Annotated in this window: 88 protein-coding genes, 3 tRNA genes and 1 pseudogene (1 of these 92 only partly in view); 50 read left to right on the forward strand and 42 right to left on the reverse strand. The window is 31.0% G+C overall.

The annotated features are described in order from the left end of the window. The 8 genes from ACIQ06_RS01405 to ACIQ06_RS01440 all read left to right on the forward strand — a co-directional run. Positions 1-187, forward strand: partial view of a hypothetical protein gene (locus tag ACIQ06_RS01405; RefSeq protein WP_396143286.1) — the 3' portion only. Its footprint begins 476 nt before the window's first position; the window shows 187 of its 663 coding nt (coding positions 477-663); its start codon lies off the left edge, out of view; its stop codon occupies positions 185-187. 159 nt (positions 188-346) lie between these two features. Beyond that, positions 347-1,114 carry a hypothetical protein gene (locus tag ACIQ06_RS01410; RefSeq protein ID WP_396143289.1) on the forward strand — a complete coding sequence of 256 codons (768 nt, stop codon included), beginning with the start codon at positions 347-349 and terminating at the stop codon, positions 1,112-1,114. 375 nt (positions 1,115-1,489) lie between these two features. After that, positions 1,490-2,077: a hypothetical protein gene (locus tag ACIQ06_RS01415; RefSeq protein WP_396143292.1), complete on the forward strand. Its 588-nt coding sequence runs from the start codon at positions 1,490-1,492 to the stop codon at positions 2,075-2,077. A 118-nt stretch (positions 2,078-2,195) separates the two neighbouring features. Continuing rightward, positions 2,196-2,846 carry a hypothetical protein gene (locus ACIQ06_RS01420; RefSeq protein WP_396143294.1) on the forward strand — a complete coding sequence of 217 codons (651 nt, stop codon included), beginning with the start codon at positions 2,196-2,198 and terminating at the stop codon, positions 2,844-2,846. 328 nt (positions 2,847-3,174) lie between these two features. Further along, entirely contained in the window at positions 3,175-3,417 is a 243-nt protein-coding gene (locus ACIQ06_RS01425; protein ID WP_396143297.1) for a hypothetical protein, read from the forward strand. Between the two features lie 55 nt (positions 3,418-3,472). Next, a complete protein-coding gene (locus ACIQ06_RS01430; RefSeq protein WP_396143299.1) occupies positions 3,473-4,180 on the forward strand; it encodes a hypothetical protein in 708 nt (235 codons plus the stop codon). Between the two features lie 144 nt (positions 4,181-4,324). Then, positions 4,325-4,921, forward strand: a complete 597-nt coding sequence (locus tag ACIQ06_RS01435; protein ID WP_396143302.1) for a hypothetical protein — start codon at positions 4,325-4,327, stop codon at positions 4,919-4,921. Between the two features lie 110 nt (positions 4,922-5,031). After that, a complete protein-coding gene (locus tag ACIQ06_RS01440; protein ID WP_396143305.1) occupies positions 5,032-5,478 on the forward strand; it encodes a hypothetical protein in 447 nt (148 codons plus the stop codon). 9 nt (positions 5,479-5,487) lie between these two features. On the opposite strand, the gene ACIQ06_RS01445 is transcribed toward ACIQ06_RS01440, so the two are convergent. The 5 genes from ACIQ06_RS01445 to ACIQ06_RS01465 all read right to left on the reverse strand — a co-directional run bounded on the left by ACIQ06_RS01445 (position 5,488) and on the right by ACIQ06_RS01465 (position 13,644). Continuing rightward, entirely contained in the window at positions 5,488-5,862 is a 375-nt protein-coding gene (locus ACIQ06_RS01445) for a methylglyoxal synthase (RefSeq protein WP_298304044.1), read from the reverse strand. 111 nt (positions 5,863-5,973) lie between these two features. Beyond that, a complete protein-coding gene (locus ACIQ06_RS01450; protein WP_396143309.1) occupies positions 5,974-6,825 on the reverse strand; it encodes a BadF/BadG/BcrA/BcrD ATPase family protein in 852 nt (283 codons plus the stop codon). A gap of 88 nt (positions 6,826-6,913) precedes the next feature. Further along, positions 6,914-7,921, reverse strand: a complete 1,008-nt coding sequence (gene gap, locus ACIQ06_RS01455; RefSeq protein ID WP_396143312.1) for a type I glyceraldehyde-3-phosphate dehydrogenase — start codon at positions 7,919-7,921, stop codon at positions 6,914-6,916. A gap of 56 nt (positions 7,922-7,977) precedes the next feature. After that, a complete protein-coding gene (gene pfkA / locus ACIQ06_RS01460; protein WP_396143315.1) occupies positions 7,978-8,964 on the reverse strand; it encodes a 6-phosphofructokinase in 987 nt (328 codons plus the stop codon). 156 nt (positions 8,965-9,120) lie between these two features. Further along, positions 9,121-13,644, reverse strand: a complete 4,524-nt coding sequence (locus ACIQ06_RS01465; RefSeq protein ID WP_396143317.1) for a translocation/assembly module TamB domain-containing protein — start codon at positions 13,642-13,644, stop codon at positions 9,121-9,123. 111 nt (positions 13,645-13,755) lie between these two features. On the opposite strand from ACIQ06_RS01465, the gene tsaD reads away from it, so the two are divergent. The 7 genes from tsaD (at position 13,756) to ACIQ06_RS01500 (ending at position 20,127) form a co-directional block, all read left to right on the forward strand. Beyond that, positions 13,756-14,778: a tRNA (adenosine(37)-N6)-threonylcarbamoyltransferase complex transferase subunit TsaD gene (tsaD, locus tag ACIQ06_RS01470; protein WP_396143319.1), complete on the forward strand. Its 1,023-nt coding sequence runs from the start codon at positions 13,756-13,758 to the stop codon at positions 14,776-14,778. A 1-nt stretch (position 14,779) separates the two neighbouring features. Next, complete coding sequence (locus ACIQ06_RS01475; protein ID WP_396143321.1) at positions 14,780-15,484, forward strand: 16S rRNA (uracil(1498)-N(3))-methyltransferase; 705 nt, start codon at positions 14,780-14,782, stop codon at positions 15,482-15,484. 5 nt (positions 15,485-15,489) lie between these two features. Continuing rightward, positions 15,490-16,128: a DUF4159 domain-containing protein gene (locus ACIQ06_RS01480; RefSeq protein WP_396143323.1), complete on the forward strand. Its 639-nt coding sequence runs from the start codon at positions 15,490-15,492 to the stop codon at positions 16,126-16,128. A 109-nt stretch (positions 16,129-16,237) separates the two neighbouring features. Further along, complete coding sequence (locus ACIQ06_RS01485) at positions 16,238-17,191, forward strand: zinc metalloprotease (protein WP_396143325.1); 954 nt, start codon at positions 16,238-16,240, stop codon at positions 17,189-17,191. A 76-nt stretch (positions 17,192-17,267) separates the two neighbouring features. After that, positions 17,268-18,359 (forward strand): AI-2E family transporter, encoded by a 1,092-nt coding sequence (locus ACIQ06_RS01490; RefSeq protein WP_396143328.1) that lies wholly within the window; start codon positions 17,268-17,270, stop codon positions 18,357-18,359. Positions 18,360-18,375: 16 nt separating this feature from the next. After that, the gene (locus ACIQ06_RS01495; RefSeq protein ID WP_396143330.1) at positions 18,376-19,560 is read left to right on the forward strand and encodes a class I SAM-dependent methyltransferase; all 1,185 of its coding nucleotides are present in this window, start codon (positions 18,376-18,378) and stop codon (positions 19,558-19,560) included. After that, a complete protein-coding gene (locus ACIQ06_RS01500) occupies positions 19,561-20,127 on the forward strand; it encodes a hypothetical protein (RefSeq protein ID WP_396143332.1) in 567 nt (188 codons plus the stop codon). It abuts the gene before it with no gap. Position 20,128: 1 nt separating this feature from the next. Here ACIQ06_RS01500 and ACIQ06_RS01505 read toward each other — a convergent pair whose 3' ends face one another. The 4 genes from ACIQ06_RS01505 to ACIQ06_RS01520 form a co-directional block, all read right to left on the reverse strand. Further along, entirely contained in the window at positions 20,129-20,824 is a 696-nt protein-coding gene (locus ACIQ06_RS01505; protein ID WP_396143334.1) for a M15 family metallopeptidase, read from the reverse strand. A 75-nt stretch (positions 20,825-20,899) separates the two neighbouring features. Beyond that, positions 20,900-20,973, reverse strand: a tRNA-Arg gene (locus ACIQ06_RS01510). 24 nt (positions 20,974-20,997) lie between these two features. Beyond that, positions 20,998-21,072 (reverse strand) — tRNA-Pro (locus ACIQ06_RS01515). A 13-nt stretch (positions 21,073-21,085) separates the two neighbouring features. After that, positions 21,086-21,172 (reverse strand) — tRNA-Ser (locus tag ACIQ06_RS01520). Positions 21,173-21,447: 275 nt separating this feature from the next. Between ACIQ06_RS01520 and ACIQ06_RS01525 the strand changes: the two genes are divergently transcribed. Further along, positions 21,448-22,626, forward strand: a complete 1,179-nt coding sequence (locus ACIQ06_RS01525) for an acetyl-CoA C-acyltransferase (protein ID WP_396143336.1) — start codon at positions 21,448-21,450, stop codon at positions 22,624-22,626. Positions 22,627-22,654: 28 nt separating this feature from the next. Next, positions 22,655-23,416, forward strand: a complete 762-nt coding sequence (locus ACIQ06_RS01530; RefSeq protein ID WP_396143338.1) for an NlpC/P60 family protein — start codon at positions 22,655-22,657, stop codon at positions 23,414-23,416. A gap of 50 nt (positions 23,417-23,466) precedes the next feature. Here ACIQ06_RS01530 and ACIQ06_RS01535 read toward each other — a convergent pair whose 3' ends face one another. Then, the gene (locus ACIQ06_RS01535; protein ID WP_396143341.1) at positions 23,467-24,768 is read right to left on the reverse strand and encodes a hypothetical protein; all 1,302 of its coding nucleotides are present in this window, start codon (positions 24,766-24,768) and stop codon (positions 23,467-23,469) included. A 109-nt stretch (positions 24,769-24,877) separates the two neighbouring features. After that, a complete protein-coding gene (gyrA, locus tag ACIQ06_RS01540; RefSeq protein ID WP_396143344.1) occupies positions 24,878-27,481 on the reverse strand; it encodes a DNA gyrase subunit A in 2,604 nt (867 codons plus the stop codon). Positions 27,482-27,743: 262 nt separating this feature from the next. On the opposite strand from gyrA, the gene ACIQ06_RS01545 reads away from it, so the two are divergent. The 4 genes from ACIQ06_RS01545 (at position 27,744) to ACIQ06_RS01560 (ending at position 32,661) form a co-directional block, all read left to right on the forward strand. Then, positions 27,744-30,287: an ATP-dependent Clp protease ATP-binding subunit gene (locus ACIQ06_RS01545; protein WP_396143347.1), complete on the forward strand. Its 2,544-nt coding sequence runs from the start codon at positions 27,744-27,746 to the stop codon at positions 30,285-30,287. A gap of 97 nt (positions 30,288-30,384) precedes the next feature. Next, positions 30,385-31,755 carry a 30S ribosomal protein S6--L-glutamate ligase gene (gene rimK, locus ACIQ06_RS01550; protein ID WP_298307924.1) on the forward strand — a complete coding sequence of 457 codons (1,371 nt, stop codon included), beginning with the start codon at positions 30,385-30,387 and terminating at the stop codon, positions 31,753-31,755. A 28-nt stretch (positions 31,756-31,783) separates the two neighbouring features. Then, positions 31,784-32,299 carry a DUF421 domain-containing protein gene (locus tag ACIQ06_RS01555; protein WP_396143351.1) on the forward strand — a complete coding sequence of 172 codons (516 nt, stop codon included), beginning with the start codon at positions 31,784-31,786 and terminating at the stop codon, positions 32,297-32,299. Between the two features lie 2 nt (positions 32,300-32,301). Beyond that, a complete protein-coding gene (locus ACIQ06_RS01560) occupies positions 32,302-32,661 on the forward strand; it encodes a DUF1304 domain-containing protein (RefSeq protein WP_396143353.1) in 360 nt (119 codons plus the stop codon). Position 32,662: 1 nt separating this feature from the next. Here the strand turns inward: ACIQ06_RS01560 and hutH are convergent, their stop codons facing one another. Further along, the gene (gene hutH, locus ACIQ06_RS01565) at positions 32,663-34,165 is read right to left on the reverse strand and encodes a histidine ammonia-lyase (RefSeq protein ID WP_396143355.1); all 1,503 of its coding nucleotides are present in this window, start codon (positions 34,163-34,165) and stop codon (positions 32,663-32,665) included. 465 nt (positions 34,166-34,630) lie between these two features. Here hutH and thrA point away from each other — a divergent pair, with 465 nt between their 5' ends. The 5 genes from thrA (at position 34,631) to ACIQ06_RS01590 (ending at position 41,269) form a co-directional block, all read left to right on the forward strand. Then, positions 34,631-37,078, forward strand: a complete 2,448-nt coding sequence (gene thrA / locus ACIQ06_RS01570; RefSeq protein WP_396143357.1) for a bifunctional aspartate kinase/homoserine dehydrogenase I — start codon at positions 34,631-34,633, stop codon at positions 37,076-37,078. A gap of 90 nt (positions 37,079-37,168) precedes the next feature. After that, entirely contained in the window at positions 37,169-38,095 is a 927-nt protein-coding gene (locus tag ACIQ06_RS01575) for a homoserine kinase (protein WP_396143360.1), read from the forward strand. A gap of 80 nt (positions 38,096-38,175) precedes the next feature. Continuing rightward, positions 38,176-39,468, forward strand: coding sequence for a threonine synthase (gene thrC / locus ACIQ06_RS01580; RefSeq protein ID WP_396143363.1), 1,293 nt, complete (start codon positions 38,176-38,178; stop codon positions 39,466-39,468). Between the two features lie 2 nt (positions 39,469-39,470). After that, positions 39,471-40,325: an aldose 1-epimerase family protein gene (locus ACIQ06_RS01585; protein WP_396143365.1), complete on the forward strand. Its 855-nt coding sequence runs from the start codon at positions 39,471-39,473 to the stop codon at positions 40,323-40,325. An 89-nt stretch (positions 40,326-40,414) separates the two neighbouring features. After that, entirely contained in the window at positions 40,415-41,269 is an 855-nt protein-coding gene (locus tag ACIQ06_RS01590; protein ID WP_396143367.1) for a L,D-transpeptidase, read from the forward strand. Positions 41,270-41,371: 102 nt separating this feature from the next. On the opposite strand, the gene ACIQ06_RS01595 is transcribed toward ACIQ06_RS01590, so the two are convergent. After that, complete coding sequence (locus ACIQ06_RS01595; RefSeq protein ID WP_396143370.1) at positions 41,372-42,220, reverse strand: NAD(P)H-hydrate dehydratase; 849 nt, start codon at positions 42,218-42,220, stop codon at positions 41,372-41,374. Positions 42,221-42,324: 104 nt separating this feature from the next. On the opposite strand from ACIQ06_RS01595, the gene ACIQ06_RS01600 reads away from it, so the two are divergent. Then, entirely contained in the window at positions 42,325-42,777 is a 453-nt protein-coding gene (locus tag ACIQ06_RS01600) for an OmpA family protein (RefSeq protein WP_396143373.1), read from the forward strand. A gap of 40 nt (positions 42,778-42,817) precedes the next feature. On the opposite strand, the gene ACIQ06_RS01605 is transcribed toward ACIQ06_RS01600, so the two are convergent. Both ACIQ06_RS01605 and ACIQ06_RS01610 read right to left on the reverse strand, forming a co-directional pair. After that, positions 42,818-43,810: a coiled-coil domain-containing protein gene (locus ACIQ06_RS01605; protein WP_396143376.1), complete on the reverse strand. Its 993-nt coding sequence runs from the start codon at positions 43,808-43,810 to the stop codon at positions 42,818-42,820. Between the two features lie 129 nt (positions 43,811-43,939). Then, positions 43,940-44,824 carry a hypothetical protein gene (locus ACIQ06_RS01610; RefSeq protein ID WP_396143378.1) on the reverse strand — a complete coding sequence of 295 codons (885 nt, stop codon included), beginning with the start codon at positions 44,822-44,824 and terminating at the stop codon, positions 43,940-43,942. A 99-nt stretch (positions 44,825-44,923) separates the two neighbouring features. Here ACIQ06_RS01610 and ACIQ06_RS01615 point away from each other — a divergent pair, with 99 nt between their 5' ends. The 5 genes from ACIQ06_RS01615 (at position 44,924) to ACIQ06_RS01635 (ending at position 48,833) form a co-directional block, all read left to right on the forward strand. Beyond that, a complete protein-coding gene (locus tag ACIQ06_RS01615; RefSeq protein WP_396143381.1) occupies positions 44,924-45,967 on the forward strand; it encodes a formimidoylglutamase in 1,044 nt (347 codons plus the stop codon). A gap of 33 nt (positions 45,968-46,000) precedes the next feature. Next, positions 46,001-46,684, forward strand: a complete 684-nt coding sequence (locus tag ACIQ06_RS01620; protein ID WP_396143384.1) for a porin family protein — start codon at positions 46,001-46,003, stop codon at positions 46,682-46,684. Between the two features lie 39 nt (positions 46,685-46,723). After that, the gene (locus ACIQ06_RS01625; protein WP_396143386.1) at positions 46,724-47,074 is read left to right on the forward strand and encodes a DUF2200 domain-containing protein; all 351 of its coding nucleotides are present in this window, start codon (positions 46,724-46,726) and stop codon (positions 47,072-47,074) included. 18 nt (positions 47,075-47,092) lie between these two features. Then, entirely contained in the window at positions 47,093-47,473 is a 381-nt protein-coding gene (locus tag ACIQ06_RS01630) for a hypothetical protein (RefSeq protein ID WP_396143389.1), read from the forward strand. 109 nt (positions 47,474-47,582) lie between these two features. Then, positions 47,583-48,833, forward strand: coding sequence for a DEAD/DEAH box helicase (locus tag ACIQ06_RS01635; protein ID WP_396143391.1), 1,251 nt, complete (start codon positions 47,583-47,585; stop codon positions 48,831-48,833). Here ACIQ06_RS01635 and ACIQ06_RS01640 read toward each other — a convergent pair. From ACIQ06_RS01640 to holA, 5 genes are all read right to left on the reverse strand, one after another. After that, positions 48,830-51,031: a response regulator gene (locus ACIQ06_RS01640; RefSeq protein WP_396143393.1), complete on the reverse strand. Its 2,202-nt coding sequence runs from the start codon at positions 51,029-51,031 to the stop codon at positions 48,830-48,832. The genes ACIQ06_RS01635 and ACIQ06_RS01640 overlap by 4 nt on opposite strands. A 95-nt stretch (positions 51,032-51,126) precedes the next feature. Then, positions 51,127-52,821 carry an energy-dependent translational throttle protein EttA gene (ettA, locus tag ACIQ06_RS01645; protein WP_396143395.1) on the reverse strand — a complete coding sequence of 565 codons (1,695 nt, stop codon included), beginning with the start codon at positions 52,819-52,821 and terminating at the stop codon, positions 51,127-51,129. 26 nt (positions 52,822-52,847) lie between these two features. Next, positions 52,848-53,030, reverse strand: a complete 183-nt coding sequence (locus tag ACIQ06_RS01650; RefSeq protein ID WP_345094344.1) for a CAL67264 family membrane protein — start codon at positions 53,028-53,030, stop codon at positions 52,848-52,850. 65 nt (positions 53,031-53,095) lie between these two features. After that, positions 53,096-53,626: a hypothetical protein gene (locus ACIQ06_RS01655; RefSeq protein WP_396143397.1), complete on the reverse strand. Its 531-nt coding sequence runs from the start codon at positions 53,624-53,626 to the stop codon at positions 53,096-53,098. Between the two features lie 12 nt (positions 53,627-53,638). After that, positions 53,639-54,643 carry a DNA polymerase III subunit delta gene (gene holA / locus ACIQ06_RS01660; protein ID WP_396143399.1) on the reverse strand — a complete coding sequence of 335 codons (1,005 nt, stop codon included), beginning with the start codon at positions 54,641-54,643 and terminating at the stop codon, positions 53,639-53,641. Between the two features lie 63 nt (positions 54,644-54,706). Between holA and ACIQ06_RS01665 the strand changes: the two genes are divergently transcribed. The 3 genes from ACIQ06_RS01665 to ACIQ06_RS01675 all read left to right on the forward strand — a co-directional run bounded on the left by ACIQ06_RS01665 (position 54,707) and on the right by ACIQ06_RS01675 (position 57,064). Beyond that, positions 54,707-55,162 (forward strand): type I restriction enzyme HsdR N-terminal domain-containing protein, encoded by a 456-nt coding sequence (locus ACIQ06_RS01665; protein WP_345094340.1) that lies wholly within the window; start codon positions 54,707-54,709, stop codon positions 55,160-55,162. A 3-nt stretch (positions 55,163-55,165) separates the two neighbouring features. Then, positions 55,166-56,155 carry a glycosyltransferase family 2 protein gene (locus ACIQ06_RS01670; RefSeq protein ID WP_396143402.1) on the forward strand — a complete coding sequence of 330 codons (990 nt, stop codon included), beginning with the start codon at positions 55,166-55,168 and terminating at the stop codon, positions 56,153-56,155. A gap of 78 nt (positions 56,156-56,233) precedes the next feature. Continuing rightward, the gene (locus ACIQ06_RS01675; RefSeq protein WP_396143404.1) at positions 56,234-57,064 is read left to right on the forward strand and encodes a flagellar motor protein MotB; all 831 of its coding nucleotides are present in this window, start codon (positions 56,234-56,236) and stop codon (positions 57,062-57,064) included. A gap of 50 nt (positions 57,065-57,114) precedes the next feature. On the opposite strand, the gene ACIQ06_RS01680 is transcribed toward ACIQ06_RS01675, so the two are convergent. From ACIQ06_RS01680 to ACIQ06_RS01695, 4 genes are read right to left on the reverse strand one after another with little or no spacing between them, the layout of a single operon-like run. Further along, the gene (locus tag ACIQ06_RS01680; protein WP_396143406.1) at positions 57,115-58,137 is read right to left on the reverse strand and encodes a carboxypeptidase-like regulatory domain-containing protein; all 1,023 of its coding nucleotides are present in this window, start codon (positions 58,135-58,137) and stop codon (positions 57,115-57,117) included. 2 nt (positions 58,138-58,139) lie between these two features. Then, on the reverse strand, positions 58,140-58,760 hold the full coding sequence (locus tag ACIQ06_RS01685; protein ID WP_396143408.1) for an L-threonylcarbamoyladenylate synthase: 621 nt from the start codon (positions 58,758-58,760) through the stop codon (positions 58,140-58,142). 42 nt (positions 58,761-58,802) lie between these two features. Beyond that, a complete protein-coding gene (locus ACIQ06_RS01690; protein WP_396143410.1) occupies positions 58,803-59,450 on the reverse strand; it encodes a hypothetical protein in 648 nt (215 codons plus the stop codon). Positions 59,451-59,457: 7 nt separating this feature from the next. Continuing rightward, positions 59,458-61,794 (reverse strand): ATP-dependent helicase, encoded by a 2,337-nt coding sequence (locus ACIQ06_RS01695; RefSeq protein WP_396143477.1) that lies wholly within the window; start codon positions 61,792-61,794, stop codon positions 59,458-59,460. 149 nt (positions 61,795-61,943) lie between these two features. Here ACIQ06_RS01695 and ACIQ06_RS01700 point away from each other — a divergent pair, with 149 nt between their 5' ends. Together ACIQ06_RS01700 and ACIQ06_RS01705 are read left to right on the forward strand one after the other, a co-directional pair. Continuing rightward, positions 61,944-62,459 (forward strand): hypothetical protein, encoded by a 516-nt coding sequence (locus ACIQ06_RS01700; protein WP_344816471.1) that lies wholly within the window; start codon positions 61,944-61,946, stop codon positions 62,457-62,459. Positions 62,460-62,465: 6 nt separating this feature from the next. Next, on the forward strand, positions 62,466-62,990 hold the full coding sequence (locus ACIQ06_RS01705; RefSeq protein WP_396143412.1) for a hypothetical protein: 525 nt from the start codon (positions 62,466-62,468) through the stop codon (positions 62,988-62,990). 74 nt (positions 62,991-63,064) lie between these two features. Here ACIQ06_RS01705 and ACIQ06_RS01710 read toward each other — a convergent pair whose 3' ends face one another. Continuing rightward, positions 63,065-64,183, reverse strand: a complete 1,119-nt coding sequence (locus ACIQ06_RS01710) for a hypothetical protein (protein WP_396143415.1) — start codon at positions 64,181-64,183, stop codon at positions 63,065-63,067. 204 nt (positions 64,184-64,387) lie between these two features. Further along, positions 64,388-66,472, reverse strand: a complete 2,085-nt coding sequence (locus tag ACIQ06_RS01715) for a M1 family metallopeptidase (protein ID WP_396143417.1) — start codon at positions 66,470-66,472, stop codon at positions 64,388-64,390. Between the two features lie 118 nt (positions 66,473-66,590). On the opposite strand from ACIQ06_RS01715, the gene recG reads away from it, so the two are divergent. From recG to ACIQ06_RS01750, 7 genes are all read left to right on the forward strand, one after another. Further along, the gene (gene recG, locus ACIQ06_RS01720; RefSeq protein ID WP_396143420.1) at positions 66,591-68,699 is read left to right on the forward strand and encodes an ATP-dependent DNA helicase RecG; all 2,109 of its coding nucleotides are present in this window, start codon (positions 66,591-66,593) and stop codon (positions 68,697-68,699) included. A gap of 156 nt (positions 68,700-68,855) precedes the next feature. Then, positions 68,856-69,719, forward strand: coding sequence for a bestrophin family protein (locus ACIQ06_RS01725; RefSeq protein WP_396143422.1), 864 nt, complete (start codon positions 68,856-68,858; stop codon positions 69,717-69,719). A 19-nt stretch (positions 69,720-69,738) separates the two neighbouring features. Next, positions 69,739-70,842 carry a DUF695 domain-containing protein gene (locus ACIQ06_RS01730; protein WP_396143425.1) on the forward strand — a complete coding sequence of 368 codons (1,104 nt, stop codon included), beginning with the start codon at positions 69,739-69,741 and terminating at the stop codon, positions 70,840-70,842. A 167-nt stretch (positions 70,843-71,009) separates the two neighbouring features. Next, positions 71,010-72,077, forward strand: coding sequence for an efflux RND transporter periplasmic adaptor subunit (locus ACIQ06_RS01735; protein ID WP_396143428.1), 1,068 nt, complete (start codon positions 71,010-71,012; stop codon positions 72,075-72,077). 49 nt (positions 72,078-72,126) lie between these two features. Continuing rightward, the gene (locus tag ACIQ06_RS01740) at positions 72,127-75,213 is read left to right on the forward strand and encodes an efflux RND transporter permease subunit (protein WP_396143431.1); all 3,087 of its coding nucleotides are present in this window, start codon (positions 72,127-72,129) and stop codon (positions 75,211-75,213) included. A gap of 11 nt (positions 75,214-75,224) precedes the next feature. Continuing rightward, complete coding sequence (locus ACIQ06_RS01745) at positions 75,225-76,529, forward strand: TolC family protein (RefSeq protein WP_396143433.1); 1,305 nt, start codon at positions 75,225-75,227, stop codon at positions 76,527-76,529. A gap of 85 nt (positions 76,530-76,614) precedes the next feature. Next, positions 76,615-77,538: an AraC family transcriptional regulator N-terminal domain-containing protein gene (locus tag ACIQ06_RS01750; protein ID WP_396143435.1), complete on the forward strand. Its 924-nt coding sequence runs from the start codon at positions 76,615-76,617 to the stop codon at positions 77,536-77,538. Here the strand turns inward: ACIQ06_RS01750 and ACIQ06_RS01755 are convergent. Beyond that, positions 77,539-77,919: pseudogene (locus tag ACIQ06_RS01755) on the reverse strand (DUF779 domain-containing protein). It lies immediately after the preceding gene. A 77-nt stretch (positions 77,920-77,996) separates the two neighbouring features. After that, positions 77,997-79,502, reverse strand: a complete 1,506-nt coding sequence (locus tag ACIQ06_RS01760; protein ID WP_396143437.1) for an aldehyde dehydrogenase family protein — start codon at positions 79,500-79,502, stop codon at positions 77,997-77,999. Positions 79,503-79,747: 245 nt separating this feature from the next. Between ACIQ06_RS01760 and pheT the strand changes: the two genes are divergently transcribed. Next, the gene (pheT, locus tag ACIQ06_RS01765) at positions 79,748-82,168 is read left to right on the forward strand and encodes a phenylalanine--tRNA ligase subunit beta (RefSeq protein ID WP_396143440.1); all 2,421 of its coding nucleotides are present in this window, start codon (positions 79,748-79,750) and stop codon (positions 82,166-82,168) included. Between the two features lie 75 nt (positions 82,169-82,243). On the opposite strand, the gene ACIQ06_RS01770 is transcribed toward pheT, so the two are convergent. After that, complete coding sequence (locus ACIQ06_RS01770; protein WP_396143442.1) at positions 82,244-82,810, reverse strand: fasciclin domain-containing protein; 567 nt, start codon at positions 82,808-82,810, stop codon at positions 82,244-82,246. Between the two features lie 185 nt (positions 82,811-82,995). On the opposite strand from ACIQ06_RS01770, the gene ACIQ06_RS01775 reads away from it, so the two are divergent. Continuing rightward, positions 82,996-83,712, forward strand: a complete 717-nt coding sequence (locus ACIQ06_RS01775; protein ID WP_396143444.1) for a hypothetical protein — start codon at positions 82,996-82,998, stop codon at positions 83,710-83,712. A gap of 97 nt (positions 83,713-83,809) precedes the next feature. Then, positions 83,810-84,343 (forward strand): ExbD/TolR family protein, encoded by a 534-nt coding sequence (locus ACIQ06_RS01780; RefSeq protein ID WP_396143446.1) that lies wholly within the window; start codon positions 83,810-83,812, stop codon positions 84,341-84,343. Positions 84,344-84,401: 58 nt separating this feature from the next. Here ACIQ06_RS01780 and rpsA read toward each other — a convergent pair whose 3' ends face one another. From rpsA to ACIQ06_RS01845, 13 genes are all read right to left on the reverse strand, one after another. Continuing rightward, positions 84,402-86,174 (reverse strand): 30S ribosomal protein S1, encoded by a 1,773-nt coding sequence (rpsA, locus tag ACIQ06_RS01785; protein ID WP_396143448.1) that lies wholly within the window; start codon positions 86,172-86,174, stop codon positions 84,402-84,404. Positions 86,175-86,415: 241 nt separating this feature from the next. Next, entirely contained in the window at positions 86,416-87,741 is a 1,326-nt protein-coding gene (locus ACIQ06_RS01790; RefSeq protein ID WP_396143450.1) for a nucleoside permease, read from the reverse strand. A gap of 66 nt (positions 87,742-87,807) precedes the next feature. Further along, entirely contained in the window at positions 87,808-88,500 is a 693-nt protein-coding gene (gene cmk, locus ACIQ06_RS01795; RefSeq protein WP_396143452.1) for a (d)CMP kinase, read from the reverse strand. Positions 88,501-88,511: 11 nt separating this feature from the next. Next, positions 88,512-89,543 (reverse strand): type IX secretion system protein PorQ, encoded by a 1,032-nt coding sequence (gene porQ / locus ACIQ06_RS01800; RefSeq protein ID WP_396143454.1) that lies wholly within the window; start codon positions 89,541-89,543, stop codon positions 88,512-88,514. 121 nt (positions 89,544-89,664) lie between these two features. Further along, entirely contained in the window at positions 89,665-92,118 is a 2,454-nt protein-coding gene (lon, locus tag ACIQ06_RS01805) for an endopeptidase La (protein ID WP_396143456.1), read from the reverse strand. Between the two features lie 216 nt (positions 92,119-92,334). Next, positions 92,335-92,907: a DUF6252 family protein gene (locus ACIQ06_RS01810; protein WP_396143458.1), complete on the reverse strand. Its 573-nt coding sequence runs from the start codon at positions 92,905-92,907 to the stop codon at positions 92,335-92,337. Positions 92,908-92,956: 49 nt separating this feature from the next. Beyond that, a complete protein-coding gene (locus tag ACIQ06_RS01815; protein ID WP_396143460.1) occupies positions 92,957-94,252 on the reverse strand; it encodes an MFS transporter in 1,296 nt (431 codons plus the stop codon). Between the two features lie 73 nt (positions 94,253-94,325). Continuing rightward, positions 94,326-95,144: a M48 family metallopeptidase gene (locus tag ACIQ06_RS01820; protein WP_396143462.1), complete on the reverse strand. Its 819-nt coding sequence runs from the start codon at positions 95,142-95,144 to the stop codon at positions 94,326-94,328. Positions 95,145-95,176: 32 nt separating this feature from the next. Then, complete coding sequence (locus ACIQ06_RS01825; RefSeq protein ID WP_396143464.1) at positions 95,177-97,576, reverse strand: glycoside hydrolase family 31 protein; 2,400 nt, start codon at positions 97,574-97,576, stop codon at positions 95,177-95,179. 163 nt (positions 97,577-97,739) lie between these two features. Beyond that, positions 97,740-99,644, reverse strand: a complete 1,905-nt coding sequence (gene glgB / locus ACIQ06_RS01830; RefSeq protein WP_396143466.1) for a 1,4-alpha-glucan branching protein GlgB — start codon at positions 99,642-99,644, stop codon at positions 97,740-97,742. 14 nt (positions 99,645-99,658) lie between these two features. Beyond that, entirely contained in the window at positions 99,659-100,990 is a 1,332-nt protein-coding gene (locus ACIQ06_RS01835) for a T9SS type A sorting domain-containing protein (RefSeq protein ID WP_396143468.1), read from the reverse strand. A 41-nt stretch (positions 100,991-101,031) separates the two neighbouring features. After that, on the reverse strand, positions 101,032-102,654 hold the full coding sequence (locus tag ACIQ06_RS01840; protein WP_396143470.1) for a trehalose synthase: 1,623 nt from the start codon (positions 102,652-102,654) through the stop codon (positions 101,032-101,034). A 23-nt stretch (positions 102,655-102,677) separates the two neighbouring features. Further along, positions 102,678-104,618 (reverse strand): alpha-1,4-glucan--maltose-1-phosphate maltosyltransferase, encoded by a 1,941-nt coding sequence (locus ACIQ06_RS01845; protein WP_396143472.1) that lies wholly within the window; start codon positions 104,616-104,618, stop codon positions 102,678-102,680. 77 nt (positions 104,619-104,695) lie between these two features. On the opposite strand from ACIQ06_RS01845, the gene ACIQ06_RS01850 reads away from it, so the two are divergent. The 3 genes from ACIQ06_RS01850 (at position 104,696) to ACIQ06_RS01860 (ending at position 106,747) form a co-directional block, all read left to right on the forward strand. Further along, positions 104,696-105,559 carry an alpha/beta hydrolase gene (locus ACIQ06_RS01850; protein WP_396143474.1) on the forward strand — a complete coding sequence of 288 codons (864 nt, stop codon included), beginning with the start codon at positions 104,696-104,698 and terminating at the stop codon, positions 105,557-105,559. A gap of 2 nt (positions 105,560-105,561) precedes the next feature. Next, the gene (nth, locus tag ACIQ06_RS01855; RefSeq protein ID WP_396143476.1) at positions 105,562-106,206 is read left to right on the forward strand and encodes an endonuclease III domain-containing protein; all 645 of its coding nucleotides are present in this window, start codon (positions 105,562-105,564) and stop codon (positions 106,204-106,206) included. A gap of 103 nt (positions 106,207-106,309) precedes the next feature. After that, entirely contained in the window at positions 106,310-106,747 is a 438-nt protein-coding gene (locus ACIQ06_RS01860; RefSeq protein WP_396143479.1) for a 2'-5' RNA ligase family protein, read from the forward strand. The last annotated feature ends 151 nt before the right edge of the window (positions 106,748-106,898 follow it).

Here is a 106,898-nt window from a genome sequence, read left to right on the forward strand (position 1 = left end):
CTTACTTTTTGATAAACATGCTGATTTTAAAATTGGCGATCGCGATCATCACCTATTGTTATGTCTAGAAGTTTTTGAAAAAGAAATGAATTTCGCCAGAAAATATGGCAGCGATGTTTTACTTCAAATCATGAAAGACAAAGGACATTATCCTTACAGTGATTTGGATAGAAAACCAGTAATCTAAAAAGTAGTTTTTATAAAATATAAAATCCTTGAGAGTAAAGACTTTTGAGGATTTTTTTTTTTTATATTTACGATTACTAAAAAACGTTTATGAATAATTGTAGATGTTTGTTTGAGGAATGTATAGACTAGTTAGCAGAGATTAAAAAACTAAACAAGAATGAATGAAAACATCATAAAAAACGGGTTTTGGAATTCTGAAAATTTTAATCAACTTAAAATTAATACAACTATATTTTTTGAAGATTATAAACCAACAGAGAAATTAAGATTATTTATTACTCAACTTGACTATAACTCAACAAAGAGAGAATTAACTGCAACACAATTAAAAAAGTTAATTGAAAGTTGGTGTGTAAAACTTCCTGAATTAAAAGAAGTTAAATATCTTTGGCTTCCATCAAAAGTATCACAAAAAATTTTTGACAGTATTTGTGAAATGGAAAATTTAGAAGGACTTTGGATTAAATGGAGTGGAATTAAATCTATAAACAATATAAAAAAATTAAAAAAATTAAAACACTTACATTTAGGTAGTTCGAGTCAAGTAGAAGACATAAATGTTTTGGGAGAAATGAAAAATTTAATAACACTTGAAACTGAACAACTGAATAACATTGTTGATTTTTCAGTAATCGGAAAACTTACACAATTAGAAGGTTTAGGAATAAATGGAAGTATTTGGACTGCTCAAAAAATTGAAAATATTGAATTTATTAGTTCTTTACAACAATTAAAATATTTTACTTTAACAAACACACAAATGAAACAAAAATCATTTGATTCTTTACTGAAACTAGAAAATCTTGAAAGATTTAATAGTTCTTGGAATTATCCAGAAAAAGAATTTGAGAAATTAAAATCTATAAAGACATTGAAATTTGGAAATATAGAAACTTCTTTAAAAGAACTCAAAGAAAACTTTTAAAAACAACTCGAAAAATAACAACCTCTGCTAACAGCTGCTCCAAGAAATAGCGATGCAAGTGATTAATTTGAAAACAGAAATGTTTTTAATTTAAAGTTTTGGTTATATTTATGAAGTTTTGGTCTTCATTCATTGCTAATTTATTAAGACGAGAAACGTTGTTTGTAACCTTCTTCGAAAATTTCGCATAAAAAAACCGTTAAATAACGGACAAAAAAAGGGTGTTTTAACGGTAATGTGTTTATAGAATTTAAACATATTTTTGGGAAATATTAAAAACAAGGTAACAAAATTAATAACGAATTGATTTAATTAAAAAACTGGCGTAACCCGAAAAGCCAAGCCGAGAGTAGGGAAAATCAAAAGCTATTTAATATGAAAAATAATGTTTCAAAAACGATTAAAGTTTTTATGCTATTAAGTACAATTATTTTATCTAATGCCATTTTTGGTCAACAGAAAAAAGAAATTACTAGAAAAAAAACACTAATAGAAAAGAAAGTTCTAACAGTTTCTTTAGAGGAACAATTAAAAACTATGAGTGCAGAAAAAATAAACGCACTTATCAAAGATAGAAAAGTGTCTGTAGAGTCTGTATTTAATAAAATAAAAAAATATAAAACTACAACCGACACAAGCGTTAAGACAGACTTAATTTTAGATTTATGTTCACTTTCTAATTCTGAATTAAACGATTTACTTTCAAGATTTGGTGAAAAAAATGAGGGAAATGCTAAATTAGATAGAGCTTTTGCGAATTATTTTAAAAAAGCTGATGAATTAGTTGGTCAAAACGTTTTTATTGCAAGTTTAGACAAAACCAAATCTGAGAAATTAAATGCTCTAAATAAAACTACTATTACTGGAGGTTATAAAAGACCTGAAATAATTATTTTGGGAATTGCTGAGTCTGATTGTCATGGTGCACCTTGTCCTCGATGCCCAGGATCTGGTTGCTGGTAAAGTAATAGAAAAAATTACAATAATTAAAACAAAAAGCCGAAAACTGAATAGATATAAAGGCTGCTTGTAAGAGCCGTTTGGCATGAGTTTGGCGAACCGCAGAAAAAACGCAGAAAATATGAAGATTAGAATTATAATCACGTTACTTATTATTACAATTAATTATACATTTTCACAAGAAAAAGTAATTAAATCAAAAGGTATTGAAACTATTAAAGTAGATAATACTGAAAGTGGAAAAGTTGAAAATGGAATCTATACTTGCAACAAATTTGATTGGAGTATAAAAATACCTGAAAATTACACAATTACTAACGTAAAAGAAATTCAACAATTAGAAGAAAAAGGAAATAGTGAAATCAAAAAAAACATACCAAAAAATACTTTCATTGAAAAAAGAATTCATCTAATAGGATTTAATCTGAATAGTAAAAATACATTTTCAGCAGGTTTAAATTTATTAGATAAAACTAAAAAGGTAACTTTAGAAGAACATAAAAAAACAACAACAGAACTGCTAAAAAAAACTTTTTCAAAAATTGAAAATGCACGATTTGAATTTGAAGTAACTGACATAAAAATTGGAAAGTACAAATTTTATAAAATTAAAGTTGATGCCTATAATAAATCAAACGATCAATTAGTTTTAACTCAAATCTATTATAATAGTTTTGTTAAAAATTATTTGCTTGGCGTACTAATCAACTATAATAACATAAATGAAGGAAAATTGTTAGAAGAAAACTTTATAAACTCAATGGAAAAATAAAACCGAACGGCTTACGGCGTTTTGAAACAATGGTGAAACTCGGGATTTATCTGAAATGGAAAAGTTATTAATTTAAAGTTTTACCTATATTTATGAAGGCTTGGTCCGTCACTCATTGTTAATTCATGAAGACGTGTAAAGTTAGTAGTAAGCTCAAAAAACAGAAGCTAAAATGAAAATCCCAAAAAGTATACTATTATTTTGTCTTACATTGACTTTTTTTTCGTGTAAAAAAAGTGAGTTTGAAAATTTGCTTATTAACCCAGATAAAAAATGGGTATATATTAATGATGAAAAAATAAACCCAAACTCAAAAATGATTTTCTATATGAAATTTGAGAAAAATGGTGAATGTAACAATTACTTTTTATCAAATAATCAAAAGAATGTAGATTTGGAAGGCCTTCATAAACAAGATAAATGGAAATATTCTGAAAAAGACAGTGTTTTAAAAATACAAGATTATTTTAATTTTAAGATCTTGAAATTTACAAATGACACAATTTATTCACTTAATTTGAAATACAATAATAAAGCTCTATTTGTCAACTCAGGTTCTAAAAAACAATAAGAGATTATTTTCAATAAATTGCAATGCATGTTAGCAGAAATTAAAATAACCTAAAATGAAAATAAAACTAATTACATTGTTTGTATTACTCTCAATGTTATCGGGTTATTGCCAAAAATTTAACCCAATACAGTTTGACACAATCAAAAGAGAAACATCAACCATGGAACTATTTTTAAAAAATGTAGTTGCAAAAGACAAAGATATTTTTAAAATTGAAAAAGTAGATTACACTGCTTTAGAGGTATTTAAAAAATACAAACAAACCAGGCATGCAGTCCAAAATGAAATAACAAACGACCAAAATAAAGTTATTGGTCAACTCTATGCAATTGAAAGATATGTAGAAAGTGATACACTTTTCAAATTTGAAAATTTAAAATTCAATCGTTTTGTAATTTATTCTGATAATGAAAATAAAACAATTGCATTTAAGTTATATGGTGGAGTTCAAAAATTTAATGAATTATTTAAGTTTATTAAAAAATATAATATTCAAGATAAAAATTCAGATGTTAAAACTTTTGAATTGCAAGATTATTACAATTTGAAATTAAAAGACAAAACCATCTTTTTAAAAGTTACAAATAATATGGAAGCAGAACCTTCTCCTGCGCCAAGTTTTAATTCTGAACCAATAGCAACTGAAAAATCAAATAAAGTTGATGATAAATATTCTCCACCAATTGAAGTTACTGTAATTTTTAATAATGTAGGTATTGAATTAGAGGAGTATTTAAAAGAGAATAATTACTTACGTTAACAGCAATTATTGGAAATCGGTTTTTTGGGCTTACAAATCCCAACTTCTTTTTTTACATCTATTTACACTTCTTTTACACTTTTATTTCCACTTTACTTTGCGTTTTAATTTATTTTTACTGGAAAATATAATCCTTAAAAAAATATGAATAAAATTGTTTTAATATTCATTTTGCTAAGTTGTTCGTTTTATTCATTTGGGCAACAAAAAGAAGAGATAAAATTAATACAAGCTGATAGTACTTGGGCTAAAGAAATTATTGAAATTCCGTTTTGGTTTGCTCCAGAGATTAATTATAATGGTCACGAAGACATTAGGTTTGCCAAAGGTTGGGAGAAAATTGATAGTCCTGGTTTTTGGACTTATGCTTTTGCTTGGGATATAAATTTAAAGACAAAGCCTTCAGCAAAATTTTTTGAAGACAATCTTAAATTCTATTTTGATGGTTTGATGAAAGTTGTTAATAAAGATACCTTGTTCACTATTCCAAAAACAAAAGCGTCATTTGTAGAAAAAAAACAAAAAAATGAAGTTTCAACTTTTACAGGAACATTAGAAATTTATGATGCCTTTACTACTAAAAAAACAATAATACTAAATGTTACAGTGGAATGTTATTACTGCAAAAAAACTAAAACATTCGTACCGCTGTTAAAATTCTCTCCAAAAGATTTTAAACACGAATCTTGGGAAATGCTAAAGCAAGTAAAACTGAATCCCAATTTTTGCAAAGAGGAGTGAAAGCACTTTACTTCTACTCTATCCTACTTTGAAATTTTGTAGATTTGTTTTTGTAAATATTCTTTACAACAACAGTTACAAGCTGTATTAAACTACACAAATTAAATTTCATGAAAATCGCACATAGCAAACAAATTTGGAAAGGAATTTTTACTTATCAAGATGGATATGAAGACATTGACCAATATATTGAGGTAGATTTTACTATGATATTAAATTTTACAGAAGACACATTTATTGGTACATCAACAGATTCAGAATCTGAAAAAGCTTTTAATAAGCCTGCTCTTGTAAAAGGATTTATTGATGGTGATAAAATTAGTTTTGTATTGAAATATCCTTGTTACTATTTTAAAGATGAAAATGGTAAAATTGTTTTAGATGAAAACTCTGAACATCCTGACATACATTATCTTGGCTATTTTGATGAAGACAAAAAAAGTGTTTCAGGAACTTGGGAAATGACAATCTATTCTGAACCTTATTATGATGGAATTAATGAGGGATTTCTTGATGAAATTCTAAATGGAGCATTTGAAATAAGGAGAAAATCTTAAATTTATCTCCTACTCCAACCCATCAATTCCCAAAAGCAATAATTGCGCTGTAGCTTCATTGGTGGCTAAAGGTACATTGTGAACATCACACACACGAATCAACATATTAATATCTACTTCGTGAGGATGATTCGACATAGGATCTTTAAAGAATAAAACCATTTTTGTTTTTCCTTCGGCTACTCTTGCAGCAATTTGAGCATCGCCACCCAATGGTCCAGAAAGCATTTTCTTTACTTTAAATCCAGCAGCCTCTGCCTTTCCTCCTGTGGTTCCAGTGGCAATTAGTTTGATGTTTTCTTTTATAAGAATTTCTTTGTTCTTGTTTAAAAACTGAACTAAATCGGCTTTCTTTCCGTCGTGCGCTATTATTGCAATTTCCATGTATACTGAATTTACTTGTTCTGAATTAATTTCAGAATTAATTATCTCTCGTACTGAATTATTATTGATGTAAAAATAAAAAAACCTGACGTGATTGTCAGGTTTTTCTAATTATTTATTTAAAATATGATAAGCAATCAATCCGTCAATTGGTCTTCTAAGAACATTACCTATTTTTATGTCATAGTGTTCTAAAACTTCTTCCAATTCATCTTTTAGGTAGAATGCTATTGAACCTACAAAGTGAACTAATACATCATGACAGTTATCGAATTGCATGATATAATTTTCAACAAAGTCTTTCATTTCTGCTTTGATTATTTCTTTACAGAAAGCATCATCTTTATGTTTGATTAAGAACTTAGCAAACGTCGCTAAATAGGCATTTGGGTTGGGCTCTTTGTATAAATTATTCTTAATGTAATCAGCATCAAGGTTGTATTCTTCCTCAAATTCTTTGGCTAATTCCTTAGGCATTTTATTAAAATAATACCCACGCAATAAATGACGTCCGAAGCGATTTCCTGAGCAATCGTCCATAGCTATATAGCCAAGAGATTGCACTTTTTGATGCAACACTTTTCCGTCAAAAAAACTGCAATTAGAACCAGTTCCTAAGATGCAAACAATGGCTTTTTCGTCTTTTGGAGTAGTTGCATAAACAGCAGCATAAGTATCTTCATGCACAGAAATAGCAGCATTTGAAAAATATTCTTTAAATACAATAGTAAGAAAGTCTTTCATTCTATCAGTTCCGCATCCGGCACCATAAAAGAATAAATGCGTTGCTTTTTCTTTATTGTGAGAAATATCAAATTTATCATCAAGACGATTGATAATTTCTTCTTTGTCTAAAACTTCAGGATTTAATCCTAAGGTTTGTGTTGTGAACAAAACTTTTCCGTTTTCGTCTATTGCTATCCAATCGGCTTTTGTAGATCCACTGTCAACTAATAATTTCATATTTTAAAAGTATAGAAAAGAAAATAAAAAAGAGAACAAAAATATCGAAAAATCTATTCTCTATATTCTATTCTCTTTTTTCTTTTTATTATAAACCAGCTACGTGAACTGACAAATCGATTAACTTACTTGAATAACCATATTCGTTATCGTACCAAGAAACTAATTTGAAGAATGTTGAATTTAAACCAATTCCAGCTTTAGCATCAACAACAGAAGTTCTTGAATCTCCAACAAAATCTTGAGAAACTACATCATCTTCTGTAAATCCTAAAATACCTTTCAATTCGTTTTCAGAAGCTTTTTTCAAAACTGCCATAATTTCATCGTAAGAAGTTTCTTTAGCAACTTTAACGGTTAAATCAACTACAGAAACGTCAACTGTAGGAACACGGAATGACATACCTGTTAATTTTCCATTCAACGCCGGAATTACTTTTCCAACCGCTTTAGCAGCACCAGTTGAAGATGGAATGATGTTTACACTAGCAGCACGACCACCTCTCCAATCTTTTCTTGAAGGACCATCTGCAGTTAATTGAGTAGCTGTTGTAGCGTGAACTGTAGTCATTAATCCTTCAACGATTCCGAAATTATCATTAATAACTTTTGCTAATGGAGCTAAACAGTTTGTAGTACAAGAAGCATTAGAAACAATTGTATCTGTAGCTTTAGCCTCAGTATGATTTACACCCATAACAAACATTGGAGCATCTGCCGATGGAGCAGAAATCACAACTTTTTTAGCACCACCATCAATATGATATTGAGCTGTTTCTAATGTTGTGAAAATTCCAGTACATTCTGCAACTACATCAACATCAACGTCTTTATCATCCCATTTGATTAGTTTTGGATCTTTTTCTGCAGTTACTCTGATAAATTTATCGTTTACATAAAGTTGTCCGTCTTTAACTTCTACTTTACCATTAAAACGACCGTGAACTGAATCATATTTTAATAAGTAAGCCAAATGCTCTACATCTAGTAAATCATTGATAGCTACTACTTCTACATTATCTCTGTTAAATGTTTCTCTGAAAACGATTCTTCCAATTCTTCCGAATCCGTTAATTCCTAATTTTACTTTAGACATTTTATTTTAATTTTATATTTTATTATTAATTATTGAAATTGACTTTTGAAGTTGTATTAAGTTGTCATGATATCAGAAACTCTCAATAGTTCTCTATCAATTTCTGAATGACCTTTTATAGCTTGTTCTAATGGAGTTAAGGCAACTTTATCGTTTAACATTCCCACCATATAATTGGATTTTCCTTCAAGGATAGATTCAACTGCTTTCACTCCTAACCTACTTGCAAGAACTCTATCAAAACAGGAAGGCGAACCACCACGTTGCATGTGACCAAGAACAGAAACACGAATATCATATTCTGGGAAATTCTCTTCGATATAATCTTTTAATTCGAATACGTTTTTACCAATTTTATCACCTTCTGCAATCACCACAATACTTGATGATTTCCCTGAAGCTTTACTTTTACGAAGAGAATCTAAAAGACGTTCTAATCCTAAATCTTCTTCTGGGATAAGAATCTCCTCTGCTCCTGCGCCAATTCCGGCATTAAGAGCTATATGTCCAGCGTCACGTCCCATAACTTCTACAAGAAATAGACGATTGTGTGAACTGGCAGTATCACGAATTTTATCAATACAGTCAACAACGGTGTTTAATGCTGTGTCAAATCCTAAAGTGTGACTAGTTCCAAAAATATCATTATCAATCGTACCAGGAATTCCCATTACTGGATATCCAAATTCGTTGTTGAAAATTTCGGCACCAGTAAAAGAACCATCTCCACCAATTACTACTAAGGCATCAATACCAGCAGCAACAAGGTTTTCGTGAGCTTTTTTACGACCTTCAACCGTCATAAACTCTTTGGAACGAGCCGATTTCAAAATTGTTCCACCTTTGTTTACAATATTGTTTACAGAACGTGGTCCCATTTCTTTAAAATCGCCTTCTATCATTCCTTGGTAACCTCTATAAATTCCAACACATTCAATGTTGTGGTAAGCACAAGTTCTAACAACAGATCGAATAGCTGCATTCATTCCTGGAGAGTCACCTCCTGAAGTAAGTACACCTATTTTTTTTATCGTTTTTGACATATTTTTATGTTTTAAAATGTAAATTTAGCAAAGAATATGCATATAAGTGATGAGATTTTTACTGATTTGATAAAACCAGCGAAATTCAATCGTTTTCGTTGATAAGTTTTAAGTTATTAAGAAGCTAAATTGAGAAATGCATAAAAAAAACCTGAATCATTCATCTTCAGGTTTTGCATCAGTATTAGGTTTGTTTTCTGGTTCTGATTTTTTCTTTTCTTCCTTTTTTTCCATTTCAATATAATCAGGAAGAACATCAGAATCATCATGAGTTTCAATAAGATTCTTTTTCTCTCTATCTATTTTAGATTTGAAAATTTTATTAACCAATTCCTTGAAGGTATCAAAGTCAACTTCATAGGAAATTCCGGCGCCTTGTGTATATCCTATACCTTGTCCTATATAATTGATATCGTTTTCACGATTAAATATTCTTAGGTTCAATGTACCATCTTCGTTAACGCGGTATTGAGCTTCAAAATTTCCTACAATAGCCGTTTCAGAAACACCTCCAGTTGGCACACCTACTCTTCCATTAATAGTAATTCGTTCGCTAATTTGGGTAGTAACAGAAGCCACAACTCTACCATCTGTTGGATTAAGAGAAGTTCTATCTGCTGATGTATAGGAAACATCAACAATCATCTTACCATCTTTATCATTAAATAAATCTCCAAATAATGCTCCAGCTTTTTCGTAGAAACTATTAGTAATTTGCGATTGACTTATTCCTTCTGGACTTAAGAATCCACCTGTAGAAAGTAAATATAAAGCTTGTTTTTGACGCGTATCTTTATCTCCCAACTTAGTTTCAATTTCAGACCTTAAAACAGAACTAACGTTTGGAAAATTAATATTAAAATCGGGTTCAGGATTATTGATTGTTCCTTTTAAATCTATGATAACTTCAACTGGAATTTTTCTATTGAAAGAAGCGTTATCAATTAATACGGCTGGGTTTGCAGTAATATTTCTAGATACAGCTTCAAGGTTTAATGTTGCATTAAATGGATTTCCTGTCCAAACGATAGAACCAAATTTTTTGACATCAAATTTCTTATCGATTAAACCTCCATATTTAAAATTATAGGAACCTTCCCAAACTTGAAAGTCACCATTCATTTCAAACTTACCTAAAGTATTAATGTTCATATAAAGTGTTCCTACTCCTTTTCCTTTCATACCGTGTTTAGAATCTCTATCAAGAATAACTTCAATACTTGCATCTGTAGTGATATCAAACTCAAAATTCATTTGAAGACCATTGTAGTTTCTAATAAACTCAGCTTGTTTCGTATTAAGACCTAATTTTTCGTTTCTGGACAAGAATTGTATATAGTTATTTTCACTAACAGCATCGGCATCATTAATAGGAATCTTAATATCGGTTCCTTTATTAGATTTAGCATTGACATTAATTTCTAACCCATTTGTTGGACCTTTAATTGTTGCATAACCATCTATAAATGCTCTTCCAAAATAAGCAACATCTTCTTTATCTTGAGTGTCTACAGCAAGAATATTATTAGAATCAATTGTTAAATCTAATTCCCAATCGCCAAATTGTTTGTGTTTTATAAATCCTTGTAAATCACCTTCAGTATTGAATTTAGTATCATTTACTTTAGTTTTTTGGATAATGAATTTATTTTGAGTTACATCAACAATTGAATTATCTTTAAGAGCATAATCAACATTCAAATATGGAATAGTTACTCCAGCATCATTAACAAATAATCTTCCGTTGTAATCAATATTATTAACGTCACCACTCAAACTAGCTTTACCTGAAACAAAGCCTCTAATATTAGATAATACTTCGCCACCAAGATTACCCAATACACCTAAATTGAATTTTTGGAAATTTAAATCCAAGTCAATTAATGTAGAATTATCTACAATTTGAAGATTTCCATCAGCAGTAAATGATTTGAAATTTTCATTTTCAATTTTTGATTCAATATCAAATCTGGTGAAATCGTTATTTCCTGCAATATCTAAGTTTAAGTTACCTAACTCGTTGTCGTTTATTATAAGATTACTTATCTCAACAGATGCAGTTGGTTGATAAATGGCGTTTTTTTGTTTTAGAAACACTTCGCCATTTAGATTTCCATCAAACTTAAATTGTTTTACATCTGGTGTAACCTTATTTAGATTTACATCATGAAATGTTAGTTGAATATCTTTCTCTGTTTTTCCGCTCAATAATCCCTTTAATGCTATGGATTGATTTTCATGAGAAACTACAATATCATCAAAAGTGAAACTACTCAACTTTTTATCAAATACGATTTTGTTTTTATCGTTTTCCTCTTCATTAATATACCAAAGATAGTCCTTAAACATCATTTCTGATTTGTTAAAACCGACAATGTTTTGGTTGTTTTTATCAATAGTGTGATATAAATTCAAATTATAAAAGTCATTCCCTTTTTCACCTCCTTTAAATTCAGTTCTAAACGATAAAGTATCTTTGGAAGTAGCATTAATAAGTGAAAAGTCTCTTATTTTATAGTTTTTAACTTTGATACTGTCCATTTGAACATAAGTATTATACAATGGATTTTTATTATCTACTTCAAGTAACACTTTATCTAAATGTGTCCCAAAAGCATCAATAGTATTGGAGGTGAAATTCAATTTAAAATCATTATCATCCGACTTAATAATTCCGTTAATAACGGCGTCATCACTGAACGATATATCAGGATTTATAATTTCTATAATTTTATTAAACTCTGTAAATTCAAATTTTAAAAATTGACCTTTTTTTAGATTATTTGGTTTATAATTGGTGTATAAACTTCCTAACGAATTTTCAATCATACCTGGTATTTGATTGATATCAAATTTACCTTCTACTTTCCCATTAACTTCATTTGGTGAATACAATGAAATTGTTCTAATATTTTCAGCATCAAAACTTGAATTAACGGTTAAATTATCAAAGAAATAAATGTCTTTAGGATTTTGATAGGATGCATTTGTAATGACAACATCACCTCTCATATTATTGAGATTACTTCCAGTAACTTTCATGACAACATCACCTTTAAAAACGGATACCGCATCATTCATGAAGTTTAAATTTTTAAGATTTGCATAATCTACTTTAGCATGAAAATCATATATATTTTCTTTTTTACTTAAGTCAACTATTCCATTGAAATCAAAAAACAAATTAGGATCATTAACATTGATGTTTCCTTTAAAAATTGGTTTCTTAAAACTTCCATCGGCCAAAATGTTTTTGTAGGTATAGCCATTATATCTAACGCTTTTAACTTCACCCGAAAACTTTGTATCTAGATATTTTTCAACAAATCCTTTTCCGTCCACATCAACATCCATTGAAACTTTTCCAACATCCTTTCTGTTTAAAAAACTACCTACATCAAAGTTATCTAAGACTATATTACCAGAATAAGAAGCATTGTCAATGTTATCAATATCGGTCATTAAAAGTTTTGAAGAAACATTACCTAATCTTGTTTGTAAATCAAAATCGGCATCTATACTTTTCGTAGTAATCTCGGCATCTCCATTCAGATTAAATTGTCCTAACTTTTTTAAAGAAGAAGGTAATTTTTTACCTAAAACATTCGGAAGAATTGATACTAGATTTTCATAACTAGAAGTTACTTTGTCGAATGAACCATTCATGTAAAATTCTCCTTGTCCTTTTTTAGCAAAAAGATTTTTAAAGTTTACATCTCCAACAATTTCTGAATTTCTCGTATCCTTTAATTTTAAGTTTTTAATTGTGAAATCATTTAAAGTACCATCGACTTTACCTCTAAAATCGAAGATTTGATTTTTACCCAATTCATCATAAAAATAACGAATATCATTAGAAGCGATAGTTGCTTTTTTAGAATTAACATCAAAAATTACTTTGTTATTAAAATCTGCAAAATCTTTTCTATCATATTTCAATATAACCTCTCCTTCAAAATCAGATTGAGCGGTTTTAATACTAGTCTCTTCTAATCTAATGTTCTTCTTTGTATAGGTAAATTTAGATTTTAAATTCTCTACAAACAATCCTCGATGGTCTTTGAAAGACATTTCTTTTATATTGGTAGTTACATCTGGTCCTTGAATTTTAAAATCTGTAGCTGATACATTAAGCTGAGTAAAATCAACATCTTTAGGATTTTCTCGATTATAATCATGTAGAATAAAACGGCTATTTACTAAAGTAATTTTATCAGAAGTCATTAAAAACTTACCAGAAGAAGGCTTCCCATCATCAAAAGCTGCTACAAATTTATCAAGATTGGTATCTTTATCACCTTTGTATGTTTTTACATTTAAGGTTAATTCATCTGCTTTAATGTCTCCAAAAAGCAAATCACCATCTAATAATCTTTTAGAGTCTAAAATGTTTGTAATTATTCTTTTGGCAAAAATTAAGGTGTCTTTTTTCTCATCTTTAACCATAACACCTTTCATTTGAACACCACCAAATATGGTAACTTCTACTTGATCTACATAAATATTAGTTCCGTATTGTTTGTTAAGTTCTTCGGTATAGTAATGGGCAATTCTTGTTTGAACCGATGGCAACGAAAGAGCAATACCAGTCAATAATAACAGAAATAAAAGCGCAAGAAAAACGCGAAAAACAATTTTCCTGATTTTTTTAAAACGAGTATTTACTTTTTTTTCTTTCAAAATTTAATTTTGGCATTGAATAAGAAACCCCGAAAATAGTTACTTTTGTATTCGTTGTAAAAATAATCGTTTTATAATGGTTATTCAAATATAATTCAAAAATTGTGCCCAATGTTACATAATGATGTTTTTATTCTCGCAATTGAAAGTTCGTGTGATGATACTGCTGCTGCTGTTTTAAGAAATAATAAAGTTTTATCAAATGTTGTTGCTGGTCAAAAAATCCATGAAGAATATGGTGGTGTAGTACCTGAATTGGCTTCAAGAGCGCACCAACAAAACATTGTTCCAGTTGTTGATATGGCTTTAAAGAGAGCTAATGTCAATAAAAATCAACTAAGTGCAATAGCTTTTACTCAAGGTCCAGGCCTTATGGGTTCTCTTTTAGTGGGAACTTCTTTTGCAAAATCGCTTTCGTTATCTTTAAATATTCCTTTAATAGCTGTGAATCATATGCATGCTCATATTTTGGCTCATTTTATTGATGAAGAAGGTTTTAACAAACCAGAGTTTCCTTTTTTAGCTTTAACAATTTCTGGAGGACATACGCAGATTGTTAAAGTAAATAGTTTTTTTAATATGGAAATTATCGGCGAAACAACTGATGATGCTGTAGGAGAAGCTTTTGATAAATCTGCAAAAATAATGGGACTTCCCTATCCTGGCGGACCTTTGATTGATAAATTTGCCAAAGAAGGAAATCCGAAAAAATATCAATTTACAAAACCAAAAGTGGATGGTTTAAACTTTAGTTTTTCTGGACTGAAAACCCAAATTTTGTATTTTATTCAAAGAAATGTTTTAGAAAATCCAAACTTTATTGAAGAAAATAAAGCTGATATTTGTGCTTCTATTCAACACACCATTATTGAAATATTAATGGAGAAATTAAAAATGGCTGTTGCAGAGACAGGAATTACACAAATAGCTATTGGTGGCGGTGTTTCTGCAAATTCAGGAATTAGAGAAACTTTGAAAAATGCAGAAGGAAAATATGGATGGAAAACATTTATACCAAAATTTGAATACACAACAGATAATGCAGCCATGATTGGGATTGTTGGTTATCAAAAATATCTAGAAAACAGGTTTAATGATGCTTCCATAGTTTCTAAAGCAAGAATAGAATTTTAACATGCAATTATTTTATAATCCAACTATTTCAGAGAAAGATACTTCTTTTGTTTTTGACAAAGAAGAAAGCAAACATATAATTAAAGTATTACGTAAGAAAGAGAGTGATATTTTATTTGTAACCAATGGATTAGGTTTTATATTTAAAACTGAAATAGCTCTTGCTTCTGATTCAAAATGTACGGTTACGATACTTTCATTTGAAAAAGAAGAACCTTTTAAAGTACAATTACATTTAGCCGTTGCTCCTACCAAAATGAATGAACGTTACGAATGGTTTTTAGAAAAAGCTACCGAAATTGGAATTCAAGAAATAACACCAATAATCTGCGAACATTCTGAAAGAAAAGTTATAAAAAACGATCGATTTCAAAAGATTATTGAATCAGCAATGAAGCAATCTTTGCATTATTACATTCCGAAATTGAACGAACCAATTACCTATAAAGAGTTTATAAAAAAGGATTTTAAAGGTCAAAAATTCATTGCACATTGTGAAGAAACAGACAAAAAATCTTTAAAAGACGCTTTAATTCTCAATGAAAACATTACTTTATTAATTGGTCCAGAAGGTGATTTTTCTACAAAAGAAATTCAATTAGCCTTGGAAAATAATTACATTCCAGTATCTTTGGGTAAAACAAGATTACGAACAGAAACGGCAGCTGTCGTAGCATGCCATAGCGTAGCACTATTAAACGAATAAATTCAATGAAAAAAGTTTTTTTAATCTTAGTCTTAATTTCCTCTTTTTCTTATTCCCAAGAAATTGCATTAATGAAATACAATGGAGGTGGCGACTGGTATGCAAACCCAACATCACTTCCAAATTTAATTAAGTTTACCAACCAGAATATTAATACTAAAATCAAAACAAAACCTGCAACTGTTGAGCCAGGAAGTCCTGATTTATTTTCCTATCCGTTTGTTCATATGACAGGTCACGGAAATGTAGTATTTAACGATGCTGAAATATTGAATTTAAGAAACTATATGCTTTCAGGAGGATTTCTTCATATTGATGATAATTTTGGAATGGATGAATTTATAAGAAAAGAAATCAAAAAAATCTTTCCAAACAATAATTTGATAGAAATACCAGCTAATCACGCTATTTTTCAAGGTCCTTTTGTTTTCTCTAGTGGTTTACCTAAAATACATGAACACGATGGAAAAAGACCACAAGCTTTTGGTATTTTTGAAAATAATAGATTAGTATTACTTTATACTTTCGAAAGTGATTTAGGAGATGGTTGGGAAGATGCCGATGTTCATAACGACCCTAAAGAAGTTAGAGAAAAAGCATTGAAAATGGGAGCAAATATTCTAAATTATATATTTAGCAATTAATTTGAATGTATTTTATCGATTCTTTAAAATAAACTCGTAAAAATATTTTTATATGTTAATTAAATGTTATAAGATTGCGTAACTATTAATTAAACCTAAATTTAGTTTTATGAAAAAAATCCTTTTATCAGCATCATTATTAGCGATGCTTTTCTCATGTCAAAGTGAAGATTCAAAAATTGTTGCCGAGAACAATGCCGCAGAAAGACATTGCGCCTCTGATGAAGTATTAAAAAGACAATTGCAAGAAGATCCTGAAATGGCTCTTAGAATGAATAAAATTGAAGAGTTTACTGAAAATTTCACGAAAAATAATCCAAACTATAGATTAGTTAATGGAAAAATTGAAATTCCTGTTGTAGTTAATGTTTTATACAGAACTACTGCTGAAAATATTTCTTTAGCTCAAATTCAATCACAAATTGACGTTTTAAATAAGGATTTTAATGCTACAAACTCTGATTATGGTCAAGTACCTGCATTATTCTCTGGTGTTAAAGCTAATGTTGGAATTTCTTTTGTTTTAGATCAAGTAATCAGAAAATCAACTACAAAAACATCTTGGGGTACAGCTGATGCAATGAAGAAAACTAATCGTGGTGGTTTAGCTCCAACCTCACCTACTACTAAAATGAATTTATGGGTTTGTACAATCGGTGGTGGAATTCTTGGTTATGCTCAATTTCCAGGAGGTTCTTCAGCAACGGATGGTGTTGTAATAGATTCTAAATATTTAGGAACAACAGGAACTGCAACTGCTCCTTTCAACTTAGGAAGAACAGGAACACATGAAGTTGGTCACTGGATGAATTTACGTCATATTTGGGGTGATGCTACATGTGGAAGCGACTTAGTTGCAGATACACCAACTCACAACACTGCTAATTATGGAGTTCCAACATATCCTCATTTAAGTACTTGTTCTGGTACTCCAGTAGAGATGACAATGAACTACATGGATTATACAGATGATAGAGGAATGTATATGTTCTCATTAGGACAAAAAGCTAGAATGGATGCAGTATTTGCTGTTGGTGGTTCTAGAGCTTCTTTTAGAAACTAAAAAATAAAATTAAAAATTCTAAAAACTCGTTTACATTTGTAAACGAGTTTTTTATTTTTACACAAAATCTATTCAAATGATAACATCAAAGAACATAGCAAATGGAATTTTAAGAGCAATTGGTGTTTTAGCGCTAGTTTGTCTAGCACTCTATTTTATATATCAAATTCAAACAGTTATTGTTTATCTAGTTGTAGCAGTAATTTTTTCAATGATAGCTAATCCTATTGTTGAATTTTTAAGAAAAAGATTTAAGTTCTCAAATAGCTTAGCTGTTGTATCTACAATGATATTGTTTTTACTATTAATCACAGGTTTAATTATGCTTTTTGTTCCTTTGATAACATCACAAAGCACAAACCTTTCACTTTTAGATACAAAATCAATTGAAAATAGATCAATCGAACTCTATAATCAATTGAGTATTTATTTAAGCAATCACAATATCGAAATCAATAAAATATTCAAAGAAACTGACATTACATCTAGATTAAATTTCAATTTTTTGACAGACTTTTTCAATTCAATAATTGGAACCATAAGTAGTTTTGGAATTGGTTTAGTCTCTGTATTTTTTATTAGTTTCTTTTTCTTAAAAGACAAAGTGCAATTTATTGTTGGTATGAAAAAAATTCTTCCAAATGATCATGAAGAACAAATTTTAAATTCTATTGAAAAAACAAGACTTTTACTTACAAGATATTTTCTAGGATTGTTATTGCAGCTTACAATAATTTTTATTTTATATCTAATTGTATTATTGATTTTTGGTGTAGAAAATGCTATTGTCATTGCCTTCTTATGTGGACTTTTAAATGTAATCCCATACGTTGGTCCATTTATCGCGTCAATCTTAGCTGGAATTTTAACGATGTTAAGTAATATTGGAAACGATTTTCAAGATGTAATTCTACCAACAACAATTTATGTTTCTATAGGATTTTTTATAGTACAATTGATTGATAATAATATTTCGTCTCCAATCATTTTTTCTAAAAGTGTAAATTCACATCCTCTAGAAATCTTTTTGGTGATTCTTGTTATTGGAATACTTTTTGGAATCACAGGAATGATAATTGCGGTGCCTCTATACACAACTCTAAAAGTAATTGGGAAAGAGTTTTTTCCTGAAAATAAAGTAATTAAAATTCTAACTAAAAATTTATAATATTTAGATTTTAAAGATGAAATTTAATGAAATTTTAAATCCTGAAATTCAAAAATTTATTATTGAAAATACTGGATTAGACACCTCAAAATTAGCACTTAAAAAAAATCCGTTTTCTCATATTGAGTTTAAAGTTTTATTAAATCAAATTGAATCTCGAACCAAATCTAAAGATAAACTTCCTACTTGGTTCAATGGTGATACTATTATTTTTCCAAGCAAAATTTCTATTGAGCAAACATCGTCAGAAGCTACTGCAAAATATAAATCTGAAATTATTTCTGGTGATAGTTTAATAGACTTGACCGGTGGCTTTGGAATTGATGATTATTATTTTTCAAAAAAAATTGACACCATCGTTCATTGTGAAATTAATCCTGAATTATCTGAAATAGTTTCTCATAATTTCAAACAATTAAATGCTTTAAATATCAATTGTATTGAAGGTGATAGTCTTAAAACTTTAGAACAATTAAATCAAAAGTTTAGTTGGATTTACATTGACCCGTCAAGAAGAAATGATGCAAAAGGAAAAGTCTTCATGTTGAAGGATTGCCTACCAAATGTTCCAGATTTACAAGATACTTATTTTGAGTATTCCGATAATATTGTGATTAAAACTGCACCAATACTCGATATTTCAGCAGGATTGAAAGAACTAAAGAATGTAAAACAAATACATATTGTAGCTCTAGATAATGAAGTTAAAGAACTTCTATGGATTATTGAAAAAGGTTATAATGGTGAAATATCGATTAAAACAGTAAACTTTACTAAGCAAAATAAAGAAGTTTTTGATTTCGATATGAATTCTGAGAGCGAAGTAAACTATGGTGTTCCCAAAAAATATCTTTATGAACCCAATAGTGCAGTTATGAAATCTGGCGGATTCAATCAAATTGCAAGTTTTTTTTCTGTAGATAAATTACATAAAAACTCCCATTTATATACTTCAGATGAATTAATTGATTTTCCGGGAAGGGCTTTTCAAATTAAAAAAATAGTTAACTGTTCTAAAAAAGATATGATTGAAAACTTTAGCAATCAAAAAATGAATGTGACGGTTAGAAATTTTCCTGATACAGTTGATAATATAAGAAAAAAATGGAAAATAAAAGATGGAGGAAATCAATATTGTTTTTTCACAACCGATAAAAATGAAAATAAAATAGCTTTAATTTGCAACAAAATAAAATTTTAAATGAAAAAGATAATTTTAACAGCATTCTTTCTAACACTTTCTTTGAATTCATTTGCTCAAACTGATTGTGATTATAGTTCAAATGTCACTGATAGCATTGGTACCTACAAATCAACTAAAGGATATTTAATGCATGAAAGAGTTTTTGGAAACAGTCAAACATCTATTTACTTTTCATTAATTAATGCTGATGGGCTTTTATCATTAAACATTCAAATGATAAGTAAAAGTTCGGAGTTTATTGCTGCAAAATGTTTTGATGAAAATTCTAAAATTTACATCCAACTTACAAATGGCAAAATTGTTACTTTAATTTCACCAGAAATAGAAACATGTGGTAATTCAGTTATGAATGACAAAGAAAATGTCAGAATTCTAAATGGGTATTTTCTATTTGTAAAAGATAATTTTGAAGACTTAAAAACTTCTCCAATTTCATTTATAAGAATTAAATATACAGGAGAAGCAATTGATTATGTTTGCAAAAGCGAATTGGATTCAGAAGTAGATAAAAAGACTTATGCTCCTGACAATTATTTTATGAATTATTTAAAATGTATTCAATAATTTAGTCACAATTCCATTTAAAATTAGCTAAATTGTCTTTACTACTATCAATTAAATTGTAGTGCCACCATTCAGAATCAAACGATTTAAAATTGTGCTTAAGCATAACAGATTTTAGTAAAGCTCTATTCTTTTTTATTTTTTTGGAAATATCTTGATAATTATGACTTGCTTCAGGACCGAAAAAGTCAAATGTGGTTCCCATATCAAGTTCAATCCCATTTTCATCTATCAAAGTAATATCGACCGCTCCTCCTCTATTGTGAATAGAACCTTTGGCTGGATTTGCTACGTAATCTGCATTAGGCATAATAATCCACATTTTCTTTTGGATATCTAGAGGTCTGTAACAATCAAAAAGTTTTATTCTATAACCTAAAGATTTAAATTCTTCGTTAGCTTCAACAAGACTTTTTATGGTCTTCAATCTTAAATAGCATTCATCGCAATCATAAACTTTGCTTTTGAGAAAATTATCATCTGTTGCATATTTCATATCAAAAACAAAATCTGAACTGAAGTCTTTTAAATTTACAAATGTTGTGTCATTAATTCCGTCATAAATAGCAATTGAATTTCCAGTTAAATAGTTATTGGATAACGTTTTTCTACTTTTTACAAAAGAAGTTTCCGTCGATTTACAACTAATAAAAATCAGTAAAGTGAGGATTGATAAAAAATAACTCTTGAAGTTCATCGAAAAATATTTATTTCGAAATTTACGAAATATATTAAAACAAAAAAACCTTCTTGAAAAAGAAGGTTTAAATTGTGATCCCAGAAGGATTCGAACCTTCGACCTACGCATTAGAAGTGCGTTGCTCTATCCAGCTGAGCTATGGAACCAATTTTAATATAAAATATTAAAAGTCGGGGTGGCAGGATTCGAACCTGCGGCCTCCTGCTCCCAAAGCAGGCGCGATAACCGGGCTACGCTACACCCCGAAAACAAAAAAAGCGGAGAGTAAGGGATTCGAACCCTTGGTACAGTTTCCCATACGCATGTTTAGCAAACATGTCCTTTCGGCCACTCAGGCAACTCTCCAAAATTCAATATATAATATAAGAACTTTTCTCTTTAAGCGGTTGCAAATGTAAGCTTTCATTATAATATTTACAACATTTTAAACTCTTTTTTTTGATATAATTCTCACATTTTAATGAAATACTTAAAAATCAAATAAATAGAAATTAATATTTTATTAATATTGAATTAATAAACGAATATCTTTCAATGTAAAATGAATTTTCCCTAAAAAATAGTAAATTTGCATTGCAAACTAACAAACTAATCCCAACTTTGGGGAAATAATAAATATTATGAGTAAAAAAATTGTAATTGTTTCTGCAGTAAGAACTCCTATTGGAAGTTTTATGGGTTCATTATCAACTGTACCTGCACCTCATTTGGGTGCTGCTGCTATCAGAGGAGCTTTAAATAAAATCAATCTTGATCCAAATTTGGTTGACGAAGTTTTTATGGGTAATGTAGTACAAGCTGGCGTTGGTCAAGCTCCAGCAAGACAAGCCGCTATTTATGCAGGATTGTCAAATGAAGTTGCTTGTACAACCGTTAACAAAGTATGTGCTTCTGGAATGAAATCAATTATGTTTGGAGCACAAGCTATTATGGCTGGTGATGCCGAAATTGTTGTAGCTGGAGGAATGGAAAATATGAGTCTGATTCCACATTATGTTCACATGAGAAATGGGGTTAAATTTGGACCAACATCAATGCAAGATGGAATGCAAAAAGACGGACTTGTTGATGCATACGATAATAACGCTATGGGAGTTGCAGCTGATTTATGTGCTTCAGAATATAAAATTACTCGTGAAGAGCAAGATGCGTTTGCAATTCAATCCTATGAGCGTTCAGCAAAAGCATGGGATGCAGGAAAATTTGATTCAGAAATTGTTCCTGTTGCAGTTCCGCAAAGAAAAGGAGATCCTATAATGGTTACTAAAGATGAAGAATATACTAATGTAAGATTGGATAAAATCCCAACATTAAATGCTGTTTTTACCAAAGAAGGAACTGTAACTGCTGCAAATGCTTCAACTATTAACGATGGTGCAGCTGCAGTTGTATTGATGAGTGAAGAAAAAGCAATAGCAATGGGATTAAAACCATTAGCTTACATAAAATCATACGCAGATGCTGCTCAAGAACCAAAATGGTTTACGACTGCTCCTGCAAAAGCATTACCAAAAGCGTTAACAAAAGCTGGCTTATCAATTTCAGATGTTGATTATTTTGAATTCAACGAAGCATTTTCTGTAGTTGGCTTGGCAAATGCAAAAATATTAGGTTTACCAAATGACAAAGTTAATGTTAATGGAGGTGCTGTTTCATTAGGTCATCCTCTAGGTTGCTCTGGAGCAAGAATAGTGGTTACACTAATAAACGTTTTACATCAAAACAATGCGAAAATTGGTGCTGCAGCTATCTGTAATGGTGGTGGTGGCGCTTCTGCAATCGTTATAGAAAAAGCATAATTAAAAATTATAAACCTAACAAAATTGCATGTTTGCCATTTGTAATTTATCAACAATTCCTTTACGAATAGAACCAAGTGACAGAAGTGAAATTGTCTCTCAAATACTTTTTGGAGAACATTTTGAAGTTCTTGAGCACAATAAACAATGGTCTAAAGTAAGATTACATTTTGATGATTATGAAGGCTGGATTGACAGCAAACAATATCAGATAATTTCGAAAGAAAATTATGAAATGCTTTGCAAAGAAGCTATTATTTTGAATTCTGATTTGGTTGAATATATTTCAACAAAAAACAATATTTTAATTCCTGTTACACTTGGTGCTTCTCTATCCTTTTTAAATCATAGCGATATAAATACAGAAAACTATGAGTTTGAAGGATTAAAAGTAAGTGGAATAAAGTCTAAAGCAAGTTTGATAAATACAGCTTATATGTATTTGAATGCACCGTATCTTTGGGGTGGAAAAACTCCATTTGGTATTGATTGCTCTGGTTTTACCCAAATGGTTTACAAGTTGAATGGATACAAACTACTTCGTGATGCTACGCAACAAGCCAGTCAGGGAGAAGTATTGAGTTTTATTGAAGAAAGTGAACCTGGAGACTTAGCGTTTTTTGACAATGAAGAAGGCAATATTATTCACGTTGGCATCATGTTGGAAGATAACTATATCATTCATGCAAGTGGCAAGGTACGAATTGACCGATTAGATCATTTAGGCATTTATAATGCTGAACTCAACAGACATACTCACAGATTAAGAGTTATTAAGAAAATCATATAAATAAAAAAAGCGTTCAAAATTTGAACGCTTTTTTTAGTTTAAAAACAATACTAATTCATTGCTTTTACTTTATCATTTAATTCTAGAAAACTATAAACTGACTTTAAATTGCTTTTAACAACTTCATTAGTTGGATCTAATTCATAAGCTTTTTCTAAAAAAGGCATTGCTTTATTAAATATTTTTTTACGTTCTGCCGTTAAAGTTTCAAACTGTTTTTGTTCTTTTGAACTCATCCCTAAATTATTCATATCCTTTACAATTTTAGCGTCTGGTTTTAAAATGATATCAGATAGATTAAGATAAGCATCAGTATATTTTGGGTCAATTTCTATAACTCTTTTATAATATTTTTCAGCATCTTCCAATTGATTTGCGTTACCACTTGTCACTCCTAGATTAAATAATAAAATTTTATCGTTAGGGCTTTTTGACAAAGCTTCGTTTATTAATCTTTTATAATTTTCTGTATCATTCATTTTTAAATAAATGTCTGCTTCATAGGTTATAAGATTAACATCATCTGGATTTTCTTTTCTAGCATCTGCAAGAGCTGCCTTAGCTTCATCTTTTCTATCTAATTCAACTAAAATTAATGCAATATTCTTAGTGATTTCTGCTTTTTTTGAAGGTTCTTTTTCCTCTCTTGGAAGGATGTGACTTCCTAATTTTACAAGATTATCTCTATCTACTTTTTTTGAAAAGTTTTCCTCTACTCCTGAAGCTTTATTTTTAGCTAAATATAAAATCTTCTCACCTGAATAATTTATTGCTTTCAATTCTTTATAATATTTCAAAGCACTTTCATAATCCAAACCATTAACAGCATAATTAGCAGCGAAATATAAATTATCAGGTTCTTTTTTATCTAACTGATATACTGAATATAAAACTTCTGATGTTTCTTTATGTTTTTTTTGATTTCCTAATGCAATTGCATAATTCAACATCTCAGGTTTGAATGATGAAATTGTTTCAATAATATCATCAGTGTAAATTTTCTTTCCTGTTTTTTTCTCGTAATCTAAAGTTGCATTTAAACCTGATGCTAATTCTGAAATCGATTTAACATTAACATATTTCATCATTTGAGCTGGTGTTGCAGTTGGACCAAGAGAAGTAATTTCCATAATTGGAAGCATACATTTGTAAAAATTTGAATAAACTTTGTCGTTTTCTTCAGTTGCAAGTGCTTCTAATTTAGTGATATTAGACTTGTATTCAACAATATCCGAGGCACTTGGAATGTCTTTAGCATATATTTTTTTTAACGCTTTCAATTCATCTTTTTGGGAGAAAGAAGCAACAGAAACTAATAATGTACTAGCTATTATTATTTGTTTAATTTTCATAATGGTATTATTTAATTGTTGTTTTTTTTGTGTTAATTAACAAAAGCTATGCCACCAATAATAATTAAAGGAAAACATAGCTTTTGCATTTTATTTTAAATTTAAAATATTATTCTTCAGAATCATCTTCTGCTTCTTCTGCATCTTCATCTTGATTTTCTGCATCATCGTCATCATCTGCATCATCTTCGATAATTGCATTTGGATCAATTTCTAATTCTTCACCATCAATTGCAATAGCTTCTTCCTCTTCATCTTTCATAACTTTAGTTACGGCTGCAATAGAATCGCTTCCTTTTAAGTTAATCAATCGAACTCCTTGCGTAGCTCTACCCATAACTCTCAATGTAGAAACATCCATTCTAATGGTTAAACCAGATTTGTTGATAATCATTAAATCATCTGCATCAGTAACTGTATTGATAGAAACTAATGCACCAGTTTTTTCAGTAATGTTCAATGTTTTTACACCTTTTCCACCTCTGTTTGTTATTCGGTAAACTGATTCACCTTCATCTTCAAGCTTGGTTCTTTTTCCATAACCATTTTCTGTTACACATAATAATTGTGTTTCATTAATGCTATTTTCATCAACAGAAACCATTCCAACTACTTCATCTTGTTCATCTCTCAATCTAATTCCTCTTACTCCGGATGCTGTTCTTCCCATTGGACGAGTTTTAGCTTCTTCAAAACGAACTAATTTACCGGATTTAACTGCAATTAAAACTTGGCTACTTCCATTTGTTAGTTCTGCTGCAAATAATTCATCATCTTCTTTAATTGTAATGGCAGCAACACCATTTACTCTTGGTTTTGCATATTTTTCTAAAGATGTTTTCTTCACTTGACCTTTTTTAGTAGCCATAATGATGTAATGATTTTTAACGTATTCTTGATTTTTCAAATCTTGAGTACATATAAATGCTTTTACTTTATCATCACTTTCAATGTTGATAAGGTTTTGAAGCGCACGACCTTTACTTTGCTTGTTTCCTTCTGGAATTTCGTAAACACGCATCCAATAACATTTTCCTTTTTGAGTAAAAATCAATAAGTAGTTGTGATTCGTTGCTACAAATAAATGCTCTAAGAAATCTTGATCTCTTGTTCCAGCACTTTTTTGTCCAACTCCTCCTCTATTTTGAGTTTTGTATTCTGTCAAAGAGGTACGTTTGATATAACCTGCATGCGAAATTGTAATTACTACATTTTCATCGGCAATTAAATCTTCGATACTAACATCGCCACCTGCATATTCAATCACAGAACGACGTTCATCGCCATATTTATCTCTAATTTCAATCAACTCTTCTTTGATTAAAGCCATACGCATTTCTTTGCTAGCTAATAATTCTTTTAAATGATTGATTAATTTCATGATTTCTTCATACTCTGCACGAAGTTTATCTTGCTCAAGACCTGTTAATTGTCTCAAACGCATTTCAACAATAGCACGAGCTTGAATATCTGATAAACTAAATCTTTCAATTAATTTAGTTCTTGCCTCTTCACCATCTTTAGAAGCTCGAATTAATGCAATTACTTCATCAATATTATCTGAAGCAATTATTAAACCTTCTAAAATGTGAGCTCTTTCTTCAGCTTTTCTTAATTCAAATTGCGTTCTTCTAACTACAACATCATGACGGTGCTCTACAAAATAATGAATCAAATCTTTCAGATTCAACATTTGAGGTCTTCCTTTTACTAATGCAATATTATTTACACTGAAAGAAGATTGTAATTGAGTATATTTATATAAGGTATTCAAAACTACATTAGCAACAGCATCACGTTTTAAAATATATACGATACGCATACCATTTCTATCCGATTCGTCACGAATGTTGGCAATACCTTCAATTTTTTTCTCATTGACCAAGTCAGCTGTTTTCTTAATCATTTCAGCTTTGTTAACTTGGTAAGGAATTTCGGTAACAATAATCGATTCTCTTCCGTCAACTTCTTCAAAGCCAACTTTAGCACGCATTACAATTCTACCTCTTCCTGTTTTGAATGCCTCACGAACTCCTTCATAACCATAAATCACACCACCAGTTGGAAAATCTGGAGCTTTGATATGGTTCATTAATTCGTCAATTTCTATTTCTTCATTGTCTATATAAGCTAATGTTCCGTCAATAACTTCTGTTAAGTTATGAGGTGCCATATTTGTAGCCATACCTACTGCAATTCCTGATGCTCCATTTATTAATAAATTTGGAACACGTGTTGGCATTACTGTTGGCTCATATAAAGTATCGTCAAAGTTCAATTTGAAATCAACAGTTTCTTTATCGATATCTGCCATAATGTCTTCCGACATCTTTTTCATTCTTGCCTCAGTATAACGCATTGCTGCAGGACTATCACCATCAACTGAACCAAAGTTACCTTGACCATCAATTAATAAATAACGTAAACTCCATTCTTGAGCCATACGAACCATTGCATCATATACCGAAGTATCACCGTGTGGATGGTACTTACCTAAAACTTCTCCAACAATTCTTGCGGATTTCTTGTGAGCTCTATTAGAAAAAACTCCTAAATCATACATTCCGTAAAGTACTCTTCTGTGTACTGGTTTTAAACCATCACGTACATCTGGTAATGCTCTTGATACAATAACTGACATCGAATAATCGATGTAAGCTGACTTCATTTCGTCTTCAATGTTAATAGGAATTAACTTTTCTCCGTCAGACATATTTATAAATTTTTAAAATAAATTAATTTAGAATTCAAACGTGCAATATACATCTTTTTGGTATTTTTAAAAGCATTTTCAAACACTAATTTCAATGATTTATTAACAAATTTGACTGATAAAATGGTTAATAAATTACCATATTGTTATCATTATATTTAATTTTTTTTTTGTCAATTTACTGACAAGTGTTTTACACGGAATGATATTTGTAATAATTCAAGTAATTCACTAAATTTACCTCAATAATACAATTATAGATATGGATGATAATTTTTCTCCAAGAGTTAAAGATGTTATTACCTACAGTAAGGAAGAAGCATTACGTTTAGGCCATGATTTTATTGGCACTGAACACCTTATGCTTGGAATTTTGAGAGATGGAAACGGAAAGGCAATCAATATATTGAATAATCTTTCTGTTGATTTAGACCATTTACGACGTAAAGTTGAAGTTTTAAGTCCGCCAAATCCTAATGCAGAAACTAGCATCGAAAAGAAAAACTTACACTTAACAAGACAAGCAGAACGTGCTTTAAAGACGACTTTTCTTGAAGCTAAAGTTTTTCAAAGCACCTCAATTAGCACGGCACATTTATTGTTGTGTATATTGAGAAACGAAAATGATCCCACAACAAAGCTATTAAATAAGATGAAAATCGATTATGAAATAGCGAAAGAACAATATTTAGATATGACACCAAAAGACGAAGATTTTTTAGAAAATTTACCAAGAAACGAATCGTTCAATGAAGATTCAGGTCAAGATGACAGCATGAAAGGTGATAGTTTTAACACACCTGCCAACAAATCTAACAAGAAATCTAAAACTCCTGTTTTGGACAACTTTGGTCGTGATTTGACAGAAATGGCAGAAGAAGGAAAACTGGATCCAGTTGTCGGTCGTGAAAAAGAAATTGAAAGAGTTTCTCAAATTTTAAGCCGTAGAAAGAAAAATAATCCTTTATTAATAGGTGAACCTGGAGTTGGTAAATCAGCTATTGCTGAAGGTTTGGCCTTGAGAATTATCCAAAAGAAAGTTTCAAGAATTCTTTTTAATAAGAGGGTTGTAACTTTAGATTTAGCAAGTTTAGTTGCTGGAACAAAATACCGCGGACAATTTGAAGAGCGAATGAAAGCCGTAATGAATGAGTTGGAGAAAAACGACGATATCATTCTATTCATTGACGAAATTCACACTATTGTTGGCGCTGGCGGAGCAACTGGTTCGCTTGATGCCTCAAACATGTTCAAACCTGCTTTAGCAAGAGGCGAAATACAATGTATTGGTGCTACAACACTTGATGAATACAGACAATATATTGAAAAAGATGGTGCATTAGAAAGACGTTTCCAAAAAGTAATTGTAGAACCAACTTCAGTAGTGGAAACAATCACTATTTTAAACAACATCAAAAACAAATATGAAGACCATCACAATGTAACTTATACTGATGAAGCTATTGAAGCATGTGTAAAACTTACAGATAGATACATGTCGGAACGCTTTTTACCAGACAAAGCAATTGACGCTTTAGATGAAGCTGGTTCAAGAGTTCATATCACAAATATTGATGTTCCAAAACAAATTTTGGATTTAGAACGTCAGTTAGAAGAAGTTCGTGAGCTTAAAAATTCGGTTGTAAAAAGACAGAAATATGAAGAAGCGGCCAAACTTCGTGATGACGAAAAGAAACTAGAAAAAGAACTTGCTATTGCTCAAGAACAATGGGAAGAAGATTCTAAAAACAATCGTATTCAAGTTACAGAAGATAACGTTGCTGATGTTGTTTCAATGATGACAGGAATTCCTGTAAATAGAATTGCTCAAACTGAAAGTAATAAATTAGCTAATCTTCCCGAACTACTTCAAGGTAAGGTAATTGGGCAAAACGAAGCTGTGCTAAAAATTGCTCGTTCAATTCAAAGAAATCGTGCCGGATTGAAAGATCCAAATCGTCCTATTGGTTCGTTTATTTTCTTAGGTTCGACAGGAGTTGGAAAAACACAATTAGCTAAAGTATTGGCAAAAGAATTATTCGATTCAGAAGATGCGTTAATTCGTATTGATATGAGTGAATACATGGAAAAATTTGCTATTTCTCGTTTAATTGGTGCACCTCCAGGATATGTTGGTTATGAAGAAGGTGGACAATTAACAGAAAAAGTAAGAAGAAAACCGTATTGCGTTGTATTGCTTGATGAAATTGAAAAAGCACATCCAGATGTTTTTAATATGATGTTACAAGTTCTTGATGATGGTTATTTAACTGATAGTTTAGGTCGTAAAATTGACTTCAAAAATACTATCATTATTATGACTTCTAACGTTGGTGCTCGTCAACTGAAAGATTTTGGTCAAGGTGTTGGTTTCGGTACTGCTGCCAAAGTAGCTCAAGCCGATGACCATTCGAAAGGAATCATCGAAAATGCCTTGAAGAAAACTTTTGCACCTGAATTCCTTAACAGAATTGATGATGTAATTGTATTCAACTCATTAGAAAAACATGATATTGACAAAATCATCGAAATCGAATTGAAAAAACTTTATGCACGTGTAGCTGATTTAGGATATACATTAAATTTATCTGATAAAGCAAAAGCCTACATCGCAGAAAAAGGATTTGATAAACAATTTGGCGCAAGACCATTAAAAAGAGCTATTCAAAAATATGTTGAAGATACGCTTGCTGAAGAAATTATCACTTCTAAAATCAATTCTGGTGACGAAATTTTTATGGATATCGAAGATGGCGCTGACGAATTGAATGTAAGAGTTCAAAAGAAAGAAGAGCCAACAAGTTAAAAAATTTAAACCTCAATATTTCAGCCACGAAATACTTGAATTACTCTAAATAATTAGTGAAAATTCCTGTAATTCGTGGCTTAATTTTTTAAAGCAAATGCAACAAAACAAAATCATACTAGGTTCAGAAGAATGGTGTTCCTTTCCCGAACTTGGAATTCCAGCAATTAAAGCACGTGTTGATTCAGGTGCAAAAACATCTGCATTACACGCCATAAACATTGCGCCTTTTGTAAAAGACGGAATCAATTGGGTTAAATTTGACATCAACCCTATTCAAAACAATCTCAAAACCGTTATTCATTGCGAGGCATTGTTAATTGACAAACGAATTGTAAAAAGTTCGAGTGGTTTTCGTGAACAACGTTATGTCATTCAAACTGAAATCAAACTCGGAAATGACTCTTGGAAAATCGAAATGACACTTACTAATCGAGATTCAATGGGATTTAGAATGCTACTTGGACGTGAAGCAATGAGCGGAAGAATTTTAGTTGATCCCGAACAAAAATATCTTTTAGGACAAACCACTATTGAAAACTTAAAAGATTTATATGTCAATGCAATTCCAAATAAAACAGGTTTACGTATTGGTTTATTAGCTAGTAATCCTGAGTTATATAGCAACAGACGAATTATGGAAGCCGGCGAAATGCGAGGTCATGAAATGCATTTTCTAAACATCAAAGAATGTTATATGAAACTAGATGCCGATACGCCAGAAATTCATTATCGTGGCGGAAAAGTTTTAGATAATTTTGATGCTGTAATCCCTAGAATCCGACCAAGTATTACTTTTTATGGTTGTGCTTTGACTCGACAATTTGAAGCCATGAAAGTCTATTGTTTGAATTCAGCTGCAGCCATAACACAATCACGAGATAAGTTATTTTCGTTACAATTATTACTTAGAAATGGTGTCGATATTCCAACAACCGGATTTGCTAACTCACCTTTAGATACCGACGATTTGATAAAAATGGTTGGTGGTTCACCTTTAATTGTAAAATTATTAGAAGGAACGCAAGGAAAAGGAGTCGTTTTAGCCGAAACCAAAAAAGCTGCCGAATCGGTAATTAATGCTTTCAAAAGTTTGAATGCCAATATCTTAGTACAAGAATTTATAAAAGAAGCCAACGGAAAAGATTTGCGATTATTTGTAGTTGACGGAAAAGTAGTTGCATCGATTCAACGTGAAGCTGCGCCAGGCGAATTTAGAGCCAACATTCACATGGGCGGAACGGCATCAATTGTGAAACCAACAGCTGATGAAAAACGAATTGCAATAAAAGCTGCCAAAGCTATGGACTTAAGAGTTGCAGGAGTTGATATAATTCGTTCTTCAAAAGGACCGCTTTTATTGGAAGTAAATTCTTCGCCAGGATTAGAAGGAATTGAAGGTGCAACTAATAAAGATATTGCTGGTGAAATGATTAAAGCAATTGAAAGCAATATTAAGAAGAAGTGATTAGTAAATAGTGAAAAATAAATAGCTTATGGATCCTTATTTAGATATTACTATACGAAGTGTTTCTGTTTATTTTTTTATGATTATTGCGCTCCGAATTTTTGGAAAAAAACAATTATCTCAATTAAATACAGCAGATGTAATCTTGATTTTACTGATTAGTAATTCGGTTCAAAATGCTATGGTTGGAAATAACACATCACTTTATGGTGGAATTGTAGCTGCATTAGCTCTTTTTGCAATAAATTATATTTTCAAAAAAGTGATGTCTAAATCAGAATTTATAAAAAATTTAGTTCAAGATACTCCTGAAATTCTTATTCATAATGGAAAAATAGAATTCAAAACCATTGGAAGATTAGGAATAACAGATGATGAACTAAAAGAAGCCATGCGCGAACATGGTGTAGAATTTTATAAAGATGTTAAATTAGCTATGTTCGAAATTGACGGAAGCATCAGCATTATTTCTGGTGACAACCATTTGAAACAAACCCATCACAAAAGAAAAATTCATAAAACATTAGGAAATTTAAACAATTAAAAATGAATATAACTTCTCAACTTATTGTCGGATTTATTGCTTTTATTCACCTTTACATTCTTTGGTTAGAAATGTTTGCATGGACAACACGTGCCAAAAAAGTATTCAAAACTATTCCCGAAGATCAATTTGAAAAAACCAAAGTTATGGCAGCCAATCAAGGTTTATACAACGGATTTCTGGCTGCAGGATTGATTTGGTCACTCTTTATTTCGGATTCAATTTGGAGTAAAAATGTAGCGTTATTTTTTCTTATATGTATTTTAATTGCAGGAATTTATGGTGCCGTGACGGCTTCTAAACGAATTTTGTTCGTTCAAGCTGTTCCTGCTATTTTGGGGATTTTGAGTTTGGTGTTATAAATTAATCCTCGAAATCAATCAAAAAAGTATTCAAAAACACAACTGATTTTTCAATATCATAATGTAGAATTCTATCTTCTTTTACAAATGGAACTTCTTCACGATACGATTTTAAAAACATTTCAATAAATGCACTTGATTGTAAAGGTCTTCTAAATTCAATAGCTTGCGAAGCATTCATCAATTCAATGGCCAAAATGCGCTCTAAATTTTCCATTATTTTTAAGCATTTAGTTGCAGCATTTGCTCCCATCGAAACGTGATCTTCTTGACCATTACTGGAAACAATACTATCAATACTTGCCGGAGTTGCCAATTGTTTGTTCTGACTAGCGATACTTGCAGCAGTGTATTGTGGAATCATAAAACCTGAATTCAAACCAGGATTGTCAACTAAAAAAGCAGGCAAACCACGCAAACCAGATATCAACTGATACGTTCTTCTTTCTGAAATACTTCCTAGTTCTGATAAAGCAATCGCTAAGAAATCTAAAGCCAAAGCTAAAGGTTGTCCATGAAAATTTCCACCAGAAATAATCACATCTTCACCTACAAAAATATTAGGATTATCCGTAACCGAATTGATTTCAGTCTTAAAAACTTTCTTTACATAATCAATTGTATCTTTTGAAGCACCATGCACTTGAGGAATACAACGGAATGAATAAGGATCTTGAACGTGTTGTTTTTCTTGAGCAATAATTTGACTGTCTTCCAACAATTCTGTCATACGTTTAGCAGTCACAATCTGTCCTTTATGTGGACGAACATAATGTATCAATTCATTAAAAGGCTCGATTCTTCCATCAAATCCTTCCAATGAAATTGCCGAAATCACATCAGCCAAATACGAAAACTTCATCGCTTTTAGCAAAATATAACTTCCATACGAACTCATAAATTGTGTTCCATTTAGTAAAGCCAAACCTTCTTTAGATTGCAAAACGATTGGTTTCCAACCCATTTTATCCAAAACCTTTTTTGCTGGTTGACGAAATCCTTCATAATTCACTTCTCCTTCACCTAACAATGGCAATGACAAATGAGCCAACGGAGCCAAATCACCACTTGCACCAAGCGAACCTTGAGTATAAATTACAGGCAAAATATCATTGTTATAAAAATCAACTAAACGCTCAACCGTTTGTAATTGAACACCAGAATTTCCATAACTCAAACTCTGAATTTTAAGCAACAACATGATTTTTACAATCTCTTGTGGCACTTCATCTCCAGTTCCACAAGCATGTGACTTCACTAAGTTTTCTTGAAGTTGCGATAAGTTTTCATCAGATATAATCACATTACATAACGAGCCAAAACCAGTATTGATTCCGTAAATCGGTTTGTCGTGCGAAGCCATTTTTTTATCCAAATACTCACGGCATTTTTGAATATTGATTTTAGCTTCTTCCGATAAGGCAATTGGTTTGTGTTGCGATATAATGTCTTGCAAAGTCTCTAATTGCAACACTTCCGAACTGATGTAATGCGAATGCTCCATTTTTGAATGTAATTTGAGCTCAAAATTCAGCAAACAATTGTTAAAATACAACTATTTTAACTTCTATTTTATTATCAAATCAATAATTTTTAGCTTTTATAACGATTCAAATAATTTATTTCAAATGCGATAACGATGTAAAATTGTGATATTCATAAAAATACAAACAACATTTTTTTGATTAACAAAAAATACTACTTTTGAAATGTATGATGAACAACAAAAATAATATCACTTCATTTTTCACAACCACTTCTTTGGTTGCGACTTTTGTTGGCACAACATCTACAACAACTACAACCCCATTTGGGGTATAATTTTCACATATAATAATGATTCATGTACTTTCGTTTGAAAGAAGGAAAATCATGGATAAATCACAAAAAACAAATATCAAATCCCAAATAACAAATTCTAAAACTAAATAATTGGAATTTGGAATTTAAAATATTGGAATTTAAAACTATGATAACACTAAAATTCGGCGGTACTTCTGTAGCCAACGCACAAAACATAAAACTCGTAATCGAAATTGTCAATCAAAAAGCTAAGGAAAATAAACTTGCTGTAGTTGTTTCTGCATTGAGTGGCGTGACTGACATGCTTATCAATGCTTCCAAAAAAGCTGCAATAAAAGACGAATCGTATAAAAATGCAATAGACGAAATAAAACAAAAACACTTTGATGCTATTGCTGATTTGGTTGATAATTCAAATCAAAATCAATTGCTAATCAAGATAAATAGTCAAATTAATCAACTGCAAACCTTGCTTGATGGCTGTTTTCTTTTGGGCGAATTATCTCCAAGAACTGCTGATGCTATTGCAAGTTTTGGTGAACTTTTGTCATCTCAAATTATTGCTACTGCTTTGCAGCAAACGATTCCGAATAGTAATTTTAAAGACAGTCGTGAGTTAATCAAAACCAATTCTAACTTCGGAAAAGCATCGGTTGATTTTGAATTAACAAATAAATTAATTGCCAATTATTTTGGTTCCAATAAATCGCAAGTCGTTCTTTTACCTGGTTTTATTGCTTCTGATGAACTTGAAAACACAACAACTTTAGGTCGTGGCGGTTCCGATTACACAGCTGCTATAATTGCCAATGGAACAAAATCAAACGCTTTGGAAATTTGGACCGATGTGAATGGAATGTTTACAGCAAATCCTAAAATCGTAAAACAAGCGCAACCTATTGAGTCGATTTCTTATCAAGAAGCTATGGAATTATCGCATTTTGGTGCGAAAGTGTTGTATCCGCCAACAATTCAACCAGTTTTGAATTCGCAGATTCCAATTTGGATTAAAAATACTTTTGAACCTCAAGCTTTTGGAACTTATATTTCAAATGAAAATCAAGCTTCCAATAACCCAATAAAAGGAATTTCACACATTGATAAAATTGCATTGTTAACTTTGGAAGGTTCGGGAATGATTGGTGTAGCTGGATCATCCAAACGCTTATTTTCTGTGCTTTCGCAAAATAACATCAACGTAATTTTTATCACACAAGCATCTTCAGAACATTCTATTTGTATTGGAATTCAAAATCAAGATGCCGATTTGGCAAAAAAAGCAATTGAAACTGAATTCCAAATAGAAATTAGTCAAAACAAAATTGATCCTTGTATCGTTGAAAAAGACTTGTGCATTGTAGCTTTAGTTGGTGAAAACATGAAGAATCATCAAGGTTTGAGTGGTAAAATGTTCAGCACTTTAGGGAAAAACAACGTTAATATTCGTGCGATTGCTCAAGGTGCTTCCGAAAGAAATATTTCAGTAGTAATCAACGAAAAAGATGTCAAAAAAGCTTTGAATACATTACACGAACGTTTCTTTGAAGACAATACCAAACAGCTGAATTTATTCGTCATGGGCGTTGGAAATGTAGGTGAAAAATTCATCGACCAAATCAACCAACAAAAGAAATTCTTAAAAGAAAACCTTAAAATCAATGTTCGAGTAATTGCACTTTCTAATTCTCGTAAAATGATTTTCGACGAAGATGGAATGAATTTAAAAGATTGGAAATCACTTATAGAAAACGGAGAAAATGCAAACGTTTCCGAATTTATTGCTAAGGCAAAAAGTCTGAATTTACGCAACAGTATTTTCGTTGATATTACTGCCAATCATGACATTGCTTCAATTTATGACCAATTTTTAAAACAAAATATTGCGGTCGTTACTTGCAACAAAATTGCATGTTCTTCACAATTTGAGAATTACAAATATCTAAAATCTTTATCTAGAAAATACAACGCTCCTTTCCTGTTTGAAACCAATGTTGGTGCAGGTTTACCAATCATCGATACACTAAAACATCTAATTGCTTCAGGTGATAAAGTCAATCGAATCAATGCAGTCTTATCAGGAAGTTTGAATTTTATTTTTAATAATTTTAGTGATTCCTATAACTTCAATGATGTAGTAAAAGAAGCTGGCGTACAAGGATTTACTGAACCTGATCCGAAAATTGATTTAAGTGGTGTTGATGTGGCTAGAAAAATTCTAATTCTAATTCGCGAAAGTGGTTACGAAATGGAAATGGAAAATATAGAGAACAATTGTTTCTTACCAACAGAATGTATGGAAACTACTAATAATGATGATTTCTTCAAATCGCTAACCAAACATTCAAGTCATTTTGAAAACCTTTTAGCCGAAGCTAAATCGAAAGATTCTCGATTAAAATTCGTAGCTTCGTTTGATAACGGAAAAGCAAGCGTTGGTTTACAATTTATTCCGAAAGAAAGTCCGTTTTACAATTTGGAAGGAAAAGACAACATCGTCGAATTTTACACCGATAGATACATCGACCAACCTTTAATTATAAAAGGCGCTGGTGCTGGTGCAGCCGTTACCGCATCTGGAATTTTTGCCGATGTGATTCGAATTGGAAATGTATAAAACAGTTTAAAAGTTACAAGTTACTAGTTGCGAGTTTTATGCCAAACAAAACCCGAAACCCGAAACTTTCAAACTCGAAACCAAAATAATATGAACGAAATAAAAATATTCTGTCCGGCAACTATTGCCAATCTTAATTGTGGATTCGACGTTTTAGGTCTTTGCCTAGAAGGAATTGGTGACGAAATGATTATCAGAAAATCAGCTGAAAAAGGTATAAGAATTACCAAAATAACTGGTGCCGATTTACCGATGGAATCTGAAAAAAATGTTGCTGGTGTTGCAGCTTTGGCTATTACCCAAGATTTGAATTTAGATTTTGGTTTTGAAATAGAAATCCATAAAAAAATCAAAGCTGGAAGTGGCATTGGAAGTTCTTCTGCAAGTGCTGCTGGAGCGGTTTTTGGAATTAACGAATTACTTGGCAAACCTTTTTCAAAATACGAATTAGTAGATTTTGCTATGAAAGGAGAAGCCATTGCAAGTGGTTGCGAACATGCCGATAACGTGGCTCCTTGCCTACTCGGTGGTTTTACTTTAGTTAGAGGTTACAATCCGTTGGATGTGATTCGAATTGAAAGTCTGAGCGAACTTTACGCTGTTGTTTTGCATCCACATATTGAAGTAAAAACAGCTGATGCGCGTGCCGTTTTACAACCCATGATTCCACTAAAAGACGCGATTACACAAACAGGAAATCTCGGTGGATTAATTGCTGGTTTATTCACTTCTGATTATGATTTAATTGGTCGTTCGCTAAAAGATGTAATCATCGAACCTTTACGCAAACATTTAATTCCAAATTTTGATGAAGTGAAAAATGCTGCTTTGCTAAATGACGCTTTAGGATCAGGAATTTCTGGTGCTGGACCTTCTATTTTCGCACTTTGCAAAGGTCAAGAAAAAGCCGAAAAAGTAGCCTTTGCCATGAGTGAAAGCTATCAAAATACAGGAATTGTATTTGACATGCACATTTCAAGAATTAATCCGAATGGTGTTGATATAATTACTAATTAAAAATTACGAATTACGAATTAAAAAAAAAACCGTGGAAATCCGAGTTTGCGAAGCATCCGTTTCATCCGCGTTCCAATAATATGAAGTATTACAGTTTAAACAATAAAACAATCAAAGTTTCTTTTCAAGAAGCCGTTATTCAAGGACTTGCACCTGACAGAGGATTGTATTTTCCTGAAACAATTAGTCAATTACCACAATCTTTTTTTGATGAAATTGAAAGCTTATCAAACGAAGAAATCGCATTCAAAGCCATACAACAATTTGTAGGCGAAGAAATTCCTGAAGCTGAGTTAAAACAAATCATTGACGAAACTTTGTCCTTTGATTTTCCTTTGGTTCAAGTAGAAGAAAATATCTATTCGTTAGAGTTATTTCACGGACCAACAATGGCTTTTAAAGACGTTGGCGCTCGATTTATGTCAAGATGTTTGGCTTATTTTAATAGAGATAAAGATCAAAAAAATACAGTTTTAGTAGCAACTTCTGGAGATACTGGTGGTGCCGTTGCAAGCGGATTTCTTGGTGTAAAAGGCGTTGAAGTGGTGATTCTTTATCCTTCAAGAAAAGTTAGCGATATTCAAGAACGACAATTGACTACTTTAGGTCAAAACATTACGGCTTTAGAAGTCGATGGCGTTTTTGACGATTGCCAAGACATGGTCAAAAAAGCGTTTTTAGATGCCGATTTGAATCACAAAAATTTAACGTCTGCCAACTCTATAAATATTGCTCGTTGGTTACCACAAATGTTCTATTTTTTCTTTGCTTATAAGCAATTGAAGAAACACAACAAACCTTTAATAGTGTCTTGCCCAAGTGGGAATTTCGGAAATATTTGCGCTGGAATTATGGCTAAAAAATTAGGTTTGCCTCTAACCCATTTTGTTGCTTCAACGAATGCCAATGATACGATTCCAAGATTTTTAGAAAATGGAATTTATGATGCGAAACCTTCTATTGCTACAATTTCAAACGCTATGGATGTTGGAAATCCTAGTAACTTCGTTCGAATTCAAGAAATGTATAACAATGATTTATCTGAATTTGAAAAGGATTTTTCTTCTTATACTTACACCGATGAAGAAACCAAATTTGCTATGAAAAATATTTATACTAATTCAGGATACATTGCCGAACCTCATGGTGCTGTTGGGTATTTAGGCTTGAAAAAAGAAATGAAAAAACAACCAAACTCAATTGGTTTCTTCCTTGAAACAGCGCATCCTATCAAGTTTTTGGATGTTGTTGAACCTGTTTTGAATGTGAAATTAGAAATTCCAAAACAGATTGAAAGTGTTTTAGGAAAAGAAAAAGTTAGTATTAAAATTAAATCGTTTGATGATTTAAAAGATTTTTTAAACCATAAATAGTTATGAATATTCAATTAGAAAATAAGAATTTTTCAATTTCAATAAACACTAAAGGTGCTGAGTTAAATTCGTTTAAAAATCAAATAGTTAACAAAGAATATATTTGGGAAGGAAATCCTGAATTTTGGGGTAAACATTCTCCTATTCTATTTCCAATTGTTGGAGCTTTAAAAAATGATTCTTATTATTATAATGACAAAAAGTATAATTTATCAAGGCATGGTTTTGCAAGAGATTTTGAATTTGAAGTCATAGAAAAAACAGATGTAAGCGTAACTTTTTCTTTAAAAGAAAATGATGAAACATTACAGAAATATCCATTTCAATTTGAGTTGCAAATTAAATATGTGTTAACTGAAAATAAGTTAGTCATCATTTATCATATTAAAAACAACTCTAAGGCAGAAATGCCTTTTAATATTGGAGCACATCCAGCATTTGCTCTACCAAAAAACTTTACTAACTATAGTTTAGAATTTGAAAAACAAGAAGAATTAATAACTCATGAATTGGAAAACAATTTATTCTCTGGAGGTACTCGTACTATTGCACTTGATAAAACCAATTTGCCCTTAAATTATTCTCTTTTTGAAAAAGATGCTTTAGTTTTTAAAACATTGGAATCAAAATCAGTTAAAATTTTGGATAATGGAAATCCGTTTTTGAAGGTGAATTATGAAGATTTTAGCAGTTTAGGAATTTGGACTGTCAAAAACGCATCATTTATTTGCATCGAACCTTGGATTGGTTTTGCAGATGAAGTTTCTAGTAATGGAAACTTATTCGATAAAAAAAACATACAAATTTTGGAAGAAAATTCAAGTTTTGAAGCCTCGTTTTCTATTGAAATTTTATAATTTTTAGAATGGTATTTAAACAACTTATTTAGGTAATTGTGTAAAAGTTTATTCAAATTAAATGAAGAATTTTGCAAAAACCTGAACTTATGAAATCTAATATTCTTCTTTTAACAATAATTTCAATTGTAACTTTAATTTCTTGCAAACAAAACAGAACTTCGGTACATCAAACAAAAGAGATTGTTAGAAAACAACCCAAAGTAGTTTCTTATATAATGGAAAACACTAAAATGTGGTTGAAACAAAATGCAACTGACAGCTCAAAAATAGAAATTGTAACTGCAATTAATCGAACGGACATAGCCAATTTATCTAAACTTGATTCCCTTGTGATTCCAAGTGATTTTGATGGTGATGTGGTTTATTATTTACCATTTCCATTGCAAGTTGATTATTTGAAAGACGTTGCTAAAGTTTTACTTTTTTCTTATCCAACACAAACATTTGGTGCCTATGAAAACGGAGTCCTAACCTATTCTGGACCAACCAATATGGGTAGAAAAAAAGACAAAACACCTTTAGGATTGTTCTACACCAATTGGAAAGCTGAAAAAACAACAAGTACTTTTGACGACGAATGGGAATTAAAATGGAATTTCAATATCGAAAATAAACTGGGTGTTGGCTTCTATGAATATAGTTTACCTGGATTACCTGTTTCACATTCTTGTTTGAGATTGTTACAAAAAGATGCTAAGTTCCTTTATGAATGGGCAGATCAATGGATTTTGGATGATAAAGAAGAGCTTAAAGTTAAAGGAACTCCAGTTATTGTGTTTGGAAACTATACATATGATGAACCAAAACCTTGGCTACAACTAATTAAAAATCCTAAGGCATTAGATTTAACCCAAGCACAAATTGAAAATGAAATAGCACCATTTTTAAAATCAATTTTGGAACAACAGAAAATTAGAGAGGATTATACTAAAAGCAAATAGCCCACAAATAAACAGATAATACAGATTAGCACAGATAAAATCCGTAAAATCTGTAAAATCTGTGTTATCTGTGGCGAAAATTTACTCTTAAATTAAATAGTATTATACAGAACCTTCATTAAGATTTAAAAAAGCCTTCCCCAAATATCCAATAATATCACTAGCAATAAACGCTTGATAACTCACTTCTGGTGCAGCAATGTCGGCAGTTAATCCGTGAAGGAAAACACCTAAAATTGCTGCATTTGTTGGTTCATAATTTTGAGCGAGTAAACTTGTAATAATTCCCGATAAAACATCACCGCTTCCAGCTGTTGCTAGAGCTTGATTTTCGGTAGTGTTTTGGTAAATTTCTGAATGGTAAATTACTAATGTTGGTGCGCCTTTTACAACAACAACCAAATCATATTCCAAAGAAAACTGGATGACTTTTTCCAACTTTTCTTCCTCAGATTGCCATGTTCCAATTAATCTTTCGAGTTCTTTTTTGTGTGGCGTGATAATGGTTTTTGATGGTAAAAGCGACAACCATTTTTTGTTTTTTGACAAAATATTCAATCCATCGGCATCCACAACTAAATTGGTTTTGTTGTGAAGTAAAAAATCCTGAAATGCCTTTTCGGTAAGCACATCCTGTCCTATTCCCATGCCTATTCCAATGGCATCTGGTTCAATAGTGTAATTGATATTTGAAAGTACCTTTTCATTTTCATCGGTCAAAACCATGGCTTCTGGAAAGGCAATTTGAACAATTTCATAACCACATTTTGGAACAAAAGCAGTAACCAAACCACAACCCGATTTCAAAGCGGCTTTACACGACAAACACACCGAACCCATTTTGCCATAACTGCCACCAATCAAAAGCGCGTGACCTTGAATTCCTTTGTGAGTGTCTTTTGCAATTGGTTTGTAAATGTCTAAAATAAAAGCTTTGCTTACTTTAATCATGCTATCTATTCTTTACATAAAGTTACTCAAAAAATTGACTTATTCCTAATGGAAACCATCATTTATTTTATTAAATTAGCCTTAATAAAAACTTTACAATTACTATGCTCAAAAACTTTTCAGCAATTCTATTACTATGCTCCATTGCTTTGACTAATGCTTTGTCACAAACGACTTCTAATACGGAATTAGCAACTCCAATCTATACACTCTATTATCCAACCAATCAATGGGAAGTTAGTGCTACAAATGCTTCTTTTTTGGATACTAATGTTATTAATAAATTTGAAACAGAAAAATCTTCAAAATTCATTATTTATTTAGAAGGACACACCGATGATGTAGGAACTGATATAAACAATCTTGAACTTTCTAAAAAAAGAGTTCAAGCTGTAGCCGATTATCTTATTAGTAAAGGAATTACAACCGACCAAATACAAATAAGTTATTTTGGTGAAACGAAACCCGAGAAAAGAAAAATCGCTATTTCTAAAAAGCTAGAAGACATTCGTTACGCCAATAGAAGAGTTGTAATTAGAATTGAAAAAGTTCTTTAGCAATAAATGATCATGATGATGCATCAAAAAAATACATACTCTATTTCAAAGTAAAATTAGAACGGCCAACTAACTCATCTCTATCAAAAATATTGACAAAATACACACCTTTTTCGAAGTCTTTTTTGGCAAACTCTATGGTGCAATCCATTTGTTGGTTGTTGTAATTTAGGGTTTTACTTAAGCTGTATGTCAATGATTCGTTGTCAAAATACTCAGTGATGCGTTTGCCTAAAACATTGTTTTTTCCGTCAATAATCTGGATGTAGTAATTCTTTTCGCCACTTTTGGCCGTTGGATTATCATTGAGTGTAAAAGTAATTTTAATCAAATCTGTTTTACCAGAAACGTTTGTTTCTATTTGTTTCGCACCAGATTTGATTGAGTACGCACCAGCTTTTACATTAGATAAAGTAACTTTAGAAAATTTCTCAAATCGAACTTGTGGTGAAGTTTTTTTAACTTCTACTACTTCTTGCTTAGGCAATTCTTTTTTCGCGAAAAAATCATCCGATTTAGGTTTTGTAGGTTCTGTTTTGGTCACAGCTACTGCCTCTTTCTTTGCAGGAATTGCTACTGGTGTAACTGTATTTTCAATTCTTGGTTGGTTAACTTTTTTGGCAACTTGAGCTTTTTCTTGCTTGATAGTAATATTTGTCTTCTTGTTTTTCAAAACTACAATCTCATCTACCAAAAGTCTCATTTTAGATTCCAAAGATTGGTATTGCGTTTTGTATTTTACTAAAGCTTGAGCATCATTTTTAGTTTTTTCTAACTCAGCAACTAATGCTTGAACTTTTTCACGTTCTGCTTCTAGAGCATTATAATTATTGGTTTTTTCAGCAATCTTAGAATCATACATTTGTTTTAATTCTTCAATTTCTTGCATTACCTTTTTGTCATAGCTAATTCCAGTTGAAGTTGAACCATTTTCGTTGGTATTGCCAAGAATATAGCCAATGGTTCCTGCCAACATCAGCAACAACACACCAATAATTCCGATTAAAATAGTAATACTTCTTTTATTGCTCATTACAATTCTATTATACTACAAAATAACATCAAAAAGTACTATTTCAGTCGTTGATAAACTAACAAGTTATAAACAAAAAAGGCGTTTACCGAAGTAAACACCTTTTCCTATTTTGAATTAATAATTGTTTTATCGCAATGTAAAACTAGATTTTGAAACCAATTCTGCTTTGTCAAATACATTTACAAAATACGTTCCTTTTTGAAAATCTTTTCCTGGCAAATCTTTAACCACATCAACCGTTTTATTTTCATATTTCACTGTAGAGGTAAAACTATAAGTCAATGATTTGTCTCCAAAACTTGTATTAATTTTGTCACCAAGAACATTGTTTTTGCTATCAATTACTTGAACGTAATAAGTTTTATCTCCAGATTTTGCAACACTATTTTCAGCAATAGTAAAACTCACTTTCAAGATATCTACTCTACTCGCTTTGTCTGTTTCTATTTGTTTTCCAGAACCTTTCAATTTATAAGAACCAGTTTTCAAATTTAATACAGACAATTTAGAAGCTTTTTCAACTGTTTTAGAAAGTTCTTCATTTTGACCTACAAGTACTTGATTGTAATTTTTAGAATCTGCCAAAACTACTTTTGTACTATCTAAATTTGTATTAAGTGTTTGATTTTCTTTTTTCAACACAGCAACTTCTTGCATCAAACTGTTCATTTTAGTTTGCAATGCAGCTACTTGTTGTTTGTATTTTGCCATAGCATTTACATCACCTTTAGATTTCTCTAATTGCGCCATCAATCCTACAACTTTTTCTCTTTCAGCAATTAACTCATCAGACATTGATGTGTTTTCTGCAATTGCGGCATCATAAGTAGCTTTTAGTTCTTCTAAATCTTTAAGAACATTGTCTTTTTCTGTTTTTACAGACGAAACTTCTGTTTCAAGAGTTTTGGTGTCTGTTGTCAATTTGAAGATGTAAAACAAACTTCCCAACAACAATAGTGAAAGCACTAGTATTATGGCTTTTAACGACGAGTTACCTTTTTGATTTTCCATTTTTATAGAATTAATTTGAACAAATTTAGTAATATTACTTTAAGCATAAACGTATGTTAACATAAATATATTATTTTTGGAGAAAGATTTATTTTTCTAATGGAAAAACTTATTCGCTTTACAGCATTCGATTTGTCAAAGATTACTAATCATCGTAGCGGTGAAGTGAAATTTGGAGAAAAAATGGTAACCATTCCAAAAGAGCAAGATGTGGCTAAATTTCTTAAAGAATGTGAGCAACAATTTGTTTTATTCGGAATTCCAGAAGATATTGGAGTAAGAGCCAATTATGGCCGACCTGGAGCAAGTACCGCTTGGGAAAGTGCCATTAAAAGTATTGCTAATATTCAGCACAATCGTTTTTGCAAAGGCTCACAAATTGTAGTTTTGGGTGCATTAGACGTAGCCGAAGAAATGGAATTAGTTCAAAATCTAGATTTTAACGTAACTGCCGACAGAAAAAAGTTAAGCGAATTAGTTGTAAAAATTGACAAAGAAGTAGCACATATAATCTCTCTAATTGTTACTGCTGGAAAAATACCTTTGGTGATTGGTGGTGGTCACAACAATGCCTACGGAAACATAAAAGGAACAGCTTTAGCCAAAGGAAAGCCAATAAATGCAGTAAACTTTGATGCGCATTCCGATTTTAGAATTTTGGAAGGTCGCCACAGCGGAAACGGATTTTCATATGCTTTTGAAGAAGGTTTTCTTAAGAAATATTTCATTTTTGGTTTACACCATTGCTATACTTCTAAAAGTGTTTTAGATAAACTCAAAACCTTAAAAGATAGAGTTTTGTACAACACTTATGATAGTATGAAAATTAAAATGACCAAGAATTTTAATAGCGAAATGCAATTTGCTCTAGACTTTATAAAAAATGATTCCTATGGTGTAGAAATCGACTTAGATTCAATTCCAAACATACCTTGTAGTGCTATGACATTAAGTGGTTTTTCTGTAGAAGAAGTGCGCCAATTCATTTACTTTTTTGGCAAACACCAAAATGCCGCTTACTTGCACATTTGCGAAGGCGCACCAAGTTTAGACCACGATAAAAACAGCCACTTAGTTGGAAAATTAATTGGTTACCTTGTAACAGACTTCATCAAAGCGAAGACATTAGTGGAGTTGAGTTAAAATTAATTTTTGTAAACTATCGAAATTGTTCCAATGAAAAAAAGCCTCTTAATTTTTACACTACTAACTTCCTTTTTTGCTTTTTCACAAAGTTCCAAAATCAAGTTTGGTTTTCAAGCCGGTCTCAACTATTCTAATTACAGAGGATATACTGTTCCTACAGCTTATAGTCAATTCTATAACGAAAGTCCTGCGTTTGCTTATTTAGGAGGAATAAATTTCGAATACCAAATGAAGGAAAAATTAAGCCTAAAAATAGAACTTAATTACGAACGCAAAAGCCAAAAAGCGGCAAACAATATTTATATTAGACAGAATTTTGACGATCCAATGCAAGAATATAATTTCACTTCAAAAAGACATTATGATTATTTAATTGTTCCAATATTACTAAAATACAATTTTAAAAATAAGGATAGTTTCTATGTTAATGGTGGACCATTTATTGGGTTCTTATTACAATCCAAATTCACAAACGACCTAAATGTAACTGGTTTCGGCTCATCTGATGTTGTCACTACAAAAAACAACAAAAAAACCGATTTAGGTTTATCTTTTGGAGTTGGTAAAAACTTTGATTTAAAAAACAATAAAAAATTCTACATAGAAATCAGAGAAAATTTAGGATTAAATAATACAAGTAAAATAGATGTTTGGAATGGAGGAACAGTAAAAACCAATGCAATAAACTTACTTTTCGGATTGTCGTTTAATTAACAAAAAGTCTTTCAAATAACTCATAAATTGAAATACTAAATGGAAAATCATAGAATATTTACTACTTCATTTGCGAGTGTTTATCCGCATTATGTAAACAAAGCTGAAAAAAAAGGTCGTACCAAAGAAGAAGTTGACACCATCATTTGTTGGCTTACTGGATACAACCAAGAGCAATTGCAACAGATTTTAGACAATAAAACAACTTTCGAAACTTTCTTCGAAGATGCTCCACAATTAAACGAGAATGTGACTAAAATAACTGGAGTAATTTGTGGTTATAGAATAGAAGAAATAGAAAACAAATTGATGCAAAAGATTCGTTATTTAGATAAACTAATAGACGAATTGGCTAAAGGTAGAACCATGGAAAAGATATTGAGGAGTTAAAATATTATACAATAAAAAATGAATAAAAAAGTAATAATTTCTTTATTAGTAGCTCTTTCAGTTGCTTTCCTATATTCATATTTCAATATTCCAAATAAATTTGAAACTGAAGGAGGCTCATGCTATCAAGGAATTACTGCCTCAATTATTCGTTTCTTCTTAAAAGTTTGTAGTGTACTAAATGTAATATCAATTATTTTTCTATCTAAAATAAAACCTGCAAAATTTGCAAGTATTCTATCATTAACAATTTGGTCAATAGGAACATTGATTCATTCTAGTGATAATATCTTAATTGGATTTACATATTTTACACCTTTTTTATTATTGAATATTTTAATTGTAATTATAATTTTTAAAATGCCTTATAAATTAGATTTAGATAATACTTCAAAATAAATCAAATCTCAACTTCCCAATTTATTGACTAAAAACAAGGTTTAATAAATATAACCTATCTTTGCTCCCGAAGTTTCGGGACACAAAACAGTTCAAGACGATTACACTTATGACATTCAGCGATTTAAATTTATTAAAAAACATACAACAGGCATTAACCGAAGAAGGTTACGAATCGCCTACTCCTATTCAACAACAAGCTATTCCTGTAATTCTTGAAGGAACCGATTTAGTGGGTTGTGCACAAACAGGTACCGGAAAAACAGCTGCATTTGCTATTCCTATTATTAATATGCTTCATCGTTTGGTAGGTTCGTCTGCCAAGAGAAAAGTAATAAGAACTTTGGTGGTTACTCCTACTCGTGAATTAGCTATTCAAATTGACGAAAGTTTCAATACCTACGGAAAATATACCAATATTCGTTCGATGGTTATTTTTGGTGGTGTTAGCCAAGTGCCACAAGTTGATCAACTAAAAAAAGGAATTGATATTCTAATAGCAACACCTGGAAGACTTTTAGACCTTCACAAACAAGGATTTATTGATTTAGATCATTTGCATTTTCTAGTTTTAGATGAAGCCGATCAAATGTTGGATATGGGCTTTATTAATGATGTAAAGAAAATTGTAAAACTTACTCCAGACAATAGACAAACACTTTTATTTTCTGCAACGATGCCAATGGCTATTCGTGAATTGGCAGATACTTTTTTGACCAAACCAAAATATGTTTCGGTAGATCCAGTTTCGTCAACAGCAGAAAAAGTAAATCAAAAAGTATATTTTGTTGGAAAAGAAGACAAAAGAAAATTATTATATCACATCATCAGAAACGATAAAATCGAAAATGTATTGGTTTTTACAAGAACTAAACATGGTGCAGATAATGTGGTAAAAGCTCTAAAGAAAAACAATGTAACTGCTGAAGCAATTCACGGAGATAAATCGCAAAACGCAAGACAACGTGTTTTAGATGCATTCAAAAATAAAGAAATATCTGTATTAGTTGCCACCGATATTGCAGCTCGTGGAATTGATATTGAAAGTTTGCCTTATGTAATCAATTTTGACATTCCAAACATTTCAGAAACTTATGTTCACCGAATTGGCAGAACCGGAAGGGCTGGAAATACTGGTTTGGCAATTTCATTTTGTGCCAAAGACGAACAACCTTATTGGAAAGATATTGAAAAGTTAATTAAGATTAATGTAAAAGTAGAAAAAGAGCATCCTTATCCCTACACAGACGAAGTTCCTAATCCGGATGCAAAACCAGATTTGAGAAATAAAAAGAAACCAGAATCTGGAAATTCAAGAAAATCAGATGCTTCTAAAAAGAATAAAAAACGTTGGTATTAATCAACGTTTTTTTTTGCAACAAGATTATTAATAACTTGAAATAACTTACCTTGTTCAAATGGCTTTATGATAATATCATTCATTCCACATGACAATGCTTGCTCGGTAATTTCTTGTTTATCAAATGCCGTTAAAGCTATTACTGGAGTAGTAATTCCTTTTTTTCTAATGAGTTTTGTAGTATCAAATCCATTAATAATTGGCATGTTAATATCCATTAAAATTACATCAAAATTTTCTTTATCTAGTAACTCAATTGCTGCATAACCATCTTCTAGAATGGTACATTTGAAATTATTACTTTCTAAAATTTTCTTAGTAACAATTTGATTGATTTTATTGTCTTCCACCACAAGAATTTTGTAAAAATGATTCGACGATAAATCAACAACAATGTTATTTATAATCTCATTCTTTTTGGTTTCATCAGCTTCAAAACCAATAGTAAATGAAAAGTTTGTTCCAACACCTTCTTCACTTTCAAGATGAATTTTACTTCCAAACAATTCGGTTAATTTTTGTACAATAGATAGACCTAATCCAGTACCTTGGTAATCTCCTTCTTTACGTTCTATTTGCACAAACTTTTCAAAAATTTTCTCTTGATCTTCTTTTGCAATTCCTACACCATTGTCTTGAATACTGAAATAAATAAAATGCTTAGTTCCTTCTATTCTTTCTTGCTTTGCAGTAACTTTAACTTCACCATCTTTGGTAAATTTCAAAGCATTACTTACTAAATTCATAAATACTTGTGACAAGCGCAGTTTATCACCAATTAAGAATTCAGGAATATTGGCATCAATATCGGCAATTAATTTATTGTTGTTTTTTACTGCAATGAATTCTAAGGAATCAACAATGGTTTTAATTTCGTCAGAAACATTAAAAATCATATTTTCCAATGTGATTTTATTTTCTTCTATTTTGTTAATTTGAAGTAAATCATTCACCAATGACAAAAGATATCTTGCCGAAAATTTTAAAGAATTTAAATGCGGACTATTTACTAACTCTTTATGTTCATCAAGAATAATGTTTGTAATTCCAACAACTCCATAAAGTGGCGTTCTTAATTCATGACTAATTGTTGAAACAAACTGAGTTTTCAATTGAGATGCAACCTCTGCTTTTTCTTTAGCTATTTTTAATTCCTCATTTGCTATTTTTAACTCTCGATTAGATTGTTCTCTAAAGACGTTATTTTTATACAATGAATAAAGCAATAACAACAAAATGAAAAGTATAATTACAAAAAGTAAAACAATTAATTTCGATTCTTTCAAATCTTTAGATTGCTTTGATTTTTCTACTTCAATTTTATCAATCTGTCTTTGATATTCTGCTAATTCAATTTCACTTCCGGCTAATTTTACCTTTTTAATTCGTTCATCATTATAAACTTTTTCTTTAAGTTCTTGATGAAGATTTAAATAATAAAAAGCTTTTTCATAATTCTTGTTTTTATTGTAATGTTTAGAAAAGTCATTATAAACATCACAAACATTGGAATCAACAAGTTTTGAAGTATTTTTTTTACTCAAATTTACAGCTTCATTAAAATTCTGTTCGGCTTTTACATTGTCATTATAAAAACTGTAATAGGAACCAAACATTGAGTACAAAGAAATTTTTGCTTCTAACTCTTTACTTTTTAATACATAATCCTTTGTACTTTCTAGATAGACAATCCCATTTTTGAAATCATTAATTGCAAAATAAGCAGACGCAATATTGAGTTTAGTATACATAATTTCTATAGAATCTTTTATTTTTTCGGAAAAAAACAGGGCTTTCTTATAGTATTCAATACTTTTCTTAAAATTATTTTTTCTGTAAGAATAATAACTTCCAATATTATTATTTACCCAATCTCTAATTGAATCATTTTGGGCTAATTCGGCGTGTTTAAGTGCTTTTTGATAATAATCAAATCCTTTGTCTGGGTTATAAAATTCTTCAAAATTTAGTCCAATTACATTATAGGCTTTTGCCATTAAAGCATCATCTTTAATTTTGTAGGCATTATCTAAAGCTGATTTAGATAATTTAAGTGATTTATCTACATCTAAATTAAAAAAAGCATCTCCTGCTTCAATAAGTGTTTTCTCAATCTGTTTTTTTGATTGCACTTGAGAAATCGCCAACTGTAAAAAAGTTAAAGCAATTAAAAGGAATATTTTTTTATTAATTTTCAATTATTATAGGTATAGTATTTTTCGAAAAAGAATCTTTATAAGCTAAAGTTACAAAAAAAATCCCAAACAAATTTGGGATTTTTTTATAAAAACATTTAATTTCTTATTAACTTTTTATATTTCAATCGCTTAGGTGTTAAGTCTCCTCCTAAACGTTTTTTCTTATTTTCTTCATATTCAGAGAAACCACCTTCAAAGTAATACACTTGAGAATCTCCTTCAAAAGCAAGAATGTGTGTGCAAATTCTATCTAAAAACCATCTGTCGTGAGAAATAACTACCGCACAACCAGCAAAGTTTTCCAAACCTTCTTCTAAAGCTCTTAGTGTATTAATATCTAAATCGTTGGTTGGCTCATCTAATAAAAGTACGTTTCCTTCTTCTTTTAAAGTCATAGCAAGATGTAAACGGTTTCGTTCTCCACCAGAAAGTGCTGAAACTTTTTTATTTTGTTCGCTTCCACCGAAATTAAAACGAGATAAATAAGCTCTTGAATTAACTTGTCGTCCACCCATCATAATAAGTTCTTGACCATCACAGAAGTTTTCCCAAATAGATTTATTTGGATCAATATTAGAATGCGCTTGATCAACATAAGCTATTTTAACTGTTTCTCCTGTTTCAAATGTTCCTCCATCAGGAGTTTCTTCACCCATAATCATTCTGAAAATAGTTGATTTTCCTGCACCATTTGGTCCAATGATTCCAACAATTCCTGCTTGTGGCAATGTGAAATTCAAATCATCATATAATAATTTGTCTCCAAAAGCTTTGGCAACACCTTTAGCTTCAATAACATTAGTTCCTAAACGTGGTCCATTTGGAATGTAGATTTCTAATTTTTCATCTAATTCTTTTTGGTCTTCGTTTAATAATTTATCGTAGTTCTGAAGACGTGCTTTTTGTTTGGTTTGTCTTCCTTTAGCTCCTTGACGAACCCAATCCAACTCACGTTCTAAAGTTTTCCTACGTTTTGAAGCTGTTTTTTCTTCTTGCTCCATTCGTTTAGATTTTTGATCCAACCAAGAAGAGTAGTTTCCTTTCCATGGAATACCTTCACCTCTATCAAGTTCTAAAATCCAACCAGCAACGTTGTCTAAGAAATATCTATCGTGCGTTACTGCAATTACAGTTCCAGCATATTGTGCTAAATGTTGTTCTAACCAAAGAACTGATTCTGCATCTAAGTGATTCGTTGGCTCATCTAGTAATAAAACGTCAGGCTGTTGCAATAATAAACGACACAAAGCAACACGACGACGCTCTCCTCCAGATAAGTGTTTGATTGGTGTATCACCTTCTGGTGTACGTAAAGCATCCATTGCAATTTCTAGTTTGGTATCTAATTCCCAAGCACCAGAAGCGTCAATTTTATCTTGTAAATCGGCTTGTCTGTCCATCAGTTTTTGCATTTTATCTGCATCTTCATAAACTTCTGGCAAACCAAACATATCGTTGATTTTGTTGAACTCTTCAAGAACAGCAACAGTTTCAGCAACACCTTCCTTTACGATTTCAATAACTGTTTTAGTATCATCTAATTGCGGTTCCTGCTCTAAATAACCTACAGTATATCCAGGCTGAAAAACCACATCACCTTGATAGTTTTTATCAACTCCAGCAATGATTTTTAATAAAGATGATTTTCCAGAACCATTAAGTCCAAGAATACCAATTTTAGCTCCATAAAAGAAACTTAAATAGATGTTTTTCAACACTTGCTTATCACTTCCTTGATACGATTTACTCAATTTTTGCATTGAGAAAATTACTTTCTTATCGTCTGACATTTTTATCTTGTTATATTAATTTAAAACTAAACTCTTCCTTTTAAGGCGTTAAAAACCCATGCATTGGCTAAAAACCCTACGCCAGTTGCTCCAAAACCCCAGCCAGCTGTTTCATCATATCTGAATGCTCCTAATCCGATTAGAATTAATCCCATTACAATCATTATTAAAGTAGCCCAACCAAAAACGGTATTTTTATTCATTCCCATAACTTGTACTTGTTTTTTATTTTTTTGAGGATGACAAATATCGTGAATATTGATGAAATTATAAACTAATTTTTAAATTTATAAAACAATGATAGAATTACAACTAATGACGAACCAATAACATTAATAATTATATCTTTTATGTTAGTTTCTTTTAAATAAAAAATAGGTTGTTGCTGATAAAAATTCTGAAAATACTCATTCAAAAATCCTATTCCATTAAATGCAACAAACACTACTAATAAATTCAGATAAAATTTACTTGAAATCAAATTGAAAATCTGCATATAAACATACAAAGTTAGGCAAATCACAAAAGCAAAAAACAAGTGTTCTAAACTATTTAAATGATAATCAATGGTTTTAGAAAAATTGAAAATATCTATTCTTACAAAAACAATAAAACCTAAAAAGGATAAAAACAACCAATTATAAAACTTATGTGATTTTATTTTTAAATAATTGGAATTTGAATTTAAGTATTCAAATGATAGGTAAAATAACACTTCGTAAATCAACAAAAAGCTTATACCTGAAACTATTGTAACCAAAAATAAAAATAGAAAAAGTAATCTTTGAATATTTAATGAGTTCATAAAAACTTAATGCTAATTAAAAATCTTAACCAGCATTTCCTTTAATAAATCGTGATTTGGTAACGAATTTGCACCAACACCTTTACTTTTTACATCAATATCTCGCAGTGTTGCTACAATTGAACTCACCTTTTTCATAGGATAGTTTTTTAGAGCAACGTCATAATCTTTCAAGAAAAATGGACTAACACCAAGAACAGCGGCAACATTTTTAGGATTCTTATCTTTCAATCCATGATACTTTAATAGCTTGATAAAAAAACTAAAAACCAAACTAGTTGTAACAACCATTGGATTATCCTTTGGATTATCAGCAAAATATTGAGCAATTTGATAAGCCTTCAGTTGATTTCTTGAACCTAACGCATTTTGCAATTCAAAAACATTGAAATCTTTACTGAAACCAATATTTTCTTCAATATCTTTAGGATTAATGGTGTGTCCATTTGGTAAAATGATTTGTAATTTATTCAATTCATTGCTAATTCTACTTAAATCATTTCCTAGAAATTCAACCAACATTGCATTGGCTTTAGGTTCTATAGAATAGCCTTTTCCTTGTAAAACTCTTGAAATCCATGTACCAACTTGATTGTCATACATTTTTTTACTTTCAAAAACGACTCCGTGTTTGTCTAAAAGTTTGGTGACTTTTTTTCGTTTATCGAGTGTTTTGTATTTGTATGCAAAAACTAAAACCGTTGTAAGTTGAGGGTTTTCAACATAATTTTCAATTTTATCAATGGTTCTTGATAATTCTTGAGCTTCACGAACTACAACTACTTGCCTATCTGACATCATCGGAAAACGTTTTGCATTTCCAACAACATCTTCAATGGTCACATCTCTTCCATATAAAATGGTTTGATTGAAATCGCGTTCGTGTTCTTGCAAGATATTTTGCTCAATATATTCGGTCAATTTATCAATATAATAAGGTTCATCACCCATTAAAAAATAAATAGGTTTGATATTTCCAGCTTTTATATCATTGATAATTTTTACAACTTCATCCATTATTCTTAGTATTCAGTGTTCAGTAGCAGTTGGCAGTTTGTATAAATTAACTATTTTTGCTTCATGCAAAAACTCAATTTTCCAACATTTACGTTTCGGTTCAAAAATAGTGAAAATAAAGTAGCTATCTTCGATGAAATTAGGAAAAAATTTATCATTCTCACACCTGAAGAATGGGTTCGTCAGCATGTAGTTCAGTTTTTATTACAAGAGAAAAATTATCCTAAATCGTATATTAATGTTGAAAAATTAATTAAAATTAATGATTTAAATAAACGCTATGATGTAGTTGTATATCAACCAAATGGAGAATTATTTTTATTAATAGAATGTAAGGCTCCTGAGGTAAAAATATCACAACAAACCTTTGATCAAATTGCAAGATATAATTTAGTTTTAAAAGCCAAATATCTTATGGTAACTAATGGCTTAAATCATTATTTTTGCCAAATGGATTTTGAAAATGAAAAATACGTTTTTCTAAAAGAACTTCCTGAATTTGAAACTACAAATAAATAAATTTTGAAAAAAATAGCTGTCGTTGTATTGAATTGGAATGGTGTGAAATTGTTAGAACAATTTTTGCCATCTGTTTTTTCATTTTCTAATGAAGCTACTGTATATGTTGCTGATAATGCTTCTTCTGATAATTCAATTCAATTTATAAAAGACAATTATCCAACCATAAAAATCATTCAAAACGATGGAAATTATGGGTTTGCAAATGGATATAACATTGCTTTACAACAAGTTGAAGAAGAGTATTATTGTCTTTTAAATTCAGATGTTGAAGTTACAGAAAACTGGCTTACTCCTATCCTTTCTTTATTTGAATCTGAAAGTGATGTTGCCATAATTCAGCCAAAAATTCTTGATTTTAAAAATAAAGAATATTTTGAGTATGCTGGTGCAGCAGGTGGATTTATTGACAAATATGGATATCCTTTTTGCCGAGGAAGAGTTTTTGAAACTATTGAAAAAGACAACCATCAATATGATGATGAAAAAGATATCTTTTGGGCAAGTGGCGCTTGTTTTTTTATTCGAAAAGATATTTATAGAAAATTAAACGGTTTTGATGGTGATTTTTTTGCACATCAAGAAGAAATTGATTTATGCTGGAGAGCATTCAATCTTGGATATAAAGCAAAATATACTTCAAAATCTATTGTTTATCATGTTGGAGGTGCAACTTTGAATGAAGGAAATCCGAAGAAAACATTTTTAAACTTTAGAAATTCTTTGTTAATGCTTTTGAAAAATTTACCAAAAAACAAATTGTTTTCAATAATCTTCCTTAGATTGGTCTTAGATGGAATTGCAGGAATAAAATTTATTTTTCAAGGAAAATTTAAACATTGTTTTGCAATTATTAAGGCACACTTTCATTTTTATCATTTGATTTCCAAAAACTTAAAGAAAAGAAACTCTGTTCAAAAGGAAAATTACTTTCATACAAAAAGCATAGTTTACTCCTATTTTGTTAAAGGAGGCAAGGTTTTTGAGAGATAATTAACAATACTTTATAGTAAATGTTCGTTTAAACAATCAAGAAATTGTAATTTTGCAATATCAAAAATCAAATTCATTATGAGAAAAGTAATTTTTATGTTTTCATTGGCTGCATTGACATTAACATCGTGTGGAACCAAAAAGAAACTAGCTGAATTAGAGCAAAAAAATAAAGAGTGTCAGGATTTATTAAATTCTACAACAGTAAAATTAAATATGTGCTTAACAGAAAGAGAAGCACTTGAAAAGCAAAACGAATATTTAAAGAAAAACAATTCCGAGTTGATTAATAATGTTGGGAATATGACAACATTGACTCAACAAGGTGCTGCTAATATTGAAAAAGCACTAGAGTCTATTAAAGAAAAAGATTTGAAAATTTCTAGAATGCAAGATGCTTTAACTAAAAAAGATAGTGTTACGCTAGCATTGGTAACTAGTTTAAAAAGTTCGGTTGGAATTTCAGATCCAGATATTGAAGTTAATGTAGAAAAAGGAGTAGTTTTTATTTCTATTGCTGATAAATTACTTTTCAAAAGCGGAAGTTATGTAGTAAGTGACAGAGCTAAAGAAGTTTTAGCAAAAGTTGCAAAAGTTGTTAACGACAAACCTACATTTGAATGTATGGTAGAAGGTCATACAGATAGTGTTCCATTTACAGGTAATGCAGTTTTGTTAGACAACTGGGATTTAAGTGTAAAACGTTCAACTGCAATTGTTAGAGTTTTAACTAAAGATTTAGGTGTAAAACCTTCTCAATTAATAGCTGCTGGACGTGGAGAATATGTACCATTAGTGGATAACAAAACTGCTGAAAATAGAGCTACCAACAGAAGAACTAGAATCGTAGTTTTACCAAAAATTGACGAATTCTACGAAATGATTGAAAAAGAAATGAAGAAACAGTAATTTAATATTAGATTTTAGATAAAAAACGCATTAAGAAATTAAGGCGTTTTTTATTTTATACCATAATTCAACGGAACCATATCGGCAACTTTCAACTGTGCTATATATCCAGAGAAAATCATGTTTTCTACATTAGAATTGTTACCAAATTGATCTACAAAAAAAGTATCGGTTTCAAATATTATTTTTGATTGTTGTTTCTTTTTGTATAACAAATTGAATTCGGCAACAAACTTTTTCCCTACTAAGGATTTATTTTGTTTAGTGACGAAAACTTGCTTAGTGTCAGAATCTCCAGTTATCTTAAAATAATCATTTGGATTTTCTTGAAAACTACCTACAAACAGAAGAAAATTGTCTTTGTCCCAAATATTATTTACTAAATTTCTAAAGAATTGTAATTGTGAACCTTCATAACATTTTTGGCGTTGCTTTAGTATTTTAGGATTAGTCTCTATTTCTTCATATCGAGATAATCCTAAATAAAAACTTCTATAAACATCTGACGAACTTATACTTGTGGAAAAAAACTTGACTTCAAAATCAACCAATTCATAGTTTATTTTGTAGCCTAAAAGTGCATTATTGATTATTAAAGGTTTGTCTGAATAAGCTTTGAAAGTGTTAGTAGTTTCATCATAATCAAAATATAAATCGTCTTCATTTTCAATTTTGGCTTTTCTTCCAACAGCAGTTTGTCCTAAAAATTGTTCGCGAAATAATTTTAATTTTTGCTTTCTTGAAAAGCGATCTTTTTTTAAAACAACTTCATTCAAAATGTCAACCGCTTCTTTTAGAACAATATTAAGCTCTTTACCATTATCATAGTCTTTGATATATTGTGTTTGATATCCGATAAAACTAACGGCTAAAATACTATTGATTTTACCACCATATTGTAATTGAAATGCTCCATCTTTATCAGCAATTGTTGCAATTGAAGTTCCATCAAAATAAATGTTTGCACCCGGCAAAGGCTGATTTTTTTCATCAACAATTTTACCTTTTACAACTTGGGCAAAAGAAATTGAAGAAAATAGGATAAGTAGAGAAAAAAGTTTGACCAAATTCATATTTACAAAATATCTAAACTTCCTTTTCCTTCACGAATTACTTTTGGCTCGTATCCTGATAAATCGATTATTGTTGATGGAATATTATAACCATAACCTCCGTCAATTACAATATCTACAATGTTTTGCCATTTTTCAAAAATCAATTCAGGATCTGTAGAATATTCTAATACTTCATCTTCGTCGTATATCGAAGTTGAAATAATAGGATTTCCTAATTCTTTTACAATAGCTCTGATGATATTATTGTCAGGAACACGAATTCCAACCGTTTTTTTATTCTTGAATACTTTTGGTAAATCATTATTTCCTGGCAAAATAAAAGTATAAGGTCCAGGTAGAGCGCGTTTAAGTAATTTAAAAGTTGAAGTGTCAATTTGTTTGACATAGTCAGAAATATGACTTAAATCGTAACAAATAAAAGACAGATTGGCTTTTTCAAGTTTGATTCCTTTAATCTTTGCAACTTTTTCTAAAGCTTTTAAATTGGTAATATCACAACCTAATCCATAGACAGTATCGGTTGGATAAATTATTAAACCTCCATTTTTTAAAACATCAACTACTTTTTTGACAGCTGATTCATTGGGTTTATCGTCGTATATTTTTATAAATTGTGACATAAAATTAAGGAATATATAAAGGTAAAGATACCACAAAAAATGTTAGGGTGATTTAGAATTTGATAGTTCTTTAATATCCCAAGTTTCTAATATGTAATAATTCCAAATTCCTTTTTTAACTTCAATACTAACTTGAAAATCATCCGGATTTTTATCTAAGTAAGGTTTGATATCTTCATAACTAACTCTTATTCTCTCTTTTTTACCTTTGAAAATAAATCTAATTAAATTAGAACCACTTCTTCCTGTTGAATGATGAAAATCATAAACTTTTAAAGTGTAAGTTTCGATTAAACTATTATTTGATTCTATTTTATTGATACCATCCCAAATTATATTGGAAGGAATCCAAAAAAGCATTACTGCCAACATAAAATGTATCAAAAATAAAAATGGCAAGTAAATTATTTTATGAAAAATATTTTTTTCCTTTTTTATGGAAGGCAGAATATCGTTCCAATCAATTGAAAGTATATTAAATTTTACAATTAAAAATAATCCGATAACTACTGGCATCCAAAAAACAAATAAATCATATCTGTTATCACTACCTACATACTCAGATTCAAAGAAATAATAATGTATTACACCAATTACAAGAATAGCTATTAGAAATTTATATTGAATCTCTTCTCGCTTTTTTTTTCTAGTTTTATTAATTTTAGAGGATTTACTTTTTGTAATTTTCATTTTTGTGTTACCCAATTACATCCAACTTTGCAAAGCGCAACAACAACTTCTTTATTCCTCCAACATCAAATCGGATTTCAGCTTTTTTATCAGCTCCTACTCCTTCTAAATTGATTACTTCACCTTTACCAAAACGTTCATGCATAACAACATTTCCAATAGTAAGCTTATTGTCAAACAAATTGGAATTGGAATTACTTGGAGCATTATTTGAGACAGGTTTCAATTTGCGAATATTTAAAGAAGAAACTGGTTCGTCACCATATTTTTTTGGTGGAGTTCCTGCTGCTGGTTTTGACAAACGCAATTTAGATTTATCAATATCACCAAAAATATCAATATCCATCATAGGTTTATATCGATATCCTCCTGCATCACTTGGGTTTATATATTCTAAATAGTCTTCCTTGATTTCTTCTATAAATCTCGAAGGTTCACTGTCTGTAAGTTTTCCCCAACGATAACGCGATTGCGCATAAGTAAGATACGCTTGATGTTCTGCACGAGTTAAGGCAACATAAAACAAACGACGTTCTTCCTCAAGATCGCTTCTAGTATTCAAACTCATCGCACTTGGAAATAAATCTTCTTCCATTCCAACCACAAAAACATAAGGAAATTCAAGACCTTTGGCTAAGTGAATGGTCATAAGTGCTACCCTATCATCATCACCAGTGTCGTTATCTAAATCGGTTGCTAATGCTACATCTTCCATAAACTCAGACAAAGCTCCACGAGCACCATCAATTTCTTTTTGACCTTCAATAAAATCTTTGATACCACCCATTAAAACTTCAATGTTTTCAATTCGTGCAATACCTTCTGGAGTACCATCCTTTTTTAATTCTTGAACTAATCCAGTTTTTTTGGTAACGTGATCGGTTAAATAAAAAGCATCTTGGTTTTCATTAATAACTTGAAAACTTTTTATCATGGTAACAAAATCTTGCAATTTTGCTTTTGTTCCTGAATTTAATTTCAAATCAATTTTATCTATATGCTCCATGACTTCAAAAATGGAACGCTTATAATGATTGGCTGCAACCGTCAATTTTTCAACAGTTGTATCTCCGATTCCTCTTGCAGGATAATTGATAACTCTAATTAAAGCTTCTTCATCTTTTGGATTGATAACCAATCTTAAATAACACAAAACATCTTTAATTTCTTTTCTTTGATAGAACGATAATCCACCATATATTCTGTAAGGAATGTCTCTTTTTCTTAAAGCATCTTCCATTGAACGCGATTGCGCATTGGTTCTGTACAAAATAGCAAATTGACCATTTAGCATTTGGTTTCGCATTTTTTGTTCAAATATTTCACCGGCTACAAAACGACCTTCTTCACCATCGGTAACACTTCTATGAACTTTTATTTTTGGACCGAAATCATTTGCTGTCCAAACAATTTTATCTAATTTGGTTTTATTCTTATCAATAATAGAATTGGCTGCTTCTACAATATTCTTGGTTGAACGATAATTTTGTTCCAATCTATAAGTCTGAACATTATCATAATCTTTTTGAAAATTCAAAATATTATTAATGTTAGCACCGCGAAAAGCATAAATACTTTGAGCATCATCACCAACAACACATATATTTTGAAATCTATCTGATAAAGCTCTTACAATCAGATATTGAGAGTGATTTGTATCTTGATACTCATCTACCATTATATATCTAAATCTATCTTGATATTTAGCTAAAACATCTGGAAAGCGATTTAATAATTCGTTGGTTTTTAATAATAAATCATCAAAATCCATGGCTCCTGCTTTGAAACATCTATCGACATAATTGGCATAAACTTCACCCAATCGCGGTTTTTTAGACATGGCGTCTTGCTCTTGAAGCTCCGGATTATTTAGATATGCTTTTACTGTAATTAGTGAATTTTTATAAGATGAAATCCTGCTTAAAACTTGTTTTGGTTTGTAAACATCTTTATCCAATTGCATTTCTTTGATAATTGAAGAAATCAATCGAACAGAATCTTGAGTATCATAAATTGTAAAATTGGACGGAAAACCTAATTTATCGGCTTCACTTCTAAGAATTCTTGCAAAAACGGAATGAAAAGTTCCCATCCAAAGGTTTTTAGCTTCGTTGGTTCCTACAATATCAGCGATACGCTTTTTCATTTCACGTGCTGCTTTATTGGTAAAAGTCAAAGCTAAAATATTGAAAGCATCAACTCCTAAACTCATAAGATAGGCAATACGCATGGTAAGCACACGTGTTTTACCAGAACCAGCACCAGCAATAATAATCATTGGACCATCTTTCTGTAAAACTGGTTGTTGCTGTGCTTCGTTTAGTTGGCTGATATATTTCTGCATCATAAGAATTCGTTCTGTATAATTTTGAGAATTACAAAAATAGGTTTACTAACTATTAATAACAATATTTTAAAGCTTGATTTATTAACTATTTTTTGCATCCAACTTAAAAATTGTTTTTCTTTGTATACAAACTAATTTTCAAACACATGAAATCAAAAATTTTGTTATTCAGTACTGCTTTAGTTCTATTTTTTGGATGTTCTTCTCCTTCTAAAAATCTTAAAACATCTTATAGTGAAATTAACAATGAAGGAATGATTGTAGGAACAATTTGCATTGAAAATAAAACTTATAGCGGTTATACTTTTGTTTACACAGATGATTTACCAGCTGTTGCTGATTATGCAAACCAAAGTAATGAAATTACCTATAAAAATTCTAGTGGTGATTTTAGAGAAAAAGGAAAAACCTATTTTCTTTTTTCAATTGTAAAACCTGAAGGGAAATACAAGTTTGCAAAAATCAAAATTTATGATAATACTCGTGAAAGACAATCTGAATTTGTAATTCCATTGAATCATAAATTTGTTGTTGAAAAAGGAAAGACAACGTATTATGGACAATTAACCATAAATACTCAAGAAAAAAAATATACTGTAGAAAACAATTTGGATCGAGATAAAGAATGGTTCAAGAAAAAAGCACCTCAAATACAATTTTAAACAATTATGAATACAGATAAAATTATCGAATTAGCCTTTTATACATTACCAGCTTTAATTACTGGTGGAGTTGCCTACTATTCTTTTCAAACCTTTTCAAATAGTGAAGAGAAAAGAAGGAGATTTCATTTACTTAAAGAAAATCAGAAACAATCTTTGCCATTAAAACTTCAAGCTTATGAACGATTAGCATTGTTATTAGAACGCATTAATCCTTCTAAATTATTGATTAGAGTTGCTCCATTAAATGATAATAAAAGTGATTATCAAAATTTATTGATTCATCACATTGAGCAAGAATTCGAACACAATTTGACGCAACAAATATATGTAACTGATGAATGTTGGACAATGATTGCAACTGCAAAAAACACAGTGATTCAAAACATAAGAAAGACTACAATGAATCCTGAAGTTGCTAATGCTGATAAACTAAGAGAAACAATACTAAGTAATCTTTTTGAAAGTGGAGAGTCTGCAACTAATGTTGCATTAAGTTATTTGAAAACTGAGGTTAAGGATTTTTTATAAAAAATTATTAGATACAAAAAAGCCGTTTCAATTTTGAAACGGCTTTTTCATTATATAATTAGGGTTTAATATAATTATGGTTTGTTAGCAACCGGAATTACAACATAAACAGTTCTAACCATTTCATTTGAAGCTGGTAAAACTTGTGTATTAATTAATTGTCCGTCTGCAGTGTAAGCTCTAAAAGTAAGTATTTCATTTCTTGGAACACCAGCACTCAAAGTACCATTAGGACCAGTTGTTCCTAAATTCATTAATACATCTCCTGTACTTCCATCTTGTCTTGAAATTGTAACTCTAACACCATTTACTGGAGTACCATCAAAGTTTGTAACAACAACATTCAAAGTAGCAACTACATAAGCGTAATCGTTATTCCACCATGTAAAGTGAGAAACGTTACCGATGTATCTGTTACCAATTTTTCTAGAGAAACCTTCTTCTTTCCAAAGACCTGTAGCTTCATCAAAATGCCATAATGGAATTGTAGCTGGAGCAGTATCTAATTGGTTAGTAGCAATTGGCATAGAAACGTTAGCAGTGTGACCAGTAGCTATTTGTAATTTTTCGTCATTATCACCATATAATTCAACATTCACCATTCCGTATGTTTCCATACCAGAAATAGAACCATCTTCTCTTGTTCCAATTAAGTTACCTGGCATTTTGTCAAATACATTAGCATCTCTTGAATCTAAGAAGTGCATAGAAACTTTTACATTTCCAGTATATGGTTGACCATTTTCTAACATGAAAGCTCCGTCAAAAGTAACTCTTGTAGTACTTGGTAAACTTACCACTGATGTTTGACCTGAAGGAATTGTTGCAACAACATTTCTTTCTAACATCATGATTGTTACATTGTTTACTCCTGCATGAGGAAAAACCATTCTTGAACCATTAATGTAACCAGATTTTGTAGCAGTCATGTATGCAAATCTCTCTTTTACAGAAACATTAGATAAAGTAAATGTTCCATCAGCAGCAGTTGTAATAGTTTGACCACTCATTTCAATTGTTACACCTGAAATTGGTTGATTGTTTACATCAACAATTTTACCTGCAAAATCACTTGTTGTATTATTTCCAAAATTGAATGAATAAGTTTCAGAAGCTTCATCACTACTATTACAATTTGTAAACACTAATGTTAAAAGAGCAACTCCTAATACTAAAAGTTTGTTAGTTTTCATATTTTCTTGATTAAAGTTTTTAATAAGGGTTAATAATTCACATGGCAAATGAAATGAGTTAAATCCTATATTAAAAAAAAAATCGTTATGAATCATTGAAAATCGATAAACTACACTTTTGGATAACTAAACAAACATTAAAGTGATAAAAGGCTTATTAGAAATGTAGAAATTATGCTACATCAATATTTTAAAACCTAAATATTAAATTCCCAAAAGTTTATTTAGCTGATTTTGTTCTTCAATTGATAATTCTGAAAGTAACATTTTAAATTGATTCAAATACTTTTCGTTCTTAATTAGTTCTCGAATTTTATCTCGAGCATATTTAGTAAATTGCCATTTATGATGCGTTGTAGCGTTAACTAAATTTTTAAGAACTTCTTTATTTTCAGTATAATTAGATAGTAAACTCTCAAAAGCATTTTGACGAATCGAACTTTCATAATTTGGTGAAGTATATTGAATTAATTCACTTAAAGCTTTTAAAGCGTTAATTGAAGCCATTTTATCATCTAGTTCGTGAACATCCGCATAATTCATACAAGCATTTAAGTATAATATTCTCAATTCTTTATCGCTTCTACCTTCCCAATTTTTGGCAATTTCTAAATATTTAGATTTTTCATTTGGGAAATTTTTCCATAACGTTATAAAGGCTGCCTGATTTGTTTCGTATGATTTATCATTTAAAAGCGTTTCAAATTCAGACTTAAACGACTCCGGAATCTTTTCAATTGATTGTGCCACAAATCTTCTAATAGCAATATCGTTAGATTTCATTGCTAAATCATACAATTCAACAACTTTTTCAAAAGGCTCGTTTCTAATTTGATAAAGCGCTTCAACTTTCAATGCTGAATAACTATCGGATGCTAAAATTACTTTCAACAAATTGTATTTGTCTTCCAATTTGGATTTCCTTTCATATTGCAATTTAAGTAAATCACGCATGAACCCATTTTTAGTCAAAAGAAAATTAATATCATTTGCTGGATATTTATAATCTTCCAACCAAACTTTTTTGAACTTTTCAGTATCAAAATCAGATACTTTTCTAATTTCGGCTAGAAAGTCGTCTGTTTCAACATTTTTATATTGGTATTTCTTTAAATAACTTTTTACCGCTTTTCTAAACTTCTTTTCTCCAATTGATTCTCTTATAAAATGTAAAGCCCAAGCACCTTTTTGATAAAAACTTAATGAACTAGCCTTTTCATTCATTATCGGAATTGTATCGGTTTTAGCAGCAACTTTCAAACGATTGGCGTAACTAAATAATTGGTTATAAAAATAATCGTCACCAAAAACTTTTCGCTCTGCAAGCGAAGCATAATAAGTAGCGAATCCTTCTTGAAGCCAATGATGTTTTCCAGATTTTGCTGTAACCAAATCGCCAAACCATTGATGTGCTAACTCATGTGCATTGACATTCAAATAATTTCTATCATTAAATCCGCTTTCATCAACAACATAATCTTGTGAGAAAATAGTTGCGGAAGTATTTTCCATGCCAGCATAAAGAAAATCTTCTACTGGAACTTGACGATAAACTTTCCATGGATACTTCACTCCTATTTCTTTTTCAAGAAAATCAAAAATGGTTTTAGAATCTTTGTAGGTATATTGATATTTATCTTCGTCAACTGGTTTGTAGTAGTTAGTAAGTGAGATATTAGAATTTGAAATTTCAAATTTTGAGTCAAATTTTCCAATGGCAAACATAGCGAGATAAGATGACATTGGTTTTTGCATAATATATTTCCAAGTTTTCAATTTACCATCATCGTCAATAGCATTTAAAACACCATTAGAAATTGCCGTAAATTTGTTATTAAAGGTAATAGATATATTAAAAATGACTTTCTCATTTACATCATCAAAACTTGGTAACCAATGACTTGTATATTTTCCTTGTCCTTGTGTCCAAATTTGTTGCCCGTTATCAATTCCTGTAAAATAAACTGTTTGCTTTGGAGTTGCACTATATCTTAAATTCAATATATTTTTACCTTTTTTGAATCCTTCAAATAGCAATAACTTTTTATCAGTTGCTTTATATTTTACTAATTTTCCATTGATGATTATATCATAAAACGTCATATTTATAGCATCAATTGCAATGGTATCAATCTTTTCTTTTACTTTAAAAAGATAGGTGACTTTACCAGAAATAGATTTGGTTTCAAAAACTGGTGCAACTTCGGCATCACATTTTATGAAATCAACTTTTGTAGTTTGTTGACTAAAAGATAAAGTAGAAAAGAAAAAAAACAGGAAATATTTCATACATTTTATAATTGAATTACAAATATAGTCATTGAAATTGAAATTGAAATTCTATCTTCGCATTACTAATTTTAATGTTGAATATTCAATGTAGAATTACAAATTTTGAAATTGTATAATGTCTAATAATCCATTACAAACTCCTATCGAATATCTAAAAGGTATTGGTCCTTCTCGCGGCGAATTGCTTCGAAAAGAACTCAATATTCATCGCTATGGAGATTTAATGAATTTATTTCCAAACCGATACATTGACCGAACTCGTTATTACAAAATCAATCAACTACAAGGAACAACAGCAGAAGTTCAAATTATTGGCAAAATAATTCATGTGAAAACGGTTGAATTTGGTAAAAATCAAAAACGGTTGGTAGCTACATTTACTGACGAAACCGGACAAATGGATTTAACATGGTTTCAAGGTGTAAAATGGATTCGAGAAAGCATAAAACTCAATGAAACTTATGTGATTTTCGGAAAAACATCCAATTATGGTAGCCAATATTCAATGGCGCATCCCGAAATGGAATTGTTGGCTGAGCACAAAGCGAGTTTGAGAAGTGCCATGCAACCGGTTTATCCTAGTACTGAAAAACTGACACAACGTGGCATTACCAATAGAGTTGTAAACAAAGCGATGCAGCAACTTTTTATTGAAACCAAAGCACAATTTATAGAAACCTTGCCTTCTAATATTTTAGAAACCTTGAAACTTATTTCTAAAAATGAGGCAATGTTCAACATACACTTTCCGAAGAGTCAAGAACTTTTAGCGAAAGCGCAATTTCGATTAAAATTTGAAGAATTATTTTTCATTCAATTGCAACTAATTACAAAAAACTTAATTAGAAAGCATAAAATAAAAGGACATCCTTTTGATAAAGTTGGGACAAATTTTACCGATTTCTACAACAATCATTTACCATTTGAATTGACCAATGCTCAAAAAAGAGTAATTAAAGAAATTAGAAACGACATGGGAAGCAATGCTCAAATGAATCGTTTGCTTCAAGGTGATGTTGGTTCGGGCAAAACAATTGTGGCATTAATGTGCATGCTTTTAGCAAAAGATAATGGTTTTCAAAGTTGCCTAATGGCTCCAACAGAAATTCTTGCAAATCAACATTTTATTGGATTATCAGAATTGGCTAAAGACTTGAATATTAATATAAAAATACTGACTGGTTCAAGTAAAACTTCAGAAAGAAAAATAATTCATGAAGAACTTGAAAATGGTACTTTAGATATTATTATCGGAACACATGCGTTGCTTGAAGATAAAGTAAAATTTCATAATTTAGGATTGGCAGTAATTGATGAACAACATCGTTTTGGTGTAGAACAACGAAGTAAATTATGGAAGAAGAATGAGATTCCGCCACATGTTCTTGTGATGACGGCTACTCCTATTCCGAGAACTTTGGCAATGAGTTTGTATGGTGACTTGGATATTTCTGTAATTGATGAATTGCCTCCAGGTAGAAAACCAATTCAAACGGTGCATCGATTTGATTCCAACCGATTAAAAGTTTGGAAATTCTTGAAAGATGAAATTGCAAAAGGAAGACAAGTTTACATTGTTTATCCATTGATTAATGAAAGTTCAACTCAGGATTATAAAGATTTGATGGATGGCTACGAAAGTATTTCAAGAGATTTTCCTTTGCCACAATATTCTATTTCAATCGTTCACGGACAAATGAAACCTGCCGAAAAAGAATCTGAAATGCAACGATTTGTAGCTGGAAAAACTAACATAATGGTTGCGACAACCGTTATTGAAGTTGGTGTTAACGTACCAAATGCAAGTGTTATGGTTATTGAAAGTGCCGAACGATTTGGATTATCACAATTACATCAATTGCGAGGTCGCGTTGGTCGTGGTGCTGATCAAAGTTATTGTATTTTGATGACAGGTTTTAAATTAAGCAACGATAGTAAAACTAGATTAGAAACCATGTGTAAAACCAATGACGGATTTGAAATAGCAGAAGTCGATTTAAAACTTCGTGGTCCAGGAGATATTTTAGGAACGCAACAAAGTGGAATTTTAAACTTACAAATAGCCGATTTAGTAAAAGACCGAGATATTTTAATGGTTGCACGCGAGTATGCTATAAAACTTTTAAAAGATGATGCAGCAATGGATAAACCCGAACATCAAAATCTAAGAACTATTTTTATCGAAATGAGTGCGAAGAAAAATATCTGGAATTATATTAGCTAGTTATCAGGTGTTAGGTGTTAGGTGTTAGGTGTTGGGTTTTAGGTTGCAGATTTTCATCGCTAATTAAACTCATAACCTTTTAAACTCTTAAACTCTTAAACTTTTTAACTCTTAAACTCTTAAACTCTAAAACTTTTAAACTCTTAAACATTACAAATGGTACAATACAACCCAAAAGATTGGATTACATACATTTTCAAATTTCATAAATCGGATACATTTCGTCAATTATTACCTATGATGTTTTTCATTGGGTTTTATTCTTATGGAATTGCTTATTTGGAATTAGAATATTGGAAATTATCTGAAAAAAGCCATGTTAAGAATTTAACATTGATGCATACAACAGTAGGATTTGTTCTTTCATTATTGCTTGCCTATAGAACCAATACCGCTTATGACCGTTGGTGGGAAGGACGAAAACTTTGGGGTTCATTGGTTAATAATTCTAGAAATTTGGCTTTAAAACTTTCAGCCATTTTAAAAGAAGACAAAGACCGAAACTATTTTAAACGATTAATTCCGGCTTATGCTTCTATTTTACAAAAACATTTAAGTGATGAAGATACTGCCAAAGAATTGTTTGAAGGTTTAGATTTACAAATTGATCATCACAAGCATTATCCAAATCAAGTAGCTAAAATGATTTTTAATAAAGTAAACGAACTATATACATCAGGAAAAATTACTGGTGACCAATTTATAATTCTGAATTCTGAATTACAATCATTTACAGATGTTTGTGGTGCTTGCGAACGAATAAAAAACACTCCGATTCCTTATTCATACAGTGCTTTTATCAAAAAATTTATTTTCTTTTTTGTAATGACCTTGCCCTTCGGATTTGTATTTAGTCTTGGATATTATGTAATTCCTGTGGTAATTTTTATTTTCTATGTTTTAGCAAGTTTAGAATTAATAGCCGAAGAAATTGAAGATCCATTTGGAGGTGACGAAAATGATTTGCCAACTGCAAAAATTGCTTCGAATATTAAAAAACACATTGAGGAATTACTTTAAAATTTAAATATATCATACTATGAATTTTATCAAAAAAATGTTTGGTACAAAAGAGGAACCCATAAAAAACTATTCAGATTTTTGGAATTGGTTTGAGCAAAATCAGAAAGAATTTCATTCTATTGTTAATGACGGAACAAAAATTCAAAGTCATTTCTTTAAAAAGTTAAGTCCAAAACTTGAAGAATTAAGAGACGGTTTTTATTTTGTAACAGGAATGTATGATGATCAAACAGCAGAATTAATATTTACTGCAGATGGAAACTTAAAAAACATTGTTTTTGTAGAAGAATTAGTTCAAAGTGCACCCAAAATCAATGGTTGGAAATTCACTGCTTTAAAACCTGCAACAGATATAGAAAATATCAGTATTGAAATGAACGGAATTAGCTTTAACAAAGATAATTTATCCTTTTTTAGCACAAATGATTCCGAAAATCCTGATGAAATAAATATAACACTTGTTTATCATAACCATGATAAAAATAATGTAAAAACAATAAATATGGGATGTTTAATATTTATTGATAATTATCTTGGAGAATTAAATTCAATAACATTAATCGACAGCATTAATATTCTGGATGAAAACAAAACAGATAAGGAGTTGATCAGTATTGATAAATTAAAAGACTTTTTAATTTGGAGAGAAAAAGAATTTATCGAAAAATATGAAGCTGTAAAACACTGTACAGATGATGATACATATGTGATTTTAGAAGCAGAATTAAACAATGGAAATCCTGTAATTGCTGTGATGAATTCTGATTTATTAAAATGGGAAGAAAAAGCTTCTTATCAATGGATTCTTGCAATTGATTTAACATTTAATGGCACTTCTAACAATGGTTTACCTGACAATCAAACTTCAAAAAAACTTAATGATTTTGAGGATGATTTATTAGTCCTTTTGAATGATAAAAATGGGCAATTAAATATTGGAAGAGAGACTGCTAATGGAACTAGAACAATATATTTTGCTTGCAAAGATTTTAGGTATCCTTCAAAAATTATGGATGAAATCAAAACAAAATATAAAGAATCAATTGATTTAGATTTTGAAATTTATAAAGATAAATATTGGTCTTCTTTGAATTATTATGTTCATAATATTAAAAGTTGATTTTTTTAATAAAACACGTCGAGGAATTGCTTTAAATTAATTGTTAAATACCTATTCTCATCCAAAAGTTAAATAAAAGTCAACAAAGCCTATTAATCTTTTGATAAAAGGTAATTTTGTTGTTCTATATTTGTATAGACAAATAACACTTTTTATCTAGAGATTTTATGAAAGTTAAAAACATTGCCATCGCTTTATTTATTATTTTAATTGGAGGATTAATTGCTTACAGAATAACTAAAAATAGCAGCGAAACCGATAAAGGAAAAGGGAAAAGTGATAAAAAACCTCCTGTTTCAGTAAGTGCGATTGTTGCTGAATCTAAAGATTTCTCAAATGCGTTGACACTTTCAGGTTCTATTGAAGCCAATGAGCAAATTGAAATAAGAAGCGAAGTTTCTGGAATTGTTGAGAATATTGCTTTTAAAGAAGGTTCAAACGTTAGTAAAGGTCAACTTTTATTCAAAGTTAATGATGTTGAATTAAGAGCACAATTAGCTCAAGCCAATACAAGACAAAATTTAGCTTCCGAAAATGAAAGACGTGCCAAGTTATTACTTCAAAAAGAAGCAATAAGTCAAGAAGAATATGACATTGCAAGCGCCGATTTTAGAACGGCTCAATCACAAACACAACTTATTCGTGCACAAATTGCTAAAACATCTGTTCGAGCTCCATTTTCTGGCAAAATTGGTTTGCGTTCTATTTCTCCAGGAACCTACATCACTCCTGCTACTCTAGTTGCCAAATTAGTTAGTACAAATCCATTAAAAATCACATTTTCAATTCCTGAAAAATATGCTTCAGAAATCAAAGTAAATTCTGAAATTAAATTTACTGTAAATGGTTTACCAGAAAAATATAGTGCAAAAATTTACGCTATTGAACCTGAAATAGAAACCACAACAAGAACTTTGAGTATTAGAGCAATTGCGCAAAACACTAGCGGAAAACTGCTTCCGGGAACTTTTGCCAATGTAGAATTACCTTTAAATACTATTAAAGATGCGATAGTTGTTCCAACTGAAGCAATAATTCCTGTTCAAGACGGAAAGAAAGTTTTTATTGCCAACAATGGAAAAGCCAAAGAAATTATCGTAGAAACATTGACTAGAACCGATAAAGAAATTGTAATTCTTTCTGGATTAAAAGTTGGTGATACGGTTCTTACTTCTGGTGTAATGTCTTTAAAAAATGATGATGCTATAAAAGTTAAAACAAAAATTAAGAATTAGCCAATAATTTGAGTTCTAAAAAGTAATTCTTAATTCACAATTTAATCCTATGAGTTTATCAACGTTAAGTATAAAAAGACCTGTTTTTACAATTGTAGTCAATCTAACCATTATTTTGTTTGGAATAATTGGCTATAGTTATTTGGGTGTAAGAGAGTTTCCATCTATCGATCCAGCGCAAATTAATGTTAGAACTAATTATACTGGTGCCAATTCTGATATCATTGAATCTCAGATAACTGAACCTTTAGAAAAAGCTATTAATTCTATCGACGGAATTAGAAATATTACTTCTTCTAGTAATCAAGGTTCGAGTAATATTAATATCGAATTTAAACTGGAGAAAAACCTTGAAGAAGCAGCCAATGATGTTCGAGATAAAGTATCGCAAGCCATTCGAAGTTTACCACAAGATATTGATGCGCCGCCTGTAGTTTCTAAAGCCGATGCCGACTCTGACCCAATTGTGACAATGACGGTTCAAAGTGAAACCAAAGATGCTTTACAACTTAGTGATTATGCCGAAAACGTAATTGCAGAACGATTGCAAACTATTCCTGGAGTAAGTAGTGTTCAAATTTGGGGACAAAAACGATACTCGATGAGAATTTGGATTGATCCTGTAAAATTGACTTCTTATGGTGTGACAGTATCTGATGTTAGAAATGCTTTGAATAGTCAAAACGTTGAATTACCTTCTGGAAAATTAACTGGTGCAAACACTGAATTAACGGTAAAAACTTTAGGAAATTTATCAACTGCAGAAGAGTTTAATAATATCATTATAATTTCGGATAATTCTAGAGTAGTTCGTTTGAGTGATGTAGGAAAAGCTGAATTAGGTCCAGAAAACTTAGAAACTAGATTTACAGGTTCAGGAAAACCTATGGTTGGATTGGCTGTAATTCCTCAACCAGGAACAAATTATTTGGATATAGCCAACGAGTTTTACAAAAAATACGACGTTTTAAAGAAAGAATTACCTTCTGACATTGAATTAAACATTGCTTTAGACAACACTATTTTTATCAAAAAATCAGTTGTAGAAGTTGCTGAAACACTTTTGATTTCAATCATTCTTGTAATTTTAATCATCTTCTTATTCTTTAGAGATTGGTCTATTGCATTCCGTCCTTTAATTGATATTCCTGTTTCTCTGATTGCAACTTTTTTCATCATGTATTTATGTGGATTTTCGGTAAATGTTTTAACACTATTAGCCATAGTATTAGCAACAGGATTAGTTGTTGACGACGGAATTGTTGTAACTGAAAATATATTCAAAAAAGTGGAAGAAGGCATGTCGCCGATTGAAGCGGCAATAAAAGGTTCAAATGAGATTTTCTTTGCTGTAATTTCAATTTCAATAACATTAGCAGCTGTATTTTTACCTATCATATTTCTCGAAGGTTTCGTTGGACGTTTGTTTAGAGAATTTGGTGTCGTAATTGGAGCCGCTGTTTTGATTTCCGCATTTGTATCGTTGACATTAACACCAATGTTGAATGCTTATTTGATGAAAGGTGGAGAACAAAAGAAAACCCGTTTCTATGAATTTACAGAACCTTATTTTGTAAGTTTAAATAAAGGTTATGCAGAAGCTTTGACGAGTTTCATGAAGAAAAAATGGTTGAGTTTTCCAATTCTAATTATTTGTATTGGACTAATTGCCTTATTTTTCACAATAATTCCAAAAGAAACTGCACCTTATGATGACAGAAGTTTAGTCGTAGTAAGCGTTACTGCTCCAGAAGGTGCGACTTATGAATATACCGACAGATTCATGCAAGAATTATCACAATTGATTAATGATTCTGTACCAGAAAAGAAAATTGCTTTAGTAATTACTGCTCCAGGATTTTTATCGTCATCGGTTAATACAGGTCGAATTCGTTTGGCACTTAAAGATCCTGAAGATAGAGAAGCTTCACAAAAGGAAATTGCAGAACGATTTACCAAACTAACAAAAAAATATTCCGAAGCTAAAACTAATGTTTCTGAACAACCTACAATTTCTGTAAACAGAAGAGCTGGTTTACCTATTCAGTATATCATTCAAGCACCAAATTTTGAAAAATTACGTGAAAAAATTCCGCAGTTCATGGATTTGGCCAATCAGAATGAGACATTTTCAACGGTTGATGTGAATTTGAAATTTAACAAACCCGAAATCAATGTTACTATCGACAGAGAAAAAGCAGAAAGTTTAGGAATTTCTGTATTAGATGTAGCTCAAACATTGCAATTGTCACTAAGCGGACAACGTTTTGGTTACTTTATGAAAGATGGAAAACAATACCAAGTCATAGGACAATTTGAAGAAAAAGACCGCAACAAACCTTTAGATTTAACCTCAATGTTTGTAAAAAGTAAAAATGGAACTTTAATTCAAATGGATAATGTGGTAAAAGTGGAAGAACAAAGTAATCCACCGCAATTATTTCACAACAATAGATACATGTCAGCTACAATTTCGGCCGGATTAGCTCCAGGAAAAAGTATGGGCGATGGAATTGATGCGATGAATGAAATTAAGGAAAAAGTTTTAGATGCATCCTTCACAACTGATTTAGGTGGTGAATCAAGAGATTTTGTGGAAAGTAGTTCGAATACTTTATTTGCTTTCGGATTAGCATTGTTATTAATCTACTTAATCCTTGCTGCTCAATTTGAAAGTTTTATTGATCCTTTTATCATCATTTTAACTGTTCCGATGGCAGTGGCAGGTGCTTTATTTTCATTGTGGTTATTTGGACAAACTTGGAATATTTTCAGTCAAATTGGAACTGTAATGTTAATTGGACTCGTCACCAAGAACGGAATTTTAATTGTCGAATTTGCTAATCAATTACGAGAACAGGGTAAATCAAAATTTGAAGCTATTATCGAAGCATCAGAAGCTCGTTTGCGTCCAATTTTGATGACTAGTTTAGCCATTGCATTAGGAGCATTACCAATCGCAATGTCACTTGGAGCTGCTTCTACAAGTAGAATTGGAATGGGTGTTGTCATCGTTGGTGGAACCTTGTTTTCGCTAATTCTAACACTTTTCGTAATTCCTGCGATATATTTAATGTGGTCAAGAGCCAAAAAACATCGTCCTGAATTTGATAATTTAGACGCTCTTGAAAAATAAAAATTAAAGTTATGAAATTACACTTTTTATATATATCAGTCCTATTTTTATTGGGATTTCAACTTCAAGCTCAAGAGGTTTTGAAACTGGAAGACGCCGTTAAAATTGCTTTAGAAAATAATTATGATATTAAGATTGCTAAAAACAATTTGAAAATTGATGAAACAAATTCCACAGCAGGAAATGCCGGAATGTTTCCAACGCTTAGCGCAACTGTTACTAATAATAATAGCATTTTAAATACTACACAAACGCAAGCAAGCGGAGATAAAAGAACTCTTGATAATGCAATTAATATGAATCTTACCTATGGTGTTGGATTGGATTGGACTATATTTGATGGAATGAGAATGTTTGCACGTAGAGAACAACTAAAAGTTTTGCAAAAACAAGGTGAAGCCGAATTAAAACTGGCAATTATAACAAGAATAAGCGATGTGTATGCTACTTATTTTGACTTGGTTCAACAGCAACAGCAAATCAAAGCTTTAGATACTGCCATTGTGATTTCAAATCAACGATTGACAACAGCGCAAAATCGCTATTCTATTGGAAAAGCAGCCAAACTAGAAGTTTTAAATGCACAAGTCGATTTGAATACAGATTTGAGTTCAAGATTGAAACAATTAGAATTATATCAGAATTCTAAAATTAGATTAAATGAGATTTTAGCTAGAGACACCAAATCAGAATTTAAAGTAGAGGACGAAATTACAATCGATGCCTCACTGAAATATGATGAATTAAAATCACTTTCTGAAAAGCAAAATCCACAATTGCAAGCGCAGTTATTAGAAAAAAATAATGCCGAACTTCAATTAAAGCAAGTAAAAGCTGGAAGATATCCAACAGTTAGAATTAATTCTGGATACAATTTTACTCGTTCTGAGGCTTCTTTGGGATTCGTTACGCAATCTTCTGGTCGTGGATTTGTTTATGGCATAAATGCTTCAGTTCCAATATTTGATGGATTTAATCAAAATCGAAATGAAAAAGTTGCCAAGCTACAAGTTGAAAATGTTGAAAACACTATTAATCAGCAAAAAATAGCTTTAGAATCGCAACTTGGTATGGCTTATCAAAGCTACTTGACAAATTTAGAATTGACTAAAGTTGAAGAAAAAAATAGTGAAATAGCAAAACAAAATTTGGATATCACTTTGGCAAAATTTAAGATTGGAACCATCACTCCTATTGAATATAGAACAGCTCAATTGAATTATGTAAATGCTTTACTTCGTTATAGTAATGCACAATTTCAAACAAAACTTTTTGAAATAAGTTTGAAAGAACTAAGTGGCACATTAGGATTTTAACTTTAATAGCAAGTTTGCAATTTTATTTTAGTTTTTTATTACAGTTCATTTTTTTTAGTATCTTAGATGTTTGAACTATTATAAAATGTCGATTAAAGCATTACTTCATACTCCTGCCTTAACTCACGAAAAGTCATTAAAAACTTTAGTGGAGAATCGTACGATTTTTTCATTAGATCATTGTGAATTAAATATTTTTGAAACCTACCAAAAATCGGATTTAGTTCCTTTAAAATTTAATGATTTGGTGGTTACAAGTATGTTGCGTGGCAAAAAAATAATGCATCTTTTTGATGAGCCAAGTTTTGAATATTTACCCGGAGAAACCGTAATCGTTCCGTCAAATGTGGAAATGAAGATTGATTTTCCTGAAGCTTCAAAAGAAAACCCAACACAATGTATTGCATTAGCAATTGATAATAATATCATCACAAATACTTTAGACTTTTTAAACGAAAAATATCCAAAAGAAGGAAAAAGTAATCTTTGGAAATTGGATCACGAGAACTATTTTTTCTACAATAACGTTGAACTTGCTGGTACCATAAATAAGTTGATTAAGGAATGTATGGGAAATTCTTTAACTAAAGATGCCATTGCTGACTTAACGTTGCAAGAATTGATTATCAGAATTATTCAAACGCAAACGGTAAAAAGATTTGAAGACGAAAAATATTTAGATAGTAATAGTCCCATTGCTCCAGCGATTGAGTTTATTAAGAAAAATATTCGTGAAACTATAAATTTGAAAGACTTGAGCGATAAAGCTTGCATGAGTACGACTTCTTTTTATCGCTATTTTAAAAGAGAACTTGGCATGAGTCCGATTGAGTATATTTTAAATGAAAAGATAAAATTTGCTAAAAAATTATTGAGTAATCCCAACATTCATGTGAACGAAGTTTCTTATGCCACCGGATTTGAAGATTGTAACTACTTTATTAGATTGTTCAAAAAATATGAAGGAGTTACTCCAAAACAATATCAATTGATGAATTATAATGGATAGTTATTCATTTAACCTTATTTCCTCTAAATTCTGAACTTCATCTTCAGTAAACAATCTGTAATTTACTTTAAATGTTTTTCCATAAGGAGTTTCTAATGAAAAACCTCCTGCTCCTATTCCATCAGTTACATCTAAAGTGAAATGCGCATGTTTCCAATATTCGAATAAATCTTTATCGAGCCAAAATTCAAATCCTTTAATAGTTCCGATACAAACATCGCCATATCTCATATAGAATCCGCCTTTTTCAAAACATTGTGGTTGTGTTCCTTCACAACATCCACCAGCTTGATAAAACATCAAATCTCCAAATTTCTCTTAAAGCATATCAATTAAATCTAATGCCTTTTGAGTAGCGTCTAAACGTTTTATTTTTTCCATAATTGTAAAAGTAAAAATAACCGCAAACGCTACAAAATAAATTGCGAATTTGCGGTTACTAATTGATTAACAAACTACTAAAAGAAACCTAACTTGTTTTTATTGTAAGAAATCAACATATTTTTTGTCTGACGATAATGGTCTAACATCATTTTGTGATTTTCTCTACCAATTCCAGATTGTTTGTAACCTCCAAATGGCGCTCCTGCTGGATAAGCATGATATTGATTTACCCAAACACGACCAGCATGAATCGCTCTTGGAACTTGATATAACTCATGTGCATCGCGAGTCCAAACTCCTGCACCTAAACCATACATAGTATCATTTGCAATTTCTATTGCTTCTTCAGTAGATTTAAAAGTTGTTACGGCCAAAACTGGTCCGAAAATTTCTTCTTGGAAAATTCTCATTTTGTTGTGACCTTTAAACAAAGTTGGTTGAATGTAATAACCTCCTTCTAAATCGCCACCTAAATGATTCACTTCACCACCACACAATAATTCTGCACCTTCTTCTTTTCCTAACTTGATGTAAGAAAGAATTTTATCTTTTTGAATTTGTGATGCTTGTGCACCCATCATTACCGTTGGATCAAGTGGATTTCCAGTTTTAATTGCATTTACTCTTGCCAAAACTTTTTCAATAAATCTATCATAAATGGATTCATGAATTAAAAGTCTCGATGGACAGGTACAAACTTCTCCTTGATTAAGGGCAAAAAGAGCAACGCCTTCAAGGGCTTTGTCTAAAAATTCATCGTCAGCGTCCATAACAGATGGGAAGAAAATATTTGGAGATTTTCCACCTAATTCTAAAGTTACTGGAATAATATTTTCTGTAGCGTATTGCATTACCATTCTACCTGTAGCTGTTGAACCTGTAAAAGCAGCTTTAGAAACTTTTGGATTAGTAACTAATGTTCTTCCTAATTCTGCTCCAAATCCGTTTACAACATTTACAACTCCTGCAGGAATTAAATCACCAATTAATTCCATTAAAACCATAATGGAAATTGGTGTACTTTCTGCTGGTTTTAAAACCACGCAATTTCCTGCTGCTAAAGCCGGAGCAAGTTTCCAAACTGCCATTAATATTGGGAAATTCCATGGAATAATTTGTGCAATTACACCCAGAGGTTCGTGCATTATTATTGAAACCGTATCTTTATCTAATTCGGTAATCGAACCTTCTTCAGCACGAATGACACTTGCAAAATATCTGAAATGATCAATTGCTAATGGAATATCTGCTGCCATAGTTTCTCTTACTGCTTTTCCGTTATCTAAAGTTTCAACGGCTGCTATGAAAGCTAAATTTTCTTCAATTCTATCGGCAATTTTATTTAGCATTATGCTTCGTTCTGTTGCAGAAGTTTGACTGTAAGTTTTAAATGCTTCATAAGCAGCATCAACTGCCATTTCTATATCCATTTTTGCAGAATGTGCAGCTTTTGCCATTAGTTTTCCGTCAACTGGAGATAAGACTTCAAAATATTGTCCTGTCGATGGAGCTACCCATTTTCCATTGATGTAATTATCATACTTTTCTTTTAATTGTGGTCTTTGAACTAAATTACTCATAAGTTTACTTTTTTGATTTATCCAAAAGTAGTTCTATATCCAATCTTAAAATAGCACAAAAGTTGCATTTAATAGCACAAAATTGCTAAGTATATAATTTTACTTACTTATAAATACAGAAATCAAAATTATACCGCTAAAAAATAATCATATTATCAATTTTAAAGAAATGCGTTTTTGAACGAAATATAATTTGATGTAAAAGCTACAATACCTATATTTGCAACCTTAAAAATTGGTACAAAATGAAGATTTCTTACAACTGGATAAAACAATTCTTAAAAATCGATTTACCTTCTGCTGAAGTATCAGATATATTGACCGATTTAGGTCTTGAAGTAGAAATAGTTGAAAAATATCAATCCGTAAAAGGCGGATTGGAAGGCGTTGTTGTTGGTCATGTTTTAACTTGTGAAAAACATCCAGATGCAGACAGACTTAATATTACTACTGTCGATTTAGGCGAAGGAACTCCTGTTCAAATTGTTTGTGGTGCAACTAATGTAGCTGCTGGACAGAAAGTACCTGTTGCAACTATTGGTACAAAACTTTTTGATAAAGACGGAAATGAATTTGAAATCAAAAAAGGAAAAATTCGTGGACAAGAAAGTCATGGAATGATTTGTGCCGAAGACGAATTAGGTTTAGGAACAAGTCACGACGGAATTATGGTTTTGGATTCCAATTTAAAACCAGGAACGCCAGCTGCTAAAGTATTCAATATTGAAAATGACGAAGTATTTGAAATTGGTTTGACACCAAATCGTGCCGATGCCATGTCTCATATGGGAGTTGCTCGTGATTTACGTGCTGCTTTGATCCAGAAAAATGCTTCTTTGGAATTAATCACTCCTTCGGTTTCAAAATTTAAAGTTGATAAACGTACTTTAAAAATTGATGTTGATGTTAAAGATTCTTCTTTAGCTCCAAGATATTGTGGAGTAACCATTTCTGGTGTTACTATAAAACCTTCTCCAAGTTGGTTACAAAATAGATTGAAAGCTATTGGATTAACACCAAAAAATAATGTTATCGACGTTACTAATTATGTATTACACGAATTAGGTCAGCCACTTCATGCCTTTGATGCAGCAAAAATAAACGGAAAAGTTACTGTAAAAACTGTTGAAGCAGGAACAAAATTTGTAACTCTTGATGATGTTGAACGTACTTTACACGAAGAAGATTTATTAATTTGTGATGATAAAGGTCCAATGTGTTTGGCAGGAGTTTTTGGTGGAAAAAATTCAGGTGTTTCTGAAAATACAACTACTATATTTTTAGAAAGTGCTTACTTCAATCCTGTAACTATTCGTAAAACTGCAAAACGTCATACCTTAAGTACAGATGCTTCTTTCCGTTTTGAAAGAGGAATTGATCCAACTATTACAGAGTATGCTTTAAAACGTGCAGCATTGTTAATTCAAGAAGTTGCCGGCGGAGAAATTACTTCTGATGTTATTGATGTTTATCCAAAGAAAATTGAAGATTTTACTGTTTTCTTGAATTATGAGAAAGCATTCAAATTAATTGGTCAAGAACTTCCAAAAGAAACTATCAAGAAAATTGTTGCTTCTTTAGATATTAAAGTAAACAATTCTTCTGATGCTGGTTTGGGATTAATTATTCCAGCTTATAGAGTTGATGTTCAAAGAGAAGTTGATGTTATTGAAGAAATTTTGAGAGTTTATGGATATAACAACATTACTTTCTCCAAAAAATTAAATGCAACTGTAGCAAAATCTGCTAGAACAGAAGATTATAAGGTTCAAAATATCATTGCATCACAGTTGAATTCTTTCGGATTTCACGAAATGATGGCCAATTCATTGACAACTCCAGATTATGTTCAGCTTTCAGAACTATTGAAAGAAGAATATAATGTAACCATGTTGAATCCGTTGAGTAGCGAATTATCTGTTATGAGACAATCGATGTTGTACTCTGGATTGGAGGCGATTTCTTATAATATCAACAGAAAAAATAGCGATTTAAAATTATTTGAATTCGGAAAAAGTTACCGCAAATTATTATCTGGATACAACGAGAAGAAACATTTAACTTTATTTGTATCAGGAAATAGAGTTTCAGAAAGTTGGACAAATGTTCAAAAACCTACAGACTTCTTTTTATTTAAAGGATATGTAAACTCCATTTTATCGCGATTAGGATTTGATAAAACCCAAAATTTACCGGTTGAAAACGATATTTTTTCAGAAGGAATAGCTTTCGCCTTAGGAAATGATACTTTGGTTGAAATGGGAACCGTTAAAAAATCTATTCTAAAACATTTTGATATTAAGCAAGAAGTTTTTTATGCTGAATTCAATTGGGATTTGGTAATTAAATTGCTTTCAAATAAAATTAAGTTTACAGCAATTCCTAAATATCCAGAAGTTAGAAGAGATTTTGCTTTACTAGTAGATACCAACGTAGCTTTTGAATCTATTTACAAAGTAGCTCGTCAAACAGAGAAATCACTTTTGAAAGATATTAATTTATTTGATGTTTATGAAGGCAAGAATTTGCCAGAAGGAAAAAAATCTTATGCTGTAAGTTTTACAATTCAAGATACCACCAAAACATTGACTGATGTTCAAATTGATAAAATCATGAGCAAACTTCAATCAAATTTTGAAAGTGAATTAGGCGCACAATTAAGATAACAGAAAATAATATAAATAAAGAAACCCATCTCAATTGAGATGGGTTTCTTCTTTTAACCAAACAAAATAACAACCTTATGCTTTTGGTGTTACAACGCTATCAACAACGTGAATAACTCCATTAGATTGATTTACATCTGCAATAGTAACTTTCGAACTGTTTCCGTTTTCGTCAGTCAAATAAATATCTTTCCCTTTCATCCAAGCTGTTAAAGTTCCACCTGAAACTGTTTTTAACGTTGCTTTCCCATTTCCTTTTTTAATCAAATTCATTAAATCTGAAGCATTTAATTTACCTGCAACTACGTGATAAGTTAAAATAGTTTGTAGCGTTTTTAGATTTTCTGGTTTCAATAAAGTTTCGACAGTTCCTTTTGGTAATTTGTCAAATGCAGCATTGGTTGGGGCAAAAACGGTGAATGGTCCTTTTGATTGTAATGTTTCAACCAAACCAGCAGCTTTTACAGCCGCAACCAAAGTGGTGTGATCTTTTGAATTTACAGCGTTCTCAACAATATTTTTTGAAGGATACATTGGTGCGCCACCTACATTAACTGTTTTTTCTTTTTGAGCAAAAGTCAATGTTGTTGCAAAAAGAGATAAGGACAATACTAAAGCTGAAAAAATGTTTCTAGTTTTCATAATAATTTATTTTTTAAAAGTTTATACAAGCATTTACGCTGATACTTTTCATTTGGTTTTATAATGATGAAAATTAACATTAGTTTAATAAATTAATTTTGGTGAAAAATTTTTCAAATTCATACTAATTAATTAATTTAGAACTTATTGAAAAAGAAGTACATTCATTTAAATAAAGTAAAATCATGTTACTAAAAAACAGAACCTTGGTTGAAGAGTTGTTGATGAACAGAAAAAAAATACTATCAGAAGAGCAACTTCTTGAGGAAGTATATTCCATTTTAAACCAAAATGAAATAGAACGAGAGCGAATTTCGAACAACTTGAAAGGTGAAAGTTCAACAAATTTTAATGATTTTAACTTTAGTTTATTGAAAACTGAAAATATTTTTCATGAAAATCAAATCAAGAAAATTTGCATTGACTACCGTTTACGTTTTTTAGATAGTTCTCTTTTTGCAAATAAAATTCCCGAAGAGGCTGTAACCAAAATCAATGCTTTAGAAAAAGACCACCATATAAAATTAGAGGGTTTCAAAATTGTTGCTCCAAGTAAAGCATTCAATTTAAAGAATTATGATGATCCGCTTCTTTTTGTTCCTATTGGAAATGACTATTATTATTTGATACACCAATGGGGCAATGATTTGGCTTGGTACAGAAAACTTATGGTTTTGCCATTTAAAAATATTGTTTACTTTCTATTGTTCTGTTTGGTTGTGAGTTTGATGGGAACCTACTTTACTCCTACCAATAATTTGAGTAAATCAGTTTCTTTTGCTCCACTAATTATTTTTCTATTCCTGTTTAAATCTATGGTTGGAACAATAGCTTATTATTTTTTCATGATGGGAAAAAATTTTAATAACATGATTTGGAACCGACCTTTTAAGGAAAACTAGTATAGTTTAAGTTTGTCTTTGTAATAATCTCAAAATGTTATCGTTATAAAAGAAGATGCCTTATGCAAAATAATTATAACTTCTAAAAATTATTACTATGGACACTAAAGATTTTAATAGCTTAAACAAACCTAGAAGTAAAAAGTTAAGACCTAGAATAGATTTAACTGCAATGGTTAACATTTCTTTTTTGTTAATTGTTTTTTATATGGTATCAGTTGAATTATCTAAACCAAAAATAATGGATTTGGGTTTACCCGATACAGGTTGTGGTGGTGGATGTTATTTTGGATGTGGCCTAAGAACTAATAGAGTCATTACCATTTTACTTGATGATAATGATGAAATGATTACTTATCAAGGCTTACTTGAAGTTCCTGAAGAAAAACCTAAAACCTTAGGTTACGGAAAAGATGGCATTAGAAATCAGTTATTAAAGCTAAATAAAAGAATTATTGAACAAATAGGCGATCGAGAACGAGGCGCGATAGTTATCATCAAACCTAGCAAGCAATCCAATTTTGGTAATTTGGTTTCTATTTTAGATGAAATGGCTATTACAAATATTCAAACTTATGCTATTGTTAATGATTTTACTCCTGAAGAAAATAATTTATTAGCAATTAATTGAAACAAAAAAAGCCCTCAATTTCTTGAGAGCTTTTAAAGTATTTTAGAAAATCAGAGAATTATTTTCCTCCTTTTTCCATTTTAGCTTTTAATTCAGCTAAGATATCATTGTTATCTCCTAAAGTTGAAGCTTGATTATTATTGTTAGAAGCAGCAACTGATTCAGACGCAGCTTTAACATTTTTCTCTTCTTCTTCTCTAAAGATAGCAGTGTGGGAAGCAACAACTCTTTTGAATTCTTTATTGAACTCAATTACTTTGAATTCAGCTTCGTCACCTTTTTTCAATTTTTTACCATCTTCTTTTTCTAAGTGACGTGTTGGAATAAATGCAACAACATCATCTCCGAAATCTACAGTAGCTCCTTTGTCAACGATTTCAGCAATTGTTCCTGTGTGGATAGTTCCAACAGCAAATGCATCTTCATGTTTGTCCCAAGGATTAGCAGTAGTTTGTTTGTGACCTAAAGATAATTTACGTCCTTCAACATCTAATTCTAATACTACTACATCAAGTTTGTCACCTACGTTAACAAATTCTGATGGGTGTTTGATTTTCTTAGTCCAAGATAAGTCAGAGATGTAAACTAATCCATCAATTCCTTCTTCTAATTCTACGAAAATACCAAAGTTTGTAAAGTTTCTAACGATACCTGTATGTTTAGAACCTACTGGGTATTTAGAAGTGATATCAGTCCATGGATCTTGAGTCATTTGTTTGATACCTAATGACATTTTTCTTTCGTCTCTGTCAAGAGTTAAAACAACTGCTTCAACAACATCACCAACTTTTACGAAATCTTGAGCACTTCTTAAGTGAGTAGACCAAGACATTTCAGAAACGTGGATTAAACCTTCAACACCTTCAGCAACTTCAATGAAAGCACCGTAATCAGCGATAACTACTACTTTACCTTTCACTTTGTCACCAACTTTAAGTTCAGCACCAAGTGCATCCCATGGGTGAGCGTTTAATTGTTTCAATCCTAATTGGATTCTTGTTTTTTCGTCATCGAAATCAAGGATAACTACGTTCAATTTTTGGTCTAATTCAAGAACTTCACTTGGGTGATTGATTCTAGACCAAGAAAGGTCAGTAATGTGGATTAATCCATCAACACCACCTAAGTCAATAAACACACCATAAGAAGTAATGTTTTTAACAACACCTTCTAATACTTGTCCTTTTTCTAATTGACCAATAATTTCTTTTTTCTGAACTTCGATATCTGCTTCGATAAGCGCTTTGTGTGATACAACAACATTTTTAAATTCGTGGTTGATTTTCACAACTTTGAATTCCATGTTTTTGTTTACGTATACATCGTAATCACGGATTGGTTTCACATCAATTTGTGAACCTGGTAAGAATGCTTCAATTCCGAAAACATCTACAATCATACCACCTTTAGTTCTACATTTAACAAAACCTGTAACAATTTCACCAGTTTCGTTAGCAGAAATAACTCTATCCCATGATTTGATAGTTCTTGCTTTTCTGTGAGATAATACTAATTGACCTGTTTTGTCCTCACGAACGTCGATTAATACTTCTACTTTGTCACCCACTTTTAGGTTTGGGTTGTAACGGAATTCGTTTAATGAAATAACACCTTCCGATTTTGCATTAATGTCAACAATAGCGTCACGATCTGTGATTCTAACTACAACACCTTCAACTACTTCTTCTTGATCAGTAGAGATAAAAGTTTTAGTTACTAAATCTTCAAATTCTTGTAAGTTTTTTTGATCTACTGCATCAATTCCTTCTGCGTAATTGTGCCAGTTAAATTCGTTTAAAAACGCTTGTTGTTCTTTGTTTAATTCAGACATGCTGATAAAAAATTTGTATGCCGTGCTTCTTGAGTTTATTATCGAATAGAAAACAGCAGCAGTGTTTTACATAAATAGTTGATACCTAAAGGAAACTCTTCTTCGCCAAAAGGTTTGCAAAAGTAAGCATAATTTATTAATTACAAAATATTTATCTCTCCAAAATACAACAAATTTGCATTAAACTAAAAACCCTTTCAAAACTGGGTTAAGAAAGGGCTTTTAATACTATTTTTAAGTATTAATGACTCACATTAGCTACTTCATCAGGATTGTGTTTGTGCTTGAAGAAAATTGCGAATAGAATTGCTATTATTAACGCGTAAATTGCAAATGACAACCATATTCCATGCCAATCTTTAACACCATTGTTTGTATAGTAAGCATCAATTACATAACCACTAACTTTACTACCTAAATAAGCTCCTACTCCATTTGTCATCATCATAAATAATCCTTGAGCAGAGGAACGAATTTTAGAATCCGTTGTAGTTTCAACAAATAATGAACCTGAGATATTAAAGAAATCAAATGCCATACCGTAAACAATACATGAAAGAATAATCATCCATAAACCTTCAGCTGGATTTCCATAAGAGAATAATGCAAATCTCAAAACCCATGCAATCATTGAAAATAACATTACTTGCTTGATACCATAACGCTTTAAGAAAAAAGGAATTGCTAAGATAAATAAGGTTTCTGAGATTTGAGAAATTGACATTATAAAGGTTTTACCTTCAACTACAAATGAATTTTTGTATTCTGCTATTTTTCCAAAATCATCTAAAAAAGCATCTCCATACATATTTGTTAATTGTAAAGCAGCTCCAAGAAATAATGAAAAGAGTAAAAATAACGCCATTTTAGAATTAGAAAACAATTTAAATGCAGTCAAACCAAGCTGTTCTGCAAATGAAGCATTTTCAGAAATTAATTTTTGAGGTGGGCATTTAGGTAGAGTGAAAGAATAGACTCCTAATATTATTGCAAAAAATGAAGCAAAATAAAATTGATTTGCTGAGAGGGTTGTTCCGAAAAGATCAGCGATAAAATTCCCAACACCAAGCCCAACTTCCTTAATAAATTGAGGCGGATTTTCTGAACTAAAAATATTTGTTATCCACATTGCTACGATAAAACCAATTGTTCCCCAAACTCTAATTGGAGGAAAATCTTTTATAACATCATATTTGTTATTTTTTAAAATATTATAGGCAATTGAATTGGATAATGAAATTGTTGGCATGTAACAAATCATAGCACCAAAAATCACGTAATACAAAGTATTGGGATCGTTTACACTTGGAACATAAAAAAGAACGCAACCATAAAGAATATGAAGAATTCCGTATAACTTTTCTGCATTCAACCATTTATCAGCAATAATACCTGTAATTGCAGGCATAAATAAAGACGACAAACCTAATGTTGAAAATATTGCGCCAAACTCTGCTCCTGTCCAACCTTTAGCATTAAAACAGTAAGTACCAATTGTTATCAACCATGCACCCCAAACGAAGAATTGAAGAAAACTCATTAGAGTTAATCTAAACTTTATACTCATAATAAATATGTTTTTGTAATGTAAATAGATTGTAAATCTACTATTAAAATTGAGATTTGCAAAAAATTACAACGTTTTAGTAATTTCATCAACCAATTCTAATACTGCTGCAAATTGTTCTTCTCTTGAAAGGTAAGAATTGTCAATTTCTATAGCATCATCAGCTATTACTAAAGGCGAGTCATCTCTATGAGTATCAATGTAATCGCGTTCTTGAACATTTTTTAAAACATCTTCATAAGGAACATTATCGCCTTTGGCTTGAAGTTCGTCAAAGCGACGTTGTGCTCTGGTTTCGGCACTTGCAGTCATAAATATCTTTAATTCAGCATCTGGAAAAACTACCGTTCCAATGTCGCGTCCGTCCATAACTATGGCTTTGTTTTTACCCATTTCTTTTTGCTGTTCTACTAATTTAGCACGAACTTCTGAAACTTCTGCCACTTTACTAACAAAACTAGAAACTTCAATAGTTCTAATTTCTTTTTCAACATTTACATCATTCAAAAACATTTCAGCAAAACCTAAATCTGCATTGAATTCGAAATGCAATTTAATATTAGGTATATCATTAATAAGTGCTTGCTTATCAAAACTTGAAGAGGAAATATATCCTTTTTGCATTGCAAATAAAGCTACTGCGCGATACATAGCACCTGTATCAACGTATACGTATCCTAAATGCTTAGCAAGTTGTTTGGCTAAAGTACTTTTTCCTGTTGAAGAAAATCCGTCGATAGCAATAGTAATTTTTTTCAATGTATATCTGTTTAATAACTGTTGTCTGAAAAATCAATTGTTAGTCCGAAAAGACTTGTGTTTCCTGCAAGTGTATATCTTGAATAAGAATAATTAAATTTCATTTTACCCATTTTTAATCCCAATCCAAGTGAAATTCCTGAAAAATTTCTCTGATCTACAATTCGCAATTCTTCTGCTCTTCTAAAATTATATCCAAGTCTAACGTTTATTCCTTTAGTTGGAAACAATTCGGCACCTAAAACTACATGTCGCAAAGCATTATTTAAAAAACCAACTTTCTCTTGAGTAGCTTCTCCATCAATACTACCAATAGCACGATTAGGATTAGAAAAACCTATTTTCCATTGTTGTAAATTTTCTAAAGTTAGATGCCATCTTAAAGGAACATTTTCTACTTCTTGCGAAACACCTATCAAAACTTCAAGTGGCAATTTCTCTTGAGTACCAGCATAAGTTGTGAATTGGGTTCCAACATTTCTAACAACTAATCCCCAATTGACATCGTTAGGTTCATCGATAAATAAAAATCCGAAATCTGCAGCGCCACCAAATGAATTATAACTTTCTAAAGTGGAAGAAATCAATTTGGCATTGGCTCCTAAATAAAAACTTGTAAATGGAATATTGTAAGCATAACCAAAAGAAAGTGCAATTTCACTTCCAGTAAATGAAGATGTGGCTAGACCATTTTCGTCGTAACCATCAAAATTTCCGTAGTTGACGTAATTTACTCCAGCGTGAAATGTTTGTAAATGTCGGTCATAAGTATAGGCATAAGCAGCAGTTCCATAGGTAACTTCACCAAAATAGCTTCCGTAATTTAAAGACAAATGATTGTCCATTTCAGCATTAATTGTAGCCGGATTAAAATGTGCTTGATTTACGTCATTATCATAAATAGTAATTACTTTACCTCCTAATGCTGCTTGCCTTGGAGAAGTAACTAAATTTAAAAATTGATAAACTGACCTACCTCCTATTTGACTGTAAGTAACAGTACAAAAAAGTAAAAAAATAGAGATAAATAGTTTTTTAAACATACAAAAAATAGCAATTTACTTAACCTATAACGGAAATGCGAAGATATTATTTTTAAAGTTATACTAAAAATAAAAAGGCATGAGGTTTTCATCTCATGCCTTAAACTATTTTTAAATGAAATTAATCTAAAACTTTGGCATTTTTCACCTTTTGATTGGTTAATGCTATATCAATAACTTCACTCATTTCTTTTACATAATGAAAAGTTAATCCTTCTAGATAATTTGCTTTAATTTCTTCAATATCACTTTTATTATCATGACAAAGAATGATTTCTTTAATATTTGCTCTTTTAGCCGCTAGAATTTTTTCTTTAATTCCGCCAACTGGCAAAACTTTTCCTCTTAAAGTAATTTCACCTGTCATGGCTAAACCTTTTTTGATTTTGCGTTGAGTTAACAATGAAACAAGTGACGTTAACATAGCTATTCCAGCACTTGGTCCGTCTTTTGGTGTTGCACCTTCTGGAACGTGTAAGTGAATGTTATATTTTGTCAAAATATCTTGATCTAGTCCAAAAAGTTCTGCGTTTGCTTTGATGTATTCTAAGGCAATTGTAGCAGATTCTTTCATTACCGTACCTAAATTTCCAGTTAAAGTAAGAGTGCCTTTTCCTTTAGAAATCAAGGATTCAATAAAAAGAATATCTCCTCCAACAGAAGTCCAAGCCAATCCTGTTACTACTCCAGCAACATCGTTTCCTTCAGCTTTATCACGTTCTAATTTTGGTGAACCCAAAACTTTTACGATATCTTCTGAAGTAATTTTTTTGTTATATTCTTCTTCCATTGCTACAGATTTAGCAGCATTTCTTATTACTTGTGCAATTTTTTGCTCCAAACTTCTCACACCCGATTCACGAGTATAACCTTCAACTATTTTTTCTAATTCTTTTTTACCAATTGTCAAATCTTTTGAAGTCAATCCATGCTCTTTCAACTGCTTTGGAAATAAATGCTGGCGTGCTATTTCAACTTTTTCTTCAGTTGTGTATCCAGCCATTTTTATAACTTCCATTCTGTCTTTTAATGCCGGTTGAATAGTTGACATTGTATTAGAAGTCGCAATGAACATTACTTTAGATAAATCGTATCCCATTTCAAGGAAATTATCATAAAAAGCATTGTTTTGTTCAGGATCTAGAACTTCCAAAAGCGCTGATGATGGATCACCTTGATTGCTTACAGACAACTTATCAATTTCATCCAAAATAAATACTGGATTTGAAGTAGTTGCTTTTTTTATGCTTTGTATAATTCTTCCTGGCATTGCGCCTATGTAGGTCTTTCTGTGTCCACGAATTTCTGCTTCGTCTCTTAAACCACCTAATGAAATTCTAACATACTCTCTTCCTAATGCTTCTGCAACAGATTTTCCAATAGATGTTTTTCCGACACCTGGAGGTCCTGTCAAACATATAATTGGTGATTTCATATCATTTCGCAATTTCAAAACTGCTAAATGTTCAATCATTCGTTTTTTTACATCTTCTAATCCAAAATGATCTCTGTCTAAAACTTTTTGAGCATGTTTTAAATCAAAATTATCTTTTGAAAATTTATTCCAAGGTAAATCTAAAAATAAGTCTAGATAGTTTCTTTGAATCCCAAAATCTGGCGCTTGTGGATTCATGCGTTGCAACTTAGAAAACTCTTTTTCAAAGTGCTTACTTGTTTTTTCATCCCAACTTTTAGTTTTGGCACGTTGACGCATTTCTTCAAACTCTTGCTCATTAGAAACACCACCCAATTCTTCTTGAATGGTTTTCATTTGTTGGTGCAAGAAATATTCACGTTGCTGTTGGTCTAAATCGAAACGAACTTTAGATTGAATATCATTTTTTAGTTCAAGTTTTTGTAACTCTACATTCATGTAACGTAAAGTTTCAAGAGCTCTTTCCTTTAGAACATTCATCATTAATAAATTCTGTTTTTCCTCAACCGAAAGATTCATGTTGGAAGAAACAAAATTAATTAAGAACGATTGACTCTCTATATTTTTGATAGCAAATGTCGCCTCAGTAGGAATATTTGGACTTTCTTTTATTATTTCTATTGCTGATTCTTTAATTGAATCAATAATTGTAGTAAACTCAGTATCGTGTTTTCCTGGTCTTTTTTCTGGTACTTCTTTGATGTTGGCCGTAATAAAAGGAAGTTCAGAAACTATAGAGTCAATTTCGAATCGTTTTTTACCTTGAAGGATAACCGTTATATTACCATCAGGCATTTTTAAAACTCTAAGAATTCTGGCAACTGTTCCTATATGGTGAATATCATCTTTAGAAGGATCTTCATCTTCTTCATTTTTTTGAGCTACAACACCTATTATTTTATTACCAGCATTGGCTTCATTAATAAGTTTAATAGATTTATCTCTTCCAGCTGTAATTGGAATTACAACTCCTGGAAATAAAACCGTATTTCTTAATGGCAGAATTGGTAATGAAGAAGGCAATTCTTCATTCGTCATTTCTTCTTCATCTTCTGGTGTTAAAAGAGGAATCAATTCGGCTTCAGAATCGAATTCTTGAAGTGACAAATTGTCAAAGGCGATTATTTTATGATTTGACATAGCATATATTGAGTCAATATGACATTTAATTATTTACAATTTGGTAACAAATATAGACTATGCAATACACATACTAAATTAAAATCGATGTATTGCATTGAAATGGTGCTGAAAAATATAATTTGAACATTTAAACAGCAACTTTCTATATAAAACAATGATTGTGCCACAAAAAAAATCCGCCATTTAGACGGATTTTTTTAAACATAACTTTATTTATTGTGTTATATAAGTAATATTATTAAAAACCCCATTTGTGATATTCTTAACAGGAGTTGCGCTATTCATCAAGTAACCATCAAAATAAAATGATCCAGATATAGTTTTTGTAGTCAAATTAATTGATGAAATTGTTACACTACCAGTTGGAGCTGGAGTTGCTGCAAAGTAATTGTAAGCAGAAAATATATCACTAGTGGTTGTATTTTGTCTATAACTAAGAGTGACAGCCTGTAATGGATTAGAATTGTTATTGGCTACAAAAGTTCCAATGGTTGGATTAGTTATTTGGATAGCAATATATTCACCACTACTTTTAACTCCAACTATTGACAATATATTTCCATTCGTCGGTACATTTAACATTGAAGCAGCAACACTCTCCGCTGTGAAGTTTACTCCATCAATATTTGCTGTGAAACTACCTGTTGATGAATTATTTCCATTTGAAGAGCTATTAGCAGCAATTTGAGCTAACAAAGTTGGGTCTATAGGTTCATTATCACACGAGATAAAAGAAAACGCAATGAACAGAAATGTAAAAATTGAAAATATTTTATTCTTTTTCATCTTTATAAATTATTTGTTCAAATATAATTATTTTTTTTAGATTTTGAAATTACTTTCTTGGAACTCTGGTCAATAAAATTAATCCGATTACAAAAAATACACCTAGAAATACGATTGCATTTCTCATAGAACCAGTAATTAAATCTATTGTTCCATAAATTGTCATTCCTATTACTATTCCAACTTTTTCTGTAACATCATAAAAACTAAAGAATGATGCAGTGTCTTCTGTTTCTGGTAAAAGTTTAGAATAGGTTGATCTTGCAATAGATTGTATTCCTCCCATAACTAAGCCAACAAAACCTGCTGTAGCATAAAATTGAATTGGTGTTTCAACAAAATAAGCAAAAGCACAAAGAATAGCCCAAATACCATTTAAAACCATTAAAGTATTTATGTTTCCGAATTTTTCAGAAATTCTAGAAGTTATAAAAGCTCCAACTACTGCTACTAATTGAATTAAAAGTATACTAATAATCAAGCCCATGGTTTTGTCATCTGAACCCCAATTGACTTCGGTTGCTCCAAAATAAGTTGCAACCAACATAACCGTTTGAACAGCCATGATAAAAACAAAATAACTATATAAATATCTTTTAAGTGCTAGGTTTTGTTTTAATTGTTTCCAAACTAAATTTAGTTCGTGGAAACCTTTAAAGATAAAATCTTTTGTCAATGGAACATTGTTTCTATTTCCTTTTGGCAAATAATAATAGGTTATATGACTAAATCCAATCCACCAAACACCAACCATTACAAAAGAAATTTTCATTGCTTCTTTTGGAGTTTCAATCCAAAAAGTTTTCGGAAACATTACCATTGCTAGATTTAAAATTAAAAGAATCGTACTTCCAATATATCCCATGGAAAATCCTCTGGCACTAACTCTATCTTGTTGTTCAGGGAAAGCAATATCTGGTAAATAGGAGTTATAAAAAACCAAACTTGACCAAAAGCCAATAAGTCCAAAGAAATAGGCTGTGTAACTTAGAAAGAGGTTGTCTATATCAAACCAATACAAGCATATACAAGATATACCACCGAGGTAACAAAAGAATCTCATAAAAGCTTTTTTATTTCCAAGATAATCTGAAATTCCTGAGAGTATTGGCGAACAAATGGCAACAATTAAAAAAGCAAAAGCTGTGACAAAACTAATCATAGCAGTAGCTTTTATATCTTGACCGAATAAGTTTACACTTTCTTTTTTAGCATCACTAAAAATCATTTCGTAAAAAATTGGAAAAACAGCAGACGCAATTACTAAACTATAAACGGAATTTGCCCAATCGTAAAAAGCCCAAGCATTTAATAATTTAGGATGTCCTTTAGGAAGATTTGCCATAATTTAAATTTAAATAAAAAAGCTGCCAAAAAATTGACAGCTTCAAATATACTCTTTTTTTATTACTCGAATATTATTTAAATGTTACTCCGAATTTAGCAGCTTCAGCTTTTGCTTGAGGCAACAATGATTTTAAGTGATCAATTCTTGTTTGATTACTTGGATGTGTACTTAAAATTTCTGGTGGTGCTTGTCCGTTTGATTGTGCAGACATACGTTCCCAAACAGCAACAGCATTTTCTGGATTATATCCTGCAATTGCCATTAATGTTAGACCAATCATGTCGGCTTCACTTTCATGTTTTCTACTGAAAGGTAACATTACTCCAACTTGTGAACCAATTCCGTAGGCTTGCATTACCATTTGTTGTGTTTGAGGATCTTGGTTTCCTACTGCTACTGCAGCACCAACTTGTCCAAGTTGTTGAAGCATTCCAGCGCTCATTCTTTGTTGACCATGATTTGCAAGAGCGTGAGCAACTTCATGTCCCATAACTGCTGCAATTCCTGCATCATCTTTACAGATTGGTAATATTCCTGTATAAAAAACAATTTTTCCACCTGGCATACACCAAGCATTTACATCTTTACTTTCAACTAAATTGTACTCCCAATTGTAACCATTCAAATAATCTGAATGATTATTGGCAGCTAACCATCTTTCTGCAGCAACTTTTATTTTTGTGCCAACTGTTTCAATTTTTTTAGCTTCTGCAGTATTTTTAACTACTTTATTTTCAGTCAAAAACTGATTGTATTGCTGAAAAGCCATTGGAAATATTTGACTATTTGGCACCAAAGCCATTGTACTTTTACCTGTAAAAGGATTCTTAGCACAAGAAATTATTAAGGCTACTGCCAAAAAACCGATAGTGTATTTTTTATAACTCATATTTTTTTTTATTAAACTCAAATTTACAAAATTTAAACACCAATGAAGTGTAATTCTGTAAAATCTTTATCAACAATTAAGCCATTTTCAAGAATTAACGACTCTTTATCGAATATGATTTTCTCATTATCAATTTCAATTCCTTTAATTTTGAATGGTAATCCTTTCAAATTAATCTTAATAGTTTGATATTGGGTTTCAAAAGTTCCTTCTTTATGTTGCGTAATGAAAAGTTCGTTTTCTTTACCATTAAGAGTAAATGTTTTATAACTAAATCTTCCTTTATTGTAGTCATAACCGTCTTGTGCATCTTCATATACATAAGATTTTTCTTTTCCTAGTTTGAAATAAGCTTCAAGAGACAATTCTGGAGATTCAATTTGACCAACATATTGTTGCACAGGATATTTAGGAATAATAGCACCTTCTTTAATAAATATCGGAATCTGATCAAAATCAGTAGCAACCCAAAGTTCTTTTTTACCTTTCACTAGTTCATTTGTCCAGTAGTTGTACCAATTTCCGTCCGGCAAATACATCCTTCTTCCTAATGCATTTGGCTCAAGAATTGGACAAACCAATATTTGATTTCCAAAGATAAATTCGTCAGTTCTGTAATGTGTTTGAGCATCGTCTTGGTCAAAGTATACTAATGGTTTCAACATTGGAACTCCATCATTAACATATTGCCAAAACATGGTATATAAATAAGGTAATAATTGATAACGTAATTCAACGAATTTTCTAGTAATATCAATTACTTCATCACCAAAACTCCAAGGTTCTTGTTCGCCATGATGTCCTGATGAATGTGTTCTACAAAATGGATGAAAAACACCCAATTGAATCCAACGTGCATATAACTCAGCTGATGGTTGTTCTGCAAATCCACCAATATCTGAACCTGTGAATCCCATTCCTGAAATTGACATTCGTTGCATTTGAACGTTTGCAATCCATAAATGTTCCCAAGTTGCTACGTTATCGCCTGTCCAGGATGAAGTGTAACGTTGTGCTCCTGAATAAGCTGAACGAGTAATTACAAAAGGACGTTTTGGATATGCAAATCGTTTTACTCCTTCATATGTAGCGCGCGCCATTTGAGTTCCGTAAACATTATGCGCTTTTCTGTGACTGCAATTATTTCCATCATAATTATGACGTACATCTAATGGGAATGTTTTTGTTGGAACTTCCATTACAGCTGGTTCGTTCATATCATTCCAAACACCTTTCACTCCTATTTCAGCAATCAATTCTTTAAATAATCCTGCCCACCATTCTCTAACTTCTGGATTGGTATAATCTGGAAAATTACATTCTCCAGGCCAAACTTTTCCTTTCATATAAGGACCATCAGCTCTTTTGCAGAAATAATCTTTTTCTAGAGCTTCTTGATAAACTGAATAATCTTTATCGATTTTAATTCCTGGATCAATGATAACAACGGTTTTGAATCCGTCTTTTGCTAAGTCTGCAACCATTTGTTTTGGATCTGGAAAATAGTCTTTGTTCCAAGTAAAACAACGGAAACCATCCATATAATCAATATCTAAATAAATAGCATCACATGGAATTTGAAGTTCTCTAAACCTTCCTGTAATTTCCTTTACTTTCGATTCTGGAAAATAACTCCATTTACATTGTTGGTATCCCAATGTCCAAAGTGGTGGCAATTCAGGTTTTCCAGTTAAATGAGTATAAGTTGTAACTACATCACTCATTTTTGGTCCGTAGATAAAATAGTAATTCATTTCGCCACCATCAGCCCAAAAACTGGTTACTCCTTTTCTTTCATGGCTAAAATCAAAAAACGAACGGAACGTATTATCAAAGAAAATTCCATAAGCTTTGTTATGATGTAGACCTATATAAAAAGGAACTACTTTGTATAATGGTTCTTGGTCTTTTGCGAAAGCATATTGGTCAGTAGCCCAATTTTCGACACGTTTTCCTTTTAAATTGAAATTGGTTGGTTTATCACCTAATCCATAAAAACTTTCACCATCGTGAGATGTTTTACTCATTTTCACAATGTTTCCGCCATATTCATAACATTCTTCCCAATGGAAACCAATTTCATCTTCGAGGATTGTAGTTCCATCTAATTCATAAATTCCAACTCGGCAATCGTGTTTTTGAACAACAACATAAACTTTAGAAGTTTTAATTCGATAATGGTCACTTTCTTCAGTTACTTCAAGAACATTATAACCATGCGATTGCGTTTTATCAATGGCATAAGAAAAATCATTACTGAAATATCCTTTGGCAGTAAAACGAAAACGAATCATGCTGTCGCGTAAAACAGTAACTCGAAGAATCACATTATTATCAGTATGAAAATCTATAGAATCTACTTCGTGTTTGTAAGATATAATTTGTGACGGAAATAAATCGCCTTTGTACTCAAGCTCGGTATTAATAATCATAGGATTAATTTTAAGACAAGTTGCGAAAATACGAATGTAGTATCGAATTTTCAAAAGTAATTAAAGTAGTTTTTAACGATAACGTTTGCGGTTACTGATAAATCTAAAATCGATGCAAAAAAGACGCAAGGAATTTTGATTTTCTTTGCGTCGTAATGTTAAATTAAGAAATTTTAAAAACAGAAATTCCTAATGGAGCGAGAATAATTTCAGCTGAAAATTCTCTACCATTCCAAGGTGTTACATCTATTTTTATTGGTTTTGAGTTACTAACTCCGCTTCCATTATATTCTTCATTGTCAGAATTGAAAATCTCAGTTAATTTTCCTTTTCTAGGAAGACCAATTCGATAATTATCATGAACAACAGGTGTCATGTTACAAACAACAATTAAGTTTTCTTTTTCTTTATTTCCTTTACGAATATAAGCTAAAACTGAATTTTCATTATCTGAATAATTAATCCATTCAAAACCTTCAGCTGAAAATTGTTTTTCATACAATGCAGGATAACTTTTATACAATGCATTTAAGTCGGAAATACATTTTTTAATTCCATCGTGGAAACCATATTGCAATAAATGCCAATCTAAACTTCCTTCAAAATTCCATTCAGATGTTTGCCCAAATTCACTTCCCATAAACAATAATTTTGCTCCTGGATGCGTGAACATGTATCCGTAAAGTAATCGAAGATTTGCAAATCGTTGCCATTCATCGCCTGGCATTCTACCTTGAATGGAATGTTTGCCATAAACAACTTCGTCGTGAGAAAGTGGTAACATAAAATTCTCTGTAAACGCATAAGTCATAGAAAAAGTTATGTCGTTTTGATGGTATTTTCTATACACACTTTCTTTAGCAAAATATTGCAAAGTATCGTGCATCCAACCCATCATCCATTTCATTCCAAAACCTAAACCACCAAGGAAGGTTGGTCGCGAAACCATTGGAAAACTAGTACTTTCTTCTGCAATAGTTTGAACATCTGGAAAGTTAGCATAAACGGCTTCATTAAAATCAATCAAGAAGCTAATAGTATCTAAGTTTTCTCTTCCCCCAAAAATGTTGGGTTCCCACTCGCCTTCTTTTCTAGAATAATCTAAATATAACATTGACGCAACAGCATCTACTCGAAGACCATCAACATGATATTGTTTTAGCCAAAAAATAGCATTACTTATCAAGAAGGAACGCACTTCATTACGTCCATAATTGAAAACTAAACTTTTCCAATCGGGATGATAGCCTTTTCTTCTGTCAGGATGCTCGTATAAATTGGAACCGTCAAAAAAACCTAATCCGTGTGCATCATCTGGAAAATGTGACGGCACCCAATCCAAGATTACTCCTATTCCTGCTTGGTGCAATTTATCTACCAAAAGCATAAAATCTTGTGGTTTTCCAAAACGTGATGTTGGTGCAAAATAACCTACCAATTGATAACCCCAAGATGGATCGTAAGGATATTCCATAATTGGCATAAATTCTACGTGAGTAAAACCAGTTTCTTTTACATAAGAAACCAATTGATCTGCTAATTCAATATAAGTCAAAAACTTACCATCAGCATTTCGTTTCCACGAACCTAAATGCACTTCGTAAACCGAAAAAGGTTTGTCTAATCCGTTCTTCTCTTTTCGGATTTCCATCCATTTGGAATCTTTCCATTTGTAATCCAAATCCCAAATTACGGAAGCTGTATGTGGTGGATGTTCACAGTATAAAGCAAATGGATCGGCTTTTTCAGTGATTAAGCCACCATTGTTAGACTGAATTTTATATTTATAAGTTGTTCCCTTATCAATTCCAGGAATGAAACCTTCCCAAATTCCAGATTCATCCCAACGTACGTTTAGTTGGTGTTCACCTTGTACCCAAAAATTAAAATCACCCACAACAGAAACCGAACGCGCTGATGGTGCCCAAACAGCAAAATAAACGCCTTTAACTCCATCTACTTCAATAAGATGCGCTCCTAATTTTTCGTATAGTTGAAAATGTTTTCCTGCTTTGAATAAATCGATGTCGAAATCAGTAAATAAGGAATGTGGTTGTACTTGGTTCATTTTTATGTTTTATTTTATTCTTTTATAAATTTATATATACGTTTTCCATAATCATAATTTAATTCCAACAAATAAATTCCTTGTTGTAAAAATTGAATATCGATTTGATTGTTGTTTCCAAATTGTTCCACTATTTTTTTACCTGTTAAATCTGTGATACTAATTTTTTCAATTGCACAATTTGAGGTATAACGTATGTTCAAAACATTTTTAGCAGGATTTGGAAAAATAACAAACTCATTTTTTCCAAAGTTTTCATTATCAAGAGCAATACAATTAACTAGATTTAAATTACTTGAATTATTTCCAGAAGACTGAATACCTAATTGTCCAAAATAATTACTCCCCCAAGTATATAATGAGTTATCATTTTTGATACCTATAGAGTTATTAAAACCAACGTTAATGTATACCCAAGTATTTTCAAAGCCAATTCTTGTTGGACTATTTAACTGATAGTTGGTGCTGTTTAATTGGCCACAACAGTTTGAACCCCAAGCCCAAATGCTTCCATCAGTTTTCTTACCAAGAGAAAATTCAGAACCAGCTTCTGTCTTTTGCCAACTTGTTTCTGTTCCAATTTGAATTGGTAAATTAGAGTTCGAAGTAGTATTATTTCCCAATTGTCCATAATAATTATAACCCACAGCCCATAATGTTCCATTTGTTTTAATTGCTAAGGAATGATAATCTCCACATGAAATGGATTGCCAGTTGGAAGCATTACCAACTTGAATTGGTGTTAATTGAGCGATATTAGATCCGATACCTAATTGTCCAAAAGAATTAGAACCCCATGACCACAAAGTTCCATCAGATTTAATAGCCATTGAATGATAATGACCAGCAGAAACTGAAACCCAATTTGTTGCTGTTCCAATTTGAACAGGCGCATTACGACTTATCGTTGTACCGTCTCCAAGTTGACCATTGGTGTTCATTCCCCATGCCCATAATGTACCATCAGATTTTAGAGCAAGTGAGTGATCTGCACCAGATTCAATTACTATCCAATTACTATTATTTCCTATTTGAGTTGGTATATATTTATCACTATTTGTTCCATCGCCTAATTGTCCATAATCATTTTGTCCCCATGCCCAAAGTGTCCCATTTGTTTTAATAGCATAAACAGAAGAATTAGCAGAAGCAATAGATTGCCAATTCGAATCATTACTTAAAAGTGTGAATGTAGACGTTTGATAAGTTGGTATTAAATTGGTCAATTGACCATATGAATTATTACCACAGCCCCATATTGTGCCATCAGTTCTTAAAGCAATTGTATGATTATAACCACCTGATACTTTTGACCAGCATTGTGCTGAAGAGTAAAAACTAGTCATATAAATTAAAAAAAAAATCACTCTTTTCATATGTAAATTTTCTAATACCCCATAATAGTTTGAATACCTCTCAATGGAATTACAGCCCATCGTGGTCGAGAATTTAACTCATAACCCAACTCATAAACTGCTTTTTCTAAGATACAATATTTTAGTAAAAAGTTGATTTCATGACTGTAACCGATATTTAAATTTCCTGATTGGGCTTTTTCAATATAGGTTTCTAAGAAAGCTCCGACAAGGTATTTGAATAATAATTCGCCAGCTTTGAACAATTCTTCTTGTTCAAATGGGTATTTATCGGCATTGTTGAAAATGGTTGCGTAAATAGCGTAATGAAAAGAACGGAACATTCCGGCAACGTCTTTTAATGGAGGTTGTTTTACTTTTCTATCACGGATTGTGCTTTCTGGTTCGCCTTCAAAATCAAGTAGATAGAAATCATCACCATTTACTAAAACTTGACCAAGATGAAAATCTCCATGAATTCTAATGCGCTCGGATTTCATTTTGGTCCAATCGAAATCTACAAAATGTTTACGAATTAGCTTTTTATTTTCAAGAAATTGATGTGCTAAATCGAGCGCCATTCCGTCGAGTTTGTGCAAACTATTTTCTATAATATTTAATCTATTTTGGAATTGATACAACAGACGATTTTTCAACCAAACGGTGTAATCGCCATTGTAAGTTGTTGGTGTAAAAGCAGTTTCGTGAATATCGCTACCAAGTGCGATGTGCATTTCGGCCGTTCGCAATGCTAAAGTTTGTACTCTTAAAAATAAACTCAAACCAACCCAATCAATAATTTCTGGTGGAATTTCATTGATTTTTAATCGTTTGAACAATTCTACATTTGGAAGTTTGTCGATTTTAATTTTCTTTCTGGAAAGATTATCAAAAACACCATCCATTTGTTCTAACATAAATTTCCAAGCATCGCCTTGATTTGGAACTAATTCTTGCATCAAACCTAAAGTGATATTTCCTTCTGGCAAAGCCAAATTTATACTTCCCGTATAAGCTGGAGTATTTTCATAGTGCATTCTTTCAGTTAAAAAACGACTAATTTCGTAATCAGGATTGGTGCTAATATAAATTCTACGGAAAATTTTCAACACAAAAGCATCGTTGTAAATAATCGAAGTATTACTTTGTTCAACACCCATGAATTTGGAAGACTTATATTCCTTATCAACCAAATTTGAGCCTTTATGAAAAATCAATTTTAATCCTTTACTTTCGGTAGATTGTGCAATATTATCAAACAACAACTTTCTGAAATCATCTTGGTGTAAAGCATCAACCAAATAACCATCAATATTTCCAAATTTTGCAGGAGCGATAATGGTATTAGTATCTAGCTCATCAGTAGTCATAAAAGCTACTGGCATAAAATAATGTTGGAAAAACGCTTCTTTAAAATTCACTTCAAGCAAAACACCATAATAGGTATTCTTTTTAGAAGTAATTTTGAAATGATCTACGACTTCAATGTACTTTAAAGTACTCGCTTTTCCTCCATACCACCTTTTGTTGATGATATAGTTTTCTAAAATATCAGACGAAAATATTTTAATGAATTCATCATCTTTGAAAGCATCTTTCCATTCGTTTTTAAATTTGAATGTGGTTGTAAAAGTATCTTGATTGTCGTTTTTCATGACAGTAAATTTATCATTAATAATTACTTCTGAATTTTAAATAAGTGAAAAGGTAAAACCGGATGCAACTCAACAAAATTCCATTCTTTATCCCAATTATAGCTGTTTCCTGTAATCAAATCTATAACTGTAATAGATTGTCCTTCATGAATTCCTAAAGATTTTAATGGCAATTTAATCCAAGCTTGTTTAGCATAATAAGCATCTAAACTTGCAATCATTAAGGTTTCATTTTCTTTATCATCGTCAAATTTGTAATAGGCAATAACTTGTTCGTTATCAGTATCACAGAATTCAATATTATTGGTTTGTTGTAGTGAAGATTGCTCTTTTCTAATTTGGTTAATTTTAGAAATTAGCATAGTGATTTTATTTTCTTTTTGCCAATCCCAAAGACGAATTTGGTATTTTTCACTATCCATATATTCTTCTTTTCCCGGAATTGCATCTGAAACCATATATTCAAATATTGGTCCGTAAATCCCAACAGATGAAGACAATGTAGCTGCTAAAAAATATTTTTGCAAGTGCGTACTTTCATTCGCACCTTGTAATGGAAACGGATTGATATCTGGAGTATTTGGCCAAAAATTTGGACGGAAGAATTCTTTTTGATTGGTTTGAGTTAATTCTGTCAAATACTCTTGCAACTCAGCTTTGGTATTTCGCCAAGTGTAATAGGAATACGATTGAGTGAAACCTTGTTTAGCTAACTCGTGCATAATTTTAGGACGCGTAAAAGCTTCTGCTAAAAACAATACATCTGGGTATTTCTTCTTTACTTCTGCAATAAGCCAACCCCAAAAATAAAAAGGTTTAGTGTGTGGATTATCAACTCTGAAAACTCTAATTCCACATTCTTCAACCCAAAATAAAGCACAATCTAATAACTCTTTCCAAAGGTTTTTCCAATCATCACTTTCAAAGTAAATTGGCAGAATGTCTTGGTATTTTTTTGGTGGATTTTCGGCATATTGTACAGTTCCATCTGGACGCCATTTGAACCATTGCGGAAATTCTTTAACATAAGGATGATCTGGTGCAGCTTGAAGCGCAAAGTCCATTGCAACCTCAATATTTAATGATTTTGCTTTTTTGACTAATGATTTAAAATCATCAATAGTTCCTAATTCTGGATGAATCGATTTGTGACCACCATATTGAGAACCAATTCCCCAAGGCGAACCAACATCTCCGGGTTGAGCATCTGTTGCATTATTTTTTCCTTTACGATTTAATTCTCCAATTGGGTGAACTGGTGGAAAATACAAAGTATCAAATCCCATTTTAGCAACTTTAGGCAAAATCTGCTCACAATCTTTAAAAGTTCCGTGTTTCCCTTCTTCTTTTGAAGCGGAACGTGGAAAAAATTCATACCAAGTACTGAATAATGCCTTTTGTCTATCAACATAAACTCTTAATTCTTGAGTTTGATTTGCTAAAAACTTAGTTGGATTTTCTTTGAAGATAGTTTTTAATTTCTCCGAAACTGCTTCAATGATAGCTATGTCATAATTAACTTCATTTGAGAATAAATCAACAACTTCATTTAAATATTTTTTATCAGAAACTGAAACTTTTGATAGTAATGGTTTTATGTACTCTATTCCTTCTAATAATTCTGATTTAACATGCTGGTTGTCGTTGATTTTTTTACCAATTCCATATTGCCAATTTAGAGCATAATCAATCCAAGCTTCAACAAAATAAGAATAATAACCTTGTTTTTCAACTGAAAAAGTAGCTTCAAAAGCATCATTTGGCAAAGCATTCATTCTGACTTCTGACCATTTTTTGTCCTTTTCATATTTATATTGAACAACCGCTTCCATTACATCATGTCCATCTGAAATAATATCGGCAGTTACAGAAACTTTTTGTCCAACAATTCTTTTTATAAAAAATGCCCCATTGTCTAATTGAGGCAATACATTTTCAATTATTACGCGTTTTTGATTTAACATTTTTCAGATTAATTTATTGATGTCTAAATTTAAGAAAAAAAGATAAAATAAAGTAACTTGCATTAAAATTTATTGAAATGTCAAAAAATAAAGAAATACAAGCCCAAACTTTGAAAATTCCGAAGGTAATATTGATAACCGCTAAATTATTTGTGGCAATTTCACCAAAATTAGCTACAAAGTTTACTGCAAAATTATTTACCACACCAATAAAACATAAAATTCCGAAACGCGAATTTCATATGGATAAAGAAAGTGTTCAAGAAAAAGTTTTCGTTCCTTCTATAAATAAGGAAATTGTAGTTTATCATTATGGAAAAAGTGAAAAGAAAATTTTATTAGTTCACGGTTGGTCTGGCAGAGGAACTCAATTAGTTAAGATTGCTGATGAGTTATTGAATTTGGGGTATTCGACAATTAGTTTTGATGCACCAGCACATGGAAAATCCAAAGGAAACTCATCGATAATGGTTGAATTTATTGCTTCTATTTTAGAACTGGAAAAACAATTTGGACCATTTGAATTTGCGATTGGTCATTCACTTGGAGGAATGTCCATTTTAAATGCCATTAGAGAAAAACTGAAGGTGAGAAAAGTAGTTATTATTGGAAGCGGAGATATTATTCAAGACATAATTGATGATTTTATTAAGAAGTTGGAATTAAAACCTAAAATTGGAATTAAATTAAGAGAGTATTTTGAGAAAAAGTATGGAGTTGAAATGAATTATTATTCAGCTTCAAATGCAGCAAAAGAAGTTTTAATTCCTGTTTTAATAATTCACGATGAAAATGATGTGGATGTAAATGTTAAAGCAGCTTATAACATTAAAGAAAACTTAAAGAATTCAGAATTGATGATTACAAAAAATTTAGGTCATCGAAAAATTTTAGGAAATACAGAAGTAATAAAACGAATTGTTGAATTTATAAAAAAATAATTATGGAATTATTTGAAAACACAAATAATTGGGCTGAAAAATTACAACCTCTAATAATTAAATACAAAGGCAAAAAGCATCCTTTAGATTATGAAAATTTTAATCAATTAATGGTAGCTGTTATTTTATCTGATCAAGATTCTGATGCAAATAATAATAAAATTGCGCCTGCTTTTTTTTTAGAATTTCCAAATTTGGAAGCATTATCAACTGCAACAATTGAAGATTTATTTCCCTATGTAAGCAAAGTTAGAAACTTCAATACCAAATCAAGTTGGTTAATTGAAATTGCTCAAACATTAAAGAGCGATAAAAATATTCCAACTAATCTTAACGATTTAACTGCCTTAAAAGGAATTGGAAGAAAATCCGCAAATGTGATTATGCGAGAAATGAAAGTTACAGCTGAAGGCATAATCGCAGATTTACATGTTATAAGAGTTGCACCAAGAATTGGTCTTTGTGAGGAAGCTAAAGATGGTAACAAAGTTGAAAAACAGTTAATGCAATTACTTCCAAAGGAAATTTGGGGCGAAATTGGAATGGCAATTTCATTTTTAGGAAGAGAAACTTGTCGTCCGACTAATCCTAAATGTTCAGAATGTGCTATTCAAAATAATTGTCAATATTCTTTAAAAACAATTTAATGATTTAAATCTTGAGAACAATTCCACTATATTCTTTAGTTATTATTCCAACTATAGAACAACGAAATTTAATAAAATCATTTAAGAAATCCTTAAAAATACTATTGGTTGGTTTGGTAGTGCAAATTCTGATGCGCATATTACAATAATAAATCTTGAAAACGAATTGAAATTAGGGCTTTACATAAACCAAATAAAAGATTTTTGTAAAACTATCATTCCTCAAAAAGTTAGATTTGATTCTTTAGATTCATTTAATTACCATACCTTTTTTATTTCACCAGATGAAAAATCGCAACTATATCTTAACAATATTATCACTGACATACATAAATCAATAGGTTTTGATATTAAAAATGCACATGCTCACATGACTATAGCTAGAGGATTAAATGCTGAAAGAATGAAAAAAGCTAGTGAACAATTTAGAGCTACTGAAATTAATTTTGAATTTATTTGTGATTCTATTCATGTTAGAAAATTCAATGAAAAAACAAAACAATACTCAGATATTGTAGAAATAATCTATTTTAATAAATAATAGAGTTTATTTTTTCTAAAACTTTATAAAACAAAAAACCTCTATCAAATAAATGATAGAGGTTTTCAAAAAGAAGGCGGCGACATACTCTCCCACAGTTATGCAGTACCATCTGCGCAATCGGGCTTAACTTCTCTGTTCGGAATGGGAA

Origin of the sequence: Flavobacterium sp. (genome assembly GCF_044341265.1) — a bacterium.
Classification (GTDB): Bacteria; Bacteroidota; Bacteroidia; order Flavobacteriales; family Flavobacteriaceae; genus Flavobacterium.

What these genes read in the sequence shown, in the direction of transcription:
- ACIQ06_RS01410 (WP_396143289.1), top strand. Translation starts at nt 347, where the DNA reads ATGAATGAAAACATCATAAAAAACGGGTTTTGGAATTCTGAAAATTTT.
- ACIQ06_RS01415 (WP_396143292.1), top strand. Translation starts at nt 1,490, where the DNA reads ATGAAAAATAATGTTTCAAAAACGATTAAAGTTTTTATGCTATTAAGT.
- ACIQ06_RS01420 (WP_396143294.1), top strand. Translation starts at nt 2,196, where the DNA reads ATGAAGATTAGAATTATAATCACGTTACTTATTATTACAATTAATTAT.
- ACIQ06_RS01425 (WP_396143297.1), top strand. Translation starts at nt 3,175, where the DNA reads ATGAAATTTGAGAAAAATGGTGAATGTAACAATTACTTTTTATCAAAT.
- ACIQ06_RS01430 (WP_396143299.1), top strand. Translation starts at nt 3,473, where the DNA reads ATGAAAATAAAACTAATTACATTGTTTGTATTACTCTCAATGTTATCG.
- ACIQ06_RS01435 (WP_396143302.1), top strand. Translation starts at nt 4,325, where the DNA reads ATGAATAAAATTGTTTTAATATTCATTTTGCTAAGTTGTTCGTTTTAT.
- ACIQ06_RS01440 (WP_396143305.1), top strand. Translation starts at nt 5,032, where the DNA reads ATGAAAATCGCACATAGCAAACAAATTTGGAAAGGAATTTTTACTTAT.
- ACIQ06_RS01445 (WP_298304044.1), bottom strand. Translation starts at nt 5,862, where the DNA reads ATGGAAATTGCAATAATAGCGCACGACGGAAAGAAAGCCGATTTAGTT.
- ACIQ06_RS01450 (WP_396143309.1), bottom strand. Translation starts at nt 6,825, where the DNA reads ATGAAATTATTAGTTGACAGTGGATCTACAAAAGCCGATTGGATAGCA.
- gap (WP_396143312.1), bottom strand. Translation starts at nt 7,921, where the DNA reads ATGTCTAAAGTAAAATTAGGAATTAACGGATTCGGAAGAATTGGAAGA.
- pfkA (WP_396143315.1), bottom strand. Translation starts at nt 8,964, where the DNA reads ATGTCAAAAACGATAAAAAAAATAGGTGTACTTACTTCAGGAGGTGAC.
- tsaD (WP_396143319.1), top strand. Translation starts at nt 13,756, where the DNA reads ATGTTACATAATGATGTTTTTATTCTCGCAATTGAAAGTTCGTGTGAT.
- ACIQ06_RS01475 (WP_396143321.1), top strand. Translation starts at nt 14,780, where the DNA reads ATGCAATTATTTTATAATCCAACTATTTCAGAGAAAGATACTTCTTTT.
- ACIQ06_RS01480 (WP_396143323.1), top strand. Translation starts at nt 15,490, where the DNA reads ATGAAAAAAGTTTTTTTAATCTTAGTCTTAATTTCCTCTTTTTCTTAT.
- ACIQ06_RS01485 (WP_396143325.1), top strand. Translation starts at nt 16,238, where the DNA reads ATGAAAAAAATCCTTTTATCAGCATCATTATTAGCGATGCTTTTCTCA.
- ACIQ06_RS01490 (WP_396143328.1), top strand. Translation starts at nt 17,268, where the DNA reads ATGATAACATCAAAGAACATAGCAAATGGAATTTTAAGAGCAATTGGT.
- ACIQ06_RS01495 (WP_396143330.1), top strand. Translation starts at nt 18,376, where the DNA reads ATGAAATTTAATGAAATTTTAAATCCTGAAATTCAAAAATTTATTATT.
- ACIQ06_RS01500 (WP_396143332.1), top strand. Translation starts at nt 19,561, where the DNA reads ATGAAAAAGATAATTTTAACAGCATTCTTTCTAACACTTTCTTTGAAT.
- ACIQ06_RS01505 (WP_396143334.1), bottom strand. Translation starts at nt 20,824, where the DNA reads ATGAACTTCAAGAGTTATTTTTTATCAATCCTCACTTTACTGATTTTT.
- ACIQ06_RS01525 (WP_396143336.1), top strand. Translation starts at nt 21,448, where the DNA reads ATGAGTAAAAAAATTGTAATTGTTTCTGCAGTAAGAACTCCTATTGGA.
- ACIQ06_RS01530 (WP_396143338.1), top strand. Translation starts at nt 22,655, where the DNA reads ATGTTTGCCATTTGTAATTTATCAACAATTCCTTTACGAATAGAACCA.
- ACIQ06_RS01535 (WP_396143341.1), bottom strand. Translation starts at nt 24,768, where the DNA reads ATGAAAATTAAACAAATAATAATAGCTAGTACATTATTAGTTTCTGTT.
- gyrA (WP_396143344.1), bottom strand. Translation starts at nt 27,481, where the DNA reads ATGTCTGACGGAGAAAAGTTAATTCCTATTAACATTGAAGACGAAATG.
- ACIQ06_RS01545 (WP_396143347.1), top strand. Translation starts at nt 27,744, where the DNA reads ATGGATGATAATTTTTCTCCAAGAGTTAAAGATGTTATTACCTACAGT.
- rimK (WP_298307924.1), top strand. Translation starts at nt 30,385, where the DNA reads ATGCAACAAAACAAAATCATACTAGGTTCAGAAGAATGGTGTTCCTTT.
- ACIQ06_RS01555 (WP_396143351.1), top strand. Translation starts at nt 31,784, where the DNA reads ATGGATCCTTATTTAGATATTACTATACGAAGTGTTTCTGTTTATTTT.
- ACIQ06_RS01560 (WP_396143353.1), top strand. Translation starts at nt 32,302, where the DNA reads ATGAATATAACTTCTCAACTTATTGTCGGATTTATTGCTTTTATTCAC.
- hutH (WP_396143355.1), bottom strand. Translation starts at nt 34,165, where the DNA reads ATGGAGCATTCGCATTACATCAGTTCGGAAGTGTTGCAATTAGAGACT.
- thrA (WP_396143357.1), top strand. Translation starts at nt 34,631, where the DNA reads ATGATAACACTAAAATTCGGCGGTACTTCTGTAGCCAACGCACAAAAC.
- ACIQ06_RS01575 (WP_396143360.1), top strand. Translation starts at nt 37,169, where the DNA reads ATGAACGAAATAAAAATATTCTGTCCGGCAACTATTGCCAATCTTAAT.
- thrC (WP_396143363.1), top strand. Translation starts at nt 38,176, where the DNA reads ATGAAGTATTACAGTTTAAACAATAAAACAATCAAAGTTTCTTTTCAA.
- ACIQ06_RS01585 (WP_396143365.1), top strand. Translation starts at nt 39,471, where the DNA reads ATGAATATTCAATTAGAAAATAAGAATTTTTCAATTTCAATAAACACT.
- ACIQ06_RS01590 (WP_396143367.1), top strand. Translation starts at nt 40,415, where the DNA reads ATGAAATCTAATATTCTTCTTTTAACAATAATTTCAATTGTAACTTTA.
- ACIQ06_RS01595 (WP_396143370.1), bottom strand. Translation starts at nt 42,220, where the DNA reads ATGATTAAAGTAAGCAAAGCTTTTATTTTAGACATTTACAAACCAATT.
- ACIQ06_RS01600 (WP_396143373.1), top strand. Translation starts at nt 42,325, where the DNA reads ATGCTCAAAAACTTTTCAGCAATTCTATTACTATGCTCCATTGCTTTG.
- ACIQ06_RS01605 (WP_396143376.1), bottom strand. Translation starts at nt 43,810, where the DNA reads ATGAGCAATAAAAGAAGTATTACTATTTTAATCGGAATTATTGGTGTG.
- ACIQ06_RS01610 (WP_396143378.1), bottom strand. Translation starts at nt 44,824, where the DNA reads ATGGAAAATCAAAAAGGTAACTCGTCGTTAAAAGCCATAATACTAGTG.
- ACIQ06_RS01615 (WP_396143381.1), top strand. Translation starts at nt 44,924, where the DNA reads ATGGAAAAACTTATTCGCTTTACAGCATTCGATTTGTCAAAGATTACT.
- ACIQ06_RS01620 (WP_396143384.1), top strand. Translation starts at nt 46,001, where the DNA reads ATGAAAAAAAGCCTCTTAATTTTTACACTACTAACTTCCTTTTTTGCT.
- ACIQ06_RS01625 (WP_396143386.1), top strand. Translation starts at nt 46,724, where the DNA reads ATGGAAAATCATAGAATATTTACTACTTCATTTGCGAGTGTTTATCCG.
- ACIQ06_RS01630 (WP_396143389.1), top strand. Translation starts at nt 47,093, where the DNA reads ATGAATAAAAAAGTAATAATTTCTTTATTAGTAGCTCTTTCAGTTGCT.
- ACIQ06_RS01635 (WP_396143391.1), top strand. Translation starts at nt 47,583, where the DNA reads ATGACATTCAGCGATTTAAATTTATTAAAAAACATACAACAGGCATTA.
- ettA (WP_396143395.1), bottom strand. Translation starts at nt 52,821, where the DNA reads ATGTCAGACGATAAGAAAGTAATTTTCTCAATGCAAAAATTGAGTAAA.
- ACIQ06_RS01650 (WP_345094344.1), bottom strand. Translation starts at nt 53,030, where the DNA reads ATGGGAATGAATAAAAATACCGTTTTTGGTTGGGCTACTTTAATAATG.
- ACIQ06_RS01655 (WP_396143397.1), bottom strand. Translation starts at nt 53,626, where the DNA reads ATGAACTCATTAAATATTCAAAGATTACTTTTTCTATTTTTATTTTTG.
- holA (WP_396143399.1), bottom strand. Translation starts at nt 54,643, where the DNA reads ATGGATGAAGTTGTAAAAATTATCAATGATATAAAAGCTGGAAATATC.
- ACIQ06_RS01665 (WP_345094340.1), top strand. Translation starts at nt 54,707, where the DNA reads ATGCAAAAACTCAATTTTCCAACATTTACGTTTCGGTTCAAAAATAGT.
- ACIQ06_RS01675 (WP_396143404.1), top strand. Translation starts at nt 56,234, where the DNA reads ATGAGAAAAGTAATTTTTATGTTTTCATTGGCTGCATTGACATTAACA.
- ACIQ06_RS01680 (WP_396143406.1), bottom strand. Translation starts at nt 58,137, where the DNA reads ATGAATTTGGTCAAACTTTTTTCTCTACTTATCCTATTTTCTTCAATT.
- ACIQ06_RS01685 (WP_396143408.1), bottom strand. Translation starts at nt 58,760, where the DNA reads ATGTCACAATTTATAAAAATATACGACGATAAACCCAATGAATCAGCT.
- ACIQ06_RS01690 (WP_396143410.1), bottom strand. Translation starts at nt 59,450, where the DNA reads ATGAAAATTACAAAAAGTAAATCCTCTAAAATTAATAAAACTAGAAAA.
- ACIQ06_RS01695 (WP_396143477.1), bottom strand. Translation starts at nt 61,794, where the DNA reads ATGCAGAAATATATCAGCCAACTAAACGAAGCACAGCAACAACCAGTT.
- ACIQ06_RS01700 (WP_344816471.1), top strand. Translation starts at nt 61,944, where the DNA reads ATGAAATCAAAAATTTTGTTATTCAGTACTGCTTTAGTTCTATTTTTT.
- ACIQ06_RS01705 (WP_396143412.1), top strand. Translation starts at nt 62,466, where the DNA reads ATGAATACAGATAAAATTATCGAATTAGCCTTTTATACATTACCAGCT.
- ACIQ06_RS01710 (WP_396143415.1), bottom strand. Translation starts at nt 64,183, where the DNA reads ATGAAAACTAACAAACTTTTAGTATTAGGAGTTGCTCTTTTAACATTA.
- ACIQ06_RS01715 (WP_396143417.1), bottom strand. Translation starts at nt 66,472, where the DNA reads ATGAAATATTTCCTGTTTTTTTTCTTTTCTACTTTATCTTTTAGTCAA.
- recG (WP_396143420.1), top strand. Translation starts at nt 66,591, where the DNA reads ATGTCTAATAATCCATTACAAACTCCTATCGAATATCTAAAAGGTATT.
- ACIQ06_RS01725 (WP_396143422.1), top strand. Translation starts at nt 68,856, where the DNA reads ATGGTACAATACAACCCAAAAGATTGGATTACATACATTTTCAAATTT.
- ACIQ06_RS01730 (WP_396143425.1), top strand. Translation starts at nt 69,739, where the DNA reads ATGAATTTTATCAAAAAAATGTTTGGTACAAAAGAGGAACCCATAAAA.
- ACIQ06_RS01735 (WP_396143428.1), top strand. Translation starts at nt 71,010, where the DNA reads ATGAAAGTTAAAAACATTGCCATCGCTTTATTTATTATTTTAATTGGA.
- ACIQ06_RS01740 (WP_396143431.1), top strand. Translation starts at nt 72,127, where the DNA reads ATGAGTTTATCAACGTTAAGTATAAAAAGACCTGTTTTTACAATTGTA.
- ACIQ06_RS01745 (WP_396143433.1), top strand. Translation starts at nt 75,225, where the DNA reads ATGAAATTACACTTTTTATATATATCAGTCCTATTTTTATTGGGATTT.
- ACIQ06_RS01750 (WP_396143435.1), top strand. Translation starts at nt 76,615, where the DNA reads ATGTCGATTAAAGCATTACTTCATACTCCTGCCTTAACTCACGAAAAG.
- ACIQ06_RS01760 (WP_396143437.1), bottom strand. Translation starts at nt 79,502, where the DNA reads ATGAGTAATTTAGTTCAAAGACCACAATTAAAAGAAAAGTATGATAAT.
- pheT (WP_396143440.1), top strand. Translation starts at nt 79,748, where the DNA reads ATGAAGATTTCTTACAACTGGATAAAACAATTCTTAAAAATCGATTTA.
- ACIQ06_RS01770 (WP_396143442.1), bottom strand. Translation starts at nt 82,810, where the DNA reads ATGAAAACTAGAAACATTTTTTCAGCTTTAGTATTGTCCTTATCTCTT.
- ACIQ06_RS01775 (WP_396143444.1), top strand. Translation starts at nt 82,996, where the DNA reads ATGTTACTAAAAAACAGAACCTTGGTTGAAGAGTTGTTGATGAACAGA.
- ACIQ06_RS01780 (WP_396143446.1), top strand. Translation starts at nt 83,810, where the DNA reads ATGGACACTAAAGATTTTAATAGCTTAAACAAACCTAGAAGTAAAAAG.
- rpsA (WP_396143448.1), bottom strand. Translation starts at nt 86,174, where the DNA reads ATGTCTGAATTAAACAAAGAACAACAAGCGTTTTTAAACGAATTTAAC.
- ACIQ06_RS01790 (WP_396143450.1), bottom strand. Translation starts at nt 87,741, where the DNA reads ATGAGTATAAAGTTTAGATTAACTCTAATGAGTTTTCTTCAATTCTTC.
- porQ (WP_396143454.1), bottom strand. Translation starts at nt 89,543, where the DNA reads ATGTTTAAAAAACTATTTATCTCTATTTTTTTACTTTTTTGTACTGTT.
- lon (WP_396143456.1), bottom strand. Translation starts at nt 92,118, where the DNA reads ATGTCAAATCATAAAATAATCGCCTTTGACAATTTGTCACTTCAAGAA.
- ACIQ06_RS01810 (WP_396143458.1), bottom strand. Translation starts at nt 92,907, where the DNA reads ATGAAAAAGAATAAAATATTTTCAATTTTTACATTTCTGTTCATTGCG.
- ACIQ06_RS01815 (WP_396143460.1), bottom strand. Translation starts at nt 94,252, where the DNA reads ATGGCAAATCTTCCTAAAGGACATCCTAAATTATTAAATGCTTGGGCT.
- ACIQ06_RS01820 (WP_396143462.1), bottom strand. Translation starts at nt 95,144, where the DNA reads ATGAGTTATAAAAAATACACTATCGGTTTTTTGGCAGTAGCCTTAATA.
- ACIQ06_RS01825 (WP_396143464.1), bottom strand. Translation starts at nt 97,576, where the DNA reads ATGATTATTAATACCGAGCTTGAGTACAAAGGCGATTTATTTCCGTCA.
- glgB (WP_396143466.1), bottom strand. Translation starts at nt 99,644, where the DNA reads ATGAACCAAGTACAACCACATTCCTTATTTACTGATTTCGACATCGAT.
- ACIQ06_RS01835 (WP_396143468.1), bottom strand. Translation starts at nt 100,990, where the DNA reads ATGACTAGTTTTTACTCTTCAGCACAATGCTGGTCAAAAGTATCAGGT.
- ACIQ06_RS01840 (WP_396143470.1), bottom strand. Translation starts at nt 102,654, where the DNA reads ATGAAAAACGACAATCAAGATACTTTTACAACCACATTCAAATTTAAA.
- ACIQ06_RS01845 (WP_396143472.1), bottom strand. Translation starts at nt 104,618, where the DNA reads ATGTTAAATCAAAAACGCGTAATAATTGAAAATGTATTGCCTCAATTA.
- ACIQ06_RS01850 (WP_396143474.1), top strand. Translation starts at nt 104,696, where the DNA reads ATGTCAAAAAATAAAGAAATACAAGCCCAAACTTTGAAAATTCCGAAG.
- nth (WP_396143476.1), top strand. Translation starts at nt 105,562, where the DNA reads ATGGAATTATTTGAAAACACAAATAATTGGGCTGAAAAATTACAACCT.